The 114,418-nt window shown below is 64.2% G+C and carries 100 protein-coding genes and 4 pseudogenes (1 of these 104 cut by a window edge); 44 read left to right on the top strand and 60 right to left on the bottom strand.

What is annotated here, in order from left to right:
- A pseudogene (locus AC5RT4_RS00520) lies at positions 1-69 on the top strand (DeoR/GlpR family DNA-binding transcription regulator) (its annotated part extends 135 nt beyond the left edge of the window); the annotation flags it as partial.
- A gap of 83 nt (positions 70-152) precedes the next feature.
- Here the strand turns inward: AC5RT4_RS00520 and AC5RT4_RS00515 are convergent.
- The 3 genes from AC5RT4_RS00515 to AC5RT4_RS00505 all read right to left on the bottom strand — a co-directional run bounded on the left by AC5RT4_RS00515 (position 153) and on the right by AC5RT4_RS00505 (position 3,634).
- Entirely contained in the window at positions 153-2,369 is a 2,217-nt protein-coding gene (locus AC5RT4_RS00515; protein WP_494104540.1) for a catalase, read from the bottom strand.
- 174 nt (positions 2,370-2,543) lie between these two features.
- The gene (locus tag AC5RT4_RS00510) at positions 2,544-3,218 is read right to left on the bottom strand and encodes an aspartate/glutamate racemase family protein (protein ID WP_494104539.1); all 675 of its coding nucleotides are present in this window, start codon (positions 3,216-3,218) and stop codon (positions 2,544-2,546) included.
- Positions 3,219-3,259: 41 nt separating this feature from the next.
- Complete coding sequence (locus AC5RT4_RS00505; protein ID WP_494104538.1) at positions 3,260-3,634, bottom strand: VOC family protein; 375 nt, start codon at positions 3,632-3,634, stop codon at positions 3,260-3,262.
- A gap of 261 nt (positions 3,635-3,895) precedes the next feature.
- On the opposite strand from AC5RT4_RS00505, the gene AC5RT4_RS00500 reads away from it, so the two are divergent.
- From AC5RT4_RS00500 to AC5RT4_RS00485, 4 genes are all read left to right on the top strand, one after another.
- Entirely contained in the window at positions 3,896-4,459 is a 564-nt protein-coding gene (locus AC5RT4_RS00500; RefSeq protein WP_494104537.1) for an HNH endonuclease, read from the top strand.
- A 244-nt stretch (positions 4,460-4,703) separates the two neighbouring features.
- Positions 4,704-5,429 (top strand): hemerythrin domain-containing protein, encoded by a 726-nt coding sequence (locus AC5RT4_RS00495; protein WP_494104536.1) that lies wholly within the window; start codon positions 4,704-4,706, stop codon positions 5,427-5,429.
- A gap of 60 nt (positions 5,430-5,489) precedes the next feature.
- Complete coding sequence (locus AC5RT4_RS00490) at positions 5,490-6,257, top strand: VldE C-terminal domain-containing protein (RefSeq protein ID WP_494104535.1); 768 nt, start codon at positions 5,490-5,492, stop codon at positions 6,255-6,257.
- 124 nt (positions 6,258-6,381) lie between these two features.
- Complete coding sequence (locus AC5RT4_RS00485) at positions 6,382-7,164, top strand: GntR family transcriptional regulator (protein ID WP_494104534.1); 783 nt, start codon at positions 6,382-6,384, stop codon at positions 7,162-7,164.
- Positions 7,165-7,307: 143 nt separating this feature from the next.
- On the opposite strand, the gene AC5RT4_RS00480 is transcribed toward AC5RT4_RS00485, so the two are convergent.
- The 3 genes and pseudogenes from AC5RT4_RS00480 to AC5RT4_RS00470 form a co-directional block, all read right to left on the bottom strand.
- Positions 7,308-7,481 (bottom strand): hypothetical protein, encoded by a 174-nt coding sequence (locus AC5RT4_RS00480; protein WP_494104533.1) that lies wholly within the window; start codon positions 7,479-7,481, stop codon positions 7,308-7,310.
- A gap of 348 nt (positions 7,482-7,829) precedes the next feature.
- A pseudogene (locus tag AC5RT4_RS00475) lies at positions 7,830-8,814 on the bottom strand (nucleoside hydrolase).
- Between the two features lie 25 nt (positions 8,815-8,839).
- Entirely contained in the window at positions 8,840-10,267 is a 1,428-nt protein-coding gene (locus tag AC5RT4_RS00470; RefSeq protein ID WP_494104725.1) for an MFS transporter, read from the bottom strand.
- 105 nt (positions 10,268-10,372) lie between these two features.
- On the opposite strand from AC5RT4_RS00470, the pseudogene AC5RT4_RS00465 reads away from it, so the two are divergent.
- Positions 10,373-11,238: pseudogene (locus AC5RT4_RS00465) on the top strand (ribokinase).
- Complete coding sequence (locus tag AC5RT4_RS00460; RefSeq protein ID WP_494104532.1) at positions 11,235-11,729, top strand: GNAT family N-acetyltransferase; 495 nt, start codon at positions 11,235-11,237, stop codon at positions 11,727-11,729. Before AC5RT4_RS00465 ends, AC5RT4_RS00460 begins: the two are co-directional and overlap by 4 nt.
- 184 nt (positions 11,730-11,913) lie before the next feature.
- Here AC5RT4_RS00460 and AC5RT4_RS00455 read toward each other — a convergent pair whose 3' ends face one another.
- The gene (locus AC5RT4_RS00455; RefSeq protein WP_494104531.1) at positions 11,914-12,417 is read right to left on the bottom strand and encodes a hypothetical protein; all 504 of its coding nucleotides are present in this window, start codon (positions 12,415-12,417) and stop codon (positions 11,914-11,916) included.
- A gap of 140 nt (positions 12,418-12,557) precedes the next feature.
- On the opposite strand from AC5RT4_RS00455, the gene AC5RT4_RS00450 reads away from it, so the two are divergent.
- From AC5RT4_RS00450 to AC5RT4_RS00440, 3 genes are all read left to right on the top strand, one after another.
- The gene (locus AC5RT4_RS00450) at positions 12,558-12,983 is read left to right on the top strand and encodes a 4-hydroxythreonine-4-phosphate dehydrogenase PdxA (protein WP_494104724.1); all 426 of its coding nucleotides are present in this window, start codon (positions 12,558-12,560) and stop codon (positions 12,981-12,983) included.
- A gap of 70 nt (positions 12,984-13,053) precedes the next feature.
- On the top strand, positions 13,054-13,704 hold the full coding sequence (locus AC5RT4_RS00445; protein WP_494104530.1) for a DeoR/GlpR family DNA-binding transcription regulator: 651 nt from the start codon (positions 13,054-13,056) through the stop codon (positions 13,702-13,704).
- 574 nt (positions 13,705-14,278) lie between these two features.
- Complete coding sequence (locus AC5RT4_RS00440; RefSeq protein ID WP_494104529.1) at positions 14,279-15,277, top strand: DUF4062 domain-containing protein; 999 nt, start codon at positions 14,279-14,281, stop codon at positions 15,275-15,277.
- A gap of 535 nt (positions 15,278-15,812) precedes the next feature.
- On the opposite strand, the gene AC5RT4_RS00435 is transcribed toward AC5RT4_RS00440, so the two are convergent.
- The 5 genes from AC5RT4_RS00435 to AC5RT4_RS00415 all read right to left on the bottom strand — a co-directional run bounded on the left by AC5RT4_RS00435 (position 15,813) and on the right by AC5RT4_RS00415 (position 22,107).
- The gene (locus tag AC5RT4_RS00435) at positions 15,813-17,396 is read right to left on the bottom strand and encodes a DUF262 domain-containing protein (RefSeq protein ID WP_494104528.1); all 1,584 of its coding nucleotides are present in this window, start codon (positions 17,394-17,396) and stop codon (positions 15,813-15,815) included.
- Entirely contained in the window at positions 17,383-18,318 is a 936-nt protein-coding gene (locus AC5RT4_RS00430) for a hypothetical protein (protein WP_494104527.1), read from the bottom strand. The genes AC5RT4_RS00435 and AC5RT4_RS00430 overlap by 14 nt, the downstream gene beginning before the upstream one ends.
- 867 nt (positions 18,319-19,185) lie before the next feature.
- The gene (locus AC5RT4_RS00425) at positions 19,186-20,007 is read right to left on the bottom strand and encodes a hypothetical protein (RefSeq protein WP_494104526.1); all 822 of its coding nucleotides are present in this window, start codon (positions 20,005-20,007) and stop codon (positions 19,186-19,188) included.
- Positions 20,008-20,160: 153 nt separating this feature from the next.
- Positions 20,161-20,913, bottom strand: coding sequence for a helix-turn-helix domain-containing protein (locus AC5RT4_RS00420; protein ID WP_494104525.1), 753 nt, complete (start codon positions 20,911-20,913; stop codon positions 20,161-20,163).
- A 465-nt stretch (positions 20,914-21,378) separates the two neighbouring features.
- On the bottom strand, positions 21,379-22,107 hold the full coding sequence (locus AC5RT4_RS00415) for a DEAD/DEAH box helicase (RefSeq protein WP_494104524.1): 729 nt from the start codon (positions 22,105-22,107) through the stop codon (positions 21,379-21,381).
- 60 nt (positions 22,108-22,167) lie between these two features.
- Here AC5RT4_RS00415 and AC5RT4_RS00410 point away from each other — a divergent pair, with 60 nt between their 5' ends.
- Positions 22,168-23,622, top strand: a complete 1,455-nt coding sequence (locus tag AC5RT4_RS00410; RefSeq protein WP_494104523.1) for a DNA cytosine methyltransferase — start codon at positions 22,168-22,170, stop codon at positions 23,620-23,622.
- Between the two features lie 161 nt (positions 23,623-23,783).
- Here the strand turns inward: AC5RT4_RS00410 and AC5RT4_RS00405 are convergent, their stop codons facing one another.
- The 10 genes from AC5RT4_RS00405 to AC5RT4_RS00360 all read right to left on the bottom strand — a co-directional run bounded on the left by AC5RT4_RS00405 (position 23,784) and on the right by AC5RT4_RS00360 (position 36,589).
- A complete protein-coding gene (locus AC5RT4_RS00405; RefSeq protein WP_494104522.1) occupies positions 23,784-24,635 on the bottom strand; it encodes a DUF6339 family protein in 852 nt (283 codons plus the stop codon).
- Positions 24,632-25,516 (bottom strand): hypothetical protein, encoded by an 885-nt coding sequence (locus AC5RT4_RS00400; RefSeq protein ID WP_494104521.1) that lies wholly within the window; start codon positions 25,514-25,516, stop codon positions 24,632-24,634. The genes AC5RT4_RS00405 and AC5RT4_RS00400 overlap by 4 nt, the downstream gene beginning before the upstream one ends.
- Positions 25,503-27,341: a hypothetical protein gene (locus AC5RT4_RS00395; RefSeq protein WP_494104520.1), complete on the bottom strand. Its 1,839-nt coding sequence runs from the start codon at positions 27,339-27,341 to the stop codon at positions 25,503-25,505. Before AC5RT4_RS00395 ends, AC5RT4_RS00400 begins: the two co-directional genes overlap by 14 nt.
- Positions 27,341-28,333 (bottom strand): PD-(D/E)XK motif protein, encoded by a 993-nt coding sequence (locus AC5RT4_RS00390; RefSeq protein ID WP_494104519.1) that lies wholly within the window; start codon positions 28,331-28,333, stop codon positions 27,341-27,343. The genes AC5RT4_RS00395 and AC5RT4_RS00390 overlap by 1 nt, the downstream gene beginning before the upstream one ends.
- Positions 28,330-31,029 carry a Z1 domain-containing protein gene (locus tag AC5RT4_RS00385; protein WP_494104518.1) on the bottom strand — a complete coding sequence of 900 codons (2,700 nt, stop codon included), beginning with the start codon at positions 31,027-31,029 and terminating at the stop codon, positions 28,330-28,332. Before AC5RT4_RS00385 ends, AC5RT4_RS00390 begins: the two co-directional genes overlap by 4 nt.
- A 400-nt stretch (positions 31,030-31,429) precedes the next feature.
- Positions 31,430-32,005, bottom strand: a complete 576-nt coding sequence (locus tag AC5RT4_RS00380; RefSeq protein WP_494104517.1) for a nitrilase-related carbon-nitrogen hydrolase — start codon at positions 32,003-32,005, stop codon at positions 31,430-31,432.
- A 256-nt stretch (positions 32,006-32,261) separates the two neighbouring features.
- Positions 32,262-32,954, bottom strand: coding sequence for a methyltransferase (locus AC5RT4_RS00375; protein WP_494104516.1), 693 nt, complete (start codon positions 32,952-32,954; stop codon positions 32,262-32,264).
- Positions 32,955-33,524: 570 nt separating this feature from the next.
- Entirely contained in the window at positions 33,525-34,310 is a 786-nt protein-coding gene (locus AC5RT4_RS00370; RefSeq protein WP_494104515.1) for a carbon-nitrogen hydrolase family protein, read from the bottom strand.
- Positions 34,311-34,351: 41 nt separating this feature from the next.
- Complete coding sequence (locus AC5RT4_RS00365) at positions 34,352-35,701, bottom strand: APC family permease (RefSeq protein WP_494104514.1); 1,350 nt, start codon at positions 35,699-35,701, stop codon at positions 34,352-34,354.
- A 9-nt stretch (positions 35,702-35,710) separates the two neighbouring features.
- Positions 35,711-36,589 carry a carbon-nitrogen hydrolase family protein gene (locus AC5RT4_RS00360; protein WP_494104513.1) on the bottom strand — a complete coding sequence of 293 codons (879 nt, stop codon included), beginning with the start codon at positions 36,587-36,589 and terminating at the stop codon, positions 35,711-35,713.
- Positions 36,590-36,684: 95 nt separating this feature from the next.
- On the opposite strand from AC5RT4_RS00360, the gene AC5RT4_RS00355 reads away from it, so the two are divergent.
- The 4 genes from AC5RT4_RS00355 (at position 36,685) to AC5RT4_RS00340 (ending at position 41,660) form a co-directional block, all read left to right on the top strand.
- The gene (locus AC5RT4_RS00355; RefSeq protein WP_494104512.1) at positions 36,685-37,440 is read left to right on the top strand and encodes a FadR/GntR family transcriptional regulator; all 756 of its coding nucleotides are present in this window, start codon (positions 36,685-36,687) and stop codon (positions 37,438-37,440) included.
- A gap of 136 nt (positions 37,441-37,576) precedes the next feature.
- Complete coding sequence (locus AC5RT4_RS00350) at positions 37,577-39,736, top strand: AAA family ATPase (protein WP_494104511.1); 2,160 nt, start codon at positions 37,577-37,579, stop codon at positions 39,734-39,736.
- On the top strand, positions 39,733-40,947 hold the full coding sequence (locus tag AC5RT4_RS00345) for an McrC family protein (RefSeq protein ID WP_494104510.1): 1,215 nt from the start codon (positions 39,733-39,735) through the stop codon (positions 40,945-40,947). Before AC5RT4_RS00350 ends, AC5RT4_RS00345 begins: the two co-directional genes overlap by 4 nt.
- Positions 40,948-41,048: 101 nt before the next feature.
- The gene (locus tag AC5RT4_RS00340) at positions 41,049-41,660 is read left to right on the top strand and encodes a DUF4352 domain-containing protein (protein WP_494104509.1); all 612 of its coding nucleotides are present in this window, start codon (positions 41,049-41,051) and stop codon (positions 41,658-41,660) included.
- A 132-nt stretch (positions 41,661-41,792) separates the two neighbouring features.
- Here the strand turns inward: AC5RT4_RS00340 and AC5RT4_RS00335 are convergent, their stop codons facing one another.
- Both AC5RT4_RS00335 and hisC read right to left on the bottom strand, forming a co-directional pair.
- A complete protein-coding gene (locus AC5RT4_RS00335; RefSeq protein ID WP_494104508.1) occupies positions 41,793-43,205 on the bottom strand; it encodes an amino acid permease in 1,413 nt (470 codons plus the stop codon).
- Positions 43,206-43,219: 14 nt separating this feature from the next.
- A complete protein-coding gene (hisC, locus tag AC5RT4_RS00330; RefSeq protein WP_494104507.1) occupies positions 43,220-44,356 on the bottom strand; it encodes a histidinol-phosphate transaminase in 1,137 nt (378 codons plus the stop codon).
- 93 nt (positions 44,357-44,449) lie between these two features.
- On the opposite strand from hisC, the gene AC5RT4_RS00325 reads away from it, so the two are divergent.
- Both AC5RT4_RS00325 and AC5RT4_RS00320 read left to right on the top strand, forming a co-directional pair.
- Positions 44,450-44,953 (top strand): Lrp/AsnC family transcriptional regulator, encoded by a 504-nt coding sequence (locus tag AC5RT4_RS00325; protein WP_494104506.1) that lies wholly within the window; start codon positions 44,450-44,452, stop codon positions 44,951-44,953.
- A gap of 120 nt (positions 44,954-45,073) precedes the next feature.
- Positions 45,074-46,732 carry a thiamine pyrophosphate-binding protein gene (locus AC5RT4_RS00320; RefSeq protein WP_494104505.1) on the top strand — a complete coding sequence of 553 codons (1,659 nt, stop codon included), beginning with the start codon at positions 45,074-45,076 and terminating at the stop codon, positions 46,730-46,732.
- 105 nt (positions 46,733-46,837) lie between these two features.
- Here the strand turns inward: AC5RT4_RS00320 and AC5RT4_RS00315 are convergent, their stop codons facing one another.
- Both AC5RT4_RS00315 and AC5RT4_RS00310 read right to left on the bottom strand, forming a co-directional pair.
- Positions 46,838-47,779: an excalibur calcium-binding domain-containing protein gene (locus AC5RT4_RS00315; protein WP_494104504.1), complete on the bottom strand. Its 942-nt coding sequence runs from the start codon at positions 47,777-47,779 to the stop codon at positions 46,838-46,840.
- An 18-nt stretch (positions 47,780-47,797) separates the two neighbouring features.
- Positions 47,798-48,706, bottom strand: coding sequence for a GmrSD restriction endonuclease domain-containing protein (locus tag AC5RT4_RS00310; RefSeq protein ID WP_494104503.1), 909 nt, complete (start codon positions 48,704-48,706; stop codon positions 47,798-47,800).
- Between the two features lie 750 nt (positions 48,707-49,456).
- Between AC5RT4_RS00310 and AC5RT4_RS00305 the strand changes: the two genes are divergently transcribed.
- Complete coding sequence (locus AC5RT4_RS00305; protein ID WP_494104502.1) at positions 49,457-50,386, top strand: NADP-dependent oxidoreductase; 930 nt, start codon at positions 49,457-49,459, stop codon at positions 50,384-50,386.
- A gap of 90 nt (positions 50,387-50,476) precedes the next feature.
- Here the strand turns inward: AC5RT4_RS00305 and ppsA are convergent, their stop codons facing one another.
- From ppsA to AC5RT4_RS00285, 4 genes are all read right to left on the bottom strand, one after another.
- Positions 50,477-52,894: a phosphoenolpyruvate synthase gene (gene ppsA, locus AC5RT4_RS00300; RefSeq protein ID WP_494104501.1), complete on the bottom strand. Its 2,418-nt coding sequence runs from the start codon at positions 52,892-52,894 to the stop codon at positions 50,477-50,479.
- A gap of 145 nt (positions 52,895-53,039) precedes the next feature.
- Positions 53,040-53,858 carry a pyruvate, water dikinase regulatory protein gene (locus AC5RT4_RS00295; RefSeq protein ID WP_494104500.1) on the bottom strand — a complete coding sequence of 273 codons (819 nt, stop codon included), beginning with the start codon at positions 53,856-53,858 and terminating at the stop codon, positions 53,040-53,042.
- A 45-nt stretch (positions 53,859-53,903) separates the two neighbouring features.
- Positions 53,904-54,311, bottom strand: a complete 408-nt coding sequence (locus tag AC5RT4_RS00290; protein ID WP_494104499.1) for a nuclear transport factor 2 family protein — start codon at positions 54,309-54,311, stop codon at positions 53,904-53,906.
- Positions 54,311-54,976 (bottom strand): dihydrofolate reductase family protein, encoded by a 666-nt coding sequence (locus AC5RT4_RS00285; protein WP_494104498.1) that lies wholly within the window; start codon positions 54,974-54,976, stop codon positions 54,311-54,313. The genes AC5RT4_RS00290 and AC5RT4_RS00285 overlap by 1 nt, the downstream gene beginning before the upstream one ends.
- 86 nt (positions 54,977-55,062) lie before the next feature.
- On the opposite strand from AC5RT4_RS00285, the gene AC5RT4_RS00280 reads away from it, so the two are divergent.
- Positions 55,063-55,902 carry an alpha/beta fold hydrolase gene (locus tag AC5RT4_RS00280; RefSeq protein WP_494104497.1) on the top strand — a complete coding sequence of 280 codons (840 nt, stop codon included), beginning with the start codon at positions 55,063-55,065 and terminating at the stop codon, positions 55,900-55,902.
- A 42-nt stretch (positions 55,903-55,944) separates the two neighbouring features.
- Here AC5RT4_RS00280 and AC5RT4_RS00275 read toward each other — a convergent pair whose 3' ends face one another.
- The 6 genes from AC5RT4_RS00275 to map form a co-directional block, all read right to left on the bottom strand.
- Entirely contained in the window at positions 55,945-56,079 is a 135-nt protein-coding gene (locus AC5RT4_RS00275; protein ID WP_494104496.1) for a hypothetical protein, read from the bottom strand.
- Between the two features lie 22 nt (positions 56,080-56,101).
- A complete protein-coding gene (locus tag AC5RT4_RS00270) occupies positions 56,102-56,872 on the bottom strand; it encodes a type 1 glutamine amidotransferase domain-containing protein (RefSeq protein WP_494104495.1) in 771 nt (256 codons plus the stop codon).
- Positions 56,873-56,932: 60 nt separating this feature from the next.
- Positions 56,933-57,922 carry an NAD-dependent epimerase/dehydratase family protein gene (locus tag AC5RT4_RS00265; RefSeq protein ID WP_494104494.1) on the bottom strand — a complete coding sequence of 330 codons (990 nt, stop codon included), beginning with the start codon at positions 57,920-57,922 and terminating at the stop codon, positions 56,933-56,935.
- A complete protein-coding gene (locus tag AC5RT4_RS00260) occupies positions 57,919-60,585 on the bottom strand; it encodes an alpha/beta fold hydrolase (RefSeq protein ID WP_494104493.1) in 2,667 nt (888 codons plus the stop codon). Before AC5RT4_RS00260 ends, AC5RT4_RS00265 begins: the two co-directional genes overlap by 4 nt.
- Positions 60,579-61,601 (bottom strand): 3-oxoacyl-ACP synthase III, encoded by a 1,023-nt coding sequence (locus AC5RT4_RS00255; RefSeq protein WP_494104723.1) that lies wholly within the window; start codon positions 61,599-61,601, stop codon positions 60,579-60,581. Before AC5RT4_RS00255 ends, AC5RT4_RS00260 begins: the two co-directional genes overlap by 7 nt.
- A gap of 188 nt (positions 61,602-61,789) precedes the next feature.
- Positions 61,790-62,572, bottom strand: a complete 783-nt coding sequence (gene map, locus AC5RT4_RS00250; protein ID WP_494104492.1) for a type I methionyl aminopeptidase — start codon at positions 62,570-62,572, stop codon at positions 61,790-61,792.
- 43 nt (positions 62,573-62,615) lie between these two features.
- Here map and AC5RT4_RS00245 point away from each other — a divergent pair, with 43 nt between their 5' ends.
- Positions 62,616-62,918 carry a helix-turn-helix domain-containing protein gene (locus AC5RT4_RS00245; protein ID WP_494041212.1) on the top strand — a complete coding sequence of 101 codons (303 nt, stop codon included), beginning with the start codon at positions 62,616-62,618 and terminating at the stop codon, positions 62,916-62,918.
- A 21-nt stretch (positions 62,919-62,939) separates the two neighbouring features.
- A complete protein-coding gene (locus AC5RT4_RS00240; protein WP_494104491.1) occupies positions 62,940-65,591 on the top strand; it encodes a PEP/pyruvate-binding domain-containing protein in 2,652 nt (883 codons plus the stop codon).
- 10 nt (positions 65,592-65,601) lie between these two features.
- Here AC5RT4_RS00240 and AC5RT4_RS00235 read toward each other — a convergent pair whose 3' ends face one another.
- Positions 65,602-66,105 (bottom strand): mycothiol transferase, encoded by a 504-nt coding sequence (locus tag AC5RT4_RS00235; RefSeq protein ID WP_494104490.1) that lies wholly within the window; start codon positions 66,103-66,105, stop codon positions 65,602-65,604.
- Positions 66,106-66,194: 89 nt separating this feature from the next.
- On the opposite strand from AC5RT4_RS00235, the gene AC5RT4_RS00230 reads away from it, so the two are divergent.
- Positions 66,195-67,196 carry a bile acid:sodium symporter family protein gene (locus tag AC5RT4_RS00230; protein ID WP_494041214.1) on the top strand — a complete coding sequence of 334 codons (1,002 nt, stop codon included), beginning with the start codon at positions 66,195-66,197 and terminating at the stop codon, positions 67,194-67,196.
- Between the two features lie 124 nt (positions 67,197-67,320).
- A complete protein-coding gene (locus AC5RT4_RS00225; protein ID WP_494104489.1) occupies positions 67,321-68,889 on the top strand; it encodes a serine hydrolase domain-containing protein in 1,569 nt (522 codons plus the stop codon).
- Positions 68,890-68,911: 22 nt separating this feature from the next.
- Here AC5RT4_RS00225 and AC5RT4_RS00220 read toward each other — a convergent pair whose 3' ends face one another.
- Complete coding sequence (locus tag AC5RT4_RS00220) at positions 68,912-69,178, bottom strand: hypothetical protein (protein WP_494041216.1); 267 nt, start codon at positions 69,176-69,178, stop codon at positions 68,912-68,914.
- 193 nt (positions 69,179-69,371) lie between these two features.
- Between AC5RT4_RS00220 and AC5RT4_RS00215 the strand changes: the two genes are divergently transcribed.
- Together AC5RT4_RS00215 and AC5RT4_RS00210 are read left to right on the top strand one after the other, a co-directional pair.
- Positions 69,372-70,610: an MFS transporter gene (locus AC5RT4_RS00215; protein WP_494104488.1), complete on the top strand. Its 1,239-nt coding sequence runs from the start codon at positions 69,372-69,374 to the stop codon at positions 70,608-70,610.
- 138 nt (positions 70,611-70,748) lie between these two features.
- Entirely contained in the window at positions 70,749-71,819 is a 1,071-nt protein-coding gene (locus AC5RT4_RS00210; RefSeq protein ID WP_494104487.1) for a glycerophosphodiester phosphodiesterase family protein, read from the top strand.
- A gap of 65 nt (positions 71,820-71,884) precedes the next feature.
- On the opposite strand, the gene AC5RT4_RS00205 is transcribed toward AC5RT4_RS00210, so the two are convergent.
- Together AC5RT4_RS00205 and AC5RT4_RS00200 are read right to left on the bottom strand one after the other, a co-directional pair.
- Positions 71,885-72,328, bottom strand: a complete 444-nt coding sequence (locus AC5RT4_RS00205) for a VOC family protein (RefSeq protein ID WP_494104486.1) — start codon at positions 72,326-72,328, stop codon at positions 71,885-71,887.
- 40 nt (positions 72,329-72,368) lie between these two features.
- Positions 72,369-72,866 (bottom strand): hypothetical protein, encoded by a 498-nt coding sequence (locus AC5RT4_RS00200; protein ID WP_494104485.1) that lies wholly within the window; start codon positions 72,864-72,866, stop codon positions 72,369-72,371.
- 113 nt (positions 72,867-72,979) lie between these two features.
- Between AC5RT4_RS00200 and AC5RT4_RS00195 the strand changes: the two genes are divergently transcribed.
- Positions 72,980-73,834, top strand: coding sequence for an alpha/beta fold hydrolase (locus tag AC5RT4_RS00195; protein ID WP_494104484.1), 855 nt, complete (start codon positions 72,980-72,982; stop codon positions 73,832-73,834).
- A gap of 13 nt (positions 73,835-73,847) precedes the next feature.
- Here AC5RT4_RS00195 and AC5RT4_RS00190 read toward each other — a convergent pair whose 3' ends face one another.
- A complete protein-coding gene (locus tag AC5RT4_RS00190; RefSeq protein WP_494104483.1) occupies positions 73,848-74,987 on the bottom strand; it encodes a Vgb family protein in 1,140 nt (379 codons plus the stop codon).
- Between the two features lie 168 nt (positions 74,988-75,155).
- On the opposite strand from AC5RT4_RS00190, the gene AC5RT4_RS00185 reads away from it, so the two are divergent.
- Positions 75,156-76,472, top strand: a complete 1,317-nt coding sequence (locus AC5RT4_RS00185) for a hemolysin family protein (RefSeq protein WP_494104482.1) — start codon at positions 75,156-75,158, stop codon at positions 76,470-76,472.
- A 24-nt stretch (positions 76,473-76,496) separates the two neighbouring features.
- Here the strand turns inward: AC5RT4_RS00185 and AC5RT4_RS00180 are convergent, their stop codons facing one another.
- The 3 genes from AC5RT4_RS00180 to AC5RT4_RS00170 form a co-directional block, all read right to left on the bottom strand.
- Positions 76,497-78,116, bottom strand: coding sequence for an ABC transporter permease (locus tag AC5RT4_RS00180; protein ID WP_494104481.1), 1,620 nt, complete (start codon positions 78,114-78,116; stop codon positions 76,497-76,499).
- Positions 78,116-79,042 (bottom strand): ABC transporter ATP-binding protein, encoded by a 927-nt coding sequence (locus AC5RT4_RS00175; RefSeq protein ID WP_494104480.1) that lies wholly within the window; start codon positions 79,040-79,042, stop codon positions 78,116-78,118. Before AC5RT4_RS00175 ends, AC5RT4_RS00180 begins: the two co-directional genes overlap by 1 nt.
- A 191-nt stretch (positions 79,043-79,233) precedes the next feature.
- Positions 79,234-80,283, bottom strand: a complete 1,050-nt coding sequence (locus AC5RT4_RS00170; protein ID WP_494104479.1) for a helix-turn-helix transcriptional regulator — start codon at positions 80,281-80,283, stop codon at positions 79,234-79,236.
- Positions 80,284-80,403: 120 nt separating this feature from the next.
- On the opposite strand from AC5RT4_RS00170, the gene AC5RT4_RS00165 reads away from it, so the two are divergent.
- Positions 80,404-80,802: a DUF1304 family protein gene (locus AC5RT4_RS00165; protein WP_494041226.1), complete on the top strand. Its 399-nt coding sequence runs from the start codon at positions 80,404-80,406 to the stop codon at positions 80,800-80,802.
- Between the two features lie 147 nt (positions 80,803-80,949).
- Here AC5RT4_RS00165 and AC5RT4_RS00160 read toward each other — a convergent pair whose 3' ends face one another.
- Positions 80,950-81,330 carry a VOC family protein gene (locus AC5RT4_RS00160; RefSeq protein ID WP_494041227.1) on the bottom strand — a complete coding sequence of 127 codons (381 nt, stop codon included), beginning with the start codon at positions 81,328-81,330 and terminating at the stop codon, positions 80,950-80,952.
- Positions 81,331-81,638: 308 nt separating this feature from the next.
- Between AC5RT4_RS00160 and AC5RT4_RS00155 the strand changes: the two genes are divergently transcribed.
- Positions 81,639-82,253 carry a TMEM175 family protein gene (locus AC5RT4_RS00155; protein ID WP_494041228.1) on the top strand — a complete coding sequence of 205 codons (615 nt, stop codon included), beginning with the start codon at positions 81,639-81,641 and terminating at the stop codon, positions 82,251-82,253.
- A 77-nt stretch (positions 82,254-82,330) separates the two neighbouring features.
- On the opposite strand, the gene AC5RT4_RS00150 is transcribed toward AC5RT4_RS00155, so the two are convergent.
- The 3 genes from AC5RT4_RS00150 to AC5RT4_RS00140 all read right to left on the bottom strand — a co-directional run bounded on the left by AC5RT4_RS00150 (position 82,331) and on the right by AC5RT4_RS00140 (position 83,736).
- Positions 82,331-82,510, bottom strand: coding sequence for a hypothetical protein (locus AC5RT4_RS00150; protein WP_494041229.1), 180 nt, complete (start codon positions 82,508-82,510; stop codon positions 82,331-82,333).
- 136 nt (positions 82,511-82,646) lie between these two features.
- Complete coding sequence (locus tag AC5RT4_RS00145; RefSeq protein WP_494041230.1) at positions 82,647-83,183, bottom strand: proteasome activator; 537 nt, start codon at positions 83,181-83,183, stop codon at positions 82,647-82,649.
- 208 nt (positions 83,184-83,391) lie between these two features.
- Positions 83,392-83,736, bottom strand: a complete 345-nt coding sequence (locus AC5RT4_RS00140) for an iron chaperone (protein ID WP_494104478.1) — start codon at positions 83,734-83,736, stop codon at positions 83,392-83,394.
- Positions 83,737-83,881: 145 nt separating this feature from the next.
- On the opposite strand from AC5RT4_RS00140, the gene AC5RT4_RS00135 reads away from it, so the two are divergent.
- The 3 genes from AC5RT4_RS00135 to AC5RT4_RS00125 all read left to right on the top strand — a co-directional run bounded on the left by AC5RT4_RS00135 (position 83,882) and on the right by AC5RT4_RS00125 (position 86,160).
- Positions 83,882-84,277 carry a DUF1801 domain-containing protein gene (locus AC5RT4_RS00135; protein ID WP_494104477.1) on the top strand — a complete coding sequence of 132 codons (396 nt, stop codon included), beginning with the start codon at positions 83,882-83,884 and terminating at the stop codon, positions 84,275-84,277.
- A 249-nt stretch (positions 84,278-84,526) separates the two neighbouring features.
- Positions 84,527-84,904, top strand: coding sequence for a MarR family winged helix-turn-helix transcriptional regulator (locus AC5RT4_RS00130; protein WP_494104722.1), 378 nt, complete (start codon positions 84,527-84,529; stop codon positions 84,902-84,904).
- Positions 84,901-86,160, top strand: coding sequence for an MFS transporter (locus AC5RT4_RS00125; RefSeq protein WP_494104476.1), 1,260 nt, complete (start codon positions 84,901-84,903; stop codon positions 86,158-86,160). Before AC5RT4_RS00130 ends, AC5RT4_RS00125 begins: the two co-directional genes overlap by 4 nt.
- Positions 86,161-86,210: 50 nt before the next feature.
- Here AC5RT4_RS00125 and AC5RT4_RS00120 read toward each other — a convergent pair whose 3' ends face one another.
- Together AC5RT4_RS00120 and AC5RT4_RS00115 are read right to left on the bottom strand one after the other, a co-directional pair.
- On the bottom strand, positions 86,211-86,534 hold the full coding sequence (locus AC5RT4_RS00120) for a hypothetical protein (protein ID WP_494104475.1): 324 nt from the start codon (positions 86,532-86,534) through the stop codon (positions 86,211-86,213).
- A 59-nt stretch (positions 86,535-86,593) separates the two neighbouring features.
- Positions 86,594-87,532, bottom strand: a complete 939-nt coding sequence (locus tag AC5RT4_RS00115) for a 2-hydroxyacid dehydrogenase (RefSeq protein WP_494104474.1) — start codon at positions 87,530-87,532, stop codon at positions 86,594-86,596.
- Between the two features lie 178 nt (positions 87,533-87,710).
- Here AC5RT4_RS00115 and AC5RT4_RS00110 point away from each other — a divergent pair, with 178 nt between their 5' ends.
- The gene (locus AC5RT4_RS00110) at positions 87,711-88,946 is read left to right on the top strand and encodes a mechanosensitive ion channel family protein (protein ID WP_494104473.1); all 1,236 of its coding nucleotides are present in this window, start codon (positions 87,711-87,713) and stop codon (positions 88,944-88,946) included.
- A 43-nt stretch (positions 88,947-88,989) separates the two neighbouring features.
- Positions 88,990-89,742 carry an ArsR/SmtB family transcription factor gene (locus tag AC5RT4_RS00105; RefSeq protein WP_494104472.1) on the top strand — a complete coding sequence of 251 codons (753 nt, stop codon included), beginning with the start codon at positions 88,990-88,992 and terminating at the stop codon, positions 89,740-89,742.
- A 72-nt stretch (positions 89,743-89,814) separates the two neighbouring features.
- Here AC5RT4_RS00105 and AC5RT4_RS00100 read toward each other — a convergent pair whose 3' ends face one another.
- The 5 genes from AC5RT4_RS00100 to fdhA all read right to left on the bottom strand — a co-directional run bounded on the left by AC5RT4_RS00100 (position 89,815) and on the right by fdhA (position 94,168).
- Positions 89,815-90,000, bottom strand: a complete 186-nt coding sequence (locus AC5RT4_RS00100; protein ID WP_494104471.1) for a hypothetical protein — start codon at positions 89,998-90,000, stop codon at positions 89,815-89,817.
- A 51-nt stretch (positions 90,001-90,051) separates the two neighbouring features.
- Positions 90,052-91,413, bottom strand: coding sequence for an MFS transporter (locus AC5RT4_RS00095; RefSeq protein WP_494104470.1), 1,362 nt, complete (start codon positions 91,411-91,413; stop codon positions 90,052-90,054).
- Between the two features lie 57 nt (positions 91,414-91,470).
- Positions 91,471-92,379, bottom strand: coding sequence for a serine hydrolase (locus AC5RT4_RS00090; RefSeq protein WP_494041240.1), 909 nt, complete (start codon positions 92,377-92,379; stop codon positions 91,471-91,473).
- A gap of 110 nt (positions 92,380-92,489) precedes the next feature.
- Entirely contained in the window at positions 92,490-92,840 is a 351-nt protein-coding gene (locus AC5RT4_RS00085) for a GNAT family N-acetyltransferase (protein ID WP_494104469.1), read from the bottom strand.
- Positions 92,841-92,950: 110 nt separating this feature from the next.
- Positions 92,951-94,168: a formaldehyde dehydrogenase, glutathione-independent gene (fdhA, locus tag AC5RT4_RS00080; RefSeq protein WP_494104468.1), complete on the bottom strand. Its 1,218-nt coding sequence runs from the start codon at positions 94,166-94,168 to the stop codon at positions 92,951-92,953.
- A 313-nt stretch (positions 94,169-94,481) separates the two neighbouring features.
- On the opposite strand from fdhA, the gene AC5RT4_RS00075 reads away from it, so the two are divergent.
- Positions 94,482-94,811, top strand: a complete 330-nt coding sequence (locus AC5RT4_RS00075) for a DUF6457 domain-containing protein (protein WP_494041243.1) — start codon at positions 94,482-94,484, stop codon at positions 94,809-94,811.
- Positions 94,812-94,833: 22 nt separating this feature from the next.
- Here the strand turns inward: AC5RT4_RS00075 and AC5RT4_RS00070 are convergent, their stop codons facing one another.
- A complete protein-coding gene (locus tag AC5RT4_RS00070) occupies positions 94,834-97,158 on the bottom strand; it encodes an FdhF/YdeP family oxidoreductase (protein ID WP_494104467.1) in 2,325 nt (774 codons plus the stop codon).
- Between the two features lie 244 nt (positions 97,159-97,402).
- On the opposite strand from AC5RT4_RS00070, the gene AC5RT4_RS00065 reads away from it, so the two are divergent.
- The 3 genes from AC5RT4_RS00065 (at position 97,403) to AC5RT4_RS00055 (ending at position 104,156) form a co-directional block, all read left to right on the top strand.
- Positions 97,403-99,106: a RecQ family ATP-dependent DNA helicase gene (locus tag AC5RT4_RS00065; RefSeq protein ID WP_494104466.1), complete on the top strand. Its 1,704-nt coding sequence runs from the start codon at positions 97,403-97,405 to the stop codon at positions 99,104-99,106.
- A 53-nt stretch (positions 99,107-99,159) separates the two neighbouring features.
- Positions 99,160-100,359: a TerC family protein gene (locus AC5RT4_RS00060; protein WP_494104465.1), complete on the top strand. Its 1,200-nt coding sequence runs from the start codon at positions 99,160-99,162 to the stop codon at positions 100,357-100,359.
- Between the two features lie 107 nt (positions 100,360-100,466).
- Positions 100,467-104,156, top strand: a complete 3,690-nt coding sequence (locus tag AC5RT4_RS00055) for a TM0106 family RecB-like putative nuclease (RefSeq protein WP_494104464.1) — start codon at positions 100,467-100,469, stop codon at positions 104,154-104,156.
- On the opposite strand, the gene AC5RT4_RS00050 is transcribed toward AC5RT4_RS00055, so the two are convergent.
- The 3 genes from AC5RT4_RS00050 to AC5RT4_RS00040 all read right to left on the bottom strand — a co-directional run bounded on the left by AC5RT4_RS00050 (position 104,143) and on the right by AC5RT4_RS00040 (position 106,818).
- Positions 104,143-104,463, bottom strand: a complete 321-nt coding sequence (locus AC5RT4_RS00050) for an acylphosphatase (protein ID WP_494104463.1) — start codon at positions 104,461-104,463, stop codon at positions 104,143-104,145. The genes AC5RT4_RS00055 and AC5RT4_RS00050 overlap by 14 nt on opposite strands.
- A gap of 104 nt (positions 104,464-104,567) precedes the next feature.
- The gene (locus tag AC5RT4_RS00045; RefSeq protein WP_494104462.1) at positions 104,568-105,494 is read right to left on the bottom strand and encodes a pullulanase X25 domain-containing protein; all 927 of its coding nucleotides are present in this window, start codon (positions 105,492-105,494) and stop codon (positions 104,568-104,570) included.
- Between the two features lie 262 nt (positions 105,495-105,756).
- Positions 105,757-106,818, bottom strand: coding sequence for an adenosine deaminase (locus AC5RT4_RS00040; protein ID WP_494041250.1), 1,062 nt, complete (start codon positions 106,816-106,818; stop codon positions 105,757-105,759).
- Positions 106,819-106,866: 48 nt separating this feature from the next.
- On the opposite strand from AC5RT4_RS00040, the gene uvrA reads away from it, so the two are divergent.
- Positions 106,867-109,434: an excinuclease ABC subunit UvrA gene (uvrA, locus tag AC5RT4_RS00035; RefSeq protein ID WP_494104461.1), complete on the top strand. Its 2,568-nt coding sequence runs from the start codon at positions 106,867-106,869 to the stop codon at positions 109,432-109,434.
- A gap of 192 nt (positions 109,435-109,626) precedes the next feature.
- Positions 109,627-110,316, top strand: coding sequence for a transglycosylase family protein (locus tag AC5RT4_RS00030; protein ID WP_494104460.1), 690 nt, complete (start codon positions 109,627-109,629; stop codon positions 110,314-110,316).
- Between the two features lie 165 nt (positions 110,317-110,481).
- Here AC5RT4_RS00030 and AC5RT4_RS00025 read toward each other — a convergent pair whose 3' ends face one another.
- Positions 110,482-111,072, bottom strand: a complete 591-nt coding sequence (locus AC5RT4_RS00025; RefSeq protein WP_494104459.1) for a hypothetical protein — start codon at positions 111,070-111,072, stop codon at positions 110,482-110,484.
- Between the two features lie 155 nt (positions 111,073-111,227).
- Here AC5RT4_RS00025 and AC5RT4_RS00020 point away from each other — a divergent pair, with 155 nt between their 5' ends.
- The 4 genes and pseudogenes from AC5RT4_RS00020 to AC5RT4_RS00005 all read left to right on the top strand — a co-directional run.
- Positions 111,228-112,142, top strand: a complete 915-nt coding sequence (locus AC5RT4_RS00020; RefSeq protein WP_494104458.1) for an MSMEG_6728 family protein — start codon at positions 111,228-111,230, stop codon at positions 112,140-112,142.
- Between the two features lie 3 nt (positions 112,143-112,145).
- On the top strand, positions 112,146-113,006 hold the full coding sequence (locus AC5RT4_RS00015) for an SDR family oxidoreductase (RefSeq protein ID WP_494104457.1): 861 nt from the start codon (positions 112,146-112,148) through the stop codon (positions 113,004-113,006).
- 86 nt (positions 113,007-113,092) lie between these two features.
- Complete coding sequence (locus tag AC5RT4_RS00010) at positions 113,093-113,485, top strand: DUF1622 domain-containing protein (protein WP_494104456.1); 393 nt, start codon at positions 113,093-113,095, stop codon at positions 113,483-113,485.
- Between the two features lie 86 nt (positions 113,486-113,571).
- A pseudogene (locus tag AC5RT4_RS00005) lies at positions 113,572-114,418 on the top strand (HNH endonuclease signature motif containing protein); the annotation flags it as partial.

Here is a 114,418-nt window from a genome sequence, read left to right as displayed (position 1 = left end):
GACCCCGAGCAGGTGCAGAAGTTCCGGGACGCCGGGGTACAGGTTGAGGTGGCGCAGGCGGGCGGCTGAGCCCCTGAGTAACCGAAACACCGCGCCAGCTGCGCCGATGGGAAGGGTTCACCCCTTCCCATCGGCGGCTGTGCGGGTAGCCTCTAGGCTGATGCTGCCGGAAACCGCTCCCACACCCGGTGTGCTGCCAGCAGCGCGGTTATTTCCTGGACCAACGATTCAGGCTCCTGGCCCGAGACGATGCCCGGAGCATCAAGGGGCAGGCCCGCCGCCGTCAAGACCGCGGAGTCGGCGCCCAGGGAGGCAATGGCCTTGGCATGGCGGAATGCTTCAGTCAGCAGCAATACGGCCCGTGGGTCCAAGGCATCCCCGGGGGCACCGGCTTTGGCGTCGAGCCCTGGTGCGGCGTCGGGAGCCGGAGTGGCAGCAGCAGCCACGATGACGGCGTCGAACTCGGTGGAGCGGGCGGTGAGGTAGGTCCGCTGCACGGGGACCCCGCCGTCGTCCTCTGCTCCGAGGAAACCGCCCGCCGGGGCGATGACCAGGGGGACGATGCCCTCGGCGTCCAAGGCCTTCCGTGCAGCGTTTACGGCGGCAAGGTCGCTGTTCTCATCAGCCAGAATCCCGACAATCCGGCCGGCAACCGGCCAGGTCCCACCCACCTGTGACAAGGCAGGGCTGGGCTCGGATTCCGGGACTTGCTCAGTTGCCTGCGGCGCGGGCAGGCCCAGGCCTTGAGCCACGGCGGCGCAGAGGCCCGCGTCCACGTTGGCCAGGGCTGCCAGCTGCCGTTCGGGGATGGACTTTTCGTAGCACTTGCCCAGCTCGAAGGTGTAGGCCTGGATCACGTGATCCTGCTCCACCGGGCTCAGGCTGCGGAAGAAGAGGCCCACCTGGCTGTAGTGGTCATCGAAGGATGCAGGGTTCTTCCGCTCCTTGATGGAGGCAGCCACTTCCTCCGGCACGTCGATGAAAGCGCCAATATCCTGTCCCGCGAGGAACGGGCAGCCGCCGTCCAGCGAGTTCGGCTGGTAGGGAGCCACTCCCCCATGGACCGCCTGCTGGTGCATCCCGTCCCGCAGCATGTCGTTGACCGGGGCCTGCGGCCTATTGATGGGGATCTGGCCGAAGTTGGGCCCTCCCAGGCGGGAGATCTGGGTGTCCAGGTACGAAAACAGGCGTACCTGCAGCAGGGGATCGTTGGTGACGTCGATCCCGGGGACCAGATGGCCGGGGTGGAACGCCACCTGTTCGGTTTCGGCGAAGAAGTTGGTGGGATTCGCGTTAAGGGTCATGACGCCGATGGGCTGGACCGGAGCCAGTTCTTCGGGAACGAACTTGGTGGGATCAAGCAGGTCGATTCCTTCGAACATCTGGTCTTCGGTGTCCGGGAACGTCTGCACGCCGAGCTCCCACTCCGGGTAGGCGCCTGCTTCGATGGCGTCGGCCAGGTCCCGGCGGTGGAAGTCCGGATCCATGCCGTTGATGATTTGCGCTTCCTCCCACACCAACGAGTGGACGCCCTGCTTTGGCTTCCAGTGGAACTTCACCAAAGTGGTTTGGCCTTCCGCGTTGATGAACCGGAAGGTGTGCACGCCGAAGCCTTCCATGGTCCGGTAGGAACGCGGGATTCCCCGGTCGGACATGTTCCACATCGTGTGCGCCTGGGCCTCGGTGTGCAGGGAAACGAAATCCCAAAACGTGTCATGGGCGCTCTGCGCCTGGGGAATTTCCCGGTCCGGGTGCGGCTTGGCCGCGTGCACGATGTCCGGGAACTTGATGCCGTCCTGGACGAAAAAGACCGGGATGTTGTTTCCCACCAGGTCGTACGTGCCCTCGTCGGTGTAGAACTTGGTGGAAAAGCCCCTCGTGTCCCGGACGGTGTCGGCGGAGCCGCGGGAACCCAGCACTGTGGAGAAGCGCACGAAGACGGGAGTCTCCACGTCCTTGGCCAGGAAGCCTGCGCGGGTGATGTTGGCAGCAGTGCCGTAGGAGCGGAACACACCATGGGCTCCTGCGCCGCGGGCGTGGACTACGCGCTCGGGAATGCGCTCGTGGTCAAAGTGCGTGATCTTTTCCCGCAGGTGGTGGTCCTGCAACAGAATAGGCCCGCGCGAACCAGCTTTCAGGGAATGGTCAGTATCCCGAAGGCGAAGCCCCTGGGCAGTGGTCAGGTACTGACCGGATTGGGCCCGAGCCGTGGCCGGTGCCCCGGTGGGGCTTCCCGTGGGAGAGACCGCCTCAGGTCCTCGCTGGTCCGGCTTTGGGGGCAGCGGCTCGCGTGGAGTTGTCGGTTCTTCCAGGCTGGCAGGCTCGCTTGCGGGGACTCCGGGGATCTGGATGTTGCTCTCTTCTGGCACGAATTTTTCTCCTCAGGATGGGCAAAACTGGCAGTCCTCGGGCAATGACCGAAAATACTAAGCGTGCTTAGCATGCTCTGCCAGCCTAGGAAAGGTTGCCCAGCACCACAAATTTGCCCGGGATTCGGACTACAGGCACAGGGGTGAACGGATCACCCTGGCAGCACCTCGCGCCTACCGAAGGGGTATGGCCGCCGCGAGCGCCTCGACGGCGGAGCGGGGACTGGTCAGGACGGGAATCCCGAGGCCCTCAAGGAGGGCAGCAGCAGGTTCCATGCTTGCCTGCGCCAGGACGACGACGTCGGAGCGGCCTGCGAGCGCACGCGCACCTCCGGCGATTCTTAAGTGATAGGCCTCCGCCTCGCCTGCCATAAACGCCTCCCATGCCCCGTCCACAACGCTGATCTCCAGTGTCACCTCAATTCCGGCGGCCGCGGCCTCCTGGCTGAGGACGCTGGTGGGCGGCTCCACGGTGCTGCTCAATGCCACGAGGACCCCGATCCGGGGGCCAAGAGCCACTGCCCGGCGAAGCATCGGCCGGTCGATCCTGAGCACTGCCAGGCCAGCACCCGACAGACCTTCGGCGATCTCCCCGAGCGTGGAGCAGGTGCAGAGGACTACCGTGCAGCCGGCGTCACGGAGTTCAGTGAGATGGGCGGCCACAATGGCATGAACACGCTCCCCTGTTCTGTCCTGCCTCGCTAGTTCCAGGGCGTCCGGGTCCACGCGGTGCACTGCACGCGCGGACGGCATAAGCTCGCGGGACAGGGCCTCGAACGTCGCCACATGCACCTGCGACGTGTGGAGGAACCCCACAGGACCAGGAGCAGCAGGATGGGTTTCGGTCATGGAGCCCGACTTTGTTAGGGCCTCGGCAGGCTTTGCGATGGTCAGGGCTCAAGCCGCTTGCGCAGGAGGCAGAATTCGTTGCCCTCGGGATCGGCCAGGACGTGCCACTGCTCGTTGCCGGTCTGCCCCACGTCCGCCGGGCGGGCTCCCAGGGCAAGCAGGCGTTCCAGCTCGGCGTCCTGGTCCCGGTCCACCGGGTTGATGTCGATGTGCAGGGGCAGCCGTCCGGACCGCGGGTTGCTGCTCGGACTCAGGATGATGGTCGGCTGGAGGCCGCCGAACCCGGCGGGCGGGCCGATCTCGATCGCACCGTCCTCCCGGTCAAGCTCCACGTAGCCGAGGACGCCGCACCAAAACTGTGCGAGCAGTTCCGGATGGGTGCAGTTCAGGACCAGTTCACTGATGCGCGAAACCATGGGACCCAGTGTACGAAGGGCAGTGGCGGCGGGGAATCCGCGGAGAACAACGGCGGCGGCCCCTTCCGGAAGGGCCACCGGACGCGGTGCTGGAAACTACGACGGCGGGACTTGCTTCCGCCGTCGTCTTCCTTTTGCTGGGGCATTGGAAAGCTCGGCAAAACCTGAGCAAAACCTGGGGCGGCAGCATGCTCCCGGCGGATACGCTTCCCCTGGATATCCGGAGTTGCGCTTCCGGCACACAGAAAATTGGGGGAATCGATGCAGGAACTACGCCGTATTTATTGGACGAGGCAGGGGCTTCGGCTGGCGTACGCGGCGGTGATGGTGTGGCTCGCCATCTCGGTGATGACCGCATTCATGCCCAAGGCAGCACCTGCCGCCGGCATACGGCCATCCTCCCCCGCGGAGGTATTGCGCGGCCTGGTCGAGGGCGTCGCCGCCTCGGTCACGCTCCCCGGCCTGGCCCTCGTCGTGATGTTCATCGTCGTCGCCGTCATCACCAGGCAGGACGTCCGGCGGCGGGACCCGGTACGGCGCTTTACCCGCGAACAGCGCCGCGAAGGGATGGCCAGGGCCGGCGGACGGTGCGAATTGGAGGCCGGGTTCGGGCGGCGCTGCGCCCGCCCCGCCGAGCACGGCGACCACTTCTACCCGTGGTCCAAGGGCGGCTCCACCAGCCTGCAGAACTTCGTCGCGGCCTGCGCCCGGTGCAACCGCGCCAAGCGTGCCAATATCCCGTCCCCCAGCCAGCAGCAGCGACCACGACCTGGCCGGCAGCCGGCGAAGGTTCAGGCGCGGCATTTCCGGGAACCGCGAAAGTGACGGTGCCAAAGCCAAGGATTGCCGCAGTGAAACCGGCAAGGAAGAGTCTTTTCATAGGGGCTATCTTCCGCGCACGCGCACACGCTGGATAGGGGTAAGAACCCCAAAATTGTCGGCGGCCGTAGCACCGGTGGCGAGCCCCGCCGTCGTAATTCCGGCGCCATTGTGCGGCTTTCGGCACAACGGTACGATTCTGGCGGGGAGAGGTCCTGGTCTGGAATGACGAGCGTTAGGGGCCCTTCCGATGACTGACTTTTTCACCATGCAGCCCGGCGAAACCGCCGCTCCCCTGCCGCCGGGGCCTGTCCTGTGCACAGCGTCGGCGTCCATGCGGCGCATCCACCGCGTTTTCCTGTGGGCGTACGACGAGGCGCCGGGTCTGGTGCGCTCCGCCGCTGCGGGCGACACCGCCCGTGCCGCGTACGTGGGTGAAGTGCTGGGGAACTTCGACAAGCTGCTCCACATCCACCATGAGAGCGAGGATCTGCTCATGTACCCGCAGCTGGCTGAGCGGGCACCGGGATGCGCCCTGCACATAGGACAGATGGTTGAGCAGCACCGGCAGGTCACACGGCGGCTCGAGGTCATCGAGCCGTTGCGGCTGCGCTGGATGACGACGGCGGACGGGGAGCAGGGCGCGGAACTCGCCGCGCTCTACGAAGACCTCTCGGCGGTCCTCAACGTGCACCTGCGCCGGGAGGTCACCGAGGTGATGCCCGCGGTGGAGAGGGTGATGACGGAGAGCGAAATGAAGGCAGCCGCGGAGCATGGGAGCAACCAGGTCAGCAACAAGTTCCTGGTGGGCTACCTCGGGATGGTGCTGGCAACGAACCCGCCCGCGGACCGGAAGGAACTGTTCAAGGAGATCCCCGCGCCGGTCCGCCTCGCCTACCGCCTGATCGGGCGCAGGATGTACCGGAAGCAGTACTCCACGCTGTTCCCGGGACGCCCGGTCCCCGAGACCCTTTAGCTGGGCGGTGGTTTGAAATAATGGACGAGCCAGCATGCAGCAACCGAAGGGCGCGTCACGATGACCCACCACCAAGGACGTCGGGGCCAGCACCGCGCCCGCCGGCTGTTCTTGGGTCTTGTCCTGCTCGGAGCGCTCGCGTCCGTGCTGGCATTCCTCGGCCCCGGCTTACTTAATGGATTGCGCACTGCAGACGGCTCGCTGGTGCTACGCCCGGAGTGCGTGGTCGAAACCTCGGAGGGCGAGGTGAGACTTGATCGTGACCAAGCGAAACGGGCCACCACAGCGGCGGCGCTCCTCTCCCGCGGGATGACAGCCCCGGATACCATCGGCATCGACGCTGCGGTCTTACAGCGGTTGGCCGACGGCCCGCCCGGAGACGCCGGCCCTGTTCTGGCCTGCCGCGGGTCCGCTGCCAGTGATCTCCAGGAACAGCAGGCGGGCGCCACCGGCCTGACACCGCGCGCCGAGCAGTTGCGCAGGGCCATGACCGAGGTATTCGGCGAGCAAAGCCTGGGCGGGTTCGCCCCGGGAGGCGTGGATCAGGGGCATGGGGCTGACTCGACGCACTACGATGGCCGGGCCATCGACGTCTTTTTCCGCCCCGTCACCGAGGAGAACCGGCGAAAGGGGTGGATCCTCGCGCACTGGCTCGTTGCTCACGCCGAGGACCTGGATATCCAGTACGTCATCTTCGACGACCGGTTCTGGGGCGCCCACAGCTCGCGTGGGCGATGGGGCGACTACGACGCTCCTGAGCCCGGCAACGAGATCCTCCGTCACCTCGACCACGTCCACGTGGATGTGCTGGGCGGAAGGACCGCCTAAGGGAGCTCGCTCGTGGCGGTTTGCAGCGCCCGCCAGGGTAAACGGGCGGCTTGTCCAACAAACGCATCAGACGTTGCACTAGGCTGGAAATCCCCGTACCAACCACCAACAAGCGAGGCATAACGTGCACCAGGACGCCACCCGGTTCCTGTCCCAGCCGGTGGCCGCCCAGCCCGGCGCACCCCTCCGCGTCGCGGTTTACTCCCGGATTGCCGAAGCCATCCGCAACGGCCTCCTCACGCCCGGCTCCATGATCCCCACCGAAACCGAACTCGGCGCCGACATGAAAGTCAGCCGCACCGTGGTCCGGGAAGCCCTCATGCTGCTCGAGGAGGACGGCCTCATCAGGGCGCGGCGCGGCGTCGGGCGCTTCGTCTCGGACACGCTCCCCCGCATCGGCATCGAACGCATCCGCCCATTCGAGGAAGTGCTCGGCAGCCCCGGCCAGCAGCTCGAGGTCAAGCGCATCCAGGTGGTGCGCCAGCCCGCTTCCGAATTCGCCGCCCCCGGCGTCGGCGTCGAGCCCGGCACCGACTGCTGGCTCTGGGAATCAGTCCTGATTCGCGACGGCGAGGCCATCGCCCACCTGCAGGAAAACATCTCCGCGCAGCCCGTCAGCCTCGGCAAAAGTGCCGCCGTGCCCCTTGACATAAAGGACGACGGCGGTGCCACCTTGCTTGCCGCGCTCAACGACCAGCTGGGCCGGCTGCCCGGGCCGGGTGAGTGCCAGATCAGCCTCAGCCAGGTGGGGCCCAGCCGCGCCAAGCTGCTGGACCTGCGCCCGTCCGATCCCGTGCTGGTCCTCACCCAGTACGTTCGCTACGGCAACCAGCCTTTCTACCTGGCCAAATGCCTGATCGCCGCCAGAGCTGGGCACCTTTCGGTGATGCAGTCGCTGCAGTCCTAGAGTCCTACACATCGACGGCGTCCCTTGCATTGACCCTGGCTTTTGCCCAATAGGACTCTTGGCCGTTGTCATCTCGGCCGTTGATTCAACCTCTCCCCAGTTCTTCCGCGGCTGCGGAAGAACCACACCGCTTGGCCCAGAGGTCAATTGGTAGTGCCGATGTCCCTCTTGCGTCCACCCAACCCCAGCATGGCCATGGCAACAGACAGGACTAAGCCGGAGGCTATCAACGGGGTGGTTTCCTTGTTCGGGTGCCGGAAGGACTCCAGCGTGATCCGCTCCCATAGGATGCCAAGGATGTAGAGGGCGCCAGCCACCCGACCGCCTTTCGTACCCAACGCCGCGGCCTGGCAAGAAGCAGAACGATGCTTGCCGCATGGACCGCCAGCGTGTGCCATGGCGCTGCCAGCCCGCTGCCGGTGCCCCACATGTCACGAGCGACGTTCTCAGGCTTTCCCCGCCCAAAGGGAATGTCGTAAGGGATTTTGTCCCGGATCGCCTTCCGCGCGGCAACGAGTTGCACAATCAGCTGCACCAGCGAAACAGAGGCGAGGATTTTCATGACTGATCCTCCCAAGTCCGCAGCCGGGAGGAAGAGCGTACCCCCGCCCCAAGGCCGAGGGCAACGCTTCTAGACGGTGTAAACCGGGCCGGTTTCGGCGGGCTCAACCACCAACAAGCTCGCCCACCGGCTGCATAGTCAGCAGCGTCTCCACCAGGTGCGGCACGATGTCCTCCTCGAGTGAAAGCACCACGCGGCACCGCGCCCCCGCCACCGGAGGGTAGCCCGCATACAGCCCACGGAGGTCGCAGATGGTCTGGCCCCGGCCCGGCCCGACGGAGGTATCGACGGCGGCACGCACCACGGGCGCGGCAGCGGCCTTCACAGCACCAACAGCGAGCGCCGCCGCCAGAGGATCGTGCATCGCCGAGCAGCGCCGGCCGTAAATGTCCTCGTAGAACCGGAAGTAATAGCCCAGCATCTCCCCCAACACCTGCGCCACCGGCGACGAAGACGCCAGCAGCGCCTGCCGGTGCGGCTCCTCCAGGACACACGTCATGGTCACATCCAGCGGCACCAGGGTCACCTCCCAGTCGGCGGCCAGCACCAGGGCGGCGGCCTCGGGGTCGTTGAAGATGTTGGCCTCAGCAACCGGGGTAATGTTCCCGGGCGCCAGGGCCGCCCCGCCCATCACGGTTACCGACTCCACCAGTGACGGCAGGGAAGGTTCCAACCGGAGCGCCTCGGCAATGTTGGTGAGCGGGCCAATAGCAAGCACGCGCAACGAACCAGGGTACAAACGTGCCAGCCGCACCAGCATCTCAGCCGCGGACTCCTCCACAACGGAAGCAGCCGCCGTCGTAAGCGTTACCCCGCCGATCCCGTTCTCCCCGTGCACCCACGGCGCCCCGCCGCCGAAGGAACCGGCAAGAGGGTCATGCGCACCAAGGGCAACGGGAACCTGCGAGGAGCCGGCAAGGCGCCAGCAGGTCCAGCGTGTTGCGGGCGCCGGCGGCGGCACTGACGTTGCCGCTGACGGACCCGATCCCGACCACGTCAGCAAAGGGAGAGGCCAGCAGGTAGGCCAGGGCGAGGGCGTCGTCGATGCCGGTGTCGCAGTCCAGGTAGAACGGGGAGGGCGTGGTCATGGTGGTTCTCCTACAGTGAAAGGGGTTAGACGGTCTCGCCCTGAGGGGCGGCGACGAAGAGGCTGACGATGAACGCGGCGGCCGTGATGGCCACCGAGATCCAGAGGGCGGTGGCGTACCCGGCGGCCGTAGCCTGGGCGGCGAAGGGCGCCACGAGGACGACGCCGAGGCTCGCCCCGATGCCGAAGGAGGCACCGTTGATGCCGGGCAGGGCAGCGGGGGCTTCCTTGGGTGAGAGGAGCACCGAAAGCCCGTTGATGGCGGTGAGGAAGAAGCCGTTGTAGAAGATGCCCAGCGCCGCGACGGCGATCAGCACCGCCACCCGGTTGTCCGAGAAGGTGGCGGCGGCGATGGCGCAGGCCAGGCTGAGTCCCGTGCCGAACCGGAGGGTCTTGATCCAGCCGCGGCGGTCTGCCAGCCAACCGGCCAAAGGCGCGGCGAACACACCGATCAAAGCGGCGGGGGTGAGGAACAGCAGCGCCGAGATGGAGGCGGTGAGCCCAAAGCCGCCGTCGGGGTCCTGGCTGAGCAGCACCACGGTGAAGTTGATGATGGCGAAGATGCCGGCCAGGGTGAGGACGGTGGTGGCGATGACCGGCCACACCCGGCGGGAGCGCAGGTGGTGGACGGCGATCAGCGGGTGGCTGCGGCGTTTCTCAATGATCCAGAAGGCGGCGAAGGACGCGATGGTTCCGGCCAGCAGGGCCAGGGTGCCGGGTGCGGTCCAGCCGGCGGCCGAGCCGCCGGAGACGAAGTAGGTGGTGAACACCAGGAACAGCGAAAGGGAGCCGGCGCCCCACCAGTCCATGGCGCCGCGCACGCCCTCCGGCCGTCCGGCCGGGACGATTTTGATGATGCAGGCGGCGGCGATGGCGGTGAGGACGAGCACGACGACGAAGATGGACCGGAAGGCGAGGGTCTCGGCCATGAGCCCGCCCACGTAGCCGTCCACGCCGCCCACTCCCCCGTTGATGGCGGCGATGATGCCCACGGAGGTGCCGAAGACCTTGGCGTGCAGGTTTTCGCTGAGCACTATGTAGGCCAGGGCGAAGATGGCGCTGGAGACGCCCTGCAGGAACCGGCCGGTGACCAGCAGCGGCAGGGTGGGGGCGGTGATGCAGAGGATGGTGCCGGCGCCCATGATGCCGAGGACCAGGAGCAGGGCGGCGCGGCGGCCGATGAAGTCGCTCCACCGGCCGATCACGGGCCCGGCGATGGTGCCGGCCAGGAAGATCATGGACTGGACGGGGGCGGCACTGTCGGCACCCTGGCCGAACTCGGCCGCGATCTGCGGCAGTGCAGGGGTGACCATGCTGGCGTTGAGCTGGAAGGACAGCACGCCGAGCAGCAGGGTGGAGATCAGCAGGGCGGCGCGGCGGCCGGCGAATTTCGTTTCGTCGGGAAGTACGACGGCGGAGGCGGTTTCCGCGGAAGGCGCGGCGGCCGCCGGGATGGGGTGTCAGTTATTATACAAAAATGTATGACGCGCGAGTACAAGCATGGTCTACACTACTTCTCAATCCGGCCGCTTCCGGCCCCACCCTCGTTGAGACTTCCCATGAGCAATCAACTACCTGCCGTCACCGTTGTCGGCAGCATCAACCTGGACCTGATCGCCACCGCCCACCGGCTGCCCACCGCGGGCGAAAGCATTGGCGGCGCGGTGCTGTCCGAGCAGCCCGGTGGCAAGGGCGCAACCAGGCCGCGACAGCCGCGCAGCTGGGCGGCAGTGCCCGGATGGTCGGCGCGGCGGGCCATGACCCGCACGGGCAGCGGATGCTGGATGCGCTGGCAGTTGCCGGCGTGGACACCGCGGACGTGGCCGTGCTGCCGGGAGCCACCGGGACGGCGCTGATTGTGGTGGACCGCGACGGCGAGAACCAGATCGTGGTGTGCCCGGGCGCCAACTCGCACCTGTCCCTCGACGGGGTGGAGTTCGGCCCGGAGGAGACGGTGCTGTGCCAGCTGGAGGTTGGCCTGCCCGTGGTGCTGGAGGCGGCCCGGCGGCATAAGGGGCACTTTGTGCTGAACGCCGCTCCGGCCATGGACCTGCCGGCCGAGCTGCTGGAGCGCTGCGACCTGGTGATCGTCAATGAGAGCGAGTACGCCCTCATCCCGGCCCTTGCGGAGGTGAAGCTGGTTGCGGTGACTTACGGCGGGGATGGGTCGGCGATGTTCGAGTATGGCCGGAAGGTGGCGGAGGCTCCGTCGGCTGCAGTGGCGGTGGCGAATACTGTGGGCGCCGGGGATGCTTTCTGCGCCGCCCTGGTCCTGGCGCTGCGGCAGGGGCTGGACTACGCCCAGGCTCTGGCTGTGGCCAACGCGGTGGGCGGGGATGCCGTGGGCGATCCCTCCTCGCAGCCGGATTTGGCACGGCTGGGTTACTACGTCGAGCGGGCCGACGTTGCTGAGAGTGTTCGATGAGTGTCGTTTTCCGGCGGGCGGTACCATCGGATTTTTCGGAAGTCCGGCGCATTACGCGCGAGGCCTACCTGCGTGCCGGGCACTTTTCCGCGGACCATCCGTACATGAGCGTGCTGGAGGACGTGGAGCACCGCGCCGAGCATGCGGAGATGTGGGTGGCGGAGACCGCCGGGAAGGTGGTGGCGGCGGTGACGCTGACGTTCGTCGGCCAGCCGTACAGCGAGATCGCCAAGGACGGGGAACTGGAGTTCCGTATGCTGGCCGTGGACCCGTCGTGCCAGGGCAATGGCCTGGGCCGTGCGGTGGTTCGGGAGGTGGTGGAGCACGCCCGGCAACTACCCGGCATCGGGGCGATCAGCATCACCAGCGCCACGTTTATGGAACGCGCCCACGCCCTCTATCAGTCGCTGGGCTTCCTCCGCGCGCCGGAGCGGGACTGGTACGTGCCGGGTGAAGACGTGCTGCTGTGGGTGTTCCGGCTGGAGCTGTAGAGCTTGCACAGACGCTGTGCACCAACTGACCGAGACTGACGATGTCTTTGGCGACGCTAGGCCATTCCTTATCAAGGAACAGGCCGATCAAGGGCCCGTTCCTATGCGCCTACCTGTCCCCGAATAATCGGTTATGTAAGAAACATTCGTTTCGATCGGACATGACTACCACTTCCAGTCACGACTACAATACTCGCGACTGCACGAGGTTAGCGAAGGGCAATCTCCCGTATTGTGCAACAAACTCAGCGTGATAACTAGCTTCTACAGAATTTACCTGGTCTGCAGGCAGTTCCTTCCAACCAACATGCAGAGAATGCGATGCTTCTAGTTGCCACAGAATCCGACCACCCCAATGTCCCACGGGCTTTCCATGGCCAAAGTCAGTCAACTCCTTGAGACGCTTTCTAAGTCCACGATTACCAGTTTTTCCTGGTCCAGCTTTACCGATATAGAGGACATCGGCGTCTTCAACCCACTCGCGAATCAACTCGTCTTTGGTGAGGGTTGGATCTTGCTTCTTGAAGTGACCACCCGCGCTCTTCTCTAGAAAAACCGGTTCAAAGCCTTCGGGTTTCAGTACGACATAGATACCCGGGCCACTCGGCACCATGGCTATGTCGAGCTCTTCAAACGGTACGAAACCCTCAAATCCGTCACTCGTGAGAGTTTGCTCGTTGATAAGCACTGCCGCCCCTTCCTACTGGGTCACATATTGAAAACTTGCACCATTCTAATTCCTTAAAAATTGAAGCAGATAGTCTTCCACTTTGGATGGACAAGGCTCTAAGGAAGTCCCAATTGAAGTGCTAACGCGGCCACAATGCGCTGGTTCGGGCGGGCATCCCGAACCCGAAGATCGGGGTATGCGCCATTAACCCGCACGCCGGCGAGAACGGCCTGTTCGGCCAGGGCGAGGAAGCCGAGAAGATCGAACCGGGCGTGAAGGCCGCGCAGGCGGCCGGGATCAACGCCGTGGACCCCCTGCCGGCGGACACGCTGTTCTTCCTGGCCGGCCGCGGCGATTACGACCTGGTGGTGGCCATGTACCACGACCAGGGCCACGGCCCGGTAAAGGTGCTCGGCATCGAAGCCGGCGTGAACATCACGGTGGGCCTGCCGGTGATCCGCACGTCCGTGGACCACGGCACCGCCTTCGACATCGCCGGCAAGGCGATCGCCGATTCCCGCTCCATGGTGGAGGCGCTGCACCAGGCCGCGGAGATGGCCACCCGGCCTGCAGTCGCCGTGTAGGCGTTGCTGCGGGGACTGGGCGGGGGCCGGAACTAGCATGGTTACCACTGCCACGGGAAGGAGACCGGGAATGCTCAGCGCAAACGCGCGGCGCGAGGAGATCTACCACCTCGCCGTCACCACCGGTCTGGCCTCCGTGGAGGAACTTTCCGCCCGGTTCGAGGTGACCGCGTCCACCATCCGCCGTGACCTGGCGCTGCTGAACGGGCAGGGCCGGCTGGCCCGCACCTACGGCGGGGCGATGGCGCTGGGTGCGCACCCGGTGGCTTCGCTGCGGCAGCGCACCGGCGAGGCGTTCGAGCAGAAGCATGCGATCGCCCGCTGGGTTGCGTCCGTCATCGTGCCCGGGGAGAACATCCTGCTCGACGCCGGCTCCACCGCAGGTGCCCTGGCCCACGAACTGCGCGGGTTCGAAAAGCTGTCCGTGACCACCCCGGGCATCAACACCATGCAGGAACTCGCCGATTCGGAGGGCATCGAGGTGGACTGCCTCGGCGGCCGGCTGCGGAGCCTTTCGCAGAGCTTTGTCGGGCCGCTGGCTGAAGCGGCGCTGGAGCGGATGAGCTTTGACCGCGTGTTCTTGGGCGCCGACGCCGTCACCGCCGAGGACGTAAGGCTCGCCGAAAACCAGTCAGTGGGAGCCCGCCAACCCAACACCATAACGATCTCGAAGCAGCCCCACGAGCCAAGCAGCCCAGGCCGACCGCATTACTTTTCATAATCACGCACTAGGTAGACCAGCCAACTGGTGAAAGGAGGGCCCCGAAATGACCGCCACGCGAGGCAGGGATCCGTCATCGTTCTTTTGTAGGAATGACCTCGCCAGGGCACAGCCGGTGCGACCACCCAGTAGCTATGTCCACCGGACGGATAAAGGCACTAGAGAAGGTTCGGCCATTGCGGCGGTGATGCGCCAAACTCGCCGAAAGTGCAAACCTGCGGCCAACATAGGTTCAAATCCCACCGTCACCGCCAACTGAGAAGGCCCCGCTTCCCTTGTAAACAAAGGGAAGCGGGGCCTTTCACTTTGCCCGCGTTGTACGCTTTGGCAAAGAATTGGCAAACATTCCCTGGCACGCCACCATGCCCGTGATCAGGAGCCAACTGCCCATCGCCTTGGCCCGCTCGGATGTACGGATCCGCTGCGCCGGTCAGCTTGGCGGATGTTAATTCAACCGTGAGGGGCAGGAGCGCCGGCCAAAGGCCCAGACGCCATGCCTGCCGCTCCGCTGCACGGCCGGAGCTCCGAACCCAGAGATCCGGCTCCATCCGAGGTCATTGCGTAGTATTGCCCGATGAGCTTCGTCGCGCACGTCCTAAGCGTTATGATCGCTTCGCCATCCGACTTACGAGAGGCGCGAGACGCCGTTCAAGCCGCCATCTATGCTTGGAATGAGGCAAACTCCCGCACCAAGTCGGTGATACTCCAGCCGTGGCGTTGGGAGACGTCCGCCGTTCCGATTACCGGCGGCCGAGCCCAATCCCTCATAAACACTCAGGGAGTCGACCGGTCCGATATCGTCTTCGCCCTATTCGGCAGCCGCTTAGGCAGCCCCACGAGTGAAGCTGTATCTGGTACAGCCGAAGAGATCGAACGCGCGGTTCATCTGGGCAAGCCCGTTCATGTCTATTTCTCTAGTGCCGCGCTTCCAAGCGATGTCGACGTTGAACAGCTAACCGCCCTGCGAGAATTCAAGAAAGTTATGCAGGAGAAGAGCCTACTAGGAGAGTTCAGCACCCCTAGCCAACTCAACGGTGAGGTTTGGAAAGCCATTGAACATGACTTGGTTGAGCTCAACTTGGAAGATCCGGTCAAGGAGCGACTCGGAGAGCCCTCCCACGACACACAGAAGGATCTTCTTCTGCTAGAGGACAGGATGAAGGGCTGGGAGATGCACGGCACCTTCCACATAGGCTTACGCAACGCCTTTCACAAGCGCCTGTCGAGCACCTTCGTTCGGCAACTGGAAGAGCAAGTGGATCGCTGGGATGGAGACACCCGAGACTTCCATGATGAAGAGATTGCCCAGGCATGGAGCGACTGCAAAGGTGCGGCCGAATCGTACGTGGAGAAAATCAACTTCTATATGTCATACGAAGAAAGCACCGACTATAAGTACTTGCAGGTTCCAACAGAATTACGGGACAACGGCGACCACGGAGAGGCTTATCGAAAGATCTTCCAAGAGCTGGAATCAGCCAGGTTTGACTTTTTGGGATCACTTGGCGTTCTCTATCGGATCCATCATTCCAAGGCCCTGCTGTATCCAACAGATGATAAATTCTCCAACTGATGAGGCCGGCCTCTGACGCGCTAACAGACGGCTGAAACCCCGATTGCATGTACCATGCACCCTCCTCCCCCTGGGTACGTTTCCGATGCGGAATCTACCGCATCGGAAACGGCCTTCTGGCGGCAGTACAAGGGTAGCGGTGTGTTCATCTCACTATTTGTGGGCTACGTCGTTGGCCTAATCTACGCAGTAATTAATTTCACCGTTGATGGACCGCCGCGGCCAGGTGACTGGTGGATAGCACCTGCCGCCAGCTGCTGCCTAATCCTAGTGTCTGCCTCATACGCACGAATGGGGCAGGTGACAGTCAAGTAGCTCGAAGGAACGATCCGCGCTAGCGGGTATACATCAATGAGGATCAGAATCAGCATTTGAATGCTGCCATTACTGGCATTGACGTAATGCTAGCTCTCTAGGGTGCGAGCTTTCGTCCGGGAGCTAGCCTTGCGCTCACCCTGGGGAACGGATCTCCGTTGTTGTACACGCATTCCCGCCGAAAAACCTCGTTCATAACCCGCCTAGCATACCAACAGCCTTAGTCCGCGCCGGCCACCTCGGGCGTACCGGTCGCCTCGCCGTCTGCAACGACACCCTTCAAGAGGGAACGCGACCGTAACCTGAGGACTCCAGTGGGGTCAGAATATGAAGACGGCCGAGCTAAGCCCTGTGAAGCCCATATTGCGGCTGCGTCTCCCGTTTGTCCATCACACATCGCGAACAATTCCAGCAACGACGTTTCTGCGCGGAGGTCATGCCATGTCGCAGCATCAGTGGCATTCAACAACACAGTGTTGGCGAGAACCCCGACGTTCACAGTCTGGCCGCCGGTACTACTGCTGAGTTCCGTACGCGGGTAGAGCAATGCGTACGTTTTCTCCATCGGGGATAGCGGGTCACCAGAAAGTAACGACCGAGCACCATTCTTTCTGAGAAGCAGGTCAAAACCGATAGTAACCGCAGAACCCTTACGGCGAAGACGCTGCGCGAAAAGGTCAGGATCTACCTGCTTGAGCACATCTATCGCAGCTACAACTTTTCCCTCTTGCACTTCCGCGATCAGGCGCGTGACATAGGATTCTGGCTTGCTCTGATACTCCTCGGCAAATGTGGACCGCAAGATCCAGCTCAATAACTCGGTCTCGCTGACCTGCTCTTCGAAATGCATCATTGCGAAGAGCAGCAGCCGCTGCATCTCGTACGGCACTTCCGAAATCTCCGCTATGTCAATTCTAGTGAGAATCTTTGCCATCCGGTCCAGAGCGCGTTCCATTGCCTTGACCTCGTCGGCCAACCCATTTTTACGATCAGACAACTTCTTCAACCGAATGACGTTCCGTGTGTCTAGCGGGAGTTTAGACGTTATGGCAAGACAGCGCATTAGAAACTCGTCGCTAAGCCCTTCGAGCACCGTGTCACTATACCTATCCGTCAGCGACTTAAACGTTTCCTCAAGGTCGAAGCTTGACCGCCAAGTCAGTGCTCGAACAAAGTCAACGGACGATAGGGATGTACCGCTACTATTCACTCGACGAAAGACTTCAACTACATCTTCTAGGACAACGTTGGACAGAGCGATAATAGGAATCTGGTATTCCTGGAAAGTGGAGTAGAGGTCGAGCGCCCGTCGAAGGAGGTCTTCGCTATCGTTCAGCGCCGCGATGTCACGTTGCGTCGTGAGGAAACTCCCACTATTAAATAGCGCGTGCATTGGGACGTGCCAGGCCTGAGTCTTACGTATCGCGGATCGATGCAAAAATTCCTCGTTGCGGACGTCGTAGTACACCTCGTAGGCGGAGTTTGACGTAGGGTTGCGGAGGCAGCCGTACAACGTAGACAACCGCTGCGCCCCGTCAAGGATGACCTCGTAGTTGCTGAGCGAGACATCGGCTTGAGGGAAGGTTTCGACTCGGAAACCAGAGAAGTAGTCGTCCGAAGCTTCTACGCGCCAAGTGAGAATGCTACCAATCGGGTAACCCTTTTTGATGCTCTCCAGCAGCTCCAGCACATTGCTTTCACCCCAAACAAATTGACGTTGGAATCGGGGAATGCGGAGTGATGTCCGATCAATCAGTCGCAATACAACGTTCAAGTACTGTGCCCGCGGCTCAGGGTTCCCCATTTTGGATCTCTTCCCTTTCCAACTTTTCGAGTTCCGCTTTGAGACCTACCATTGCTGCCTCAATGTAATGAGCACTGTGCCCCACGTAGGACGCCTGGAAATCCGGTGAGTCCAGCATCCACGCCAGCTTTCGCTTCTTTTCGGATGGAACCTTACCCGTACGCTTCAGTTCGTATAATAGGTGAGTTAGCTCTCCCAAGTTTTCCTGGAGTTTCGTCAATACTTTGATCTCCAGAGCGATATGAGTGCTCTGTGCAGCCAGATCCGTTATCGGCAGCAGCACGTAAACATGATGAGCGTGGTAGCCAGAGTCTTTCGCATGATAGCGCTGGTACCAGCGCAACTCACTGCTATCGGCAGCGGCAATGACGCGTCTGCTTACATTCATCACCCCGTCCACAAATGGCACCACGAACTTCGTCCGCAACAGGTCATCGGCAAAATTATGCACTGTCTCTGGCGTAACCCAGCATTCGCTGCCAGGTTCAAAAGCCTTGCTAGCTCGCTCCTCGATGGTGAATACCCGGGGGGGCGAGGTTCCCCTGTCATTGTCCTCGATGTTCACCCGATACAGCTTGTCCACGACTGATTCCCAGGGCTTCTCTAAAATCTTGAACGCCGTTTCACCATTTGCCCATGCGTCAACTGCTCGAATTTTGCCAACTAAAAACTCTTCGCTTAGTTCTCGATGAAGATCGGACAATCGGTCAAAGAACTGCGTACTTTGCACCACAAGACGGGCATGCGCGATAAACGGATTGTAATCATTTTTGGAGAGTGCGACATCTATACCAGTTTTGGCACTTAGGAGCTGGAGCATATCAATTTCGGAGGTGTGCTCTACAGTGCCGTCGCCTCGCTCTGCTGCCTCCGCAGCAATTCCAAGTTCTCCCCCGGACTCATCTTCAGAATCAGAAGGCACGCAGAACGACCCTGCCTGCCCGATATCGCTCTTGCGAGAGCGCGTAATCTGTACTTGACGTGAAGCGCACAGACATTGCTTCAAGCCTCCTATCAAGTCCGTTAAAAGCGGTACTTACATTGACACCCTACCGAAAAATGGCCGTAGACCCCGCTGTGTGCTTTCGCCGCCGCTGAGTCTTCAGCCTTGGGATCGCACTAGATGATCGCTCTGGAACACAGCGGAGAGCTGAGCCTTCCACTAAGACGGTCAGCGGCAGACAGGGCACAAGGATTCCCATGGACGAGACCGAAGAACGAAGCCTACGGAGCCGACTGGGAAGCTGCCAAAAAAGCCGACGCCGAGCACGTCATCAAGAAACTCGTACCCAGCTTCAAAACTGCTTCGCTGCGACATTCCTTACAAACCCAACGGCTCATACAACCAGCGTATTCTTCTAGGCTGACAAGGCTCTCTAGGGTACGAGCTTCCTAGCCTTTACTGGACCGGGGGCTGCTGTTCGGTGTGCGGCGGCGCGTTGTAGATGAGGTGCTGCGGGGTCTGTGGCCGCGTGTACCGCTGGGGCGGCTGATTCTGTTCGAAGTGCCTAGCCGGGGGGCTGAGGGGCAAGTGCATGATGCGGTTGCCCCTGCCCACCAAAGTTAAGCACTACGGGCAAACACGCATTGCTGGCGGCACCCCGACAAGGGCGAAGCGAAGCAGGTCAGCGATATGACCAAGCAGAAATGTCAGGGCGAAACGGATCAGCGACTCCGGGCACTTTATGCACCGAGTCGACGCACCCAGTTGGATTAAGAGAAGGATGCGGCACCCGCAAGATGATCCTCAACGGGCGTTGCGGGCAGCCCGCTGGTAAAGCAGTTCCGTCTAGGCCTTGTCCTTGGCCCACCACAGGAATTCGGCGGCGTGCTGCTGGTGCCGGAAGCCCTCTCCGAGAAGTGCCAGCAGCAAATCGTTGCTCCAGAGGATGAGACGTCCAATAGTCCAGTCGACCCTCGCAGGATCGGGCAGTTCGAGACCCCAGAGAGAGCGTGCGATCTCCCGTTTTCCGGCCGCGCCGGTGTACATGAGGATGGTCAGGAACCTGTCTGGGTAGACGATGCACAAAACCTTCGTGAGGAGTGACTCCTTAAAGCCCTTCATACCGAAGGAGGTGGTGTCATTAATCAGAGCAGTGAGGCGGTCCTCCAGGTCGACGGGCGATGTGCCACGAAGCAGATACTCGACTGCCTTGCGGACCTGCGCCGCGCCGGCGTCGGCCCCCATTTCATTCCATGCTTCATTGAAAACGGACATGTTTCCTGGATTGGCGCCAATGTTTGAGTTAGCGAAGTCCTTGAGATCCCGTGGGTCCGCTTTTGCCAGGCCGTTACCGCTGAACACTTGTTGGTATTTCGCCCAGTAGGGGGCGACGCTGGGTACAGGCTCGGGCTCGCGCCTGAGAAACTCAGCCTTGAGTTCGTTGGCACGTGTGAGCTTTGCTGGATTGACGTCCCCTGGCTTGGGGAACCGTTTCTTGATCTCTTCCAGGGTCGGCAGTTGAATCTTTGGTCGAGCGGGCTCGCCACGGAGCCACTCGTATCCGCAGCTTGAACACTTGAGCTTCTTCTGCGTCCCCGTCAGCCGCTCGACGAGCTTGACGTGCTCGTCCGTCTCGCAGTTGGAACAGTCAACGAGATCAATTGCCATAAGACTTACCTTCCGAACACGCTGACGACATGGAGCGACCTCACGTTAGCAGCCCAGCTCGTACCCTGCCCGCGGGACATTGCGTATCCGGCGGCATCACTCGATCCTGTTAGCCGGTCTTCCAGCGGCGGTGATCACACAGTCTGGTCGGACTTAGCCCTCCGCGGTAGCCCGCTGCTCGAGGACTGCCTCAACATACCCGCGCACCCGCTCCCTTTCGGGTCCTGACAGTTCTCGGATGAGGTCCTCCAACTCCACCGTGTTCACGGACTTGCCGCGACGCCGCACGATTGGGCTGGGCTTCTCCAGGAGAGGCATCCGTACCCCGTCCCGCGCATCGGCCCAATATATCCCGATGATCGGGAGAGGGACGAAGGCTGCGAAGGCTGCGTCAAGCTTCTTTTGATTAGAGAGGGAAATTGCCAATGCGCCCGACTCATCCACATCAGGGTCGAAGTCGAACTCGTCCGGCTCCACGTGTACGGATGCCTTTGCGTTCGGGAGAAGCCGCTTCGCAACAACGGCGATCCGCACTGCGAGCCGGTAGATAGCTTCAAGGTCAGGCCGGTCGCGCAACGTCTTGATGATCTCGGCATCTAGTGGTGCCGAGCCGAGCGTATCTGGCCGGTCGCTGTAGAAGACGAGTCGATCGCGCCCTACGGGTACCAGGCCTTGACACAGCACCCAGAGTTCGTGGAGATCAGCTTCGCTCACGTCGAGGGCAGCTGCCCATGACCCGATCTTCGGTTCCTTGAGGGCGCGCTGGCCCTTCTCGATCTGGGACACGGTCGCGGCTGGCGCACCGACGCTCTCCCCGACCTGCCGCATGGAGTTCCCGGTCCCTACCGACCGCACCAGTGAGAGCAGCTTGCCAAAGACTTGTGCTGATGGTGTTCCTCGCCTCATACCCACAATCTATCAGGACGCACTTGAGAGAAATGCGTCCGTCAGCTTCCTAAACACTTGAACCCTCTTTACTGTCATGTCTATGATGTATACGTCCGACGGTTTTCGTCGTCCCCGCAGATCAAAGGTTGAGAATAATGAATAGTGACAAGTCGGAGTTCCAGGAAGTGCTGGTCGATGTTCCGAAGTACGACAAGGACGGAAACCCCATCTCCCCCGACTCGCTGAGCTCGGGCGGCGCCCGGAACCGGAATGGCGCCCTCATCGCTCAATACTGCAACCCGAGGCCTCCGGAGTCGGCCAACGAGCCTGAGTTCGACGAGCGGCGAAACCGCGAATCCGAAGCCTCGTGCCGGCGTGCAGAAGCGGCCGAAGAGCGCCGCCGCAAGGAACATGAAGATTTCCTTCGCGGCGTCGCCATAATCATTGGCGAGACAGTCGTGACTCCGCTCATAGAGCGGGTCATCATTCCACAGGCGACGAAGTTGTGGGACACCAAAGTACTGCCCGGGGGCAAACGGTTGTGGGACACCAAGGTGCTGCCCGGGGGGAAAACGGCTCGCGCAGGGCTGGCTCCGTCCAAAGAGGAGCCAGCCCGAGGTTCCACACGAGAGCGGAGATACGCCTGAGTTTGCGGCCGAGACTGCGGTAGCGCAGATCAAAACGGAACTTAAGGCGCTGCTGGCCGATGAAGTCCAGAACCGTCAGCACCGCTTTGCCCCCGGCGCGGCGCAGCCCGCGTCCCAGCTGCTGGAGGAAGATTGTGGCACTCTGCGTGGGCCGAAGCAGCAGGATAGTGTCCACCTGCCGAAGGTCCAGTCCTTCGTTGAAAAGGTCGACGGCGAAGATGCAGTTGATCTCCCGCTTACCCAGGCGCCTGAGGGCTTCCTCACGGTCAGCATTGTCAGTAGTGCCGTCGACGGCGATGGAGGCAATGCCGGCGCGGTTGAACACCTCCGCCATGTAGCGGGCGTGCTGAACGGAGACGCAAAAGCCGATGGCCCGCATGTGGTCAGTGCTGGTGACCTTGTCCCGGAGTTCGCGGATTACCTTTGCTGTCCGGGCGTCGTTTCCGGTGTAGAGGGCGCTCAGCTGTGTGGTGTCGTAGTTGCCGCGCTTCCATTCCAACTGGCTGAGATCGACGTCATCGGAGACACCGAAGTAGTGGAAGGGCACGAGCTCCGACAGGGACAACGATAGGTAGATTGTCGGCTCAGCCTGGTATCCTGGAGTGTCGGATATCAAGGGGTGCATGTGTTTCCAGTTATTGATCTCTTTGCCGGGCCCGGAGGCCTAAACGAAGGATTCTCAAGTGTCAGAGATGATCAGGGCAACTTCGTCTTTAAGACGTTGGCGTCGTTTGAGATGGATAGCTTTGCCTGCCAGACGCTGAGGTTGCGAGCCACATACCGGGAGCTCGTTCGATCCGGGGGCGACCTGCAACCCTACTTCGATTACATTCAAGGCAGAAAGACGTGGCCGTCCGTTCTCACGGGTGACTTCAAAGAGGCGTATCTAGCGGCGAAAGCTCACGTCTACCAAGTCGAGCTTGGAGAGAACAACCGCCCCGAGGTGGACAGCTTTATCGAGCGGCAGCTCGGGCCGGAGAGTGAGCGAGGACATTGGGCGCTCATCGGCGGGCCTCCGTGCCAGGCGTATTCGCTTGCCGGGCGGTCCCGCAGGACTGGGGATGAGTCGTTCGCGTCAGACCACAAGCATTTCCTCTACCGTGAGTACCTCCATATCCTCGGCAAATTCAAGCCAACAATTTTTGTCATGGAGAACGTCAAGGGCCTTCTTTCGTCAAAAAATGGCGACAGCAGCATGTTCCAAACAATCTTGGGCGACCTCGAACGCCTCCCCGGTGGTGCGAGCTACGAAATCCGTTCACTAGTAGTGGACGCCGAACCGCAGGACTTGGAACCGTCTGACTTCATCATTCGCTCCGAAGAATACGGTGTGCCGCAGAAACGGCACCGCGTGATTCTGTTAGGAGTTCGAAGTGACGTCGCAGCCAAGATTCCTCGACGGGTTATCGATAAGGCTGACGGCGCAGTGACGGTCCGAGCAGCTATCCAGACGATGCCCCGCGTACGTGCGGAGACTTCGAAGAGAAGGCCGAAGATCGATCTGGACTGGCAGTCTGTACAGGCGGAGGCCTTGGACGAGATACAAATGACGGAGGTCGAGTCCAAGCCCGAACCTGTCAAAGCTGGCACCTTCGCTGTGGATGAATATGAGGCTTGGATCCACGAAGAGAGACTCAGCGCACCGACACAGCATGAGCCCCGTCCTCATATGGTTTCAGACCTGGCTCGTTACCGCGTGATGGCAGAACTGGCAGAGCGACTGGGCAAGAGTCCGAAATACACCGACTTGCCGACGTCCCTCCATCCCGAGCACAGCAATGTCGGCAGGGTGGGCACTCCCTTTACAGACCGCTTTAGAGTGCAGATCTGGGATGCTCCAGCCACAACGGTGGTTTCGCATATTTCCAAAGACGGGCACTACTACATACATCCAGATCCGAAGCAGACGCGCAGCTTCACTGTACGCGAAGCCGCGCGTCTCCAGTCCTTCCCCGACAACTACTTTTTCGAAGGGGCAAGGACGCAGCAATTTCACCAAGTGGGGAACGCCGTACCCCCTCTGCTTTCTAGGCAGATCGGTGACGTCGTAGCCGACATGCTTGGGTCTCTTGAGGAGTAAAACGTCCGGAATCCCGTCCCATTCGCGGAGGCGACTAAACCAAGCAGTCTTGCGGACTCACGGTCAGTCGGGAAACCTTGGCTTGCTGCCCGTCATAAGGTCGAGAATGCTCAGGTCGGTAGGGGCTTCCGACACCGTTCCCCAGCGGGCACCATGGTTGATCAGAAAATCGGCCAATCCGTAGTAAATCTGCTCTCCCGAGAATCTGGCTTCTTTGGGTCCTTCGTGGAAACGTTAAGTGGCGAGATGCCCAAGGCAGTCGCTGACTCTAGGAATAACGACGTAACAAATTCGTCAATCTGCTCTGGCGTCATAACAAACACGGATTGCACCGCCATTTTGCGGAGGAGACGTTTCGTGGCATCTCGGAAAAGTTCCATGCGCCGGCCCGTGTTCGCTTCTGAGGCAAAAGCTAATAGGTGTGCCCCCATTGCCCGAGAGAGAAGCGGATAGCCACCTATTCGCGGCTTTTCCAACAGGTTGACGACCTCGTCCTCACCCAGCCGTCCAGCCAACTCGGGTCCGAGAAGGTGGACTCGCCACCAAAGCCGTCCGATGGTCGTCCTGGTCATGTCAAACAGACGATCCTCTGAGATATTCCACTTCTTGTTCTGTACGTTGAATCGTCCATAGCGCCAGAGGACGATGTCAGGAACAACGGCCGTGTTGATGAAGTTCCAAACATCTATCGCAGAGGCGTCAGCAGGCATTATTGCCATTTGAGCGTGAACTTCAGGCCCGACGCTTCGGTCGAATTCAACCAATACCTTGCTGCTTACCGCCGACGGAAAGCCAAAACCTTCAGCAATGCCCAGTATCTTTGTTCTGAGACTCGTCAACACCTCTTCGCCGGCGCGCTGGCGCGCCAACGGATAATACGGCGCTTGAATGAGGGTCAAGTCAATGGACGAACCAATCTCGGACAAACTCTGTGAGCGCAACGACTCCCATGACAGGGAAGCGTCGTACAGTGCCATGCGTGGGTAGCACAATAAGGCTTTCTCTACGGTCACTTTGCTCCACCAACTTTGGCTTGCAGTTCCGCTTCCAAACGCCCCGGATCCTCCTGGTAACGTTGCCGGAGCTGATCTAATGAATTTCCCAACAAAGTGACTAGGCTGCTCAGAACATTCCCCAGCGATTCCTCCGGATATGAGACCTGGAGGCTCAACTCGTCGTTGCTTAAGGCCTCACGAAGGAGTTGACGCATGAAATCAATTTCCAGAAAACGCAGCCACATTTCCGATTCAGGAGAGTAGGAGACCTCCAACATCCGCACAATGAACGGATTGTCAATGTTCAGCCACAGCCAAATTGCTGAAGAGGCACTGACCGTCAGGTCATGGGTAGACAGTCGGAGCCACCACAGAGAGTTTTCCGAACCTACGATGCCATGGTCGGCAAAGCTCACCGGTAGCATTGGCAACCGTGGGGCTATTCCCTCCAGCAAAATCTTCCGTTCCACCCGGAAGACCGTGTTCCCGATCTTTCTGGGCGCAAACGGACTCTCCACGGTTCGACCCGGCTCGACGAGCGACATCTGAAAATCAAGAGTTAAGCCTCCGGAAATCTGACTTCCCGGAACGGTCAAATAGATTTGTTGCCGACCGCTGCGAACGCTGCGGACATCGGATCTCATAATGAGTGGCGTTCCTGTGGATCTGGCGACAATAACGGCGCCCAGTCCTGCACTGGTTGGAAGCCGGAGTCGGCGCAGTGTCGACTGAAGATCCAACTCGAATGTGCATTTAACCAAGATGTCGTCATAGTATGTCCAATCTTCGGCCGCTGTATCTTCCTCGGAAAGGGGAGTGTCTCCCACAGAAATTTCCCAGCTGAGAGTCGATACTTCCTCTAGCGGCAGCGTGAGATAACCGAAACTAATGGCCTGCAAATTCGAGCTCCTCTACCGAGGCAGTGACGCGGATGGCCGTGTCAACAGGCTGGGTGAACACCGCGGTGATTTCGTCGTCATAAGGCGCAAGTACGGTCAAGACCTCGCCGGATGATAACAACGACCCCGAGGGGGAAATCCAACCGGCAAAGCGGGGAAGCTCGGCACCAAGTGGACCCTCGGATTCGTTCCCTCCGGACTCGGTCACAACGCGCGCAGCAACGCGGACAGAGAGAGAGCTTCCCGGTGTGCCGCCGGTCAATGAGAAGGAATATTTAGCAACCACCTCACCGTCCAAAAGATCTAGTGAAGCAGAGGTAAGGAGTCGTACTGCGGCTCTTCTTGACCTCCTTGACCCAGGGGCGCTGGGCCCCGCAGGTGGCTGAAGCTCAGCACCCGTACCAGAGAACCCCGCCAAGAGGCCACCAAGCGCAGCCGCTACACGAGATGCTCCTTTGGAGTGGACCCCGTCTCCTGCCGCCGCACCCTTAGCTGAGAGACTTCTGAAGGTGTCCCGAATATTATCTAGCGCAATCCTTACGGGATTCGGTGCATTCTTTTCGACCGCCGCTTGACGGTATACCCAATCGTCGTGAGTTACGGGTTCAGATTCTGCAAATTTTTCATTCATCTCTGGTGAGGAAATGAACACGCCAAAGACTGGTACTCCATTAGGTGGAGCTGCGACGGATAGGTATTTGACGACCATTCTTGGGTCACGCAGGAGTGCAACGGTGTTCTCCAGCTCGGCGCCCGTCGCAACAGGCGTGTTGCTCATGCGATGCGTCAGCAGACCCAGGTACCGTTTGGGCCGCCTGCTAGAGATGCGAGTGAACGTGGTTTGCCAATTGCTCGTATGGTCGGCGTCTAATATTCTCTGACGGCCTTCCATGTAGGCCGACGCAAACTCACGAAAGACCGGATGGTCCAACGGTTGAGGTCCCGGGATATCGACGCCGTCCGCGCTGAAGTTGAATCGAATATCTGGTCCCTTGCCGAGATCGAGGGCATGCGGCCAGGCCCATTTCAAAGCGGCGTCAGCAATAGCCGAAACTCGTTCACGACCGTTCTTCACGCCAGCAAATTCCGGCGCGATAACCATGATGCTGGTGCCGGTACTTTGACTGGACGGAATGCGCATGCCCAGGCTCTTTGCTAAGTCCCGGGCAGCTTGTCCTACCAAAGGATCGACAATCCCGTCAGCGCTAGGCACCCCCCACCAGTTCCGTCCGGTATAGCGGTTAGCTCCGTCGTCGTAGTCGCCGTCACCACCAGACACGCCAATCAGCCGCGGTTCTACCGCTCCCTTGTAGTCCGCCTGCGAGTACACGAGACACAGGCCTACTTGGCTCGCCCGGTAAAGGACACCCTTGCCAAGCCCGTAAGTACCGCCCTCCAACCCCTTCGATGTCGACCGGCCAAGGTTTCGAACGAAATCAACGAAGTCTCGAGACTCGCCGGATTTCCCTGAAACATCCGCCCTAATTGGCCCGCCTAAACCTCGAGTGTCTCCATCCGCTATGACGAGGACTCGAATGCGCTTGTGAAATATGTGTTTATACAGGTCGGTCGATCTGCAATTCGGGGGAAGCTGGCTGAAGACGTCGTTCGTCAATATCCGAGTCTGGTCCTCGTTCATCTCGTACTCATCTACTGAATACGAAATGTGTCCGGCCCTGTCTACACGGGCGTCCCAACTGTTTTGCAGAGACTCGCGGAGCACGAGATCCCAAAGCCCAAGTGACGTACGCCCGATGGCGTTGTCAGCAGAGCGCGCATCGAGGCCACCATCAGCACCGTACTGCTGTCTGTACAGCGACAGCATCAGCCTTGGCCGCCGCTCACCAAGGAGACCCCTGACAAATCGAGCTCGGTTGTCTCCATATGGCCTAAGTCAAGGGAGTAAGTAATGTTGCCAAGCCGCTCAATTGTGCCTGCCGGGAGGAGGGTGTCGGCAGTAATCTTCGGGAAGTTGGCGTCAACGAGGTACGAGTTCTCGGACAGCTTTGAAAATTTCAACCGCTCGTAGGCAGTTGAGTCGGCATCCGAGTATTTTGCTCCGCTGAGCACTGTCAGGAGGTCAAGCCTGGAGACACCTAGGGCAATCACTTCCTTGACCTTATCGGGGACGGAGATGCCGTTGGGAGTGCGCTCCAGTTGGAAGGCTCTGAGGTACAGGTCACCCTGATCCGGCGCCGCCAACTGACGTCCGCCGTGGATCGTGACCACCATGTTGTTGTGATTGGTCGTGGCCTTGACCTCCATGGCGCAGTCGGAAAACACAAAGTCGTGCCGGTTCCCGTTTGGCCCTTGCCATGCTGACAAGGCATGGGGTCCATGGGACTCGATAAGCTCATAAAGGACTGAAAGCTCGGCCATAATGCCGGCCAACTGCTCGGCCCCCAAGAGGGACCCTCCCTCGGACTCGAAGAGGTTCCTCCAACGGTCCAAAGTAGCCGAGACTGCCTTTGATGCCCCTTGTGGGGCCTGGGCAATTGCGTCCAGAACATCGTCTGCCAATAGCCCGAACTGGTGGTAGAGCTTTGGGTCGATGCAACGGAGAATCACAAAAGGCCGTTGCAAACCATCCACAGCCAGTTCGGTCGTTTGCAGTGACAATGATTTACTGGCCCAGTTCAGTGGACCGTCCTTTAAAGCGCGAATCGGGACGAGTACTGTGGGCTGTCCGGCCGCGTCTACGGCACAAAGAACCTCGCCGTCTGCCGCAGATACGCCAGATTTCCGTGAATGAAAGCTTCCGGCAGCAGAGACATCCTTGGCCAAAAAATCAAAGACTGAAGCCGATGATTCTCTCATGCCTTTACCAGCTCTTCTTGGACAGCCTTCTCTTCGTCCAGCTCATCGGCAGCCTCCATCTCCTCTTCAAGGGCTTCAAGATACTCGGCATCTACCTTCGCGGCAACGTAATCTACCACTGATCGAGGATTGCGCGAGTCGGGGAACATAAAGCAGAGCCCAATCACGTCCGCCGCCGCGAACAGCGGAACCCGGCGGTTCTCAGCGGGCTCTAGAGCGGATTTGTTCAGACCAGGATCAGAATCCTTGGCAATGGGATAGATGCACAATAGGCCTTTTCGGTCGGACTTTTGCCGCAGTTGGCGGAACTGCAGTAACTGCCGGTCCGTGATCTTGTCTGTCGAAACTAAGTTCAGCGATTTCCGGATGAAGTCTAGGCCGACATCAAGATCTGCAACGCGGTCAGATGTCGAGGCAATTGCCTTCAAATTGGCCGTCCCGTCGTCGCTGGGAATGTACATCTTCTGGCGGTGCAGGAGCCGTACTTTTCCTGCGAGCCCTAGATCCAGCTCTTCCGCCCCGCTCAGCGGCTCCATGAGTACAACGTCCCAACGTTTCAAATCGCCTTCGGAACGTTCCCTTTCGATGTACCGGCGTATAGCGTCCTTGTCGATGGATTTGGCCGCCTCATGAACCTCATAAGCATCGAGGAAGTCGAGAATATCGTCGGCCGAAACGTCTTGGAACCCGCGGCGGGACCCTTCGAGTTCATTTTCGTCATGGCCTTGGCTTATCAGACGACCAAACAAGTCTTTGGTTGCCGTGATGTTGCCTTTCAACCAGTCGCTGTCTTCTTCGTTGAACATAATCGTCTGCACACGGCGTCCGGAATAACTGACTTGGGCTTTGACTGCAGAGCGCATTTTCGCGGCCGACGTCACCGACATTTGAGGATGGGTGCGGATCTTGACGGGTAATTCGGCCGGGGTCTTCCCCTCCGCCTCGTAGACCTTGATCTCCTCGCGTATCTCAGCTTCAACGATGGACAACATGAGAAACCAGCTCTTCAGCTCGGAACTCATCCAGATGCGGATCAAGTCCTCGTAGCCCATTCGGTATCCAAACCAGCGCCCCATTTGAAGCAAGGTGTCGTATGCGGACGAGGCACGGACAAAGTAGCTCGCTGTCAGACCTTCAAGCGTCAATCCCCGGGACAGGGTGTTGCCACCGATCACGATTGCTGTCTGCGGATGCTTTTTGTCGTACTCCAACCGGTCATTCGATTTATAGTTATCCACGATGACTTTTGCGGCACGGGCTGTCTCAATCAAGTGGGGCATCAGGTCGTCAAAGGTAAGTGGCTCATTGCCAAATGTATCCGCCTTCACCCGAACCGATTCGGAGTCCCAAAGATCTCGGAATACGTCGAAAGCCGTTGGAGCTTCATTAACCAGCTCCGCCCTGAGCGCATCCAAATGATCCACGACTGCTTCTGCAGTCTTCTCATGCGCGCCAGCCAACATCGAAGTATGGATAAGCATCGAAGAATGGGCCACTTGACCGGCGCGTAGGCGGCGAGCCGCCGTTGCCAGGAGGAACCAGCGGATCGCGGCGTCCATTGCCTCAGGAACGTCGGGGGACCATTGTTCGAAAAGTGTCTTGTTCCGTGGGGGACGAACGACATCCACCTCCAACTCGGAGATCAACCGGACCACATCTAGCCCATCATCCACAGGATCTTCAAGGCTTTCAGCCTCAAGCTGACCAAATATCCGTTCCGCACCGAAATAGTTATCCGGGCGAGGGAGGTCTATTATGAAATCCCGCGGGTACAGGTCCTGTTCCACACTTGGATCGATAAGAAGATTAGCGAACGGTGTAGCCGTATATGCGATGTAAGCAGCCTTGGGGTTAGCCAAGAGGTCACGGATCAGACCATTGATGGTCGACTGACGCTTCGTACCTACATCTATGGACGCTTGGTCTGCCTCATCGTCAATGATCAAAATGGGACAACTCTGACGCGTCGTCGCTGACGCAGTTTTGATCCAATTGCGAAGTCGACGAAGCCTGGAGGGGTTCTTTTTTACGACAGCAATTGAACGCATGGACGGATTGCTCAGTATCGCATTCGCAGAAGTCGTGACACTGAAGTCAAGATCGACGGTAGTCAACGGGTTCCAGATTGAAACGCAGGGATCGATTAAGTAGTCGTTGATGCGGTCCTGCGTTTGCGTTCGAAGGTTTTCGGTCGTCCCGGTGAGAACGATAATGAGCCGGTACCCAACGTCTGCCGCTTTCGCCACCACGGACATAAAGTTCGTCGTCTTGCCGCTCTGAACATAGCCAAGCACGAGACCCCGAGTATTTATGGTCTCTTTTCCTGGAGGACTACCTAGGCCGATAACCTTGGAGGACGCTGCGTCCACGCCTTCTACCGCAGTTGCAGGGAGTTCCTGCAACAGCCTGGCTTTCAGCGTTGGCCAAACAACATCATCCTGTCGGGGACCGGAGTACCAGAAGCCAACCTTGCGATGCTTGTCGGCCAAGAAGTCAGGATCTGGGATCTCCTTTATGAGATTCAGCCGCTTCTCGTAGAACACTCGCGCTGCGTGGACAAGTCCCGCCGGCACGTACGTCAACGCTGCCTGAGCTCCCTGCAGTGTCTTGCCGCCTGCAACCAAGGTCGCAAGTGTGTCCGCCATTGCTTCGACATCGCTGTCGGAGTACTCCTCGGCCCCCATAAAATCTCCCATTATGTATGTGATTTTTAACTCTCGTCAGATGTTAGCTGCAGTAGTCAGCGGAGTCACAATGGTTCGAGCACTTACATTCATTGCTCAAGATGTTGGTCGCAGGTGCAACCTGACTTTGCCCAGCTCGAAACTGCGAAGCACGCCCACATATTCAGGGCAATTGAGGACCGAAGCCTCAAGCACTAGGGGATACAGACGGCCGTCAAGCTCGCGGCGGGCGGCCAAATCTATATCCCGACCTAGCTACCCCCAAATCATCACAAGAGTCGGAATGCAAACCCGGTCGGCTCGATGCCAAATCTGGCGCCGCGCCCATAGTCGTAACCGGGGCGTGACTACATGTGGGGCATCCTCGATCGCCCGCGCCGCGTTCAAGGCCAGCCACTGCTCCGTCTTGTGCTCACCTGGCACCCAGGACGAGCAGACCAGCAGGACCTGCGAGCCGGCGTCGGCCAGAGACCTGGCCAGCTCTGGGGAACCGCAGGTCGTAGCAGGTCATCAGTCCGAACCGCACTCCCCCGTACTCGAAGACCACCGGGGCGGTGGACGGGCCGGGCTTGATGAAGGTTGACTCCCCGAAGCCCTGCGCGTCGACCAGGTGGATCTTCCGGTAGGAAGCCAGCCGGCCGCCGTCGGGCCCGAACGCCACCAGCGTGTTGTACGCCCTGCCCGGCTCGTCCGAAGTCTCCACCACGCCCGCCACCAGCGCAATGCGGTGGCGGCGGGCAATGGCGGCCAACTCCCGGCAGACGGGCCCGTCCATCGGTTCGGCCACCGCGGGGAACGTCGCGTCCACCTTCTTCTTCTCGTAGGTCGCGTACTCCGGGAAGGCGACCAACGCGGCCCCGTCGCGCGCTGCCTCCGCGGCGAAGCCGTCGATCGCGGCGAGGTTGGCCCGGATGTCGGCGCCCGACTCCAGCTGCCCCAGCGCTATCCTCGCGGCTCTCCCTTCCCTCGGGCCCGCACCACTACACAACCGGCAGGCTCAGGCGGCCGCCTCGACCGTCGCCTTCTCCGTGGCCGTCATTTCCGGCGGCGACGCTTTGAAGCCGCGAGTGATCAGGGCTAGGACCACCACGCCCAGCACCAGCCACGACACACCCAGCGTAATGGCGTTGCTGTCCGGCCGGGAGAGCCCTGGATGCTCGCGCCCAGGTGCGCCCTGGGCAGCGCGACGGTCGGCACCCAACCCGCGAGCCGGCGTCGTGATTCTCGACGGTGGAAGCCTGTGACTATCGGCGAACAAGCCGCCACAGGGACGTGACCTCGGCCGTGCGCGCCTCGAACAGAGGATCGTCGCGGTCCGATGCCTTCGGGTGGGTTGGCTTGGTGTCGAGCCGTTCCCGCACCTTCAGCCCGGCCGCCTTGATGGCGGTCAGCAGATCGTCACGCGACCGCAGGCCGAGGTGCTCGGCCAGGTCGGAGAGGACAAGCCAGCCCTCACCGCCCGGCTCCAGATGGTCGGGGAGTTCGTTCAGGAAGCGGAACAGCATCCTGCTCCCGGGGTCGTAAACAGCGCTGTCCAGGGTGGAATGCGGCGTGGCCGGAATCCAGGGCGGGTTGCACACGACGAGCGGTGCCCGTCCGGGCGGGAACATGTCGGTCAGGACGGCCTCAGCACGGTCCTGGACTCCGAGGTTCCGGAAATTCTCACCGGCGCAGGCGATCGCACGCGGTTCATTGTCCGTCGCTACCACGCGGTGGACGCCACGGCGCGCGAGGACGGCAGCGAGCACCCCGGTGCCGGTTCCAACGTCGAACGCCAGTGTGTCAGAGGGCAGCGCAGCGGCGGCCACGAGATCCACATACTCACTGCGGGTGGGGAAGAACGTGCCATAGTGCGGGTGGATGCGGCCCTGCAGGGCATCGACGTAGACGCCGGATATCCGGTGCGCGGCGCAGCGGCACCACCGGGCCCGGATCAAGAGGAATCAGCAGCAGGCCGAGAATGCGTGCCCGATGCGAGGCAGACTGGCGATGCCGATAGAACTTCTCGGCCGGAGTTCCTGCGGTCGCTTTCTTTCCGGCGCCTACCCTCCGGTCCAGGGCGTTGAGGATCTGCCGTGCGTTGTGGAAGTCACCGTGCCAGAGCATCGCGATCCCCTGTGAGGCCATCCGGTAGGCATCATCGGCCGTGAGGGAGTCGGAGACCGCTTCGACGCGCCTCGGCGCCGGTCTGCCGTTCGCCGAACGCCATCGCGCGGTCATGCTGGCACCAGCCTCGGCCCAGGTCACAAGGGCGGGCTCATTCACCGCAGCTGTGCGCGAGGGCTTGGGGTCCGATGTCGGAATTCCCACCGGAGCTGGCATGTCGGTACTGATAAAGATCCATTCCAAGAGTCCGGGGGCGGATCGGAGACTGACGGTTGCGGCGGCGATTCCACGACGTCCAAGGCTACGGCCCATGATTCCAGACCGTCATCCGGCAGCGAACCGAGCTTCTTGATCGATGGCGGCTGGAACCCTTGAACCTACATTGTCAGGATACAGGGGTGCTACAGCCGCCGCTGCCGGAACATGGGGAAGGACTCCCGCACCCTGTCCACGGTCTCCAGCGAAACCTCCACCGTCCGCACACCGGTCTCCAATCCAAGGTCCGCCTCAACCACGCCCATCGGATCCACCAGGACGCTCCGTCCCACGGACACCGGCGGCGCCTGGCACACCCCCGCCACGTACACGCTGTTCTCAATCGCCCGCGCCGTGTTCAGCGCCAGCCACTGCTCCGTCTTGTGCTCGCCCGGCACCCATGACGAGCAGACCAGCAGGACCTGCGCGCCGGCGTCGGCCAGCGACCTGGCCAGCTCCGGGAACCGCAGGTCGTAGCAGGTCATCAGCCCGAACGGCACTCCCCCGTGATCGAACACCACGGGCTCGGTGGACGGGCCGGGCTTGATGAACGTAGATTCACCGAAGCCCTGCGCATCGAAAAGGTGGATCTTCCGGTAGGAAGCCAGCCGGCCGCCGTCGGGCCCGTAAGCCACCAGCGTGTTGTAGGCCCTGCCCGGCTCGTCCGAGGTTTCCACCACGCCGGCCACTAGCGCTATGCGGTGCCGACGGGCGATGGCGGCGAGCTCCCGGCAGACGGGCCCGTCCAGCGGCTCGGCCACCGCGGGGAACGTCGCGTCCACCTTCTTCTTCTCGTAGGTGGCGTACTCCGGGAAGGCGACCAGCGCCGCGCCGTCGCGCGCTGCCTCGGCGGTGAACCGGTCGATCACGGCCAGGTTGGCGTGGATTTCGGCGCCCGACTCCAGCTGCCCCAGCGCAATCCTCACAACCATTCCTTCCCCCGGCCCGGCGGCCACAGCACTAACAAACAAACTCAGGCGGCGGCCTCGACCGTCGCCTTCTCCGTGGCCGTCATCTCCGGCGGCGAGGCCTTGAACCCGCGGGTGATCAGGGCCAGGACCAGCACGCCCAGCACCAGCCAGGACACCCCCAGCGTAATGGCGTTGCTGTCCAGCCGGGAGAGCAGGTAGGCGCAGATGACGGCGCCGATCACCGGGACCACCACGTAGGACACCGGGTTCAGCTGCTGTCCGGACCGGCGCTGGCGCACGTAGTGGAACACCACCGAGGCGTTCACCAGCGTGAAGGCGGTGAAGGCACCGAAGTTGATGAACGACGTCGACGTGGCGACGTCCAGGAAGATCGCGATCAGGCCCACGATGCCGGTGACCACCAGGTTGGCCACCGGAGTGTGGAACTTCTCGCTGAGCCGGCCGAAGACGGCCTTGGGCAGGACGGAGTCGCGGCCCATCGCGTACAGCAGGCGGGAGGCGCTGGCCTGCGCGGCGAGGCCGGAGGCGAACTGCGCCACCACCAGGCCGGCCAGGAACACGGCGCCGAACAGCTGCCCGCCGATCTGCAGGGCGATGGAGCTGGCCGCGGAGGCGGAGTCCTCGAACACGCCGCCGGGGTGGACCAGCTGGGTCACGTAGGAGACCGCCACGAAGATGCCGCCGCCGATCAGGGCTACCAGCATGATGGCGCGGGGCACGGTCCGGCGCGGGTTGATGGTTTCCTCGGTAAGGGTGGTGACGGCGTCGAACCCCAGGAACGAGTACGCGGCGATGGCCGCGCCGGCGGAAATGGTGGCGAAGCTGGCGGTGTCGTTGAAGAACGGCTGGCCGCTGGCCAGTCCCCCGGCACCGTTGGCGGACACCACGCTGCCGATGGCCAGCGCCACAAAGAACACCAGAACCAGCAGCTGGAACGCCATCAGCACGTAGTTGGCCTTGTCCGCCACCTTGATGCCCAGGATGTTCAGCAGCGTGGTGATGAGGATGAAGCCCACGATCCAGACGCCGAGGGGGATGCCGGGGAACTGGGCGCTCAGGTAGGAACCGCCGATGAGCCAGATGACCATGGGCAGGAAAAGGTAGTCCAGCAGGACGGCCCAGCCCACCAGGAACCCGACGCGGGGATCGATGGAGCGGCGGACGTAGGTGTAGGCGGAGCCGGCCACGGGGTGGGCGATGGCCATCCGGCCGTAGCTGTGCGCGGTGAACAGCATGGCCACGAGCGCCACGAGGTATGCGGCAGGCGCGGCGCCGCCGGTGGTCTCGGCGATAATGCCGAAGATCCCCAGGACGATGATCGGGGTCAGGTATGCCAGCCCGAACAGGACCAGCGAGGGCAGCTTCAGCGTGCGGGTGAGGGTGGTTGTCACGGTGTTTCCTTACGGCTTGTAGGACGGCGGTGTCCAGGTGGCCGGGTTGATCCGGCCTTGGTAGACGGAAAGTTCGACGGCGGGCTCCCCCTCGCGGAACTGCGACCAGGGGCGGTTGAGGTTCTCCGTGCCGTGCGTGCGGACGCGGTCGACGGCGGCGAGGTCCAGTTCCGCGGTGAGCAGGCGCGGCTGATCATCTTTTGCTTCTGTGAGCGTGTTGCCCTCGGGGTCCACGATGATGCTCTTGCCCTGGCCGGTGGGGCCGGCGCAGTTGACGCTGACCATAAAGACCTGGTTGACGATGGCGTTGGCCTGGGCGAGGATCAGTTCCTGTTTGCGGTCCGGGGTGGTGGTTTTGACGACGTTGAGGATCACGTCGGCGCCCATCCAGGCGAGCTGGCGGGACACCTCCGGGTACCAGGCGTCGTAGCAGATGTTCAGGCCCACCCTGCCGATGCCGGGCAAGTCTACGGTGGTAAACCGGTCGCCCGGGTCGTAGGGCTCGAACGGGCGCCAGGGGAAGATCTTCCGGTAGTAGCCGGCCAGCTCCCCTTCCGGGGACAGGACCAGCTGGGTGTTGAACAGCTGTCCCTCCGGGCCGCGTTCGCAGACGCTGCCGGGGACCAGCCAGATGTTCAGGTCCTTTGCCAGCTGCTTGAGCTCTTTGACTCTGGGCCCGTCCAGCGGCTCGGCACTTGCTTGGAGCATTTCGGTGCGCTGCAGGTCCGGGTTTTCATCCCCGAACAGGTGCAGCTCGGGGAAGACCACCAGCTTGCTATGCGGCTGGGCTTCGAGGGCTTTCTTGACCTCGTCCGCGAACGCCGAGACGGGTTCGCCGATGAGCCGCGGCCGGGCCTGGGCAGCGATGAGGGGAAGGATGCGTTGCATGGGTTTGTCTCCGCGTTGGGGTGTGATCCGGGTTATATTAGATCAGAATGAACTAATAAAGGAAAGAGGGCGGCGTGGGCCGTAAGGTAGCGGATATGACCCGTCAGCTGGAGGACACCGCCGAATCCGCCCGCCTTGGTGCCGGCAGGATGCCCGCAATGGAGCGCCGCAGTGCGATGGACGCCGTGCGGATGCGAATCGGGATGGCGATTTCGCTGGGCTTGCTGAAGCCGGGTGAGCGGCTGCCGGATCAGGAGGATGTGGCGCTGGGTCTTTCGGTCAGCCCGATCACCGCCCGGCGCGCATTGGCCAGCTTGGCGGAGCAGGGTGTTGTGGTGCGCCGGCGGGGCCGGGCCGGCGGAACATTTGTGGCCGATTCCCCGCCTTCGGATGTTTTGGCGGAACTCTCGGCGTCACCAGCCGAGTCCCAGGCGGTGAACCGGCTGGTGGACCGGCGTTTGCTGTTCGAATGCGCGATGACGCATTACGCGGCGGTGAACGCCACTGCTGAACAGCTGGATGAGCTGGAGCAGCTGACCCGGCATATGGCCGAGGCGACGGACTGGTCCGTTTACCATCAGGCTGACGAGCGGTTTCACCACCTGGTGGGGACGGCGTCAGGGATGGGCACTGCGGTCGAGGTTTATCACGAGACGCTCGCCGAGCTCTACGACTACTTCATCCCCTACCCCATCGAAAAGCTGCACAAGTCCAACCACGACCACATTGCGCTGGTGGCAGCGCTGCGGGCCGGCCGCGTTGAGGAGGCCGTAGAGGTCTCCCGGAAGCACGTGGACATCCTGCACCGGACGATGTTTATGGGGCTGGCGCAGGGAGAGGCCACGCAGTAAAGATTCCTTTACAGCAGGTGGAGACGCGTTCATAAGTGCCAATTGCGGATTTTTCGTTGTAGGTCCGGCACCATGGCCCTTGACCTTGTCGTAATCTGCTCGTAGGACGCAAGATGCCTGAACGAGGAGATCCGCCATGCCGGTTGGAGAAAACAATGCTCAACGCCTACGTCTGATCCTTGAGTTGCTGGCAGAGCAGCCCGATGGTTTTCATAAAACAACCGGCCCCGATGGACTTCTGTCCCTGGTATTCAAGCGGCTGCCGCCCGAAGGTCAGGAGAGCGAAACGACCGTCGATGGCAGGACTCGCGCGGAAATCTATCTTGGATGGTCAACCGTAGACGCAGTGAAAGCAGGATGGCTCGAAAAAACTGGAACGGGTCATTGGAGGATCACCAATGAAGGGCGTCAGGCACTCAAGGACTTCCCGGAGGCAGGAGACTTGGCTTCCGAAGCCCATAATCGATATAACGCGTGGAGCGCCCTCAGCGCTGAGAAAAAGAAGGAACAGCTTCAAAGCACCATAGTGCCCGTCGATAAGCCTGAGGAAGCCATCCGGGACGCGGCACTGCCGTTCGTACAGCGCGGACTTCAGGAAGGCGGATCAGTCTTCTCCGAGGGCAGAAGTGTATGGGGTCGCGGTCCCGTCAAGGAACTACGCTCCGTGTTCATTGACGCCCCAGATCCTGACTCCGGCAACTTCGTCGGCAAGCTAAAGCTTCAACTAGAGAAAGTTTCAGACGACGCCCGCTTGCTTATGGCGGAGCTTGTTTGCTGGCAGCTACTGCCGATCAGCCCAAACCGCATTGGAGAGCGGGCCAAAAGAGAACGGGTTCAAACGCTCTTGGGGTACATGGAACACCCTGTCCAGATTCCAGTTGAGATTGCCAAGGCCTTCAAGTTTGGCGCCTTCGACCCGGGCCAGGCCATGAACAACAAGCTCTACGAAGCGCTCGTGCTGATCATCGAACTTCTCGATGCTTGGTTGGGAAAGTCCGAAGCCGAGAAGGAAGCACTGGTCGCTGACCCGTGGCAGTGGCGGCAATTCGTCAATGATTCGCCTGGGCATAGCTTCCGTACCCAACGAAACGCCTTGGTGTACCTCGTCCACCCGAAATACATTACATCCATCGTGTCCGAAGAGCACAAGAAGCGCATCCGCGATGCCTTCATTGGCGAAATCGGCGAATCCAGTGAAGACATCGATCGCGATTTGCTGGCGATCGTGCTCAAACTCCAGCAGAAGACCGGTCAACCCGTGAACTTCTACGCCGAGCCCCTTCAAAAGGAATGGAATCCATCACCGGCTTCGGAAGAACAGGGTGGAGAGCCTATTTTCCCTGACCCGGACGACCTGCTGGCGCCCGCAACCGGCGCTCGCCGCGCATTCGCCCTAGCAGATGCCGCTCTCTCCCAGGGACTGTTCATTGATCAGACGTGGCTTCAGAAGCAGCTGAACCTGCTCGAGCGTCGGGGACAAATCATCTTCTATGGGCCGCCAGGTACCGGGAAGACGTATCTGGCCATGCATCTAGCCGAACACATTGCCGGCGATTCCAAGTACACTGCGATCGTTCAATTCCATCCCAGCTACTCATATGAAGACTTTTTCCAGGGATACCGTCCCAAGACCACCGACGACGGCTCGCTCACCTACAGGCTCCAGGACGGACCTTTACGTCGGATTGTGGAGCAGGCGGTCTCCAACCCTGAGTTCAACTACGTACTCGTCATCGATGAAATCAACCGTGGCAATCTCGCCAAAATTTTCGGTGAACTCTATTTCCTGCTCGAGTACCGTGATACCCCGATCCAGCTGCAGTACAGCACGGGTGAAGATGCTGCCTTTACTCTTCCCTCAAATCTCTTTTTCATTGGAACCATGAATACAAGCGACCGTTCCATCGCACTGTTAGACGCTGCGATGCGCCGTCGTTTCTCGTTTGTTGAACTACATCCGCAAAGGGAACCCACCAAATCCGTTCTCCGCAAGTGGTTGGCGCATCACGGCCTCGATGCTGCCCCAGCAGACCTCCTTGATGCTGTGAACGAACGTATTGGCGGCGGTGACTTTCAAATCGGCCCCAGCTTCCTCATGCCCAAAAACGCGAAGCTGCTTCAGGACCAGCTAGGCGAAATTTGGGAATACGAGATCCTCCCGCTTCTAGCAGAACATCACTACGGCGAGGGCCTGAACATCGACCAGATTTATGGCCTCAGTGCCCTACAGACCCGACAGCAACCCCAGGTTATCCCTGCCGCGCCGGCAGAGGAAACGGTCGATTCAGCAGAATGAAAGACCTCGAACTCACCGAGGGGGCGCCGCCCAAGCGAGTCCAGCTCTCGACAGACATCGTCGCCGCCCTCTGCCGACTTGACGTGATCACAGCCGTCCCGGTGGGTGCAGGAGACTGGATCATCTCGAACGTACGAAAAGTGGGCGTAATCCGTCTCGGCGACTTTCAAGTCGAAATAAAACCGAAAATACCTGTCTCGCGACTCTTTTTCTTGATGAGCTATTCCGCTGAACGAAAGATTTGGAAAGAGCAGGACATCGTCATAGATCAAGATGACGACCTACTGAACACAATAGGTGATGCCTTCATTCGTCAATCAGCCCGAGCTGTCGGAGAAGGACTCTTGCAGGGCTACAAAACTTTCGAGGACTCGTTGCAGGTCTTCCGTGGCCACCTGAACGTTTCTGCCCAAGTAGGACGTCGTGCGGGAATACCGCTCCCCGCAGAACTGATATTTGACGAATACACTATTAATGTTCCCGAGAACAGTCTGCTACTCACCGCAGCAGAACGACTCCTTCGCCTCCCCTCACTCTCGCGGAGGCACCGCACCAGCCTTCTAAAGCTTGTACAGCGATTTGACGGTGTCGATGCGATCGCACCCTGGACCAAGCTGCCTGCAATAGAGTTTACTCGTCTAAACACCCGCTACCGACCTGCCATCTTTCTGGCAATGCTTATCCTTCAGAACGCCTCGCTAGAACAACGTCACGGTGAAATCACCGCCTCCGCGTTCCTGTTGGACATGTGGCAGGTCTTTGAAGACTTCCTTACGACTGCCCTTGGTGAATACCTCCGGAGCATCGGCGGCACTATCGAGCTCCATGCCAAGGGTCGCTCGCTAGACACTGCCGGCAGCATCTCTCTCATTCCAGACCTGCTGTGGAAGGACGCACGCGGAGTAAGGGCGGTTATTGACGCAAAATACAAAGCACCCAAGAATTCTGCTTATCCGAACGCAGACATTTACCAAATGCTGGCTTACTGCACCCGGTTCCGACTTTCTTCAGGACACCTTGTTTACGCTAAAGGCGAGGAAGAGCCCAAAGTCCTTAGCATCATCGGTCTTAACACCAGAATTTCATGTCATGCTATCGACCTCAACCAAACCCCGGACGCGTTACTCAAACAGATACGTCGTCTTGCTGCAGAAATTCACCAATCGACGCAGGTTCCCGGCGACCTCGACAAACGGGTTAGCAGGGGTTAGGAATGCAATGTTACCCACCCGTGACACCGCCCTAGGTCGCTTTGTCAGACCCTTGAAATATGCTGAGCTGACTCGTTCAGATCTCACCTCGGGGGCAACAAATGAAGAAAGCACTACTCACCCTGCCTGTCGCAGCGCTGCTACTCGCCGGGTGTGGCGGTACACCGCAGGCTCCACCAATAGCTCCTTCAGTTGAACCAGCCACCGGTGCAAGCTCAGCCGGGACGACATCGTCGAGCCCTGCCGCGAATGCTACCAAGTCCAGCCGCGGGAATTTGGTGAAAAAAGTAGGCGAAGGGGCTTCGGTCACAGACAAGGACAAGACTGTCGCGAGCTTTGTGATCAACTCCATTCAGGTCGATGCGCCATGCACCAACCAGTACGCCCAACCATCAGAGAACGGTCACTTCGTCGCTCTAAATGTCTCCATGGAGACCGATTTAGCGTTGGCAGAATCGGTCAACCCTCAGTTCGGATTGGCTGGCTACGCTTGGAAAGCAGTCGCTGATAACGGAACGACGTTCAACGGCAACATCATGACGGGATCCTCGTTCATGTGCCTGAACGACGAAGAAAACTTTCCTTCTGCATTGGGACCAGGCGAAAAGGCCACGGGGACAATAGTGCTCGACGTACCGACACCCACCGGCGTGTTGGTCCACAAGCAGGGCTTCATGCCCACCGGCTGGGAATGGGAGTACCCGGCAAAGTGAGCACAAGATGACAGGAAACCCCGCCAGGCATGATCTCTGAGCGGGGTTCCTGTTTTTCTGGTTGGAGTGCCAGTGAGGCGGGCTACGATATCGAAGCCCTATGGACACACGAAGTGGGTTACCGCACCTGATTCAGTCGATAAGCACCGGCTGCTTTTCGCCCTCCGAAGGCTGGATACGCTGCCGAGCGTCCCGCTTCCGATGATTCAACCAGTTCGCCACCGCCAGCAGAGCCACGAGTCCGAAAGTGCTCAGGAGCTGGGGACGGGAATCCTCGCCGATGAAACCCACCGTGAAGATCGCCGCGAGGATGAGCAGACCAAAGCACGTGAGCCACGGGAAGCCGGGCATCCGCAGGGGAAGTTCCGTCCCCTCACGGTCCGCGCGGAGACGCAGCGCGAGCTGGGCCAGGAGCGCGGACGTCCACACCAGAAGGCAGGTCGACCCCACGATGTTCAGCAGGACGCCAAGGACCATCTCGGGGAAGGCCAGTTCCAGCACCACCGTGACAACCCCGAACGCGACGCTGGCCAGGACCGCGATAACCGGGACCCGCGCCTTGGACACAGAAGCAAGCATCCGCGGTGCTTCGCCCCGTTCCGCGAGGGAGTACGCCATCCGGGAGGCACCGTAGAGGTTGGCGTTGAGCGCTGACAGCAGTGCCGCGACGGCTACCAGCGTGATGGCGGTGGCCGCACCGGGCATGCCGGCGGCCTCCAGCACAGCGGCGAAGGGGCTCTTCAGCCCTTCAGAACCGACGGGAACAACGGCCGCAATGATGAAGATGGCACCGATGTAGAACACCAGGATGCGCCACAGCACCGTCCGGACGGCCTTCTTCACGCTCCGGGCCGGCTCGGCGGTCTCGGCTGCGGCCACGGACACAATCTCGGTGCCGCCGAACGCGAACGCCACCACGAACAGCGCCGTGGCAATCCCGGCGAAACCACTGGGCGCGAAGCCGTCACCCATGAAGTTGGACAAGCCCGGCGACTGCACGCCCGGCAGCCAGCCGAACAGCAGGGCGACGCCCACAGCCAGGAACGCGACGATGGCCGCCACCTTGAGCAGGGCAAACCAGAACTCGAACTCACCGAAGTTCTTCACGCTGGTCAGGTTCACAGCAGTGAGCAGCACAATGAACACGAAAGCCATCAGCCACACCGGCAGCGCCGGGAAGATGGTGGCCAGCAGGCCTGCCGCCCCGAGCGCCTCGGCTGCGATGACCACCACCAGCTGCAGCCACCAGAGCCAGCCAACAGTGGCGCCGGCCACCGGCCCATAAGCCTTGGCGGTGTAAACGGAGAAGGCACCGCTGTCCGGGTTTGCGGCTGCCATCTCGCCGAGCGCCCACATCACCAGGATGATGAGGGTGCCGGCCACGAGGTAGGAGATCAGCACGGCCGGGCCGGCCGCCTGGATGCCGGCGCCGGAGCCGATGAAGAGGCCGGCGCCGATGGCGCTTCCGAGGCCCATCATCGTGAGCTGGCGGGGTTTGAGGGCCGCGCCGAGCGCGCGGGCAGACGTCTTTGTCTGTTGTTCCATGGGGATTCCTCTAGTTAGTAGGTGGAACGGAGTGATAAGGGATCAGAGAATGGTCGGGCCACGTGGGCTGCGAGGAGCCGGAGGACGCGGTCGTTGGAGGCGGGGTCGGCAACGGTGATCCGCACGCCGTCGCCCTGGTACGCCCGGACCAGGATGCCGGCGCCGTCGAACGCGTCCACCAGCCTGGCCCGAAGGTTTTCATCGGCGCGGATCCACAGGAAGTTTCCTTGGCTCGGCTGCAGCTTCCAGCCCTGCGCTCTAAGCTCCGCGGCCATCCGCGCGCGCTCCTGACGAACGGCGGCCACCCGCGCTTCCATTTCCTCCCCCGCGTCCAGCGACGCGATGGCGGCCTTTTGGGCCAGCGCGCTCACGGCGAAGGGCAAGGCGGTGCGTCGTAGCCCCTCAGCGATTGCCGGCGTCGCAATCGCATACCCCACACGAAGGCCAGCGAGCCCGTAGGCCTTGGAGAAGGTGCGAAGGATGCAGACGTTCGGGTACCGGCGGTAGAGCGTCAGGGAGTCGGGGCCGCTGCCGGCGTCGGCGTATTCCACGTAGGCTTCGTCGATCACCACCAGGATGTCGGAGCGGACGGATTGCAGGAAGGCGTTGATGCGTTGGTGGCTGATCGGTACCCCGGTGGGGTTGTTGGGGGTGCACAGCAGGATGACCTTGGTCCGGCCGGTGACGGCGGCGGCCATGGCGTCAAGGTCGTGACCCTCAGCATCGTCAAGCGGGATGCGTACCGGCCGGGCGCCTGCCAGCTCCACCAGGATGGGGTACGCCTCGAAGGAGCGCCACGCGAAGACCACCTCGTCCCCGGCGTCGCACAGTCCGGTGATGATCTGCTGGAGGACGCCCACGCTGCCGGGTCCCACCGCCACCTCCCCTGCCGTGACGCCCAGGTGCCAAGCGATCCGTTCGCGGAGTTCGACGGCGGCGCTGTCCGGGTAGCGGTTCATGGTGTTGGCCGCCTCGGCCACCGCAGCCGCGGCAGCGGGCAGCGGCTCGTAATGGCTTTCGTTGCTGGCGAGGGCCGCGATGTCCGCGCCGGCACCCCGGCGGCCCGGGACGTAGGACGGAAGCCCGGCCACGGCGCCGCGAAGGGTGGGCAGCGCGGTGTCCGGCCTTGTCAGGAGTTGTTCAGGGGTCATGGGCACCGATCATGGTTGTGACCCGGCCCACATAGCAAGATACGCTTTTGTGCTTGGCACTTCTGCTCAACTTCTAGTAGCTCTGGTGAAAATATGACCATCACGAATGCTCGCACCCTCGATTCGCTCGACGGCCGGATCATCCTGGCCCTCGACAAGGACCCCGAAGCCAGCGCCCTGGCACTCTCCCGGACGCTCGGCGTCGCACGCAACACCGTCCATGCCCGGCTGGCACGCCTGGAGCGCAGCGGCGCGCTCCGCTCCTTCAGCCGGCGGCTGGACCCGGCCGCGCTCGGCTACGAACTGATGGCCTTCCTCTCCCTGGAAATCAGCCAGACGCGGTTCGGCTCGGTGGAAAGCGGCCTTGCAGCGATCCCGGAAGTCATCGAGGTACATGCCACCACCGGCGACGCGGACCTCATGGCCAAGGTGGTGGCCCGCAGCACCGCCGACCTCTACCGCATCACCAACCAGATCCTGGAGATCGACGGAATCCAGCGGACCAGCACCGCCATCTCCGTCATGGAACTCATGCCGCCCCGGTACGACGGGCTCATCAGCCGGCTGTCGGAGCAGGAAGGCCGCCCCTCCGACTAGAGACAAGTGACTCCGACCACAGCTTGGGCAGATTGTCACTTGCTGCTTCTTCTACTGCCAAAAGTCCCAGCAGTATCGAGCGTTATTGCAAACCTGAGACGCAGGCCACACGATTCCTGCATGACTTCTCTCACCGTCTCCGGCCGCGTGGCGCAGGTTCTCAGCAACTATGTCAGCGACGTCTTCGGCGTCATGGGCAACGGAAACGTCTACTTCCTAGACGCCGCCGAAAAGCTGGGCCTCCGCTTCTCCCCCGTCCGGCATGAGGGCGCCGCCATCGCCGCGGCCGACGCCTACTACCGGGCCTCGGGACGCCTCGCCGCGGGCACCACCACCTACGGCCCCGGCTACACCAATGCCCTCACCGCCCTGGCCGAGGCGGTCCAGGCGCAGATCCCTGTCGTGCTCGTCACCGGGGACGCTCCGAGCAGCGGCGCCCGTCCGCAGGACGTGGACCAGGCGGCAATCGCCGCTGGCCTGGGCGCGGCAACCTTCACCGTCACCCGAGAAACCGCCGGCTCCATCACCCGACTGGCGGTGGAGTATGCACTCACCCAGCGCACCGCCGTCGTCCTTGCCATCCCCTACGACCTCGCGGCACTCGAAGCTGAGGACGAGGAACTTCCGGCGCCCCTGGCCACAAAGGTGACGGACGACGGCGGCGCGGACCTTGGGCAGGTAGCCCGCCTGCTCGCCGGGGCCAAGCGGCCGCTGATCCTCGCCGGCCGCGGCGCGCACCTCGCCGGCGCCGGCCCGGAACTCCGCAAACTCGCCGACCGGATCGGCGCACTGACCGCCGGAACCGCCCTCGCGCTCAACCTCCTCAAAGGCGAGGGGTACCTGGGCGTGGCCGGCGGTTTCGGCACCGACACCGCCGCCGGGCTCATGGGCGAGGCCGACGTGGTTCTGGTGGCCGGGGCAAGCCTAAGCCCCTTCACCATGCGGTTCGGGCACCTGATCGGTCCGGACAGCACCGTCATCCAGATCGACACCGCCCTGCAGCCGACCAACGAGCGGGTGGACCTGTTCGTCAGCGCGGACGTGAAGACGGCTGCCACTCGCATCCTTCGGATGCTTGATGGCTCCGCTGCAGTGGAGGGCTGGCGTGCGGAAGCCCGCCGTCGCCTGACCGAGGGAACAGCCCACCACCCGGGATCCGACGAGACCGAGGACGGCCGGCTGGATCCGCGCTCCCTCGCCACCGCGCTGGACGCCGTACTGCCGGAGAGCCGCACGGTGGTCCAGGACGGCGGGCACTTCATCGGCTGGGCACCCATGTATTGGAACATCCCGCGGCCGCAGGACCTCGTGATGGTGGGGACTGCCTTCCAGTCCATCGGGCTGGGCCTGGCGAGCGCCGTCGGGGCAGCCCGTGCGCTTGAGGACGGCCGCACCCTGGTGCTGGCGTCCGGCGACGGCGGTTTCCTGATGGGCCTGTCCGACCTCGAATCGCTCATTGGTACGGCAAGCAGCGCCGTCGTGGTGATCTACAACGACGCCGCCTACGGTGCCGAGATTCACCAGTACGGCTCCCAGGGCCTGACCCAAAAGCCAATGCTAATCCCGGAAGTGGACTTCAGCGGGATCGCCCGAGCTCTGGGAGCTGAGTCGGCAGTGATCCGATCGCTGTCCGACCTCTCCGCGCTTCGGGATTGGATCGACGCCGGCGCCAAAGGAACCTTCGTGGCCGACTGCCGGATCACGTCAAGCGTCCGGGCCCCGTGGCTGACCGAGTGGATGAACGCCAAGGAGGCGACGAAGGCGGCAGTGGCGGGGTAGCTCAAGGTCTGGCTTCTGTTCCAGGAGGCATTGCGCTGGAACAGAAGTGCCGTGAATACCTCGACGGTATCCACGGCACTTGTTCTTGGCTTGGCTTGGCTTGGCTTACTTATCGCAGCCGATACCGTCGCGATCTCTGTCGAGGTGCGTTCCGTAGCCAGGCGTTCCGGCGTAGACAGGCGCGGCTCCTGCTGCCTTCGCGGCGGCGCAGTTGGCGAACGGAGCGGCGGCGGGGGCAGGTGCCGGGGCCGGCGCAACGGGCGCGGGCGCCACTGGCGCCTGAGGGGCCGGCCTTGCCGCCGCCTCCCGAGCAGCCTGCTCTGCAGCAGCTTGTGCAGCTGCAGCCTGCGCCGCAGCAGCCTGCGCGGCCTCAGCTGCCGCCTTTTCGGCTGCTGCTTTTTCAGCGGCTGCCAATTCCGCAGCTGCCAATTCCGAGGCGGCCTTATCTGCAGCCTCTTTCTCAGCTGCGGCCTTCTCCGCCACTACCTTTTTCGAATCGGCCTCGGTCATCCACACCAGGCGCTGATCCCCGCCCGCGGTGCAAATCAGCGTCTGGCTGTTGTACATCTTAGTTGCAGCTGCCGTGGTGCATATCGAGTTGGCGGGGTTCGTTGGGGTTGGAGTCGCGGTCGGAGTGGCTGTTTTTGTAGCTGACGGCTTGGGAGTAGTCACTTCTGCAGCCTTATTGATGTCTGCACGAGGAGTAGCGGTGGCACCGGTAACTCCAACCCCCAATGCAAATACAACAAAACCTGCAATAGCTAAAAGTCCACCTGACTGCCGGTGGGGCAGTCCAACCCACGACGGGCGCTTGAACAGGAGTGCATAGAGTCCGGTCAGCAGTGCGATCAGGCCCAAGATAACTAGCGCTACTCCCAGCCCGCCTGCCAAGGCAAAGAGAAGTACGAGAAGCAGCACTACTGCTGCGACGATCCAGAAGAGTACGGTTGGCTTCCAGCCGCCCTCTTGGCGGGCAGGAGCATACGAGCTGTTTTTCATTTTTCCCCCAGAGGAATGTTGTTGTGTTGTTGATGCATGCAGGTACAAGCCCTCGAAAGCTGGGCGTTACTCGCAGGCCACGCCGTCCGAGTCGCGGTCCAGCGCGGGCCGGTAGCCAGCCTGCCCGGCGAAGAGCGGTGCGGCACCGGCAGCGCGGGCAGCAGCACAGTTGGCGTAGTACGCGGCAGCGGGAGCAGGGGCGGGGACTGCAGGAGCCGGCGCGGGCGCTGCTGGAGCCGGTGCTACGGGAGCAGGCACCGGCGCAACCGGAGCCGGCACGGGAGCGATGGCTGCAGGCGCGGCGGGGGCGGCGAGTGCAGGGGCAACGGGCGCAGGAGCAGGTTCAGCCACAACAGGTGCGGGTGCTTGAGCGTTGGTAGGTGCCAACTGCCCGGAGCAGTCGCTTAGAATCCGCGCCATTGCATCGTGCTCGGCCTGAGTCACCCACAGCATGTACGTCGCCTTCACTGAAACCTGCCGGGCGACGTACTCGCACCGGAACCCCTTGTTCGGCGGCAGCCAGGTGGCGGCGTCGCCGTCGCCCTTCTTCATGTTTGTGGGTCCGTCCGTCGCCTGCAGGTTCAGCGGGTCGTTGGCAAACGCCGTCCGCTGCTCCGTAGTCAACTGCTGCGCGCCTTTCTGCCAGGCATCGCTGAGTGCGACCACGTGGTCGATCTGGACCGCGGTACTGGTGGCCTGGCCGCGCAGGAAATTGATGCTCGTACCCGTGTACGGATCTGCCAACGTTCCCGACTTCACCTTGCACGGCACACTGTTGACGTAGGCAATGGCAGTAAGGTCGCGGTTAAGCATGTCGTTGCGCGTGTCGCAGCCGTTGCGGTCCACGTCCGCCCACGCCTGCCCGAACAGCGCCCGGTCATACCCCGTCTTGGGAGCCCTGCCCTTGATAGGAAGGGTTGCCAGCAGGTCCATCGCCTTCGTGGCGTAGGAAGGCTGCTTGTTTGGTGCCGACACCAAGGTGCCTTGTGCCACCACGGCCGCCGTCTCCGGGTCCAGTGGCGCGCTGGTTTCCTTCGCTGTAGGGTGGCCGACGGCGTGGCGCTGGCTGAGGCGGTTGGGCTGGCACTGGCGGTGGTCGTTGTCACGATACTGTCTGACGCGGCAGCTCTCAGGTCCGCTGTAGCCACCCGGGGCAGCGCGAGGCCGCCCGCGATGAAAAGGGCGAACGAGGTTGCGAGAGCGACGGCACCCGCCTTACGTTTCGCCGGCAACATGGCCCAGGAGCGGCGCCCGGTCGCCAGCACGTACAGTCCCGTCAGCGCGCCGGAAATGGCCAGGAAAACCAGCGCCATTCCAATTCCGCTGCTGAGTGCCCCCACAGTCATGAGAAGTGCGGTGATACCTCCGGTGATGAGGGTGGAGGTACGTGGTTTACGCGGCGGCTTCGGTGCAGGCGCGGATGGACCCGAAAGGGTGCGGTAGTTCGACAATTCTTTCCCCCATAAAGCTGGCCAGATAGGCCTGACTCGCTGCTAGACCAGCGGGTGTATATCGTCAAGCCTATTTCGAGGCCATGTGCAGAACCCCAAGTTGCCGTCATCCTATGGCAACGCTGAGCTGCTCTTGATGGAACCTTGAGCTGGTTTGTCGCACTCGGCCTTTCGCGCTTAACAATCCGCGCGACCGAACTACCTGCCCGTGCTATGCGCCACTTCGTGCCCTGGCCCGGAATACTGAGGTCCGGCCACGCGGTTGTGGGAAGGTATGAAGGCAATTACCTACACCACATACGGAAACCCGGACGTCCTCGAATACGGCGATCAGCCGATGCCGAAAGTCGGGCCGGGAATGGTCCTGGTCAAAGTCAAGGCAGCAGCAGTGAACCCGGTGGACTGGAAAATCATGGCCGGGTACCTGGACCCCATCATGGACCTGCAGTTTCCCGCCATCCCCGGCTGGGATGTGGCAGGGGTTGTGGAGTCGGTGGGAATTGACGCCCGGCAGTTCCAGCCCGGCGACGAGGTCATCGCCTACGGCCGCAAAGACTACGTCCACGGTGGCAGCTTTGCCGAGTACATAGCGCTACCGGAGCGGGTCGTGGCCCGGAAGCCTGCCTCGCTCGGGTGGAACGAATCGGCGGGCCTGCCGCTGGCCGGGCTGACCGCCTACCAGGTCCTCAACCGGCTGGCCCTGAAGGCCGGCGAGACTGTCCTGATCCACGGCGGTTCCGGAGGCGTGGGCTCCCTTGGCATCCAGATCGCCGTTGCCCGGGGCGCCAGGGTCATCGCCACCGCCTCCAAGAAGAACCACGACTTCCTCCGCTCCCTGGGAGCCGAGCCGGTTGAATACGGGGACGGACTCGCTGAGCGCGTTCGCGCGCTGCGTCCTAACGGCGTGGACGTCGTTGCCGATTTCGTCGGCGGAAACCTCGAGGCGACGCTGGCCGTGCTGGCCGAAGGAGGCCGGCATGCCTCGATCGCCGACAGTGGAGTGGAAGAGCACGGCGGCGACTGGATGTGGGTCAATCCAGTGGGAGCCGACCTGCAGGAACTCGCCGACCTGGCAGACAGCGGGAAGATCCGCGTGGAAGTTGCCGAGGTCTTTCCGCTGGAAAAAGCCGCTGATGCCGTCCGCAGCAACATGGAGGGCCATACCCGCGGCAAAATCGTGGTCGCAGTAAACCAGGACTCCTGATCCAGACAGCTGACTCAGGCTCTGTACCTACGAACCCCGCGTGCCGCCGTCGGAAACTTCCGACGGCGGCACGTCACTCAGGCAAGTAGGTCAGCGGGCTCCCACCAAAGCGGCGCCCTCTGCGGAAGTGCCCGCCGCGACGTCCGCGAGCCGCAGCCAGGTGTCCACCACGGTGTCCGGGTTCAGTGAAACGGACTCGATGCCCTGCTCCACCAGCCACTCGGCAAGGTCCGGATGGTCGCTGGGGCCCTGGCCACAGATGCCCACGTACTTGCCGCGTTCCCGGCAGGCCTTGATGGCCATGCTGAGGAGCTTCTTGACGGCAGGGTCACGCTCATCGAACCCTGCAGATACGATCGCCGAGTCCCGGTCCAGGCCCAGCGCCAGCTGGGTCATGTCGTTGGAGCCGATGGAGAACCCGTCGAAGTAGTCCAGGAACTCGTCGGCAAGCAGCGCGTTGGACGGCAGCTCGCACATCATGATCACCTCCAGGCCGTTCTCGCCACGGCGCAGCCCGTTCTCTGCCAGCAGCTCGATGACGCCGCGGGCCTCATCAAGGGTCCGCACGAACGGGATCATGAGCTTGACGTTGGTCAGGCCCATCTCGTTGCGGACAAAGGACAGGGCCTCGCACTCCAGGTCGAAGCAGTCCCGGAAGGACGGCTCCAGGTAGCGGGAGGCGCCGCGGAAGCCGAGCATGGGGTTTTCCTCGTGCGGCTCGTAGGCCGGCCCGCCCAGGAGGTTGGCGTACTCGTTGGACTTGAAGTCGGACATACGAACGATCACCGGTTCCGGCGCGAACGCGGCGGCGATGGTGGCCACGCCTTCGGCCAGGCGCTTGATGTAGTACTCGCGCGGGTTGCTGTACGCGGCGATCCGCTCCCGGATTTTCGCCTGCACGTCCTCCGGCTGGCTGTCCAGGTTCAGCAGGGCCTTGGGGTGGATGCCGATCTGGCGGTTGATGATGAACTCGAGCCGGGCCAGCCCCACGCCGTGGTTGGGCAGCTGGGCGAAGGTGAACGCCTGCTCCGGGGTGCCCACGTTCATCATCACCTTCACGGGAGCATCGGGCATCTTGGTGATCCCGGTGTCCTCCACCGTGAAGTCCAGCAGGCCCTGGTAGATGGTGCCGGTCTCGCCGTCGGCGCAGGAGACGGTGACCTCCTGCCCGTCGGACAGTGCGTCCGTGCCGTGGCCGGTTCCGACGACGGCGGGGATCCCCAGTTCCCGGGCGATGATGGCCGCGTGGCAGGTCCTTCCGCCGCGGTTGGTGACGATCGCGGAGGCGCGCTTCATGATCGGTTCCCAGTCCGGGTCCGTCATGTCCGCCACCAGGACGTCGCCGGTCTGGAAGGCGGCCATCTGGTCGATGGCGGTGAGGATGCGGACGCTGCCGGCGCCGATGCGCTGGCCGATGGCGCGGCCCTCGGCCAGGACCGGGCCGGTTTCGTTGAGGCGGAAGCGGGTCTGGCTGCCGGGGGCGCGGCGGGACTGCACGGTTTCCGGGCGGGCCTGCAGGATGTACAGGCCGCCGTCGATCCCGTCCTTGCCCCACTCGATGTCCATGGGACGGCCGTAGTGGTTCTCGATGGCCACGGCGTGCCGGGCGAGCTGCTCCACGTCCTCGTCGCTGAGGCTGAAGCGGTTCCGCAGGGACGCCTCCACCGGGACGAAGTCGATGGTGCGGCCGATCTCCTGGCTGCTGGTGTAGGTCATCTGCAGGGCCTTCTCACCCAGGCCGCGCTTGAGGATGGCAGGGCGGCCCGCCTGCAGCGCCGGCTTGTACACGTAGAACTCGTCCGGGTTCACCGCACCCTGGACCACGGCCTCGCCGAGCCCGTAGGAGGAGGTGACGAACACGGCGTCCTGGAAGCCCGATTCGGTGTCCATGGTGAACATGACCCCGGAGGCGCCGACGTCGGAGCGCACCATCCGCTGGATGCCCGCCGAGAGCGCCACGTCCGCGTGCTCGAACTTGTGGTGCACCCGGTAGGCGATCGCGCGGTCGTTGTAGAGCGACGCGAACACGTCCTTGATGGCAGCCAGGATGTTTTCGATCCCCCGGACGTTCAGGAAGGTTTCCTGCTGCCCGGCGAAGGACGCGTCGGGCAGATCTTCCGCCGTCGCGCTGGACCGCACGGCCCAGGACAGCTCATCGGATCCGCCGTGCTTCTCCACCAGCTCCCGGTAGGCGTTCCGGAGCTGGTCCTCGAAGTCGGGCAGGAAGGGCGTCTCGCGGATCAGGGTCCTGATCTCGTGGCCGGCAGCTGCCAGGGCGGTCACATCATCGGTGTCCAGGCCCACGAGCCGGTCGACGATCTGCTGGTCCAGGCCGGACTCGGCCAGGAAGTTGCGGTAGGCATCCGCAGTGGTGGCGAACCCGTCCGGGACCTGGACGCCGGCGGAGGTCAGGTTCTGCACCATCTCGCCCAGGGAGGCGTTCTTGCCGCCTACCCGGTCCAGGTCCTTGAGTCCGAGTTCTGAAAACCACAGGATGTCTGTCGCCATAATTACTGCTCCTTCGCAGAGGGTGAAATGCCAAGGCCCGGCTCCCGGCGGTGGCCGGGTAGGGGCAAAAGTCCTCTCCACCTTGGCAGGGCTTCCAAGACGGCGCCATATGATGTGTGCCACACCACATTTGTGAATGTTTTCCCTAGTGCTTGAGGTTCATCTTCTGCAGGATGGTGGCCGCCATTTCCTCCACGGACACGCTGGCCGAGTTGAGGTACGGAATCCCGTGGAATTCGTACAGGCGCTCGGCGCTGCGCAGCTCGAACCCGCACTGGCGCAGCGAGGCGTAGGAGGAGCCGCGGCGCCGTTCGGTGCGTACCTGGCTCAGGCGCAGCGGGTTGGTGGTCAGGCCGAAACATTTCGACACGAAGGGCTTGAGCGACTTGGGCAGCCCTTCCCTTGCGAAATCCTCCTCCACCAGCGGGAAGTTCGCGGCGAAGATCCCGTGCTGTAGCGCCAGGTACATGGTGGTGGGCGTTTTTCCGCACCGGGACGGCGCAACCAGGATGACCTGGGCCTTTTCCAGCGCCCGCAGGCTCTGGCCGTCGTCGTGCTCCATGGCATACTCGACGGCAGCCATCCGCGACTGGTAGCGCGCGGCATTTCCCAGGCCGTGCGCCCGGCCTGGCTCCCCGCTGGCATGGCTGCCCAGCGCCTGCTCCAGCTGTTCTACGTACGTGCCGATGAGGTCCACGATGATTCCCTGGCAGGTAGAGAGAGTTTGGCGGATTTCGCTGCTGACCGCGGTGGAAAAGACCAGCGGGGCAGGGCCGGTGGCGGCAGCGGCGTCGATGATTTTAACGACGGACCGGGCCTGCTCAACGGTGGTGATGAACGGGATGGTGATGCGGTCGAAGTCGTTCCCGGGAAACTGTGTCAGCAGCGTGTTGCCCAGCGTTTCCGCGGTGATGCCGGTGCTGTCTGAAAGGAAATAGACAGGCCGTAGAGCGTCAGTGGTCATGAAATGACCCTAGCGGTCCGATGCCTGACGCGCGCTTAGATGAAGCTAAGGAGCAGGCGGCGGCAGGTCCGCAGGCTGCTCCGCGCGCCAAGGGGTTCGCCACTCCGGAGCATCCCACCCGTCCATGATGTAGATCCGCTCGTGCGCAACCCGGTCATCCCGGAACTCGAGAAGGCTGACCGTGTACATCCAGGGCGCACCGTCGTAACTGATCAGGTTCTCTACCACCACCAGGTCTTCACGGTGCGTGATCCGCCGGGTGTAAAACTTGAGCTCCGCCGGATACTGCCGCCGCCATTCGCGGAAGTTCTCCACACCCTCGAACCGTTCGCCGGACTGGGGAAACTCAAGCACGGCGTCGTCATGGTAGATCTCGTGGGCGATGTCCTCGTCCTTGCCGGAGTACTCCCAGTGCCGTCGCAGGGCATGCAAAAGATCTGTCTCGTTGAGCATCACTTACCCCCGGCCGGGCGACGGGTGAAGACCAGGTGGACCACCCCTTGGGGAGAAGGTGTGGCTTCAATGTGGAAGCGTTCCTCGAGTCCCTCCAGTCCGTCCCAGAGCCGTTCGCCCCGGCCCAGGACGATCGGCACCAGGACGATGTGCATATGATCGATCAGGTCCGCCTCGAGGAACTGCCGCACCGTGCTGGCGCCGCCGCCGATCCTCACATCCAGGCCACCGGCCAGGGCACGGGCCTGTTCAAGCGCGGAAACGGGGTCCGCGTCAACAAAATGGAAGCTTGTTCCGCCTTCCATCTCGAGGACCGGGCGGGGATGGTGTGTCAGGACAACCACAGGGGTGTGGAACACGGGGTTATCGCCCCACCACCCCTTCCAATCCTCGTTCTCCCAGGGACCCCGTTGAGGGCCGAACTTGTTGCGCCCCATGATTTCGACGCCGACCCCGGTTCCCCACTGGCTGGCGAACGCCTCGTCGACGCCGAAGGAACCTTCCGATTCCCCATGAAGGCCCATCGCGCGGAAGGTCCGCGTCTCGAAGGCCCACTCCAGCAGCCGCGTGCCTGCGTGGCCGAACGGAGCGTCCAGTTGCTGGCCCCCGCCGGTGCCGAAGCCGTCGAGGGAGACCGAGAAGTTGTGTACGCGGACAAGGGACATTTGGTCTCCTGAAGTGTCGTAGGCAGTCACTGTAAGGCGAATAGTCCCCACCGCTCAAGGCCTTGTGCCCGGCGTACCCTGAAGCTATGGACTCCGAAGTCCTGGATCTCCGGCTTCGCACCGGCATCACGGTGCCGTGCCTGGCCCAAAACAACAGCCAGGACGACGGCGGCCCGCCCCCGCTCCTGCTGCTGCACGCCTGGGGCGAGTCCCGCCACAGCTTCGACCGGCTGATCCCCCTGCTGATCGGCTGCCGCGTCTACGCACCGGACCTGCGCGGGCAGGGTGAGGCGGACAAACCCGCAGGCGGCTACTCCCTTGCGGAGCAGGCCGAGGACGCCGCCGCGATCCTGGATGCGCTGGACGTGCCGCGGGCCGCCGTCGTCGGCTCCTCCAGCGGCGGCTACGTGGCCCAGCAACTCGCCGTTACTGACCCCGCAAAGGTGGCGGCGCTGGTACTGGTGGGGGTTCCCCTGAGCCTGCACGGCCGGCCCGCCTTCGCGGACGAAGTGGATGCGCTCACCGACCCTGTGGATGAGGACTGGGTCCGGGACTCGCTGTCCTGGTTCCCCCTGCTCCATGACGTCCCGGCCTGGTACCTCGAGGACCGCGTCCGCGACGGACTGAAAATGCCCGCCCACGCGTGGAAGAGCATCCTGCACGGGCTGAGCGAAGCCAGCCCGCCCACAGAATCCCGAACGATCCAGGTGCCAACGCTCATCCTGTGGGGAGCCGAAGACAACCTGCTGCCCCGCAGCAGCCAGGAAACTTTGGCCGCCCGGATACCCGGCGCAGTCCTGAAGGTGTACTCGGACGTGGCGCACATGGTCCTGTGGGAGTGCCCTGAACGGATTGCCGAGGACACGGTGGCGTTCCTTCGCACAGCCGCGGTCACCCGGAAAAGCGGGGCTTCTGAGGCACCGTAACTTCGGTCAGGTCCCGCGATACCCCGGGTGCTGAAGCGGCCGCTAGCGCGAAGGCTTCCCGTCGATGCCAGTCCGTGCCTCACGAGCATCTGTGGCTGGCTTGTCGTGAACTTTTTTCGGGATCTTGCCCTCGACGTCAGCGGGCACAGGAGGATCCTTCTCATCGTCAGTAGACATAGGCCAAGCCTAAGCTCTAGGGCTACTGCTCCCCTTCTGCGGCGGCAGCAGCCTTTTCGGCGTCCTTCTCAGCGCGCAGGGTCTCCGACTCGTGGCGTTCCTCGGCTTTTTCCTGGTGGATGACCTCAGCGAAGAGCTTTTCCATCTCCTTGGCCACGCCGGCAGCTGAGGCCGGGTTCTGGCCGGTCACCAGCCGCTCGTCAACCACTACCTTCTCCTCGAAGACATCAGCGAAGACGTGCGTGGCACCTTGTTCTTCCAGCCGGTCTGCCAGGAAAAACGGGATGACTTTGTCCTTCCCCGCGGCTACCTCTTCGTCGTTGGTGAAGGCGGCCACCTTCCGGCCCTCGACGAGGCGGAACCCGTTCTCCAGTTCCACGTTCAGCAGGCCGGCCGGTCCGTGGCAGACCGCGCCTACCAATCCGCCGTTGTTGTAAACGCTGGCAACGAGATTCTGCAGGCCTTCGCTGTCGGGGAAGTCCCACATGGTCCCGTGACCGCCCACCAGGTAGACGGCGTCGTACTGGCCTGGATCAACCACATCCACGCGGGCCGTGTTGTAGAGGCCGGCGCGCGTGGTCTCATCCTCCGTGAAGGCCACCTGGATGGGATCTTTCGTGTCCACCTCGTCGCGCGGGGGCTGGCCGCCTTGGATGGACGCAAAGTCGACGAAGTGTCCGGAATCCTTGAACACCTTCCAGGGATGGGCAGCCTCGGCCACGTTGTAGCCGGTCTTCTCTCCCGTATCGCCGATCTCGGAAACGCTGGTCAGTACCATGAGGATTTTCTTCATGAAGTGCTCCTTTCGTCCAACTCCCACCCTACGCGCAGCACCGTCCCGGCCCTCCCCGTGCTAGCTGGTGGTAGTTAGCCGCCGGGAACCATAGTGCTGGGCCAGCCTCGCCAGTCCCTCATCGAGCGAGACGGCGGGTTTCCAGTTGAGGAGTTCCTGGGTCTGGCGCTGGTCGAACCAGTGGGCGGTGGAGAGTTGCTCGGCGAGGAACCTCGTCATTGGCGGCTCCTCTTGCCGCCCGGCCCAGGTCCACAGCTTTTCCACCACCGCTCCCGCCGCACGCGCCACCCGGCCAGGCACGGACCACGACGGCGCGGGGACACCTCCCGCAGCACAGATACCCGCCAGCAGCTCGCCCACCGGACGCGGCTCGCCGTTGCTCACCACCAGCGCCCTGCCATGCACATGGTCCATGCGGTGCAGCGCGGCGACGATGGCCGCAGCGGCGTTGTCGACGTACGTGGTGTCGATCAGGGCTGCGCCGGCGTCGAGCAACGGCAGCCTGCCCTGGCGCGCGCGTGCCAGGACCCGTTCCACGAGCTGGGTGTCCCCCGGGCCCCAGACAATATGGGGCCGCACTGCCGCGACCCGGAAATCCGGAGCGTCCGCCGCCAGCGCCAGCAGCTCCGCCTCGGCCTTGGTGCGGGAGTAGTCGCCGTGCGCATGCTCCGGGTCCGCCGGATCCGCGCCCAGCCCGGCAATGGCGGCGCCGGAGTTGGCCACGGACGGGGAGGACACAAACACCACGTCCCGTACCCCCGCCTCGCGGGCGCACTGCAGCAGGCGTCGGGTCCCTTCGACGTTCACCTCATCAAACTCCTCCGCCCGGCCCGTGAAAGAGACCTTGGCGGCCAGGTGGATGACTCCATCCGCGCCCTCGACTGCTTCCCGAAGCACCCCCTCGTCGGCCAGTGAGCCGCGGAAATCAGCAGCGCCGTCGACCCCTGACGGACGGCGCTGGAACGTCGCTACATCATGGCCCTGCCGCACCAGGAGCCGGGCCACTTCTCCCCCGAGCAGTCCGCTGGCGCCGGTGACCAGGACTCTCACGGCTTTCCCGGACGGCCGCCCGCCAGCACCCGTGCAGCCCAGCGGGAAAGCCGGGTCCTGTCGATCTTGGCGTTGTGCCGGATGTCGGTGGGCTGTGCGGGGACGGCGAGCACAGCGGAGACCTGCACGCCGGCATTGCGGGCCGCTCCGCGGACGAGTCCGGCGAGCTGCGGCTCAGCGAGGCCGGCCTTGCGGGCAGGAGGGACGGTCTCGACGACGGCGACCACGGCCTGGGTGCCGGCCGGTCCCACCCCCGCGAGGGCCGCGAGCCGGACGGAGTCCAGGCGTTCGATGGCCTGTTCCGCGCCTATCGGAGTCACCACGGCGCCGGGGGCCGTCACCACATGCGCGAGCCGTCCTTCCACCCACAGCCGGCCGGCGGCGTCGAAGTGCCCCACATCGCCGGTGCGGTGCCACCCGGGAATGCTGGCGCTCTCCCCCTGGGTCAGCCAAAGCCTGTCGTACGCTTCCTTGACGTGCGGGGCGCTGACCAGGATCTCACCAGTCACGCCGGCCTCCGTCACCGGCTGGGAATCGGGGGCGGTGCCGTCAGCCGCCAGCGGGATGACCGCCACGCGGGCGCCGGGCACCGGCTTTCCCACGCACACGCCGTTGCCTGCTCCCGGCACGGCGCCGGCGGCAGCATCGGAGTCGGCCGCCTGGATCTGCTCGAGGCTGATGTCGGTGACCGGCAGTGCCTCCGTCATTCCGTACGGGGTATGCAGGGTAGCCCGGGGCAGCAGCCGCTGCGCCTCGGCCAGCAGCGGCTCGGGGACGGGCGCGCCGGCAGACAGGAGCAACTCGACGCTTCCCAGCGCTTGGTGCCCGGCGCCGCTCAGGCCTTCCTGGGTGGCGAGGACGTTCCGCAGCGCGGCCGGGGAGGCGAAGACCACCGTGGCGTCGATGGCCGCGGCCGCGTCGGCGAGCGCTGTTGCCGTGAGGGTGCGGGGCGCGGTGACGTCCATGGCCGGCGTTACCGACACCGCTCCGAGCGCCGGCCCCAGCAGGGCGAACGGGGCAAAGCCTGCCACCAGCCGGGCACCGGAACGGATCCCGAAGGTTGCGGCCAGCGTGTCCCGCATCGCGGCCAGCTGCCGGTGCGTATACAGAACGCCTTTGGCGGGCCCGGTGGAACCGGAGGTGAAGAGGACGGCGGCCGGGGCATCCGGATCCACGCTGTCCGTCAGCTGTGAACCGCGGCCGGCGCCGGCCCGGGCCAGGGCCGCGAGGGAGGTCTCGACTCCCAGGAGCCGACGGCGGGCGGCCGGGAGGTCCTGGACGCTGATCCGCCGTCCGGGCCAGCCGAGCACCGTTGCGGCGGCGAGCGCCTTGTCGATGCCGATGAGGAAATCGGGGGTGGCGCCCTTCACCGCGCGGCTCAGGCCCTTGGTTCCCAGCCCGGCGTCGGCCACCACCACCACGGCGCCCAGCCGCAGGCAGGCGTAGAGGGCCACCGTCAGGTTCACCCCGGGCGGAACCATCAAGCTCACCCGGCTGCCGCTTGCCACACCGGCGTCCCGCAGCCCGGCCGCGAGGTCCAGGATGTCCCGGTCCAGCTGCTGCCAGCTGAGCGAACGGGCCGTGGTGCCGTCCGGCGCCATTTCCGCGACGGCGGTGTCCCCTCCCGCCGGCCCTGAGGCCTGTTCATTGAGCAGGTCCCACAGCGGGGCGAAGGGCGCGGGCTCCGGCCCGGCCGTTGCACCCTCAGCCCTCGGGGCTTTGCTTCCGCCGGCACCGATGTTTCCCGCGAGCCACTGGAAGACGGGCGCGGCAATGTTCCGGTCCTCTGCCACGAGGTGGCCGGCGCCTTCAAACCGGTGCACGTCGGCGTGCGGAAGCCGGGTGAGAAGGTCCTTGAGGTACCGGTCCGAAAAGATGGGATCCCGGGGGCCCCAGAGCATCAGCGCCGGGACCTTCAATTTGCGCAGCCCTTCGGCCACGCCGGTGAGTGCGGGGAAGCTCGGGTGGGACGCATTCACGGGAATGTCCGCCACAAAGTTCCCCACCCCGGCCCGGCGGCCGGCGCTCCGATAGGGGGCCATGAACGCCTTGCGGACATCGGCAGGCAGCGGCGGGTGCGCCAGCGAGTGCGTCACCCGGAGAAAGGCGTCCGACGTTGTGGTCCCCCACTGGTGCACGGCAGGGTGCAGGGCAAGCCGCAGAGCCGGCGGGATGTCCGACCCGGACGGCTGGTGGACGGCGGTGTTGGTGAGGACCACCCCAGCGAGCTGCTGCGGGTGCGCCAGGGCCCAGCCCAGGCTGATCACGCCGCCCCAGTCGTGGCCCACCGTCACCACCGGACCGTCCAGGCCCAGTGCGTCCGTGAGGTCGCCGAGGTCGTTGATCCGGTCCGCCAGGCGGCGGAAGGTGCCGGTGCGCTCCGAGAAGCCCATGTCCAGCTGGTCCACCGCAATAACGCGCCACGGGTGGTCCGGGTCGGATCCGGCTGCCAGCAGCATCCGCCACAGGTAGGACCAGGTGGGGTTGCCGTGGACGCACAGCAGGGTTCCGGCCGGGGTCAGGCCGAGGCGGGCGAGCTCTGCGCCGTTGTCCAGCAGGTGCCAGCGGCGTACAGTTCCTGGCGCGTCGGCGGCAGAGGTGGACGGCACGTCAATTTCGCGCGACCACTCTGGACGGACGCCGGGCCAGCCGGCGGCTACCAAACGATTTCCAGCATTGCGGTGTTCAGCCCGGAGCCCACGCCCATGCACAGGACCCGGTCCCCCGCTTCAAGGGACTGCGCTTCGGCGGCGAGGGTCATGGGGAGGGAGGCCGGGCCCACGTTGCCCCAGTGCGGGAATGTGATAGGCACCTTGTCCGGATCCAGGTCGATCGCGTCGATGATGGCCTTCGTGTAGGCGTTGCTCACCTGGTGCGTGACGTACCGGTCCATGGCGGCCCAGTCCCACTCAGGCTGGGCTTCGTGCCAGGCCTCGACGACGAGCTGCAGGCCGCCGTCGAGCAGTCCTTTTGTGTCGGTGGCCATGCCGTCAATGCCGCCCACGCACAACTCGTGGTGTTCGGTGCCGGCGCGCATGACTCCGCCGACGATCCGGTGCGAGCCGGGGTGCTGGTCCGCGGGGCCGAGGACGGCGGCAGCAGCTCCGGAGCCCAGGGTGAGGGTGGCGAACTCCCGGTTGAAGTCCTCGCGCGTGGTTTCGGGCCGCTCCAGCCGGGCCAGCGTGGCCTCCTGCGTGGACTCCGCGTCCTCGCCGTTGACGATCACCGCGTACTTGATCTGGCCGGAGTCGATCATGCTGGCCGCCAGGGTCAGGCCGTTGACGAACCCCAGGCAGGCGTTGGCGAGGTCGAAGTTCATGGCCGACGACGGCAGGCCCAGTCCGTGGTGGATCTTCACCGCGACGGATGGTTCCAGGTTGCGCCGCGTCACCGAGGTGTTAATCAGCAGGCCGACGTCGGACGCTTCCACGCCTGCCTCGGCCAGGGCCTTCGCGCCTGCTTCGGCGGCAGCGTCATCAAAGGACGTCCCTGCTGCCCACCAGCGGCGGTGCGTCACGCCGGCAACGCGCTCCAGCAGCCGGGGCGGGAACTTCAGCCGCTGCAGTGTGGACGCCAACCGGTGGTCGAAATCGGTGGAACTCACGATCCTCGGAGCCTCGACACTGCTCACCGAAAGAAGCGCGGTGTTGCTGTGCCTGAAGGTTGCATTCCCTGCCAAATCAAGCCCCTGTTCGTTTCCGTCCTGCCTGCACACGGTGGCTGTACCCATCTGCGCAAGTTCAAAGCTTAACCGGGATGTTGCCCGCCCCGCTCAATTTCGCCCCCGAAGCCCGGCCCGCATGAGGTCAGCGCACCCGTCCGAAACCGGAATCGTAAGCAGGCTTAGCATACGTTATGGCCGCAACATCACGGGAGAACTTGGGCGGGCAGGGTGAGGATTTCCGCTCCATCTTCGGTGATGGCAATGGTGTGTTCGCTGTGTGCAGTCAGGCAGCCTGTCGCGCTTCGCAGCGTCCAGCCGTCAGGATCGGTGATCAGTTCCGCGGTATCTGCCATTACCCAGGGCTCCAGCGCCAGCAGCAGCCCGGGGCGCAACGTGTAGCCCCGGCCGGGACGCCCCGTATTGGGAACGTGCGGGTCCTGGTGCATGGTCGAGCCGATGCCGTGGCCGCCGAACTGTGTGTTGACCGGGTAGCCTGCCTCGCCGAGGACGGAGCCGATGGCATGGGAAATATCACCGATGCGGGCACCCGGACCTGCCGCGGCTATCCCTGCAGACAGTGCCCGCTCCGTGGCGTCGATCAGGCTGATGCTCTCGGGCGGTTTCGACTCCCCCACCACAAAACTGATGGCAGAGTCTGCGGCCACACCGCCCTTGAGGACGGCGAGGTCGAGGGTCAGCAGGTCGCCGTCGGCAAGCTGGTAATCGTGCGGCAATCCATGCAGCACCGCATCGTTGACGCCGGTGCAGATGTAATGGCCGAACGGGCCGCGCCCAAAGGACGGCGCGTAGTCCACGTAGCAGGATTCTGCTCCAGCCTCGAGGATCATCGCTTTGGCCCACCGGTCAATGTCCAGGAGATTGGTACCCACCGTGCTCCGGCTTCTCAGTGTCTGCAGAATGTTCGCGACCAGGGCGCCCGCCTCTTTTGCCCGTGCCAGTTCAGTGGAGTTCAGGATCTCAATCATCCAATAACTATACCGGCCAAATTATCCCGGTATAGTTGTACCCATGGTTAGATTGCCGCTCACATTCGAAGAGGTGGAGCGCGGACAGCGCCTCGGCGCCCTGCTGCGCACCGCCAGGGGCGGGCGCTCCATGCTTGAGGTCGCACTCGATGCGCAGGTGTCACCGGAGACCCTCCGCAAAATCGAGACGGGCCGCGTGGCCACCCCTGCCTTCCCCACCATCGCCGCCATCGCGGACGTCCTCGGGCTCTCCCTCGATGTGGTGTGGACAGAGATCAGCACGCCCGCCAGCGGCGCTGCCCCCAACACGTCAGGTTCCAAGGCCAGCGAGCGTCTGGCCTCGTAAATCACCAAAGGACGCGCCGTGATGACCTTTGTCGAGAACTTAAGCGATGTGGGGCGCGGCGACCTCGCCGTGGCCGGCGGCAAGGCGGTGGGGCTGGGCGGCGTCATCCAGGCCGGACTGCCGGTGCCGCCGGGGTTCGTCCTGACCACCGCCGCCTACTCACGATTCACCCTCGACAACCACTTCGCGGCGGAGATCCGGGAACTGGCCGTGCTCCCACCGGAAGCGCCGCCGCAGGACTACGAGCATGCCGCGGAACGGATCCGGGCCCTGTTCGGCAGCGGCACCATGCCCGCCGACATCGCAGCCGAACTCAGCGAGGCCTACGGACAGCTCGGCGGCGGTGACACCTCAGTGGCGGTCCGGTCCTCCGCTACGGCCGAGGACCTTGCCTCGGCCAGTTTCGCCGGACAGCAGGAAACCTCCCTGAACATCCGCGGCCCAGAGGCATTGTCCGCCGCGGTGATTGACTGCTGGGCTTCCCTGTGGACCGCGCGCGCCATGGCCTACCGTGCCCGGGAAGGCGTGGCGCCGGACGAGGTGCGCCTCGCCGTCGTCGTCCAGCAGATGGTGGAGGCCGATGCGGCCGGGGTGATGTTCACCGCCAACCCGTCCAACGGGCGGCGCGGCCAGACCGTGATCAGTGCCGCGTGGGGACTGGGCGAGTCGGTGGTCAGCGGGACGGTCACCACCGATGACCTGACAGTCGACGCCGGGACAGGCGCGGTGGCGTCCCGGCAGACAGCCGACAAGGAAGTCATGACTGTCTACGCGGAGCACGGCACCCGGGAGCAGCCGGTAGCGGCAGCCCGCCGTCGTGCGCCTGTTCTTGATGACCGTGCAGCTGCTGAGCTGGCCGGGTACGGGCAGCGGATCGAGAGCCATTTCGGCGCGCCGCAGGACATCGAGTGGGCGCGGGCCGGCGGCCGGTTCTTCATTCTGCAGTCCCGGCCCATCACGGCACTGCCCGAGCCGGCGGCCGACACCCCTGACACCTGGCCCCTGCCGTATCCGAAGGGGCTCTACTTCCGGGCGAGCATCGTGGAACAGCTCCCCGACCCGCTCACACCGCTGTTTGCCGACCTCATCGACGGCTCGGTGGCACGGTCGCTGACAGCCCTGCTGGCCGAAGCCCTGGGCAAGAACGTCATCCGCGACGGCGACGTGCGGATGCCCACCATCAACGGCTACGCCTACTACTATTACCGCCGCGCGGGCATGTGGCGGATGATGGGCAAGACGCTTCCGGCGGTGCGCGCGCTGGCCCGCGGCAAGGCCCACATGGGCGTGGCCGGCTGGCGGGAGTTCTCGCACCCCCGCTACCAACAGGTAATCAAGGAGTGGTCAGCAAAGCCCCCGGCGGAGCTTCCCGGCGAGGAACTGCTCGCGGGAGCGCAGGCACTCCTGGACGCTGGCACTGTGTACTACACGGCCGTGCAGTCGATCATTCCGCTGGCCGCCACCAGCGAACTTTCCTTCCGGGCGTACTACGACAAGCTGGTCCGGCGCGACGGCGACCCGCCCGCCCAAACATTCCTCCTGGGCTTTGACAGCGAACCCATCCGGGCCGAGAAGTCACTGTACGATTTGGCCGGCTGGGCCCGGAGCGATCCGGCGCTGACGGGTTCCTTGGTGGAGCGTCCGACGGCGGTGCTCGCCGAATGCCTGCGCACCGGTGTGCCGCCGGAAGGGGTGGACGACGTCCTGTGGCAGGAATGGCGTTTCGCCTTCCGGGAGCATCTGGGCCTGTACGGCCATGCGGTCTACAACCTGGACTTTGCCAGCCCGGTGGCAGCCGACGATCCGTCCGCCCTGCTGGAGACGGTCAAGTTCTATCTCCGGGGGCAGGGCACCGACCCGCATGAGCGGCAGCGGCAGCTGACCGAGCGGCGGGAGTCGCTCACTGAACAGACAGTAGCCCGGCTGGGCCCGCGCCGCCGCGCCGTGTTCCTGCGGCTGCTGCGGTGGGCGCAGGAGACAGCGCCGCTCCGCGAGGACGCGCTGGCCGACGTCGGACTCGCCTGGCCGCTGCTGCGGCAGATGCTGCTCGAACTCGGGCACCGGCTGGTCGCCTCGGGCGTCATCGCCTCCCCGGACGATGTGTTCTGGCTGCGGCACCAGGAACTGCAGAGCGCCGTCGAGTTCGGCCTGGCCTCGCAAGGGGCACGCGCCGTCACCATCACCGGGGCGGACCGACCCGCCCGCGCCGCCGCCGTCGAGGACCGCAGGATGCTGTGGCGGGGGCAGGTGAAGGCCGCTGCCCCGCAGATGCTGCCCGAGAACCGGTGGATGGAAAAGGCGTTCGGATCGATGATGCCCGCCGGTTCGCAGCGCCAGCGCGACGACGTCATCAAAGGCGCCGGTGCCAGCGCCGGCCGGGTCACCGCACCGGCCCGCGTGCTGGCCGGGCCGCAGGACTTCGGCCAAATGGAGCCCGGGGACGTCCTGGTGGCCCGCACCACCACCCCAGCCTGGACGTCGCTGTTCGGGATGGCCTCCGCGGTGGTGACGGACATCGGCGGCCCGCTGAGCCACAGCTCCATCGTGGCGCGCGAGTACGGAATCCCGGCCGTCCTGGGCACGGGGGTGGCCACGCAGCGGATTGCCACCGGCCAGCAGATCAGCGTGGACGGCGACGCCGGGACGGTCACGTTGGAGCGTCCGGCCGGTTAGGAGCGGCCTGCTACGTGTCTCCCAGGCCCTTCGCATAGGCGGCCTGCCCCACATGCTGGAGGCAGTCGGCAAGGGTGCTGACCAGCCGGACGCCGAGCGTGACGGGCGGATCCCAGCGCCGGTCTACGATCCGGTCCAAATCCTTGTCCCGCAGTCCTGCCAGGACACCTACGGTCTGCCGGTGCACGGCGTCGTAGTACTCAAGCAGCAACTCCGGTGCGGCCTGGACCGCGTCAACCTGGTCCGTCGAATGCCCGTAGCCGGTGTCCCGCTCCGGCAGCGGCAGGCCGAAACGGCCCGCGAAACCCTGCGACGTCCACACCTGCTCCAGCCCGGCCGCGGCGGCCACCTGCGCATCCTCCACCCGGCCTAGGTGCCAGATCAGCCAGGCGATCGAGTTCCCGGTGCCGCCCGGGCGGCGGGTGAGGGCGCCGCCGTCGAGCCCTTCCAGCGTGTCCTCCACCGTCTCCCGGATCCGCCCGAACGCGTCCCGCAGCAGCTCATCCGTCTTCACTTTGTTCCCTTCCTTCCCTGCAGGCACGGCTGCGTCATCAACCGGCACCAATTCCGGGACCCGACCCGCGCTGTGATAATCCGGTAGGTATGTCTCTTTTACCCGAATCCTCCACCACGGCGTCAGCCGCCGAAGAACGCAGCGCCCGCGTCGCCGTCACCCTGTTTCCCCTGCTTATCCTGGCGGGCGGAGCCGTGGCGCTCGCCGCTCCCTCAGCTTTCACCGGACTGGCCCCGTGGATCAACCCCCTGCTGGGGGTCATCATGTTCGGGATGGGGCTGACCCTCACTCCCCCGGACTTTGCCGTCATTGCCAAGCGGCCCGTCCCCGTGGTGATCGGAGTGGTGGCGCAGTACGCGATCATGCCGTTCCTGGGATGGCTGGTTGCGGCTGCCCTGGGCCTTCCGCCTGCACTTGCTGCCGGCGTCATCCTGGTGGGTTGCTGCCCCGGCGGCACCGCATCGAACGTGGTGTCCTACCTCGCCAAGGGTGATGTGGCACTGTCCGTTGCCATGACCACCGTTTCCACGCTGATCGCTCCGCTGATGACCCCGGCGCTGGCATTGTGGCTGGCCGGCCAGTACATGCCGGTGGACGCCGGTTCCATGGCGTGGTCCATTGTCCAGGTTGTGCTGTTCCCTGTTCTGCTGGGACTCATCATCCGGGTCTTCCTGCCGCGCCTGGTCAACAAGGCGCTGCCGGCCCTGCCCTGGATTTCGGTGCTCGCCATTACCGTTGTGGTGGTTGCGGTGGTCTCCGGAAGCGCAAAGGCCATCTTCGCCGCCGGGCTGCTGGTTCTTGCGGCAGTCATCCTGCACAACGGCCTCGGTTATGCCCTTGGTTACGCTGCTGCCCGTCTTTTCAGGCTGCCCATCCCCTCCCGCCGCACCACTGCAATTGAAGTCGGCATGCAGAATTCAGGCCTCGCAGCAGGGCTCGCGCGGCAGTACCTGACACCTGAAGCGGCACTGCCCGGAGCAATCTTCTCCGTCTGGCACAACGTTTCCGGCGCCGTCCTGGCGGCCTACTGGCGCCGCAGCTCAGCTGCTTCACAGAACGCTGAGCGGGTTCCGGCAGCTGTTACGGAGTAAACCTCCTTCAGCTGTTGGCCCTGCAGGCCCCTCAATTCGGTACCACCGCCGGCTTGCCCATGCGTTGCCTTCCGCTTGGCCAGGCCCTACCGTGAAGTGACGGACAGCCGAAGCAGGTGCAGCCATGCGGACAATGCGGTGGTCAGCGCGTTGCCTGCTGCTGTGCTTCCTGGTGGCCGGGTTCCTCGTTGCTGCCGCGCCCCCGCCAACGGCAGCCCTTACCGAAATGACGGCCAGGGAATCCGCCGATTCTGGGCAGACCTACGCGGCCGTGGACTCCTACCTGCGCGGGCAGCTCGAAAGCCTCGGCATTCCCGGTGCCGCAGTCGCCGTCGTCCGTAACGGCGTCCAGGTGCACTCCGCAACTCTTGGCAAGGCAGACGCCTCGGGACGGCCGATGACGGCGCAAACGCCGGTGCTGCTCGCCTCCACCAGCAAGTCGCTAACTGCCATCGCGGTGATGCAGCAGGTGGAGGCCGGGCGGCTGCGGCTGGACGAGCCGGTGCAAACGTACCTGCCCTGGTTCACCCTTGACGATCACCGGTCGCCCGCCATCACGGTGCGCCACCTGCTTCACCAGACCAGCGGCATGAGCGCCAGGGACACCGCCTTCGAAGCCTCCCGCGACCAGCACCCGGACGCCCTGGAAGCAGCCGTCCGCGACCTGGCGAACTCTCCCCTTGCGGGGGAACCGGGCCGGAACTTCCACTACGCCAGCGCCAACTACAACGTACTGGGCGTCCTGGTGCAGGCGGTCTCCGGCCAGCCCTTCGCGGACTACTTGGAGCAACACGTGTTCGGGCCGTTGGACATGGTGCACAGCCATCCCACCCGGGCAGCTGCCCGACAGGACAACCTCGCCGCCGGCCATTCCCGGTGGTTCAGCTCCTTCTGGCTCCAGACGGACGTCCCCGCGCCCGCCGCCGGGATGCCGTCCAGCACCCTTTACTCCTCGGCCGAGGACCTGGGCCACGTGCTGACGGCGCTTCTCGACGGCGGCCGGCACGGCGACGCGCGGATCCTCCAGCCCCAGAGCGTGGCAGCGATGTTCGAGCCGGGCAGCTCTGTGGACCAGGCCAAGGGTTACGGCATGGGCTGGTACACCCGGCCGCTGGTTGAATCCGTTGACCCCTGGATGCCGGTGCCGCCTGGGGAGTTGCCGCTGCTGCTGGAACACCAGGGGGAATGGGGCAACAGCCACACGTACCTGGCCATGGTCCCCAACTCCGGCCTCGGCGTTGCCCTGGTGATCAACGGCAACGATACTGCCGCCCCGTCGCGGCTCAAGGCCATCGATACCGACATCCTGCGGATCCTCCACGGACAGTCCCCGATACCGGCGGTGGTCTTCGAGGACTGGCTGCAGCGCTACAGCTGGGCGGTGTCCCTGGCGTTGCTGCTGATGGAGCTGCTGAGCCTGTGGCTGGCGCTGTCGGTCCTGCTCCATAAGCGCTTCGCAGGCAGTGGACGGTGGGCTCGTTTGGCCTGGGCCGCAGCCACCCTCGCGCTGGACGTGTTCGCCCTATGGCTGTGCCTGTTCTACGCACCCGCCCGGTTCGATACCGACCTGCCGGTCATCATCCGCCAGTTCCCGGACGTCGGAGTTCCGCTGGTGATGGTGCTCGGGCTCGCGATTATTTGGCCCATCCCGCGGACCATGTGGCTGCTCCTGAGGATGCGGCCAGCACCTTAAGCACTTGGAGCAAGGGCCCCGGCTACTCCTCCATGCCGGGGTGCACGGGAACAAAGTCGACCTTGTTGCCGGAGTTCGTCCGGCCGGCAGGCGTCCTGGAGAAGCCCCGCGCGTCGAGGCCGTTCTTCGCGCGGAATTCGGCGAGCGCGGCGTCGTAGGCGCTGTTGAGGGCCCGGCCGGAAAACTCGCCGGTGCTGCCGTCATTGAAGGCGATCCTGATCCGGACGCTGGCGGGGTAGTGCCGGTTCATCCGGATGAAGCCTTCTGCGTCCTGCTGGAGAGTAATCAAGGAAATCTGCTTTCGTTGGTTGGGCCGGACTCCAGTCTGGCGCAGATCGGCTCTGGCAGGTACCAACAGGGCCCCCCAGACCGGATCTTATGGCACCGGGGTGGTTAGTTCAGAGTGTAAACTTGTTGGAGGAATTGTTCAGGCCAGCAGCGCCGGGTTCCGCTCCCCTCCCCCTTGAATGGAATCCTCCTTAATGTCTTCCGCGATTTCCGCGCCGGCGCCCCAGCGTTTTCCGCTGGCCGCCATGATGGTCCTGGCCACCATCGCCTTTACCGCCATCACTACCGAACTGCTCCCGTCCGGACTGCTCCCCCAGATCAGCGAGGCCCTGAAGGTGTCCGAGCCAGTGGCCGGTTACCTCGCCGCCGCCTACGCCGCGGTCATCGTAGTCACGGTGGTGCCGGCCGCGCGGCTGCTGGCGAACATACCGAAGCGGCCCCTGCTGGTGGCCCTGGTCCTGACGTTCGCGCTCAGCAACGCCCTGGTGGGCATCGCCCCCGACTTCACCTTCGCGATGGTGGCTCGCCTGGTGGGCGGCCTGGCGCACGGACTGCTCTGGACCACCATGGCACCGTATGTCTCGCGCGTGGTACCGGCCGACAAAGTGGGCAAGGCCCTGGCCATTGTCTTCAGCGGCAACAGCCTCGGCCTGGCGATCGGTGCACCGGTGGGCACGGCACTTGGCACGGTCCTCGGCTGGCGGTCGGCGTTCCTGGCCCTCGCCGGTTTCGGTGTGCTCCTCGCCATCCTGGGCTTCCTGTTCCTCCCGTCGGTGCGCCGCGGCGCCGGCGAGGTACGCCCTTCCATGCGTTCGGCCATCGCCCAGCCCGGCGTGAAATCCGTAGCCATCGCCTGGCCGCTGCTGGTCCTGGCCCACTTCGCGCTTTTCACCTACATCGCCCCGTATATCCGCGACGCTGGCCTGCCCGACTACGCCATCAGCCTCTCCCTCACGGTCCTGGGCGTCTCGGGCCTGCTCGGCATCTGGATCGCCGGGCTCACCGTGGATTCGCACCCGCGCCGTTCGCTTTTGATCACGACGGCGGCAATCGCCGTCTCAATGCTGGCGCTGCCTTTCGTGGGTGGCAGCCTGCTCCTCGCCCTGGCGTTGATGACGGTGTGGGGCGCGGGCCTCGGCGCCATCGGCATCTACAACCAGTCGGCCATCCTCCGGGCCGGCCGTGAGAACAAGGACGCCGCGAACGGGCTCACGGTCCTCACCATCCAGCTGGGCATCACCATCGGTGCCCTCTACGGCTCGGCCGCCTTGGTGGTAGCCGGACCTTTGCTGGTGCCCGCCGCCGCGGCCCTCCCGGTCATCGCGGCACTGGTGATCACGTACGCCGGTAAAACGGCGGCCTATCCGCCGGGCCCGCGCGAGTCCACGTGGAAGCGGCCCCGGCCGGTCAAGGAACCTGAAAACACGCACTAGCGAGGCGGCGTTTTCGGAAGACTCTCTCCCGTTAACCTCCACTCCAACTGTGTGCACCAATACCGCAACCTGCCCTCCCTAGCGTTGACGGGTCAGCGGCCTGCCGGCCGCTTCCCTGTCTCACTGGAGGAACCACCCATGCGCCAAGTCCTGACTGCCGCGGCTGCCGCCGCCCTGATCGCCGCCATGGCGGGCCCCGCCGCGGCAAGCCCGCAGAACGAAGCCGGCACGCCGTCGTCGAACGATGCCAGAACGGCGCCAACAAGCGCCATCAAGACGAATGAGCGGAACGGCTCCTTCGACCTGCAGAGCCACCGCGGCGGCCGCGGGGAGTGGACCGAGGAGTCCCTGGCCGCGTTCACCAACTCCCTGGCGCTGGGCGTGACCACCCTGGAGCTGGACACCCACCTGACCCAGGACGGCAAGGTGATCGTTTGGCACGACGGCACCATCCAGGCCGGCAAGTGCAAGGACACCGAAGCCGCCACTGCCGGGGACCCCGAGTTCCCGTACGTGGGCGACCGTGTGGCCGAGCTTTCCCTGGCACAGATCAAGACGCTCGACTGCGGCTTCCAGCAGCTGGCCGGCTACCCGGAGCAGGACGTCATCGAGGGCAACCGCATCGCTGAACTCAAGGACGTCTACCAGCTGGTCCGCGACACCAATGCCGCGAAGGTCCGCTTCAACGTGGAGACCAAGGTGGAAAGCAGCGAGATCGGCGGCGCCGGCATGGAGTCCCTGACCCGCGCCGTGGTGGCCGAGATCAACGCCTCCGGCATGACGGACCGCACAACCCTCCAGTCCTTCGATTGGTCCTCACTGAACCTCACCAAGGAGATCGCTCCGGAGCTGCCTCTGGTGGCACTCTCCAGCGGCAACGCCTGGATGGGCGTGGGACAGCCCGGCGCCAGCCGCAACCTCGGCGGCATCGACATCGACGACTACAACGGTTCCCTGCCGAAGGCGGCAGCAGCCCAGGGGTACGACGTCGTCTCCCCCACGTTCAGCTCCGTCACCCCGGCGATGATCGCCGAAGCCCACGAACTGGGTTTGCCCGTCATCCCGTGGACCGTGAACACCACCGCGGACATGGAGCGCCTGATGGACCTGGGTGTGGACGGCATCATCACCGACTACCCCACCCGCCTGCGCACCCTTATGGAAGAGCGCGGCCTGAAGCTGCCGAAGGCTTACGTGGTGAAGGGCTAAGCCTTCCGGCCAGTGCAAGGCCCGGCAGCAGCGTGTTGGAGCTGGTGCCGGGCCTTTTTACCTTGTTAGCCGATCCGCTCTGCCAGGGACACAATGATGCCCTCCGGACCGCGGACGTAGGCCATCCGCCACATCTGCTCGTACTGGCCGATCCCGCCCACCAGCCCGTAGCCGTCTGCGGCCAACTGCTCCAGGGTCGCCTGGAGGTTGTCCACCTCAAAGGACACGTTGCGCAACCCCAGCTCGTTGGCCATCGCGTGCGGCGACCCGGGCTCGTGTTCCGGCCGGACAAAGCTCGAGAGCTCCAGCCGGGTACCGCCGTCCGGTGGGCGCAGCGTGACGATCCGGCTTTGCGAGCCGGGAATGCCAATCACCGTATCCACGAACTCACCCTCCATGAACATCGGCCCGCCCTCAATCTCCAGGCCCAGCCCGACGAAGAACGCCGTCACCAATTCCAGGTCCGCAACGGTGATGCCGATATGGTCAAAGCGTTTTACAGGTGACATCCGGTCTCCGTCCTCGTGCTGTCCCTAAATCCTTCCGGGGTCAGCGCAGAATTTCCACGAGTGCAACCCAGGAGAAAACGACGGCGCCTATCAATGCCACGATCGTGGCAAGGGCCACCACGAGCAGTCCTGTGGGGACCGACAGTACGAGCAGCACACCGCCCACCAAGTAAATGACGAGCGGGAAGACGAAGGACGCGATGTGCTGCCTATCCCACTTCCGCGGCCGCCCCGCGCTGTCATCCTGAAGAATCGCCCGAGCCGCCAGGGCAGCGATAACCCCTCCCACCAGGGTGCCGACCAGGACCTCGGTGCCGAACGCCCATAGCGGCTGGCCAGGGATCAGCGCAGCACACGCCAGGACAACACCAAGGATCAGCGCAGACACGGCGGCTCCTGCACGGGCGGCAAGGCCCCGCGACTCCGCGATCTGCTTGATGTTCACCGACAGCGCCACGATGAGCAACCCGCCCAAAGCCGCGCCGGCTCCGGCGATTGCCACGTTGAACTCCCCCCAAGAGGCAAGGGCCGTTTCCATAGGTTCAGGGTAACGACACCTCATCGGCTGGTGGAAGACCTATCCGGGGCCGCGGATCGCGGGCGCGCCGGATTCCTGCCGGAGTGGCTGGTGGAGAGCTATAGGCTGTGCCGATGGACAGGTGGAAGGAACGGCGGCGGACAGTTTCCTCCCAGGGGGCGGAACTGGCAGTTTTTGAGTACGGCCCGGATCCCTCACCGGAAATCCCCAGCCTGCTCCTTATCCACGGCTACCCGGACGACCACCGCGTGTTCCTTCCGCTCATCCGCGAACTCGCGGGAACATTCCACGTGATCGCTTACGACACCCGCAACGCCGGATCCTCATCTGCCCCGGGAGGGAAGGACAGCTTCTTGCTGGAGGCCTTGGTCAACGATCTGTACGCCGTGCTGGCCGCAACGAATACCTCGTCCGTTCATGTTGTGGGCCACGACTGGGGGTCCATCCAGGGGTGGGCAGCTGTCCAGGACCCCCGCGCGGCCGGGAGGATCAGCCGCTTCACGAGCGTGTCCGGGCCGGACCTGGGGCATGTCTCCTGGTGGATGCAACAGCGCCTGCGGCACCCGCGCGGCTGGTTCCAGCTGGTGGGACAGCTCCTGCGCAGCCAGTATGTTGCCGTGTTCCAGATTCCGCTGCTGCCCGAGGCGCTCTGGCGTTTTTTCCTCACCGGCTCCTATGAAAGGGCTGCCGGGCGCACGATTGGCGACAACCCTGTCCGCGGGCTGGCCCTCTACCGGGCAAACTTTCCCGGCAGGCACGAGCCCCCGGTCCGGGTTTCGATTCCGGTCCAGGTGGTGGTTCCCGTCAAGGACCCGTTCGTTTCGTCCAGCCTTACGGAGGGCCTGGAGAACTGGGTGCCAGACCTTACTGTGACAAGGGTGGACGGCGGGCACTGGTGGCCGGAAACCCACGCTTCGGACTTCGCGAAGGTGTTGCAGGCAACACACCACAACACCCGGAAGACTTAGCCAAGACCCGGCACTAGTCGAAGGTCAAGGCCGTCACCGTGGCTGCCGCCTCGACCGTCCTGCGCCTTCGCAACACCACGATGAGCGCGGCCGCGCCGGCCAGCACCAGTCCGGCGGCTCCCACCGCGACCGCGGGAAGCGCAGCCGCGGAAGCACCCCCGGAAGGAGTGGCTGCATCAGGCAGCGGCGACGTCCCGCCGTCGGCATCTGCCCCTGACCCTCCGCCGTCGATAACGGTGAGGGACTTGCCGCCCCGGTTGACCACCACCACCGAGCCATCCGCCGCAACAGCCAGGCGGCCCGGGTCTTCCCCTACCGGCACCGTCTCCGCTACTGAATTCGCGCCTGGCGGTATGACCGAGACCGTGTTGTCCGCACTGTTGGTCACGTACACCGTGCCGTCCGGCGCGGTGGCCACCTCCTGCGGCTCGCGGCCCACCCGGATCCGCCGCGCCACTGTGGTCCCGCCCGGCTCAATGACAGCGACGTCGTTGGACAGGACGTTGGCCACGTAAACAGTCCCGTCAGGGGCGGCCGCAATCCCGTGGGGAGCGGACGTCCTGCCGAGGTCGATGGTGTGCGAGGGACTGGCGGCGCCGCCCGGAATGACGCTGACGGTGCCTGCGTCCTGGTTGGCGGCATAGGCGGTGCCGTCCTTTGCCACGGCAACCTCCACAGGATGATGGCCGGCGCCCATAACCCGGTCCACCCGCCTCCCGCCAGGCATAACCACTGACACAGTGCCTTCGCTGCGGCTGGCAACGTACAGTGCCCCGTCCGGCCCCGCCGTCAGCCAGTGTGTCCCCTGCGGCAGCGGGATGGTGAAGGACACGTCTGAGGCGCCGGGGGCAACCACACCCAGCTCGGTCTGCATCTCCTCCGTAGTCTGGACCACGTAGAGCGACCCGTCCGGCGTCATGGCCACGGACGTAGAAAACCTCCCAACGCTGATGTGCCGGGAAGCGCTCGTCTCCCCCGGCTCGTAGACGCTGATACCGCCTGTCCAGTTGTAGTCGCTGACATAGACAGCGCCGTCTGGACCTGCCGCCACTCCCAGGGGCTGTCCGGTGACGGAAATCGTTTGTGGGTCATCGGCAGACGCCGGAGCGGCCATGACGGCGGACGCGAGCAGGAGCGCGGCAGCGCCGGCCACGGAGGCCCTAGCGGTGCGCTTTATCGGACCGACGTTCACGTACTTCCCCCAAAACTGTGGCCGACCCCCGCGGCAACCCTCCGATCCTACCGGCACTGCCCGTTCCGGTATTCCGCCCTGCCTAACACCCGTCCACACCAAGGCCCGGCAATTGGGTAGTGTCTGTCCATGGACGGCGATACCCTGCTGAATTTTCTGTTGGTCCTCTTTTTTGTGCTGCTGGGCGGGGTGTTCGCCGGCACGGAAATGGCGCTGGTATCCCTGCGCGAGAGCCAGGTGCGCCGGATGGAGAAGTCAGGCAAACGCGGTGCCCGGATCGCGGCGCTGGCCGGGAACCCCAACAGGTTCCTGTCAACGGTCCAGATCGGCGTGACGCTGTCCGGCTTCTTCTCGGCCGCCTATGGCGCCTCCACCATCGCCCCGGATGTCGAACCCCTTCTGGCCGGCGTCGGTTTCGGCGCCGCGGCGGAACCTGTCTCCTTCATCGGGATGACGCTGCTGGTGGCCTACCTCTCCCTGGTTCTTGGCGAACTCGTGCCCAAGCGCCTGGCCATGCAGAGCGCCGTCGGCTTCACCAAAGTCCTCGCCCCTCCCCTGGGCGTGCTGTCCGAAATCATGCGGCCCGCCGTCTGGCTGCTGTCCGTCTCAACGGACGCCGTCGTACGGCTGTTCGGCGGTGACCCGAACGCCAGGCAGGAGAGCGTCAGCTCTGAGGAATTATGGGACATGGTGGCCGAGAGCGACATGCTGGAAGAAGACAGCCGCAGCATCCTCTCAGACGTCTTCGCCGCCGCGGACCGCTCCCTCCAGGAAGTCATGCGCCCACGCACCGACGTGACGTTCATCAACGGCAACCTCACCATCGCCGAGGCGTTCAGCATGGTCAGGGACGGGCCGTTCTCACGCTATCCGGTGATCGACAAGACGCCCGACGACGTCCTCGGCTTCATCCACGTCCGTGACCTCGTACCCCTCAACGGGAAGCACGACGACGGCCAGGTGCGGGACATCGTCCGGGAGATCCTTCCGCTGCCGGGCACCAACAAGGTGCTGCCGTCACTGCAGCGCATGCGCCGGCTGGGCCAGCACATCGCCCTGGTGGTGGACGAATACGGCGGCACGGACGGCATCGTCACGCTGGAGGACCTGGTGGAAGAGCTGGTGGGTGAGATTTACGACGAGTACGACGCCGGCTCGGCTGCGGAGAACCGTGTCACCAAGGCCGACGGCTCGGTGGACGTCGACGGCGGGTTGATCCTTCAGGAGTTCGCCTCGGCCTCCGGAGTCGAGCTGGCCGAGGGGCACTACGAGACGGTGGCCGGGTTTGTGATTGACCGGCTGGGCCGCCTGCCCCGCATTGGTGACAGCGTGGAAGCGGACGGCCATGTGCTGACGGTGACGGCGATGGACCGGCTGCGCGTTTCCCGGATTCGCGTGACGCCCCGTTCCGTGGAACCTGGTGCTCCGGGTCCGCCGAAGTCCTGATCCGTTGGCCTACCGGCTCCGGGATCAGGCGGTGACGTCCCGCCGGCGAAGGGAGTAGGCGGCGATGGCGGCGCCTGCGGCGGCAACGATTATCAGCCCCAGCGCCCCTGCCTGGTTAAATGCTTCCACAGGCATGGCGGACGAGTGCCGGAACGGGCTCAGGTCCTGCAGCCATACCGGCAGGGCGAACAGCTCACCGAACTCGCCCACAATGATTCCCGCCGCAAGCATCCCCCACCCGAGCAGGATGGCGAGCCGGGGTGCACCCGCAAACGCAACCGACGCGGCCGCCAGGAACACCAGTGCTGCGGGAACATGCGCCAGCGCCGCCGGAACCAAGGACCAGGCCGGACCGTCCGAGGTGCCGGACAGCGCCAGGCCGACGGCGGCAGCGACACCAGCGGTAGTGGTGACGGCCGCTGCGGACAAGGCACCGATGACCAGGTTCGCGCCAAGCCAGCGGACCCGGGTGACCGGCGCGGAGAGCAGGAGCTCCGCCCGGCCTTCGGCCTCCTCCGCCCGCAGCCGCAGCACCGCCTGGATGCCCGCGGCCGCCGCAAACACCCCTGCCACCCCAAGCAGGGCGGTGACGAAAATGTCGATCAGCCCTGCCCGGCCGCCGGGAACAAGCCGGGCAATGAGGTCCCTCAGGGGCGCCAGGCCGGACACGGTCTCGGAGACGGCCGGCCCTAGGGCACCTGCCACTGCCCCCAGGATCGCCGCCCCAACGCACCAGCCGGCCACTACTCCCCGTTGCAGGCGCCAAGCGAGGCCAAAGAAGGAGGTGCCGCCCACCCCTGCCCGTTCCCTGCCCGGGAGCTCGGGCAGCATGCTCGCCCCCAGGTCCCGCCGTCGTCGGATGAGCACCGCAGCAGCCCCCAGAGCCAATCCGGCAGCAAGCGGCACCAGCAGCGCGGACAGGTCCGGGGCAGTGAACGGCCGGGAGCGCTGGCCCCAGCCAATGGGCGACAGGAGCGACGGCCAGGCACTGGTCACGTGCAGCAGATCCGCCGCTGGAGTGCCCAACGCGTCCCCGACGCCGCGGAGCAGATAGGCCACACCCACAAGGCCCGCGGCAGCCCCGTTCGCGCTCCTGCCCGAGGGCAGGACCTGGCCAACCACGGCCGCGAGACCAATAAAGAAAACGCCGACAGCCCCGACGGCGGCAGCGGCGGCCACGGCACCGGCAGCCGGCAGTCCAGCCGCGACGAAAGCAGCCGCAACAAAGGCGGCCAGCAGCAGATTCGCGGCCGCACCCAACAGAAGCGTCGCCGCCAAGGGTGCCGTTCGCGCCACCGGAACCGCCCCGAGGAGTTCGGCCCGTCCAAGGTCCTCGTCTGCGCGGGTGTGCCGCACCACCAGGAAAGTGCTCATCAGTCCGGCCAGGACAGCCGTGAAGGCGTAACCCTGGAAGAACACCACGGCACCAACGCCGGTCCCGTCCGGCAGGCCGCGCAGGAAGAGGAAGGCCGGGTTCGATGCCGCCAGGGCCAGGATCGCAGCCTGCGCCGCCTCGTCCCCGAACTGCGTGGCGACAGCCGTTGACGTGGCAAAACTGAGCAGCGAGATGCCCAGGATCCAGACCGGCAACGTAACCCTGTCCCGGCGCGCCTGGGACAGGACCAGCCGCAGCATGCCGCCCATCACTTGACCTCGCTGTCCACACGGTCAGTGCCGCCGTCACCGTAGTGGCGCAGGAACAGGGATTCAAGGGACGGTGGGGCCACCGACAGGCCGCTGACTCCCGGTTCCGCGATGCCGGCCAGGACGGACCCGAGGTCCCCGGCGTCGGCATCAAACTCCGCTGCTCCATCAGCGATGCTGACGCCATGCGTGCCAGGCAGCGCCGCCAGCCGTGCCGGATCAGCGAGGCCCGTCACGCGGAAGTGTGTGCGCTGCAGGTGCCGCAATTCGCCGAGCGTCCCGGTTTCCACGGTTGCTCCCGACCGGATAATGGTCACGCGGTCGCAGAGCTGCTCCACCTCGCTGAGGATGTGGCTGGACAGCAGCACAGTAGCCCCGTCCCTGCTGACTCTTTCGATCTGGCGGCGGAACACCGCGTCCATCACCGGGTCCAGTCCCGCGCTGGGCTCATCCAACAGGTACACGCGCGCGGGCCGGGCGAACGCTGCAATCAGAGCCACCTTTTGCCGGTTGCCCCGTGAGTAGGTCCGCGTTTTCTTCCGCGGATCGAACTCGAACTCCTCGATCAGGTCGCGGCGCAGCTTCCCGTCTGCGCCGCCGCGGAGGCCGGTGACCAGATCGATGACTTCCCCGCCCGACAGGTTGGGCCACAGGCTTACATCACCCGGGACGTACGCGATCTCCCGATGCACCGCGACAGGGTCCGCCCAGGGATTTATCCCATGGACCCGCGCTGTTCCCGCAGTAGGGCGGATAAGCCCCAGGAGGATCCTCAGCGTAGTGGATTTGCCGGCGCCGTTGGGGCCGAGGAAGCCGTGGACCTCGCCCGGGTTCACGATCAGGTTCAGGCCATTCAGGGCCCGGGTCCTGCCAAAGTTCTTGACCAATTCCCGCACTTCTACGACGGGTTGTGCTGCTGAATCCATCTGCGTCCGCTCCTCAGGTCGTCATACGAACGCCCGAGGCGGCGCCGGGGCGTTCCGCAGGCATCGCCTACGGGCCGACCAGGCTTCCCGGCTCTCCGATCCACAGCATACAAGCGCAGGAACGGGCTAGGAAGACCGCACCATCCTGTTAGCCGCCAGTCCGCCCGCAACCCGTCCGGGGCCGCCGGCTGTCATGCCACAAGCTTGGCCACCAACTCCCCGCGGCTGCCCACGCCCACCTTCCCGTACAGCGATTTCAGGTGGTCATGCACGGTGTGCGGGGAGATGAACAGGTGCCGGGCGATGTCCGCTGTCGGGTTCCCGGCCAGCACCTCCAGGCAGACCTCGCGCTCGCGGGCGGTGACCCCGTAGGCCATCAGCAGCAGGCCGGCCAGGTCGTGGGTGGTGGCCGGCTCCACTGTGACCACCATCTGCCCGGGATTGTCACCGGTGATTAGGCGGCTGGCCTGCAACACTACCCAGTTGTTCCCGGCGTCCCGCATCCTGGCCCGGGCCGTTCCAGACGCGGCGGCGTGCGCCTGCGCCATCACCGAGTACAACGTCATGCTGAACCGGCCTGGCGCCGCCTCCTCCACTTCGGCCAGCCATTCTGCGGCGGCGGTGGTGGCCGCCCGCAGCTCGCCGTGCTGCCCGGCCAGGACGATCACCGGCCCGACGGCGGCTGGCCCCGTCTGGTGCCGTACCCGTACAGCGATCCTGGTTGCCGCTGCCAGGGTTGCCGCCACTGCGCGCAGGAACTCCACCTCGCGGTCCGTGAAGTCGCGGCCGGCGTCCCGGAAGATGCTTCCGACTCCCCAGCACGCGTCGTCTATCCGGAATGCTGCGCGCAGCTCATGTTCCAGCCCTTGCGGCTTCAGCAGTTCGTTGATCCGGACGCTGCGGACCACATCCCGGTGCGGGGCGTCCGAGATCCTCGCGACGGGCTGGGGCCGCCGCAGCAGCTCAACGAACCTGTTCGGTTCCTGGCCGGTGTACTCGGTCTCGGCGAAGCGGAGGGCGTACTCCTCGTACTCGGCCTCGCCCACGGGCCACGGCCGCCAGTTGGTTACGGAGGTCATCACCAGGGTCTCGGGGTCGACGGCGGCCCAGCAGCCCTGCTCGAACGGCACCTCCCGCTGTACGACGGCGAGAGCCGAGGCGTGCAGGTCGGCCGGGTTCATTCCGCTGGCGGCGAGGGCGGCGATGTCCCGCCGGGCATGCTCAGCGCGCTCCTCCCACATAGCTCCAGTATCCGCCCACGGGGTGGCAGTGCAATCCCCTAATTTGGGGGTTCCTCACGCACCCCGGAACCCCCGGCGCGGGGATCGCGGCCGGTCGCGCCGGCGTCGTACTTTTTCTTTATGAACGCCGTCTCCCAGATTTTCGCGGTACTCGCCGCCGTGGTCTACATCGTGGTGTTCCCGCTGGAAAGCTTCCTGATGCACCGGCCGGGGGCGCAGAAGTTCCTGAGCACCCCGCCGCAGAATGTTCCGGCCGTGATGATGTGGGCCATTCCCACAGGGTTCCGCAACCTGGTAATCGGCCTGGGGGTACTCGCCGGGGTGATGGCGGTGAACATCGGCTATGTGGTGGTGGGCTACACCCTGGTGATCTATTGCTGCCTGAACATGGTGCTGACCGCTCCGGCCATGTTCCTGGCGGACATGCAGGGCCACTACCCCCGGAAGGGCGACAGCATCCCGGGTACCCTCGGCGCCACTGTACCGGCCCTCATCGCACTGATTACATTGCCGCTCTGACCTGGCCCTGCCTGCTACGCCACCGACGCCGTGGACACTCCCGGAACAGAGTATCCACGGCTTTTTCAAGTTGCCGGTGACTGGCGCTCGCAGGCGACGCCATCGAAGTCACCATCCAGTCACGCCCCGATGGCTGGTGGGCAGAGGCTAGGTGCGCTGGGACAGGTTGAGGATGTTGCCCTCACTGTCCAGGAACCAGGCGGACTTTCCCCAATCGTCGGTGGCAAGGCCGTCCTCTGTCTTCAGGCCGGGCTGGTCGTAATCCTCAAACACAACACCACGGCTCCGCAGTTCCTCCATCTCCCGTTCGATGTTGTCCGTCTCCCAGCCCATCTGGGTGTTCTTTGCTGTCCCTGCGTTGTCTGTCTGATAAATCAGGAAGCCCGTTCCGTTGCCGCAGCGGTACAGGAGGCTGTACTCCTCCATGGCTTCCGAGGACTCAAGTCCCAGCTTGTCGCGGTAGAAATCCCTCGCCCGGTTGATGTCCTTCGCCGGCAGGACAGCCATGATTGCAGAATCCTTGAGCATGATGATCCCTTTGTGCATTTATTCGCGTTGGCGGCGATGCTCTCCCCCGTTCGCGGTTCCGGAACAACAGAAACGGACCCGCGTAGCCGTCCGTCCGCCGAGTGTCAGGGCGGCCACCTGGGACTCTGAAGCGCCCCGCCAGCCGTCATCGGCGCGAGGGTCCCCGAAGCTTACGTGCCCATTATGGAACTGTTTGAAGGTGACGGAAATAGGTTTTGTCCTCTTTCCCGCTGCTGCTGCCAGCCTTAGAGTTTCGACAGGCCCACCTGCCGGACCTATTACCGGAGCACCTTGGGAAAGGAATTGCGGTGGACAAGTCAGTCCCGCTGGAGCGCATGGTGTTCTTCAGTGACGCGGTCTTTGCCATCGCGTTGACCCTGCTGGCCCTGGACCTGAAACTGCCGGTGGGAATCCCGCCGGAGCGCCTAAACGTTGAACTGGTAGGCGCTCTCCCGGAGCTGTTCGCCTTTGTGCTGTCCTTCATCATCATCGCCCGGGTGTGGATGTCCCATCACACCGATTTTTTCCGCATCCGGGAGTTCAGTTCACGGCTGGCCTGGCTGAACATGCTGCTGCTGTTCTTCATCGTGATGCTGCCCGCCACCACGTCGGTGCTGAGCGACTACGGCGGCAATCCGAGTCCGTGGCCGAGCGTGCTCTACGCGGCCACAATCTCCGGCGTCTACTTCACCCTGGCCGGTATGTGGAGTTACGCCTGGCGCAAGGGCCTGACAGATGACACGGTGGATGACCACGAGCACCGGCGGGTGTTCCGGGCCCGGATGACGGCGCCGGCGGTGTTCCTGCTCAGCATCCCGGCCGCGTTTTTCCTCACCAGCAACACACCGTATTTGTGGTTCCTGATTGTGCCCGCCGCCCTCATCTCCCGGCGTCTGTCCCGCCGCAAGGCAAACGTGGGGTAATAACCGCGGACACTCTGGAAGAGTTCGTATGCTGGCCGCTGAGTCCCGCCGTCGGGATCCCTTGCCCGTCCGTTCCCTTAGGCCTTGTCGCGGGCTTCCCGCAGATGCTGTTCAAGTTTAGCCTCCGCGTCCCGCCGCCGGTAGCCGATGGAGCGGGCCTGTTCAGCCGTGGGATGGCGGTGCTCCCGCTCCCAGGCGTGGTCATTTACCCCGGTTACAGGCACGGCGTCATTGTCCAGTTGGTTGTTATCACCCATACCGGATGGTCTCACACACGCGGGCGCGCGAACAGGCCAGCACGCAGTCGCCGCAGACATTAGGGGGAACGGGCGGCGCGACTGCCACCGGCCCCGGCTGCCGCCTTCCGCCGGATATCGGCCGGCTTCGGCTGTGTCAGAGGTACTGGCCGGGAAGCTCGACGTCGTCTCCCGGGTTTGGTTCCCCGCTCGCGCTCTGCCCGGGAGTGCCGCCCTCCAGCAGGACAGCCGGCAGGCTACCGGGTGGATCAGGGAGGGGAAGCTGCAGGGGTGCCAGCATCTGCTGCGTTGCTGCCTGCCTCGCTTCAAGGCTCGACTGGATGTCCTGCACAAGACCGTCAATCCACCCGGAGAGCTGCGCCTGTCCGATCCGCAGTTCTTCCTGCGACACGGAAGATCCACTGGTCAGCGGCTGCCACAGCCGCTGCAGTTCAGCTGCCGGGCCCGGCGCCAGGCCGTCCCGGAGTTCCTCCACGGAGCGCTGGTGAACGTGCGCCAGCCTTACCCTTGCGTTGTCATTGAGCGGTCCGGTGCGCACTTCGTCCAGGAGCCGGATGAGGCTGGTCCCGACACGCACCACCTTCGCCGGGTCTTCGGCCAGGCCTCCGAGCAAGCTGCCGGCAAGGCCGTCGCCGCCGTGATCATGGGGCGCGCTTTCGGGTCCGGTACTCATGGTTCTTCCTCTCAGTCCGCATGACCGTTTCCGGATGGGGTTGGTACGGCCCAGCAACGCCACGAACGCGGAGGCATCACGGTAAGCCTACTTACTATAGGCCTTGTGGCCGCATTGTTGCGCCAAAGCCCCTAGCCGGCATCCGCAGTTCACGACGTGTTTAGACGGCGGGCGCCAGGTTTCTCTGAACCCTTGGCGCCCCTGGTGGCTACTTTCGGATTTCCGCCACCCGCAGCCGGACCATCCCCGCCACTACGTCATCAGGTACGGGGTGGTCGGGCGTGAACCGGACGGTTCCCTTGGACAGCGAGTATCCACCGAGCTGAGACGCGACTGCCTCCACCACTGCGGGCGAGAACGGGAAGATGGACAGGTGCCTGGCTGCCGCCACCACACTAATCAGGGGCTTGCCGTCCAGCTTCAGGGCCGGCATCCCGTAGCTCATACCCTCCTCGGTGTCCGGAGCGATGCCCCGAGCAACGTCTATGACGCGCTGAAGGCAGCTTTTGTCCGGCTCGGACATCGCTGCGAGGGAATCATCAACAGCACCCATTCGGTCATCATAGCGCCGCCAAGCGCGGACGACGGCGGACGTCTCCGCCTGCTCTCGGCCCCTTCCCCTCCCGGCTTCACCACGGAATCATAGGCTGTGAATTCGCCTTCATTTTGCAAAGGCGCCCCGCGGAAGGAGTTCAAGGATGAGCTACGAAACGGACCCCCGGGTGGACGACTACATCAATCCCCTCCCGCCCTGGCAGCAGGATATTTGCCGGAAGGTGCGCGACCTTGTCCACGCTGCAGATCCGGGCGTTGCGGAAACCATTAAACGGACTGTTCAGCCGTACTTCGTCCTGCAGGGCAACATCTGTGCGCTGCTCGCTGCCAAGGACCATGTGAACGTTTTCCTGTACGACGGCGGAACCGCCCCCGACCCGCATCACATCATCACCGCCGGCCACGGCAACAAGACCGGCCGGACAATCGCCTACCACGAGGGCGAACCCATCAACGAGGAAGCCCTGCTGGAGATGTTCCAGGCGATCATAGCCAACAACCGCGCCGGCGGCTGGCGGAAAATCAAGGCGGAGCAGTAGGCGCCCCGGTTCGTCCCCTGAATAGAGCAGGGAATACCCGAGGGACTTTCCTGCCGGGTGGTGACGCACCTCAAGGTTCCGGTCCTTGTGGCCCCGCCGATGACGCAGCATACTTATTAGCAGAACTAATTAGCATTGCTAAACATCTTCGGGAGGCGCATCGCGGGCGTGAACACCAAAATCAAGGACTCAGAAGCTGCACAATCAACCAGTGCCGACAACCTGGCGATAGACCTTCGTACGGCCGTGATGCGCACATCCCGCAGGCTCCGCGTGGAAGCAACCGGCGATGTCATTACCCCCGGCCAGTACACGGTGCTGGCCCAGTTGGACGCCAACGGGGCGCAGACCCTCCGCGCACTCGCCGAGCGGGAGCACGTGCAGGCCCCCTCCATGACACGGATAGTCAATGCCCTGGCAGAGCAGGGCTTCGTGTCCAGGTCCGCAAATCCCGACGACGGCAGGCAGGTCCGCGTGGAGATCACCGATGCGGGCCGTGCAGTACTGGCCGAAGCCAGGAACCAGCGGACAGCGTGGCTGGCCCAGCGGGTTGCGGGCCTGAGCGAAGAGGACCGGATTGTCCTCAGCCGCGCGGCGCACCTCATGCAGGAGATGAGCGGCAAATGAACGCCATGTTCCGGGCTTTGGAAAACCGCAACTACCGAATCTGGGCCGGCGGGGCGCTGGTATCCAATGTTGGTACCTGGATGCAGCGGGTGGCGCAGGACTGGCTGGTGCTCACGGTCCTCACGAACCACTCGGGGGCCGCGGTGGGCATCACCACTGCCCTTCAATTCCTTCCCATGCTGCTGCTCGGCCCGTACGGCGGAGTGCTGGCGGACCGGTACCGAAAGCGGAAAATCCTGCTGTGGACGCAGGTTGCCATGGGACTCACCGGCTTGGCGTTGGGACTCCTGGTGGTAACCGGCACCGCCCAGCTGTGGCACGCCTACCTGGCAGCCCTCTGCCTCGGAATCGCCGGTGCCATTGATGCACCGTCCCGCCAGGCGTTCGTTTCGGAGCTTGTGGGACAGGACAAGATCTCCAACGCGGTGGCATTGAACTCCGCTTCGTTCAACACCGCGCGCCTCACCGGCCCCGCCATCGCCGGTTTGCTGATCGCCTGGGTGGGCACCGGCCCGGTGTTCCTGATCAACGCCGCCAGCTTCGCCGCCGTCATCATCTCACTGTTCCGGATCCGCACTCCGGAACTGGCCCCCGCTGCCCAGGCCAGCCGCGGGAAACACCAGGTCGCCGAAGGCGTGCGCTACGTCCGCCGAAGGCCCGATCTCGTCCTGATCATGGTCCTGGTGGGTATCCTTGGGGCCTTCGGCATGAACTTTCCCATCATCAACGCGCTGATGGCGACCGTCGAGTTCGGGATGGGCCCCGGCGGGTTCGGGCTGCTCGGCTCCATCATGGCGGTGGGCACACTGGCCGGCGCGCTGCTCGCCGCCCGCAGGGCGGGGCCGCGGGTGCGGTACCTGCTCGGCGGGGCACTCGGGCTCGGGTTGTTTACACTCCTGGGGAGCGTGTCGCCGTCGTTCTGGTTGTATGCGGCGGTGCTGATCCCTGTGGGCTTGGCGTCCATCACATTTTTGAACAGCTGCAACACCAGCATCCAGCTCTCGGTGGAACCCCAGTTCCGGGGGCGTGTACTGGCCCTGTACCTGGCGGTTTTGCAGGGCGGAACAGCCGTGGGGGCGCCGCTGATGGGCTGGATCGGCTCGGAGTTCGGCGCGCGCTGGTCCGTGGCGGCCGGCGGTGCGGTGGTTCTGGTGACTGCGCTCTTCGCCGTGATCGTGGTCAGCCGCCGGAGCAGCATGAGCCTCCGGGACAATCTCCGGATTGTGTTCCGGAGGCGGCGCCAGCCCGCCCTCTAAGAGCGGCGTGCTGTCCGGCGCGTTCGTTGGCGGGGAAAGAGAACTGCCCTTCATTTCCCTGCTGCGGCGATGGCCCGGCGGACTGCCCTGCCGGCCACGGAGACCAACGGCACCAGGCACACCAACGTGACAATCGTGTTCGGTTCGAATACAGCTCTTCCCTTGATGGTGCGGTAAACACCGAGCGGGAGCACTGCTCCCCCGCCGCCGCCGCCGGACGGGCCGCCTTCGGATTCGCTGCCGCCGCCGAAACCAAACCAGACAAGCGCCACCGGGATGATCTCCTCCCCGCCCACGTTGAGAGGATCCCCGTAAGCCTTGGAAACACCCATATTCCTGAAGGTCTCCGCGAGGGAGGCCAAGGTATCAGCCATGGACTGATTTTACCGCCGGCGCAATGCCGCGCCCCTGACGCACTCTGCGGCTCACCGGATTATCGGCCGGCGCGCTGAGGCTGGCCCAGCACCACATTCACCGGTTCCTTACCGTCCAGCATCAGCCCGATCTGCTGCCTGATCAGCCGGACCATCCGCGGGAACATCGCCGAGCTGGCCCCGCCCACGTGAGGTGTGATCAGCACGCCCGGGGCAGTCCAGAGCGGGTGTCCGGCCGGCAGCGGTTCCGGGTCCGTGACGTCAAGAGCAGCCCGCAAACGGCCCGACGAGGTCTCCGCCAGCAACGCCTCCGTGTCCGCCACCGGGCCGCGGGCAACGTTCACCAGCAGGGCGCCGTCGGGCATGGCAGCCAGGAACTTCCGGTCCACCAACTGCCGGGTCTGCTCGCTCAGGGGAACGCTGACCACCACGATCTCGTGCCGGGGCAGCTGTTCATACAGGGAGTCGATCCCGAATATTTTTCCACCGGAGTCCTCGCGCTCGCGGCTGCCCATCCGGGTGACTCCGGTTTCGAAGGGCAGCAGCCGCGCCTCGATGGCCTTGCCCACTCCCCCGTAGCCCACCAGCAGCACGCGCCGGTCGGCCAGGCTGGGCCGCTGGCTGTTGTCCCACGTCTCGCTGGCCTGGTTCCGCACAAAGTCTGACATTCCGCGCTGGCTGGCGATCATCATCCCGACGGCAAGCTCCGCCGTCGACGTCTCATGGACGCTCGCCGCGTTGGCAAAAACGGAACCGCTGGGCAAAACGTCCTCGACGCCGTCGTACCCGATGGACTGGCTTTGGATCAGGCCAATCTCCACAGACTCCAGCGCCGACAGCACCTCCGGCCCCCGCATATAAGGTGGCACCACGATGTCAAACCTCTCTGCGGGAGCAGGCCCGGCGAAGTCCCACAACAGGAACTCGACGCCGGCAACCGGCTCAAGCGCCTCCAGCAGTTTCTGGTCGGGCACAGAGACCCGCAGCGGGGCCGTCACGCTGCCAACCTCTGTTTACCGTCGGCGGCCACCACTACCTGCTCAGCTGGATTCATAAGGGCGAGTTTAGTACCGGGCTGCGTTCCGGACCCTCCCGACCAGCACGCTGGACCTACACACCCCACCGTGCCCCGAGTCAACTTCGACCCCTGCGCCGTAAGTTGGTAGAGGTTAAGGGATGCATGACCTTCTGAATCCCGCTCTGCCCTTCATTGCCGTCACGCTCGCTGTGGCCGCAGGTTTGGTCCTGTCCTGGCTGCTCCGCAAGCTTGTCCTTCGCCTTAACCGCGAACGTCCGGAGCTGCAGGCCACCTCCCGGGTGGCACGGCAGCCGTTACGCCTGGCCCTCTGTCTCATCGGCGTCCGGACCGCGCTGGGACTGACGGCCGGAGGTGAAGGCTGGCTTCCCGCCGTCGACCATCTGCTGGTGATAGCCCTGATTGGTTCGCTGGCGTGGCTGGCCGTGGCGGTACTGCTGATCATCGAAGCGGTGGTGCTGGGCCGTTACAGCGTGGACGTGGCGGACAACCGGCGGGCCCGCCGGCTTCGGACCCAGATGATCCTGGCCAGGCGGATCGGCGTGGCACTGGTGGTGGTCCTCGCCGTCGGATCTGTCATGCTCACCTTCCCGGCCATCCAGGCCCTGGGAGCCGGGCTGCTGGCCTCCGCCGGCGTGATCTCGATCGTGGCCGGCCTCGCCGCACAGACCTCGCTGGTGAACGTCTTCGCCGGCATGCAGCTGGCTTTCACGGACGCCATCCGCGTGGATGATGTGGTGGTGGTCCAGAAGGAATGGGGCCGGATCGAAGAAATCACCCTCACCTACGTGGTGGTGCACATTTGGGACGACCGGCGCCTCATCCTGCCCTCCACCTACTTCACCACTACACCTTTTGAGAACTGGACCCGCCGTCAGTCGGAGGTGATGGGCACCGTGGAGTTCGACCTCGACTGGCGCGCCCCGGTTGAGGACATGCGCACGGAACTGCGCACGGTCCTGGCCGGAACGGACCTGTGGGACCAGCGCGTGGGCATCCTGCAGATCACTGATGCCACGGGCGGGTTTGTCCGGGTGCGGATCCTGGTCAGCGCAGCGGACAGTGCAGCGCTCTTCGACCTGCGTTGCCTCGTCCGCGAAGCCATGGTCGCTTTCCTGCAGCAGGGCCATCCGGAGGCGCTCCCCCAGCAGCGCTGGACAGAGGCGGCGTCCGACGGCGGTCCCTCCTCCCGCCGTCAGCACCCGCTGCGCGGGCTGGGAACTTCCGCCCGGGACGGTTCGCGCGTTCCGGCAGATCCGCACGAATCGCAGCTCTTTACGGGTTCGATCGAGGCTGTGCAGCGCTCCCGCGCCTTCACCGGCCCGGGCGAGGACGTCTTCCAGGACCGGGACCAGACGATGGCGTCGAGGAACTGAAAACCCTTGATAGGTGACCGTATGGTCACCTATCATTGTTTCCATGGATGCCGTGTTCAAGGCACTCTCCGACCCCACCCGCCGGGATCTGCTCGACGAGCTCTTCCGGGAAGACGGGCAAAGCCTCGGTGCCCTCGAGGGCCGATTCGAAATGACCCGCTTCGGGATCGCCAAGCACCTCAAGATCCTGGAAGAGGCAGGCCTGGTAGTGACCCGCCGTCGGGGGCGTGAAAAGCTGCATTTCCTGAACCCGGTTCCCATCCGGCTCGTCCACGACCGCTGGGTGAGCAAATATGCAGAACCATGGGCCGCTGGCCTCAGCGACCTCAAATCCAGATTGGAAAGTCCCATGGAAAAAATCTTCGAGATCTATATCAAGACCACGCCCGAACGGCTCTGGGAAGCCATTACGGACAGCGAGATCCGCAGCAAGTACCAGTTCGGGAACACCATCGAGGCGGACTGGACGCCCGGCGGGCGCTTCACCATGAACAACACCAAAGCCGACGCGCCGCTGGGCGAAGGCGAGAACCTCGTGGTGGACCCGCCCCGCCGGCTGGTCCAGACCATGCGCGCACTGTGGGGTGAGGACGTGAAAGCTGAGGGAACCTCAAAAGTCACGTGGGACATCGAGCCCGTGGGCGATTCCTGCCGCCTGACGGTCACCCACAGCGACCTCCGGGAAGGCGCAAATGAGCAGCTCTACGGCGGCTGGCCGATGATCCTTTCCGGCCTGAAGACCTGGCTGGAAACCGGGGAGAAGCTCACCACTCCCGGGTCACTGCTGTACACCTGAGCTCACTGATGCACACCTCAAAACGGGCGACGGCGGGGGGCGCTAACCGGCCGGTGGCCGGTTGGTGCCGTCCTATCCCCTCCTCCGCAGGTCGCGCGTGGCCACCAGCGAGCCGCCGATGAACAGCACGCCCAGGACCACGATCCCGACGCCCGCGTAGAACCATCCGCCGCGGCCGAAGATCATCAGCGCCGCGCCAAGAATGCACAGGCCCTTAGCGGTGATATCCAGGTACAGCTGCGCCTTTGGAGAAGCCATAGCTCTACGATAAGCCCCGCGGATGCACCTCCGCACGGGCCGTGGAAGTCGCTACGCCTCGCACTGCCGCCACAACAGGCAGACCCCGAACGTCACCACGCAGAGGACCAGCATGGCAAGCACCATCCGGGCCCAGCTTTCCTGGTCCACGCCGGCCGCCGCGAAGACGCCGATCATCACGGTGGCGGCGATCGCGCCAACGTAACGGCAGGTTTGGTAGATGCCCGCCGCCACGCCCCGTTCCTGCGGCCGGGTGGAAACAAACATGCCCTGGTTCGTAGCGATGCTGACCGTTCCATACGGGACACCCATCAGTGCTGTCAGGACCACCACCAGCGGGATCACCAGGGTTCCGGTCAGCAGCCACATCAAGGCGGCCACGACGGTGAGGAGGACGACGCCGGCTATCAGCACCCGCCGCACCCCGAACCTTCCCATCGCCTTGACCGCCCACGGCGTGGCGATCACTGACATCGCAGCCAGCGGCAGCATCAACAGGCCAACCACGCCGGGATCGTACCCGCCCGCTTCCTGCAGCAGCTGGGGCAGACCGAAGAAGACGAAATAGTAGACGCTGCTGAACAGCGCGAAACCCAGGTACACCAGCATCAGCGGCCGGTTGCGGCCCAGCAGCCTCAAATCCAGGAACGGCCGGTTAAAGCGCAGCTCGCGCCAGGCGAACAGCGCGGCGATCGCTGTTCCGGCGGCCAGCATCCACCAGCGGTAGGCCGGTGCGACATTCAGCGCCGCCATCATCACCAGCAGCAGGGCCGCCACGAAGCAGAAGATCCCGGGGATGTCCGAATCCCTGACCAGCTCCGCCAGGCTGCCCCGTTCCCGGGCTTCATCCTTTGGGGCAGCCTGCCGGACGATCAGCAGCGCTGCGAGCGCAAGCGGAACGTTGATGAGGAACAGTGCCTCCCACCCAACGAAACTGACCAGCAGGCCGCCCACCACAGGCCCCACTGCTGCCGCGGACGTGTTGGCCATCTGGAGCCGGCCCAGCGGGCGGGCGGAGTCAACATTGGCTCGGTGCGCGATGGCTCCCACCATCACAACTGCGCTGGGATAAGCGGTGGCGGTGCCCAGCGCCATCACCGCCCTGGCCACGCAGAGCAGGGCAAAGTCCGGCGCGAGCGGTGCCAGGGCGCAGGTGACGGCCACCAGTGCCATGCCCAGCATGAACATCCGCCGCGGTCCGAACCGGTCGGCAAGCCTGCCCATCACCGGCTGGCCGGCTGCGGAGGCGAGGTAGAAGGATGTGACCACCCAGGTGACGGCGGCGACGTCCAGCCCAAAATCTCCGCGGAGCACTACCAGCGCCACGGCGATCATCGAGGAGTTGAGGGGATTCAGTGCCGTGCCCAGGCTCAGGCCGGCGACGGCCAGGGCAGTCCGCGGATTGTTGCTCACGGAAACAGTCTGGTGCACGCCGCCGCGCCGGCACGACTTTGGTGAACCGAGGGGGCTTTACTCACCAACCTGAACGGGCGGGAACAGTGATTGTTCCACAACTCCGGTGAGCTCGCGGATCACGTCCGCCTGCCCCGGCTCTTCCGTCCCCTCGGGGTTCTCCGTGTAGATGACCAGCACAAACGAGGAGCCCCGATAGCTCAGCACTGCTGCGTCGTGGAGTTCCCCGGCGAACTCGCCGTACTTATGGAACACCTTCACCCCGGCCTGCGACCCGGCGGGAATTAGTTCCTCGTTGTTGGTGTCCTGCATGTAGCCGAGCAACTGGGCAGTGTGGTCCGGGTTCAGCAGGTCCCCGGCATACAACTGCTTTAGGACCAATGCCATTTCGGCGGCCGTCAGCAGATTTTCCTGCGGATCGTAGGCGACGCCGATGGAGGCGGCGTACTCCGTTAACTGCGGGTAGCCCACCGCATCCATCAACAGCAGCCACGAATCGTTGTTGCTCTTGTTCACCATGGACTTGAGCTGGAACGAAGCGTCGTAGTCCCCCAGCGGCTCGTCCAGGGCCGCCTCACCGGTCTCGACGAGGTGGTAGTACGCCGCCGCAATAATGATCTTCGCGGTGCTGGCGGCCGTGAAGGCGTCCTGGTTACCGAAAGTCCTTGCGGCATCGCCGGACACGTCCGCCAGGGCAATCCCAACCCTGTACTCGTCATTCTCATCCAGGACGGACTGGATGCGGTCCTCCAGGGAAGCTGGAGCCACGGCAACAGGGGCTTCGGGGACAGCTGCGGGGACGGGGCCAGCCGGGCCGGAACCGGACCTAACGGCCGCAAACACCACGGCTGCGGTGATCAACAGGGCGGCAAAAGAGAACAACAGCGCCAGCGGCAAAGCCCGGAGTCCCTTCCGGGGGGTACGGAAGTGGCGTCCTGCCGCACGCAGCACTGGGTCGGCCGACATAGAACTCCTGCAAACTCGAGCAACGAAAAAAGGCATCGGGCGCCCAGCGCACACCGATGCTAAGGATGCTGATTAAAGCACAGTAGGTTGGGAGCCGCCTGAGAGCTTGGTTAGCGGGTGCGGGCAGCCAACGCGGTCTCCAGGAATTCCAGGTGGGCGGGGACGGTGCGGACCGTATTCGCCGCGTATTGCGGGTGCTTTGTCAGGAACTTCTTGATGTAGGGGCACACCGGAACAATTCCGAATCCGGCACTTACCGTCTCGTCCAGGGCAACGGTGGCGAGCTGGCCCGCCAAACCTTGCCCGCCGTACTCCTCCTTGATCACAGTGTGGTAGAAAATCCGCTGGGGCGAGCCGGCGCCGTCGTAATCCTTGTAGGCTGCCTTGCCGATCACGGTCCCGGTGTCGAGGATTTCAAAGCGCTGACGGTCAGGGTTGTGGCGGACGGTGATCTGGCTCAAGGGGATCTCCTTCAATGCGGTGGTGTTGCTGCCCGTGCAAAGCCTAACCCGGGCCAGGCAGCCGTTATTTCCGCACCGGGGTCACCATGACCACCGTCCGCCGATCCGCCTCAGCTCAGGTACCCGTTCGGGTTGAGGACGTACTTGGTGGCCGCGCCGGCGTCGAACTCTGCGTAGCCCTTTGGTGCGTCTTCCAGCGTGATGGCCTTGGCGTTGACGTTCTTGGCGATGCTGACCCGGTCATGCAGGATGGCCATCATCAACTGGCGGTTGTACTTCATCACCGGGCACTGGCCTGTGGTGAAGCTCAGCGACTTGGCCCAACCGGTTCCCAGGCTCAGGCTTAGCGCACCCTTCTTGGCGGCTTCGTCAATCCCGCCCGGGTCGCCCGTGACGTACAGTCCCGGGATGCCGAGGGCACCGCCGGCAGCGGTGATGTCCATCAGGGAGTTCAACACCGTAGCAGGTGCTTCCTCCGCTTCCTTCCCGTGGCCGTGCCCGCGCGCTTCAAAACCCACGGCGTCCACGCCACAGTCCACTTCCGGTACGCCGAGGATCTGTTCAATTTGCTCCGCAGGTCCCCCCTTGGTCAGGTCCACAGTTTCACAGCCGAAGCTGCGTGCCTGCGCCAGCCGGTCCTCGTTAAGGTCGCCCACAATTACGACGGCGGCGCCCAGCAGGTGCGCGCTCGTCGCCGCTGCCAGGCCCACGGGTCCGGCGCCGGCAACATAGACAGTGGACCCCACGCCGACTCCGGCGGTGACGGCGCCGTGGTAACCCGTGGGGAAGATGTCCGACAGCATGGCCAGGTCCAGGATCTTCTCCATGGCCCGGTCCTTGTCCGGGAACTTCAGCAGGTTCCAGTCGGCGTACGGCACCAGCACGTAGTTCGCCTGTCCGCCTACCCAACCACCCATGTCCACGTAGCCGTAGGCGCTTCCTGGCCGGTCCGGGTTCACGTTCAGGCAGATGCCGGTCTTGCGTTCCTTGCAGTTCCGGCAGCGCCCGCAGGCGATGTTGAACGGGACCGAACAGAGGTCTCCGACCTTGATAAACTCGACATCGCGGCCCACCTCCACCACTTCGCCGGTGATCTCGTGGCCCAGCACCAGGTTTGGCGGGGCTGTGGTGCGTCCGCGCACCATGTGCTGGTCCGATCCGCAGATGTTGGTGGCCACGGTCTTGAGGATTACCCCGTGGTTAACGGGGCGGCCCACGTTCGCGGGGTTAACGCCGGGCCCGTCCTTGAGCTCGAAGGTGGGATAGTCAATGTCGATCAGTTCGACTTTCCCAGGCGCTTTGTAGGCAACGGCTTTGTTCCCTGTCATCTGTATCTCCTGTTGTCAGGCTTGCCGGGTGGGGCAGCCATGATTGAGTCGTGATGTACCCCTGCAGGCAGTGCACGGCGCCGATCTAATGGCGCTTCCTTGTTGCCGGGGATCAGGTGCGAACGCTCCTGGGCTGGGGTCTGCCCAGTCTAGGTGCGGTCAGGGAAGCTGATCCAGAGTCATAAGCGAGGGGCCTCTACCCTTTTTTCGATTAGGGGTTTTGGGAACCCGATGACTTCAGCCGCGAAGCCTTGTAGTGTCGGCCACGGGAACGCAGCAAACAGTCAAACCAACTCATAACGGGGAGCAAACCATGGCAGTCAGTGACGAAGAAGCACAAGTATTGGACCAGTGGAGCAACCGGCTTGCCCAGGCTCTGCAAATCCTGGACATGGACGTGGACAATGAACTGCTTCTGGACCTGGCCCGGAAGTCCGCGGAATCTGTCATCCACCCGGCGGCGCCGGTCACCACCTTCTTGGTGGGCTATGCGGCTGGACTGGATGCGGGCACTGGCAGCGCGGGCACGCGGGAAGCCTCGCGCGCCTCTGTGGAGAAGGCGGCCCGCGTTGCTTTCCAGCTTTGTGAAGACGGCCAGGACGGCGGCCCGGCCAGTAAGGGATGGGCGGACACCGCCCAATAACCGCCGGGCCCGGCCGGGTGCGCTATCCCGCTGCGGTGGGCTCCTCTTCAAGTACCTGCACGGGCTCAAGCCGCACGACCACAGCCTTGGACACGGGCGTCTGGCTGCCTTCTGCCACACTCTCCAGCGGCACCAGGACGTTGGCTTCCGGATAATAGGCCGCAGCGCATCCCCGCGCTGACGGGTAGGACACCAGACGATAGTTCCGCAGTACCCGCTCAACGTTGTCCGGATACACGCCGCGGACATCCACATGCTGCCCGTCCTCGAGCCCCAGTTCGGCCAGGTCCGCCGGGTTCACGAACACCACTTCGCGGCCCTTTTTGATGCCCCGGTACCGGTCGTTGTGGCCGTAGATGGTGGTGTTGAACTGGTCGTGCGAGCGCATGCTCTGCAGGATCAGAGTGCCTGCAGGCCGTTCCACATGCTCGAGTTCGTTCACGGTAAGCATGGCCTTGCCGGTGGGCGTGTGGAAGGTGCGCGAGTCCCGGGGTCCATTGGGCAGGATGAACCCGCCGTCCTGCCGGATTTTCCGGTTGTAGTCCTCGCAGCCAACCACCACGTGGGAGATATGGTCCCGGATCAGGTCGTAGTTCTTTTCGAAACCGCCCCAGTCAGCGGAGAGCTTGTTGCCGAGCACCCGCTGAGCAAGCCGGCAGACGATCGCAACCTCGGAAAGCAGCTGCGCTACTGGCTCAACAGTGCCGTGGGAGGCGTGCACCGCACAGACAGTGTCCTCCACTGAGACGAACTGGGGCCCGGACTCCTGCCGGTCGATCTCCGTGCGTCCCAGCGTCGGCAGAATCAAGGCCTCGGTCCCCGTCACGGCGTGGGAATGATTGAGCTTGGTGGAGATCTGGACCGAAAGATCCGTGTTTTCCATCGCCCTTTCAGCCTCATGGGTGTCTGACATGGCGCCCACGAAATTGCCGCCCATGGCTATGAACACTTTCATGCCGCCGTCGCGCATCTGCCGGATGGTTTCCACCGCATCCGCGCCATGGTCCCGCGGTGGTTCAAAGTTGAATTCCTTACCCAGGGCGTCCAGGAACGCCGGCGGCATCTGCTCCCAGATGCCCATGGTGCGGTCCCCCTGGACGTTGCTGTGTCCGCGGATGGGTGAGGCCCCGGCGCCGGGCTTGCCGATGTTTCCGCGCAGCAGCAACAGGTTGATGATCTCCTTGATGGTGGCGACGCCCTTTTTCTGCTGGGTAATTCCCATGGCCCAGGTGATGATCACCTTCTCCGCGCGGAGGTACCGGTCAGCCAGTTCGTCGATCTCCTCGGCACGCAGCCCCGTAGCCTCAAGGACGGCTGACTCGTCCAGTTCAGCAAGGTGCGCCCGGAGCTCCTCAAGCCCCTGGCAGTGTTCCTCAAGGAACTGATGGTCCAGCACGGTACCCGGATTCGCAGCCTCGGCATCAAGCACGCGCTTGGACACCGCCTGCAGCAACGCCATATCGCCGCCGATGCGGACCTGCAGGAACTGGTCGGCCAAATCCGTGCCGCGGCCTATGATTCCCTTGACCTTCTGCGGGTTCTTGTAGCGCATCAGGCCGGCTTCCGGCAGCGGATTGACCGCCACGATGTTTGCACCCGCTTCCTTGGCTTCTTCCAGGGCGGTGAGCATCCGAGGATGGTTCGTTCCGGGGTTCTGCCCCATGATGATGATCAGGTCGGCTTTGGCGAAGTCGTCGTAAGATACCGTGGCCTTGCCCACGCCGATGGTCTGGCCCATGCCCCAGCCGGAGGACTCGTGGCACATGTTGGAGCAGTCCGGCAGGTTGTTGGTGCCATACCCGCGGATAAACAGCTGGAACAGGAAAGCGGCCTCGTTGGATGTGCGGCCACTGGTGTAAAAAGTTGCCTCATGCGGGCTGGACAGTGACGTCAGCTTGTCTGCCATAATTTCGAAAGCCCGGTCCCAGCTGACGGGCCGGTAGTGGTCCTCACCGGCCGCTTTGTACACGGGTTCGGTGAGCCGGCCCTGCATGCCCAGCCAGTACTCGGACCGCTTCCGCAGTTCGCTGACAGGGTGCTCCGCCCAGAACTCCCGCGCGACAACAACGGGGGTGGCCTCCCACGTCACTGCCTTGGCACCGTTTTCGCAGAATTCGAACGTCTTGCGGTGGCCGGGGTCCGGCCAGGCGCAGCTCATGCAGTCGAACCCTTCCTTCTGGTTCAGCGCCAGCAGCGTCTTCGCGGACCTTTCCAGGCCCATGTGCTTAATTGCCGGCTGCATGGAGTGGTAAACGCCGGGCACTCCCGCCGCCCACGACTTAGGGTGTCCGGTCACCTCAAGCTCGGACTCGTCGGCTTCTTCGACCTTCGGGTTTTTGCGCGTCACGGTGCACTCTCCTTGGCTGTCCCGGCCCCAAATGCCACAGCTTCTGCCGGCAGACCGGTTTCCTCCACAGTTGTTCAGGGTGGCCCGGAAGTCAAGGAGGGCGACGGGGAGCGGACGACAAGGAGGGGTGGTGGTCTGTCCACATAGCGGTGACGGGGACGACGGCGCTGCCCGGCCCGCGCTAGGCTGGGTACCTCGGCTGAAGCAAGCGGCCGCAGGAACCACTGTGCGGAGCCGCTCCCTAATGTCCGACGATCTTGCCCTCAGCGCCCTTGCGGCGTCCTCCTTTTCCCTGCCCCACCTGCACGATGGCCAGCTCGATGGCATCCGTGCCCTCGCGGACGGTCGTGATGTCCTGGCCGTGATGCCCACCGGGTACGGCAAATCAGCCATCTATCAGGTCGCTGGCCGGTACCTGCACAGCACAACGGGACGCCCCGCCGTCGTGGTTTCCCCGCTTATTGCCCTGCAGGAGGACCAGCTGGACGGCCTGGCCGCGGAACTGGGCGAAGGGGCCGCCTTCGCCGTCAACTCCTCCCGCACCGACTCCGAGGTTGATGCTGCCTGGCAGGCGGCAGAATCCGGCGAGGCAACCTTCCTCTTCCTGGCACCGGAGCAGCTGGCCAAGCAGGAAACCGTGGACCGCATCGCCAAGCTGGACATCTCCATGTTTGTAGTGGACGAGGCACACTGCGTCTCCTCCTGGGGCCACGACTTCCGGCCCGACTACCTCAACCTCGGCAGTGTCCGGGAACGCTTGGGCAACCCGCCGGTAGCAGCGCTGACGGCCACCGCGTCACCGCCCGTGCGCGATGAAATCTGTGAGCGGCTGGGCATGAAGGACCCGCTGGTCCTGGTCCACGGCTTCGACCGGCCCAACATTTCCCTCGACGTGATCCGCCACCAGGAGGACAAGGGCAAGCGCAAGGCTGTGCTGGAGCAGGTTGCGGCGCTGGCCCGGGAACAGGGTCAAGGGCTGCTCTACGCCGCCACCCGTAAGGACACGGAAAAGTACGCGGCCAAGTTCGAGGACGAGGGGCTCCGGGCGGAGGCGTACCACGCTGGCCGTTCCGCGGCAGACCGCGAGCGCATCCACGAGTTGTTCCTGGACGACCAGCTGGACGTGGTGGTTGCCACCACCGCTTTCGGCATGGGTATCGATAAACCCAATGTGCGGTTCGTGGTGCACGCGGACATCCCGGAATCCCTGGACTCCTACTACCAGGAAATCGGCAGGGCAGGCCGTGACGGCGAACCCGCGTCGGCTGTGCTGCACTACCGTGCCGAGGATTTGGGACTGCGCAAGTTCTTCGGCACCCACTCCCCCGATCCTGACTCTCTACTGGAGGTGCTGAAGGTCCTCAAATCCGCGGGCGCACCGGTGCCCAAGACCTCCCTGGCGGAGCTCAGCGGCTTCCCCGCCCGGCGGGTCACGGGCCTTGTGAACCAGCTCGAGGAGACGGGCGGCGTCACCACCGGCAAGCGGGGCATCCGGCTCACCTCCAAAGCCAAGCTGCCAACCTTGGTGGAGCGCGCCGTCGACATGGCCGAAGCCAGGCAACGGGTGGACCAGTCCCGGCTCACCATGATGCGCGCGTTCGCGGAGACGGACAGCTGCCGGCGGCAGTTCCTGCTCGGCTACTTCGGCGAAGACCTGCAGGAGCCGTGCGGCAACTGCGACGCCTGCGCCGAGGCTGCCAACCGCGCAGATGCGCCTGACGCGGGAGCACAAACCCACGACGGCGGCGCTCCAGAGGCCGCGGAACAGGCCGCGTCAGGCGCCGGGGAACCCTTCCCGCTCCAGTCCGCTGTGGTCCACAAGGAGTGGGGTCCGGGGCTGGTGATGCGGCACGAGGACGACGTGATTACCGTCCTGTTCGAACAGGAAGGGTACAAGACGCTGTCCCGCAGCGCCGTCGTGGAGCATGAACTCCTCAAGCCTGCTTAGCCGCCGCCCGCGCGGGTAGGCTGGAAGGACACTGACGACGAAAGGCCCGCCGCGTGGAAGTACCCTCCTATGTCTGGACCCTGACCATCGCAGGAATTGTTGGCCTGCTGGCCTTCGATTTCTTTTTCCATGTGCGAAAGGCCCACACGCCCTCGCTCAAGGAATCCGCCATTTGGTCCGCCATCTATGTGGGCATTGCGCTGCTCTTCGGTCTGGGGGTGCTGTTCTTCGGCGGGCCCACGATGGGCACGGAATACTTTGCGGGGTACGTCACGGAAAAGGCGCTGTCCGTGGACAACCTCTTTGTGTTCCTCATCATCATGGCCAGCTTCAGGGTGCCCCGCGCGGACCAGCAGAAGGTGCTGCTGTTCGGCATTGTTTTCTCGCTCATCGCCCGCACCGCGTTCATCTTCCTTGGCGCCGCGCTGATCAACAGTTTTGCCTGGGTGTTCTACATTTTCGGCCTCATTCTGCTCGTCACTGCCGGCAATCTGCTCCGCCCGAACTCCCACGACGACGAGTCTGAAGGCCTCGTGGTCCGGCTCGCCAAGAAGTTCCTTCCGGCGTCGGAACACTACGACGGCGACAAGCTCTTCACCATGGAAAACGGCAAGCGCGTCCTCACCCCGATGCTGCTGGTAATGGTGGCCATCGGCGGCACGGACATCCTCTTTGCGCTCGATTCCATTCCCGCAATCTTTGGCCTGACCCAGAACGTGTTCATCGTTTTCACTGCCACCGCGTTCTCCCTAATGGGTTTGCGGCAACTGTTTTTTCTGATCGACGGGCTGCTGGACCGGCTGATCTTCCTCTCCTACGGCCTGGCAGCAATCCTCGGCTTCATCGGGGTGAAGCTCATCCTGCACGCACTCCACGAGAACACTCTGCCGTTCATCAACGACGGCGAACACGTCAACGTGGTGGAAGTCAGCACCCAGGTTTCCCTGAGCGTGATCCTCGGCGTCCTCGTGGTGACCGTTCTTGCCTCCATCTTCAGCCCCAAGGGCAAGGCCAAGAACGCCGTGTCCGGGGCGCGGCGGCACGCCAACGAATACTTGGATCTCACCTACGAGACGGACATGGTGGAGCGCGACAAGATCTTCGCCCGTATGTGCCGCGAAGAGGCCGAGATCCGCAAGCTGCCCGAGAAGTACAAGAAGCTCGTCCGCAACGAGACAGAGTTCCTGGACCTGCTGCGCCGCGCCCATGCGGAGCACGACAAGGCCCAGGTGCGGGCGGCCGCAGACAGCTGACCTTTGCCGGGCGGGTTGCCGGGCGCCGTATTGTCAGTGCCTCTTGCTAGGTTGGATCCAGGGCCAGGGGAACCGTCTTCCGGCCCGGCTGTCGATGGGGAGGCCCCGTGTTTTTGCTCGAAGCTGCAGCGGCCGGCGCGCCACCGGACCTGGTGTTTTCCGCCAGCGATCTCGTGGCCGCCAGCGAGTGCGAGTACCGGACGCTCCGAATCCTGGACGAGAAGCTGGGGCGCTCCCCTAAAGCTGTCTTTGAGGCTGACGAGATGCAGGTCCGGGCCGGCGAGCTGGGTGACAAGCACGAACAAACGGTCCTCGCCAGCCTGGTCGCCAAGTACGGTGAGTGGGATGCCAGCCGGGGTGCGGGCGTCTATTCCTTGGAACGCGGCCAGAACCTGCGCGGGGAACTGCAGGCCAGGCACGCGGAAACGGAGCTCGCCCTCCGCTCCGGCGCCGACGTTGTTTTCCAGGCCACATTTTTCGACGGCGAATTCCTCGGCTACGCGGACTTCCTCGTCAACGAGACCGCCGGCACGGGCAGCTCCGGGCGTTACGAAGTCTGGGACACCAAGCTCGCCCGGCACGCCAAGGTGGGTGCTTTGCTGCAGCTGGCGGCGTACGGGGACCAGCTTCTCGGCATGGGTCTTGACCCCTCCCCCACCGTGACCCTGGTACTGGGTACCCGCGTGGGTGACGACTGGCTCCGCAGCAGCCACTCCCTCCCGGACCTGCTGCCTGTTTTTCGGGAACGGCGCCGGCGCTTCCGGGAGCTGACAGCGCAGCACCGGTCCGCTGATGCCACCGCGCGGTGGCAGCAGCCGGAAATCGTCCACTGCGGCCGGTGCGACTACTGCGCAGAACAAGTACAGGCCCACCGGGACCTGCTGATGGTGGCAGGGATGTCCGTGGTGCAGCGCAGGAAGCTGCGTGCTGGCGGCATCACCACCATTGATGAGCTTGCTGCCATGCCAGCCGGGGACGCCAAAAATTCAGTGATCCGGATGCGGGCGCAGGCCCGGATGCAGTTGGGCCTCGATACCCCGGCCGGATCACGTACCTTCACAAAAGACGGCCAGCCGCACATCGTCTCGTTCACGGTACTGCCGGAGAACACCATAGGGGCGCTCCCCCTGCCCAGCCCGGGAGACATCTTCTTCGACTTCGAGGGCGACCCCCTGTGGCAGGACCCTGCCACCGAAGCCTGGGGCATCGAGTATCTGTTCGGTGTGGTCGAGGCACCGGGTGCCGGCCACGCCGGCGATCCCTTCTTCCGCCCGTTCTGGGCCCATTCCCGGTCCGGGGAACGCCGTGCCTTCCTCGAGTTCCTGGATTATGTAGAGGAACGCCGGGCCCGGTATCCGGACATGCACGTCTACCACTACGCCGCGTACGAGAAGACTGCCCTGCGGAACCTCTCCCTTGCGCATCAGGCCGGCGAGGACACGGTGGACACCTGGCTCAGGGAGGGCCTGCTCGTGGACCTCTACGCCACGGTGCGGCAGTCGCTGCGCATCTCCGAAGCGTCGTACTCCATCAAGAAGCTTGAACCGCTGTACATGGCTGACAACCTGCGCTCCGGGGATGTCAAGGACGCCGGCGCCTCCGTCGTCGCCTACGCCGCGTACTGTGCGGCCCGGGACGCCGGGAACACTGTGGAGGCGGAGAAGATCCTGGCATCAATCTCTGACTACAACCTCTATGACTGCCTCTCCACCCTCCGGTTGCGCGACTGGCTCCTGGACATTGCCGGGCAGGGAGTTACGGAAGCTGCAAAAGACGTCACTTCCGAAGCAAAGCCTGCCCGCCCCGCTGCGGCGTCCCGGGAACGCCCGGCACAAGAGGAAAGCCCCGAGGAATCCAGGCTGCGCGAGTACCTCGCCGGCCTGCCGGACAACCGCCCCTGGACGGATGATGAACGCGCCATCGCGATGGTGGCCGCCGCTACCGGATATCACCGCCGCGAACGCAAGCAGTTCTGGTGGGAGCACTTCGACCGCGTGGAAGCACCCATCGAGAACTGGTCCGACCAGCGGAACGTCTTTGTGGTGGAATCGGCAGAGGTGACATCAGACTGGGCCCTCGCCAAGCCGCGGGAACGGATGCGCACACGGACACTGCGCCTCCGCGGCACCATGACGGAGGGATCGGACTTCCGGCCGGATTCCAGCTGGTGCCGCCTCTACGATGCCCCGCCTCCTGACGGCATGGCCGCGCCTGACGCCGCTCCTGGAGCCAGGGCTTTCACGTTCGGGACCAGGATCAGTGAATTGTCAGCGGCACCCGACAACCCGGAACATACCATCATGACCGTCGCCGAGCGTGAGTCCGGCAAGGTTGCCGCCTACCCGCACCTGCCCGTTGCCCTCACCGAGGACCAGCCCCTTGCTACGGCCAGCATCGAAGCTGCCATCGCGGAAATTGCCGCCACAGTTGGCGCCTCCGTGCCGGACCTGCCGGCCCAGCCGGGCCTGGACATCCTGCGCAAGCAACCCCCGCGGTTCCGCTCCCTCCGGCATCCGGTGGACGTCCCGCACGGGCCGGACGGTTCCCCTGCCTACGCCGCTGCAATCACCCCTTCCGTCCGCGACCTTGACCGTTCCTACCTCGCTGTCCAGGGACCCCCGGGCACGGGAAAGACGTTCGTTGGTGCCCACGTGATCGCCAGGCTTGTCGCCGAAGGCTGGAAGATCGGCGTCGTGGGCCAGTCGCACAACGTCGTCGAAAACCTGCTCTGCTGTGCCATCAAGACCGGCGGCGTAGATCCCGCTGTAGTAGCCAAGAAATTGGCGGCGCCGCACGACGTCCCGTGGAGGCAGACCGCCGATGGCGACGTCGCCGCGTTGTTGGCTTCAGCGGGCGGCTGCCTGGTAGGCGGCACGGCCTGGACCATGACCGGCAAGGACGTCCCCCGCGGTTCGCTGGACCTGCTGGTCATTGACGAAGCCGGACAGTTCTCGCTCGCGAACACGCTGGCCGTCTCCCGGGCGGCGAAGCGCCTCCTCCTGCTGGGCGATCCCCAGCAACTGCCGCAGGTCACGCAGGGCGCACACCCCGAACCCGTGGATGAATCAGCGCTGGGCTGGCTCGCTGCAGGACACGCCACCCTGCCTGCCAACCTTGGGTATTTCCTCGCGGACAGCTGGCGGATGCACCCGGAGCTGTGCCGGGCAGTCTCCCGGCTGAGCTACGAAGGCAAGCTCCACGCGGCGCCTCCGGCTTCCGAACGGGAGCTTGAAGGACTCCCGCCAGGGGTTGAAACCGCTTTCGTCAACCATAGCGGCAACACCACGGCGTCGACGGAAGAAGCTGCCGAGGTGGTCCGTCAGGTGCGGCGGCACCTCGGGCTCAAGTGGACTTCCGGTGCGGGAACGGAGTCCCGGCCCCTGGGGCTCGAAGACGTTTTGGTGGTTGCCGCGTACAACGCGCAGGTCCATGTGATCCGGCAAGCCCTCGGGGAGGCGGGCCTGCCCGGCGTCCGGGTCGGGACGGTGGATAAGTTCCAAGGCCAGGAAGCGCCGGTAGTCCTGGTGTCGATGGCATGTTCGGCAGTGGGCGAGGCCCCACGCGGGGCCGAGTTCCTGCTGAACAGGAACCGAATCAACGTGGCAGTATCGCGTGGGCAGTGGCGGGCGGTCATTATCCGCTCGCCCGAACTCACCAGCTACATGCCGCGTCGGCCCATGGCCCTGGAGGAGCTCGGAGCGTTTCTCGGCCTCAGCCCACGGGACCAGGGATCCCCTAAACCCGGCAGATCCACCGGGCACGGAGGCACCCCGCGGAGCAGGGTCAGCGGGTCCTGAAGCCGTTGAAGTTGCCCTCAGCCGGGGAGATCGAGTCCTCCACCTGTTCCACCCGGCCTGGCGTGGCGTCGGAGTTCAGCCATGCGCGCAGCTCGTGGATTTTCCACTGCGGCCCTTCAGCCACGAGGGCGACCGAGCCGTCGTCGAGGTTTTTCACCTCACCGGTGAGACCCAGCTCCTCCGCCTTGCCTATGGTCCAATAACGGAAGCCGACACCCTGCACCACACCGAATACACGGGCAGTCAAACGCACCGCTTCAGCATCAGTGGCAGACGGGTCGGAAGACGAATCTTCGTTCCTGGCCATGGTGCCTCCCCTCAGTCAGCGCTTCCTGCCCAACCTGGTAGCGCCAAGAGCCGTTTTGACGCTTCAAAACGGAACCTGGCGCAACCCGGTTGGGTCCGGGGCGCCTAGTTGATGGTGATGTCGCGGGTGCTGTGGTTGTAGCGGATGGTGACAGTTCCGCCGTCGTGGTACAGCTCGTGGTTGGGGCCGTCGAAGGTACCGAATGCGCCGTAGTTCTCGTCCCAGGACCGGTTCAGGGCAATCTTGAAGGTGTAGTGGCCCGCCGGAAGTTCGGCGCTCTTTTTCCACAGCTGGTCCAGGAAGTCGAACTCCATCTGGGCCTCGTCGTACTGGGGCGCCCAGTTCTCAGGAGCGCCGAGGATGGTGTTGAAGTCGCCTGCAACGGCCACCGCTTCCGGCTGCGGGTGCGTCTCAACGTCCGCGTCCTCAACCGGTTCAACAACAGTTTCGGTCGTCGACGCCTTGGCCGGAGCCTTGCCCTTGACGGCGTTGACCACGGGTTCGACTGCGTCCTCGATGGCCTTCGCTGCCTTGCCCACGGCTGCAGCGGCCTTCTTTGCAGGAGTCTTCTTCGCGGCCGGCTTCTTGGTCTCCGTCTTGGCCGCGGCCTGCGCCGGTACTGCGGCTGCGGGAACCGCGGTCGTCTTACGGACGAAGCCGGCCGGTGCCGTGGGAACCGGGGTGTCGGCAGGAACGGGGGTGCCGGCGTCGAGCGCGGTGGCGAAGGACACCGGGTCCGGGAACGCCACCGTTGCCCGCATGCCTTCTTCGGTGATGGTCCAGCCGGTGCGGCCCTTAACCAGCCAGCCGGCCTTAACGAGCTTGGCCGTGGCGGAGGTCAGCGTTTTGTGGCCGCGGGGAATGCCGCCGCTGAGCAGCTCACGCTCGTGCTCGTTGAACGGCACGCGTGCCGTGGCCTCCGCGAGGACCTCGCCTGCGTTCAGTGCATCGCCGGACCACACGCCTTCGGTCAGGACATCCAGCACGGTCTTGAGTCGAAGGAAGGTGTTTTCTGCGGTGGACTTGGCCATGATTCCCCTTTATAAAAGCGATCGGTCTTAGGCATCATGCCAACTGCCCGTAACATCGCGCGACTTGAAATGGTTAACTCTGCGTGTCGTGACCGACTGTGAAGCTTACGTTTCAACAAGTGGGTCTGGAGTATCGGGTTGTAGGGCTGGCTGCACAACCCGGAGCGCTGACATGGGTGCAGCACTGCACTTCCCCAGACACGCCTGCGGCACCAAGTTTAGCGGTAACCGGGGACGGACGTTGCGTGGGACACAGCAGGCGTCAGTGCGTTACTTCGCCGCTGTTCAGTTCGTCCAGCAATTCCGCCTTCCGCTCCTCCGAAGCAAAGGACGAATGGATGGAGTTTGCCGCCAGCCTGGCCTTGTCGAAATCGGAGAGTTCGAAGGCTGCTTCCAGCTGGGTGAAGTTGTCATCCACGTAGCCGCCGAAGTAGGCGGGATCGTCCGAATTGACGGATACATTGAGCCCGGCTGCGAGCATGGCGGGCAGCGGGTGGTCGGCCAAGGTATCGACGGCGCGCAGCCGGACGTTGGACAACGGGCACACCGTCAGCGGGATCCGCGCGTCCACGAGGCGCTCCACCAGGTCCGGATCGTCCATGCAGCGGATGCCGTGGTCGATGCGCTCCACACCGAGGATGTCCAGGGCTTCAACGATGTACGACGCCGGCCCTTCCTCGCCTGCGTGGGCGGTCAGCCGCAGGCCCGCTTCGCGCGCCTTGGCGTAAAGCCGCTCAAACTTCGACGGCGGGTTGCCCACCTCCGCCGAGTCCAGCCCGATGGCTCCGATGGGTGCGTTCATGGCCAGCAGCCCGTCGAGGACTTCCAGTGCGGACTCCTCGGGAAGATCCCGCAGGAACGCCGCGATCAGCATCGTGGAGATCCCAAAGTCCTCCTCGGACGTCACCAGGACCGAGGCGACACCGTTGACGCAGGTTTCCAGGGAAATGCCGCGGGCGAGGTGCGCCTGCGGGTCCATCATGATCTCGGCATGCCGGACCCCGGCTGCAGCGGCCCTTTCCAGATAAGCGTGGGTCATCGCCGCAAAGTCCTCTTCAGTCTGCAGAACGGCCATGTTGGCGTAGTACAGATCAAGGAAGGACTGCAGGTCGGTGAACTCGTACCGGGCCCGGAGCTCTTCAATCCCGCTGTAGGGCAATGCAATGCCGTTGCGTTCGGCCAGCGCAAAGATCAACTCCGGCTGCAGGGTCCCCTCAATATGGAGGTGCAGCTCCGCCACCGGGAGGAGCCTGGTAGGGACCTCGGGCTCCCCTGGAAAAGGTTCGGTTTCAGGCACGGCAGTACCGCCAGCAAAGTTATCCATCCGGTCAGGATAATGCCCTCCGCCGGTTTCACCACTAGAGTCGAGCCAATGCAGAATGCCAAGCACGCTGATGACCTGCAGTATCCAGCTCCTGCCCATGCAACCGACGGCTTTGTCCGGGTGCGCGGAGCGCGCGAAAACAACCTCCGCAACGTGGACGTTGACATTCCGCGGGATGCGATCGTGGCCTTTACTGGGGTTTCCGGCTCCGGCAAGTCATCCCTGGCCTTCGGCACGATCTACGCCGAGGCGCAGCGCCGCTACTTCGAGTCCGTGGCCCCGTACGCCCGCCGCCTTATCCAGCAGGGGCACAATCCAAAGGTGGAGCTGATCAGCGGCCTCCCACCCGCCGTCGCGCTTCAACAGCGCCGCGGCGCGCCCAGCAGCCGGTCAACGGTAGGAACAGTCACCACGCTCTCCAATTCCCTGCGTATGCTCTTCTCCCGCGCGGGAACCTACCCAGCCGGCAGCAGCCAGCTGGACTCGGACGCCTTTTCCCCCAACACGGCTGCCGGGGCATGCATGGAATGCCACGGCCTGGGCATCGCACACACCGTTACCGAGTCCTCGCTCGTCCCGGATCCCTCCCTGAGCATCCGCGACGGCGCCATCGCCGCGTGGCCCGGGGCTTGGCAGGGAAAGAACCTTCGGGACATCCTCACCCACTTGGGTTACGACGTCGACACACCCTGGCGTAAGCTGCCCCAAAAGCACCGCGACTGGATCCTCTTCACGGAGGAACAGCCCGTGGTGGAGGTGACTCCACAGCGGGACCGCGTTGCCAAGCCGTACAAGGGGCGATTCTGGAGCGCCAGGAGCTACGTCCTCCATACGCTGGCTGATTCGCAAAGTGCCGCCATGCGTGAGCGGGTGCTGGCGTTCATGGAGTCCGGGCCGTGCCCGCGCTGTGCAGGCGCAGGGCTGACCCAGGAAGCCCTGGCCGTTACCTTCGCAGGCAGGACCATCGCGGAACTGAACCGGCTCCCCATGGCGGACCTTGCGGAAATCGTGCGCCCCACCTCCGAGCTGCACGACGCCGGGACGGCCTCGCGCACGCACGTTTCGGGAGAGTCCAACGAGGTGGCCGTGGCGATCACCCGGGACCTGCTCCAGCGCATCACCGTCCTGCTGGACCTCGGGCTGGGCTACCTCGCCCTGGGCCGGGCTACGCCTACGCTGTCGCCGGGCGAGATGCAGCGGCTCCGCATCGCCACCCAACTGCGCTCCGGCCTCTTCGGCGTCATCTACGTGTTGGACGAACCCTCTGCAGGGCTCCACCCGGCCGACGCCGAGCCCCTCCTGGACGTGCTGGAGCAACTGAAGTCTTCGGGCAACTCAGTGTTCGTCGTGGAGCACAACATGGACGTGGTCCGCAGAGCCGACTGGCTGGTGGACGTCGGCCCGCGTGCGGGCGAAGGCGGCGGCGACGTGCTCTACAGCGGACCCGTCGATGGGCTTGCCGGCATTGAAGCCTCAGTCACCCGGCCTTTCCTGTTCGGCGAAACCCTGCCGAAGGTCCCCGGCAATGCCCACGCCGATGCACGCAAGGGCCTGGCCCGGGAGCCCGCCGGATGGCTGGAGCTCAAGGACGTCAGCCGGCACAACCTGCGCGGACTGGACGCGCGTTTTCCCCTGGGTGTCCTGACTGCCGTCACCGGCGTATCCGGCTCGGGCAAGTCCACCCTTGTAGGCCGTGTGCTGGCGGAGGTAGTGGGCTACGGGCTCAAGACGCCCGTGGAGCCGGATGAAGCGGCGGACCCGTTGGCCCTGGGAGCCGTCACCGGAGGCGAGCACATCGACCGCCTGGTAACCGTGGACCAAAAGCCCATCGGGCGGACGCCGCGCTCCAACCTCGCCACCTACACGGGTCTTTTTGACGCTGTTCGCAAGGAATTTGCCGCCACGGAACAAGCAGGACTTCGGGGATACGGTGCGGGCAGGTTTTCCTTCAACGTGGCCGGCGGCCGCTGCGAGACGTGCCAGGGCGAGGGTTTCGTTGCCGTCGAACTGCTCTTCCTGCCCGGCAGTTACGGCCCCTGCCCGGAATGTGCCGGGTCCCGCTACAACCCGGAAACGCTCGAGGTGGAGTACCGGGGCAAGAATGTGGCCGAAGTGCTGGCCATGACGGTGGACACTGCCGCGGGGTTCCTCGCCCACGTACCCGCCGCGGCCCGCAGCCTCACAAGCCTGCAGGATGTTGGACTCGGTTATCTTCGGCTGGGGCAGCCTGCCACGGAGCTCTCCGGCGGTGAGGCGCAGCGCATTAAGTTGGCCACGGAGCTTCAACGGGCCCAGCGGGGACACACCATGTACTTGCTGGACGAGCCTACGACCGGCCTGCACCCAGCCGACGTGCAACTGCTGATGGCACAGCTCCACGGATTGGTGGACGCCGGAAACTCTGTGGTGGTTGTGGAGCACGAGATGGCAGTGGTCGCCGGAGCGGACTGGGTGATTGATCTGGGCCCTGCAGGCGGGGACAAGGGCGGGCAGATTATGGCTACCGGGACACCAGCCGCCGTCGCAACCTCCCCTAAAAGCCGCACGGCCCCCTACCTGGCTGAAGCGCTCGGCCAGCAAACAGTCAGCCACCACCCAGACAAGGTCTCGATTTGATAACGGCCGGATGATGTCCTAGCCTGAGACCCATGCCCGCGAACGCGGGCGCAGTAATGCCCGGTGCTGCCTCCACCAGAACTGCCCAGCTGGCAGCGGCCGAACTTGACCTCTATTCGTCAGGGGTGGGCAGTGGCGCGACGATCTCCGGGGACGGAACCAGCGCAGGTGGCCTTCAGGAGCATCACCATCATGAAAAACACCACTTTCCGTACTGTCGCGCGCCGCGGAGCCACCGTAGCCGCCATTTCGGCTGCCGGGCTGGCCCTTTCCGCCACCGCAGCCAACGCCGCGACCAGCACGTCCACCTGGGACGCACTCGCACAATGCGAAAGCGGCGGCAACTGGGCCATCAACACCGGCAACGGCTACAGCGGCGGCCTTCAGTTCAGTCCCAGCACGTGGGCAGCCTACGGCGGCACGGGTTCAGCCGCGAACGCGAGCCGCGAGCAGCAGATCGCCGTCGCCGAGCAGGTTCAGGCATCGCAGGGCTGGGGCGCCTGGCCGTCCTGCGCTGCACAGCTCGGCTTGAGCGGGGGCGCCACCGGTGTTGCACCACAGAGCGTTCCCGTGCAGAGCGTTCCCGTCCAGGCAGCGCCGGTTCAGGCCGCACCGGTTCAGGCCGCCCCGGTTCAGGCCGCCCCCGTCCAGAGCGCCCCGGTCGTCTCGACACCGGCTGCCGAGGCCCCCGTCGCCAGGCACGTCACCGCGGTTGCCCTGAGCGGCGAAACCTACACCCTGCAGGCAGGCGACACCCTGAGCATTGTGGCCGAAAAGCTGGGTATCCAAGGGGGCTGGCAGCACCTTGCCGACGCGAACCTGGACACCATTGCTGACCCGAACCTCGTCTTCGCAGGACAGGTCATCCAGCTCCCGGCTTAAACCCTTTCCGGTTTGAGCGACGGCACGGTAGTGCCTGACGCCCGCAAGGGCGCCCCAATCGGTCGGCGATAGACAAAATCCGTTGACCAAAGAACGACGCCGGCGCGCCCCCAGAAGGGGCGGGCCGGCGTCGTACGTTTTAAGGTGTTGCTAGGGAGGGCGCCTCTAGCTGGTTGCCGGCAATTCGCGGACGATGCGCACCTTCCAGGCGGAGTCGTCGCTCGTGTCCAAAAGGGCAACCGTTCCGTGCGCCAGGTTAAGGGCAACACGCTTGGCAGCGAGCAGCTCCAGGTAGAGGTGCTCGTTCATCCGGCTCGGGGTGTCAATCATGTACTTCACGGCGTCACGGACCTTGCGGTAGTTGGCACTGCGTTCGCGGTGGAGGTGCAGCTCCAAAGCGGAGCGCTGCTTGAGCCGCGGCTCGTGGCGGTTGAGCAAGGTGACGGCGGCGTGCACGGCGACCACCAAGGTGAGTGAGACGCCGTAAATCCACCATCCGCTGGAGAGCAGGAACAACGGCAGATTAGCGATCGCCACCACCGCGATCACTACGCGCAACGCGGCGATGCGGCGCATAGTAGTGGCGACGGCGGCCATGCCGGCGCGGAAGCCGTGCTGCTCCTTGCGGGCCGCTTCCGGGTCAAGGGTAAATTCGTCAAGTACCAGGATGCCCTTGGCTTCCGGACTTAGCATTTGGCCGTAGCGGGGCTCGAAGGAGCGGGTGTTTTCAGGGGTCTTTTCAGGAGTGGATGTCATCAGAGGGCTTCCATACGCGGGGGTGGTTGCGGTGATCTTAGTGGGTCCGGCTACCTTGCGTATGCATAGGTCCACGATGTGAACAATTTGATGCCGCGTCTGTGGTGCCGAGCACTGCAATTGGCACATCCGCCGGCGGCCGTCAGACTGAAGGGATGCAAACCTTCCTTCCGTACCCCGATTTCCGGCAGAGCGCCGCCGCCTTGGACACTGCCCGGCTCGGCAAACAGCGCGTCGAGGCACTGCAGACGCTCCGAGCACTGGTGATTCCCGGTTACGGCTGGCAGACCCACCCGGCGATCCGGATGTGGATGGGATACGTGCCTGCCCTGACCATGTACGGGCTGGCGATGGTGGACGAGTGGATCGAGCGCGGGCACCCGGACAACACCCGAGCGAACATCGCTGAATTCGCGCCGCAGGCCGCCCACCCGGACTACGTAGCCAAGATTCCGATGCCGCCGTGGCTGGGGGACCGGGACGTCCACCTTAGCCACCGCTCGAAACTGGTGCATAAAGCGCCGAAAATCTACAGTTCCGTATTCCCGGACGCAGTACCGGAGATGGCTTACGTCTGGCCGGAGCCCAGGCACGAGATACTGCCGCATGAACCTGATGGCGACATCCTGTGGATCCTTCGCTCACCGCACCAAGATGTGGATCCCCAGGCCCTGGACACGGTGGCGCTGCCGCCGGTTCATGGTTTCACCGATGCCGTGCCTGCTGACCCGGATGATGACTACACGCCGGTCTATATCGAGGACGGGTCCCGCCGCCCCTCAAGGCAGCCACGCAAGGCCCCGCCGAAGCAGCTGGTGAAGAAACCTACGCGCAAGCGGCTGGCCCAGGAGGAGGCTTTCTCCACGCTTCCGGGAAAGACCCCCGTGGCCGTCCCGTTCGAGCACGGCACGAAGTTTGCGGTGGGACAGGTTGTGGGCAGGCCCATCACACTCAAGGACGGCAGGTTCGGCAGGAACTTTACGGTCACCGAGATCATCGACCGGTCCGCGTTCGCCTACCCCGCACTGCTGCAGGACCCTCGCGTGTTCTTCCCGGTGGAGGCACCGTAGGCCATGACTATCCTCCTTGCTGGCTGTGGTGATCTCGGAACGGAGGCGGGGCTGCGGCTCGCTGCCCAGGGCCACCGCGTGGTGGGCTGGCGCCGCTCCCCCGGCAAGCTGCCGGCCGAGATCGAAAGCGCGGCGGCGGACCTCAGCGCGCCCAACCTTCCGCCAGTCCCGAAGGACACCACCGCCGTCGTGATAGCTGTAGCCGCAGACGCACCAACGGAGGAGGCCTACCGGGCCGCGTATGTGCAGGGACTCGCCCACGTCCTGAACGCATTGGAGCGCGACGGGGTCACCCCCGAAAGGGTGCTCTTTGTTTCCTCCACCGCTGTTTATGGCGACGCCGGCGGCGGCTGGGTTGACGAAGGGACGGCCGCTGTCCCCGGCGGGTTCTCCGGCCGGGTCCTTCTGGAGGCCGAGGACCTCCTGCATGCCAGCTTTGCGGGGACCCGAACGAAGACGTCGGCACTCCGGCTTGGCGGCATCTATGGACCCGGCAGGACCCGGCTGATCGACCAGGTTCGCAGCGGTTCAGCCCTCGTCCCGGAAGACGTCCGATATACAAACCGCATCCATCGGGACGATGCCGCTGCGGCAATAGTCCATCTCATCACCATGCCTACTGACCCCGCGCCGGTTTATGTCGGCGTGGACGACGAACCCGCTGACCTCGGCAGCGTGCTCCGCTTCCTGGCCGCCGAGATGGGCTTGGCCGAGCCCCGAGTTGGAGACGCCGGACCGGCGCGGGGCGGCAACAAGCGCTGCCGCAATGGGCTCCTGCGCAGCACTGGTTTTGAGTTCAACTTTCCGTCGTTCCGGGAAGGCTACCGGGACATCCTTGCCGGGATTGGGGTCCGGCACCCGTAGCGTGGGCCTGCTCCCGCCTGCCAGCGCTTAGGCTGGCACTAGAACGCCAGCACAACTATGACCCCGACCCGAGTGAGGCAGGAACTGTGGACTTTCGGCACATCATCGAGACGGTCGGAGAATTTGTCGACTTTGCCGGGGTGGCCGTGATGGTCATCGGGGCGCTGGTTTCCATTCCCTTGGCACTCCGCGGACACCAGCCCCGCAGCCTCCCAGCGGGAGCTGAACGCCTCAGCACCTACCGCCTTTACCGGCAACTGCTGGGCAGGTCCATCCTGTTGGGGCTAGAACTCCTGGTTGCGGCCGACATCATCCGCACCGTTGCTGTCACACCGACGTTCGAAAGCGTGGGAGTCCTGGCCATCATTGTGCTGATCCGGACCTTCCTGAGCTTCTCGCTGGAACTGGAGATTACGGGTCGGTGGCCGTGGCAGAAGGAACCACGTACCCCTGATTCCGCGGACGCTCCTGCGCGTTGATCCTGTTGGATGCCGTGAAGCATAGGTTTTCCACATAGCTGCTTTTGGGGAGCTGTTTTGTCAGGGGTGTTTGGCAGAGTTGTCCTATGGAAGCCATTGGGGAACAGCTAGCGGGGTTCGGCGGTTCTGCCGCCGTGCTGACGCGGGCGGGGAGCCTTTCCACCGGTGGCCGTGAGGCGTACGACGGCGGCACTCGCGTCGGTCTGGCCGGTCGCCTTCGCGTCGTTCCCGGCAGTCCCGCGCCCCATAAACCCGAACTGAATGAACCCGAGCCGTTTGAACCCAAACCTGATGAATCTGACGCGGACGAAGCTGCACCGGATGAATCTGACGCGGATGAAGCTGCGCCGGGCGAAGCTGCGCAGGGCGAACACGAGCAGGCTCTAATCGCCGCCTCGGCCGTGGCATCCGGTGCGCGGTTTGGCCCGCCGCTGGGTTTGGTGGAGTGTGGCCGGCTTCTGACGGCGGCCGCTGCAGCCGCACCGGGTTTGCTGGCCGGGGCTGACTACGTTGAAGCCGCTGATTTCGCCGGACACGTGGAGGACCTCTCCCGGACCGTGGAGTACCTGCAGGTCCTCGCCGCAGGGACCGTGGAGCGCACCCGAACACAGGCCATTACCGCCGCCGACACCGCCCGGACCGGCCGGGCCCGGACAGGCAAAGGCTGGGTCACCGGCTGGGACAACGCCGTGGAAACCCTGACCGAAACAGACACCGCCTGGCCGGCAGCTCCAACAGCAACCGGCACACCTACTGCCCCTATGGTCACCTCACCGGCCGATGACGGGTGCGCCACCACCGCCGAGTTCCTCCGCCAACGGCTCCGGATCGGCAAGAGCGAAGCCCACCGCCGGCTCGCCCTCGCCGCGGACATCCTGCCCGCCACCACCCTCACCGGCCAGACCATCCCGGCCCCACGCGAACACCTCACCA

The organism is Arthrobacter sp. sptzw42 (assembly GCF_059089685.1).
Note: the sequence above shows the minus strand (reverse complement) of the source record. Positions and strands in the feature narration are given on the sequence as shown.

Coding starts and splice junctions, on each gene's coding strand:
- AC5RT4_RS00510 (WP_494104539.1), bottom strand. CDS start 3,218: ATGACCGAAACCCATCCTGCTGCTCCTGGTCCTGTGGGGTTCCTCCAC.
- AC5RT4_RS00505 (WP_494104538.1), bottom strand. CDS start 3,634: ATGGTTTCGCGCATCAGTGAACTGGTCCTGAACTGCACCCATCCGGAA.
- AC5RT4_RS00500 (WP_494104537.1), top strand. CDS start 3,896: ATGCAGGAACTACGCCGTATTTATTGGACGAGGCAGGGGCTTCGGCTG.
- AC5RT4_RS00495 (WP_494104536.1), top strand. CDS start 4,704: ATGACTGACTTTTTCACCATGCAGCCCGGCGAAACCGCCGCTCCCCTG.
- AC5RT4_RS00490 (WP_494104535.1), top strand. CDS start 5,490: ATGACCCACCACCAAGGACGTCGGGGCCAGCACCGCGCCCGCCGGCTG.
- AC5RT4_RS00460 (WP_494104532.1), top strand. CDS start 11,235: ATGAGTGTCGTTTTCCGGCGGGCGGTACCATCGGATTTTTCGGAAGTC.
- AC5RT4_RS00445 (WP_494104530.1), top strand. CDS start 13,054: ATGCTCAGCGCAAACGCGCGGCGCGAGGAGATCTACCACCTCGCCGTC.
- AC5RT4_RS00440 (WP_494104529.1), top strand. CDS start 14,279: ATGAGCTTCGTCGCGCACGTCCTAAGCGTTATGATCGCTTCGCCATCC.
- AC5RT4_RS00435 (WP_494104528.1), bottom strand. CDS start 17,396: ATGGGGAACCCTGAGCCGCGGGCACAGTACTTGAACGTTGTATTGCGA.
- AC5RT4_RS00425 (WP_494104526.1), bottom strand. CDS start 20,007: ATGGCAATTGATCTCGTTGACTGTTCCAACTGCGAGACGGACGAGCAC.
- AC5RT4_RS00420 (WP_494104525.1), bottom strand. CDS start 20,913: ATGAGGCGAGGAACACCATCAGCACAAGTCTTTGGCAAGCTGCTCTCA.
- AC5RT4_RS00395 (WP_494104520.1), bottom strand. CDS start 27,341: ATGCTGTCGCTGTACAGACAGCAGTACGGTGCTGATGGTGGCCTCGAT.
- AC5RT4_RS00390 (WP_494104519.1), bottom strand. CDS start 28,333: ATGAGAGAATCATCGGCTTCAGTCTTTGATTTTTTGGCCAAGGATGTC.
- AC5RT4_RS00385 (WP_494104518.1), bottom strand. CDS start 31,029: ATGGGAGATTTTATGGGGGCCGAGGAGTACTCCGACAGCGATGTCGAA.
- AC5RT4_RS00370 (WP_494104515.1), bottom strand. CDS start 34,310: ATGGTTGTGAGGATTGCGCTGGGGCAGCTGGAGTCGGGCGCCGAAATC.
- AC5RT4_RS00360 (WP_494104513.1), bottom strand. CDS start 36,589: ATGCAACGCATCCTTCCCCTCATCGCTGCCCAGGCCCGGCCGCGGCTC.
- AC5RT4_RS00355 (WP_494104512.1), top strand. CDS start 36,685: ATGACCCGTCAGCTGGAGGACACCGCCGAATCCGCCCGCCTTGGTGCC.
- AC5RT4_RS00350 (WP_494104511.1), top strand. CDS start 37,577: ATGCCGGTTGGAGAAAACAATGCTCAACGCCTACGTCTGATCCTTGAG.
- AC5RT4_RS00345 (WP_494104510.1), top strand. CDS start 39,733: ATGAAAGACCTCGAACTCACCGAGGGGGCGCCGCCCAAGCGAGTCCAG.
- AC5RT4_RS00340 (WP_494104509.1), top strand. CDS start 41,049: ATGAAGAAAGCACTACTCACCCTGCCTGTCGCAGCGCTGCTACTCGCC.
- AC5RT4_RS00335 (WP_494104508.1), bottom strand. CDS start 43,205: ATGGAACAACAGACAAAGACGTCTGCCCGCGCGCTCGGCGCGGCCCTC.
- hisC (WP_494104507.1), bottom strand. CDS start 44,356: ATGACCCCTGAACAACTCCTGACAAGGCCGGACACCGCGCTGCCCACC.
- AC5RT4_RS00325 (WP_494104506.1), top strand. CDS start 44,450: ATGACCATCACGAATGCTCGCACCCTCGATTCGCTCGACGGCCGGATC.
- AC5RT4_RS00320 (WP_494104505.1), top strand. CDS start 45,074: ATGACTTCTCTCACCGTCTCCGGCCGCGTGGCGCAGGTTCTCAGCAAC.
- AC5RT4_RS00305 (WP_494104502.1), top strand. CDS start 49,457: ATGAAGGCAATTACCTACACCACATACGGAAACCCGGACGTCCTCGAA.
- ppsA (WP_494104501.1), bottom strand. CDS start 52,894: ATGGCGACAGACATCCTGTGGTTTTCAGAACTCGGACTCAAGGACCTG.
- AC5RT4_RS00295 (WP_494104500.1), bottom strand. CDS start 53,858: ATGACCACTGACGCTCTACGGCCTGTCTATTTCCTTTCAGACAGCACC.
- AC5RT4_RS00290 (WP_494104499.1), bottom strand. CDS start 54,311: ATGCTCAACGAGACAGATCTTTTGCATGCCCTGCGACGGCACTGGGAG.
- AC5RT4_RS00285 (WP_494104498.1), bottom strand. CDS start 54,976: ATGTCCCTTGTCCGCGTACACAACTTCTCGGTCTCCCTCGACGGCTTC.
- AC5RT4_RS00280 (WP_494104497.1), top strand. CDS start 55,063: ATGGACTCCGAAGTCCTGGATCTCCGGCTTCGCACCGGCATCACGGTG.
- AC5RT4_RS00275 (WP_494104496.1), bottom strand. CDS start 56,079: ATGTCTACTGACGATGAGAAGGATCCTCCTGTGCCCGCTGACGTCGAG.
- AC5RT4_RS00270 (WP_494104495.1), bottom strand. CDS start 56,872: ATGAAGAAAATCCTCATGGTACTGACCAGCGTTTCCGAGATCGGCGAT.
- map (WP_494104492.1), bottom strand. CDS start 62,572: ATGATTGAGATCCTGAACTCCACTGAACTGGCACGGGCAAAAGAGGCG.
- AC5RT4_RS00245 (WP_494041212.1), top strand. CDS start 62,616: ATGGTTAGATTGCCGCTCACATTCGAAGAGGTGGAGCGCGGACAGCGC.
- AC5RT4_RS00240 (WP_494104491.1), top strand. CDS start 62,940: ATGACCTTTGTCGAGAACTTAAGCGATGTGGGGCGCGGCGACCTCGCC.
- AC5RT4_RS00230 (WP_494041214.1), top strand. CDS start 66,195: ATGTCTCTTTTACCCGAATCCTCCACCACGGCGTCAGCCGCCGAAGAA.
- AC5RT4_RS00225 (WP_494104489.1), top strand. CDS start 67,321: ATGCGGACAATGCGGTGGTCAGCGCGTTGCCTGCTGCTGTGCTTCCTG.
- AC5RT4_RS00215 (WP_494104488.1), top strand. CDS start 69,372: ATGTCTTCCGCGATTTCCGCGCCGGCGCCCCAGCGTTTTCCGCTGGCC.
- AC5RT4_RS00210 (WP_494104487.1), top strand. CDS start 70,749: ATGCGCCAAGTCCTGACTGCCGCGGCTGCCGCCGCCCTGATCGCCGCC.
- AC5RT4_RS00205 (WP_494104486.1), bottom strand. CDS start 72,328: ATGTCACCTGTAAAACGCTTTGACCATATCGGCATCACCGTTGCGGAC.
- AC5RT4_RS00200 (WP_494104485.1), bottom strand. CDS start 72,866: ATGGAAACGGCCCTTGCCTCTTGGGGGGAGTTCAACGTGGCAATCGCC.
- AC5RT4_RS00195 (WP_494104484.1), top strand. CDS start 72,980: ATGGACAGGTGGAAGGAACGGCGGCGGACAGTTTCCTCCCAGGGGGCG.
- AC5RT4_RS00185 (WP_494104482.1), top strand. CDS start 75,156: ATGGACGGCGATACCCTGCTGAATTTTCTGTTGGTCCTCTTTTTTGTG.
- AC5RT4_RS00180 (WP_494104481.1), bottom strand. CDS start 78,116: ATGGGCGGCATGCTGCGGCTGGTCCTGTCCCAGGCGCGCCGGGACAGG.
- AC5RT4_RS00175 (WP_494104480.1), bottom strand. CDS start 79,042: ATGGATTCAGCAGCACAACCCGTCGTAGAAGTGCGGGAATTGGTCAAG.
- AC5RT4_RS00170 (WP_494104479.1), bottom strand. CDS start 80,283: ATGTGGGAGGAGCGCGCTGAGCATGCCCGGCGGGACATCGCCGCCCTC.
- AC5RT4_RS00165 (WP_494041226.1), top strand. CDS start 80,404: ATGAACGCCGTCTCCCAGATTTTCGCGGTACTCGCCGCCGTGGTCTAC.
- AC5RT4_RS00160 (WP_494041227.1), bottom strand. CDS start 81,330: ATGCTCAAGGATTCTGCAATCATGGCTGTCCTGCCGGCGAAGGACATC.
- AC5RT4_RS00150 (WP_494041229.1), bottom strand. CDS start 82,510: ATGGGTGATAACAACCAACTGGACAATGACGCCGTGCCTGTAACCGGG.
- AC5RT4_RS00145 (WP_494041230.1), bottom strand. CDS start 83,183: ATGAGTACCGGACCCGAAAGCGCGCCCCATGATCACGGCGGCGACGGC.
- AC5RT4_RS00140 (WP_494104478.1), bottom strand. CDS start 83,736: ATGGGTGCTGTTGATGATTCCCTCGCAGCGATGTCCGAGCCGGACAAA.
- AC5RT4_RS00135 (WP_494104477.1), top strand. CDS start 83,882: ATGAGCTACGAAACGGACCCCCGGGTGGACGACTACATCAATCCCCTC.
- AC5RT4_RS00130 (WP_494104722.1), top strand. CDS start 84,527: ATGCGCACATCCCGCAGGCTCCGCGTGGAAGCAACCGGCGATGTCATT.
- AC5RT4_RS00125 (WP_494104476.1), top strand. CDS start 84,901: ATGAACGCCATGTTCCGGGCTTTGGAAAACCGCAACTACCGAATCTGG.
- AC5RT4_RS00120 (WP_494104475.1), bottom strand. CDS start 86,534: ATGGCTGATACCTTGGCCTCCCTCGCGGAGACCTTCAGGAATATGGGT.
- AC5RT4_RS00110 (WP_494104473.1), top strand. CDS start 87,711: ATGCATGACCTTCTGAATCCCGCTCTGCCCTTCATTGCCGTCACGCTC.
- AC5RT4_RS00105 (WP_494104472.1), top strand. CDS start 88,990: ATGGATGCCGTGTTCAAGGCACTCTCCGACCCCACCCGCCGGGATCTG.
- AC5RT4_RS00100 (WP_494104471.1), bottom strand. CDS start 90,000: ATGGCTTCTCCAAAGGCGCAGCTGTACCTGGATATCACCGCTAAGGGC.
- AC5RT4_RS00090 (WP_494041240.1), bottom strand. CDS start 92,379: ATGTCGGCCGACCCAGTGCTGCGTGCGGCAGGACGCCACTTCCGTACC.
- fdhA (WP_494104468.1), bottom strand. CDS start 94,168: ATGACAGGGAACAAAGCCGTTGCCTACAAAGCGCCTGGGAAAGTCGAA.
- AC5RT4_RS00075 (WP_494041243.1), top strand. CDS start 94,482: ATGGCAGTCAGTGACGAAGAAGCACAAGTATTGGACCAGTGGAGCAAC.
- AC5RT4_RS00065 (WP_494104466.1), top strand. CDS start 97,403: ATGTCCGACGATCTTGCCCTCAGCGCCCTTGCGGCGTCCTCCTTTTCC.
- AC5RT4_RS00050 (WP_494104463.1), bottom strand. CDS start 104,463: ATGGCCAGGAACGAAGATTCGTCTTCCGACCCGTCTGCCACTGATGCT.
- AC5RT4_RS00045 (WP_494104462.1), bottom strand. CDS start 105,494: ATGGCCAAGTCCACCGCAGAAAACACCTTCCTTCGACTCAAGACCGTG.
- AC5RT4_RS00040 (WP_494041250.1), bottom strand. CDS start 106,818: ATGGATAACTTTGCTGGCGGTACTGCCGTGCCTGAAACCGAACCTTTT.
- uvrA (WP_494104461.1), top strand. CDS start 106,867: ATGCAGAATGCCAAGCACGCTGATGACCTGCAGTATCCAGCTCCTGCC.
- AC5RT4_RS00030 (WP_494104460.1), top strand. CDS start 109,627: ATGAAAAACACCACTTTCCGTACTGTCGCGCGCCGCGGAGCCACCGTA.
- AC5RT4_RS00025 (WP_494104459.1), bottom strand. CDS start 111,072: ATGACATCCACTCCTGAAAAGACCCCTGAAAACACCCGCTCCTTCGAG.
- AC5RT4_RS00020 (WP_494104458.1), top strand. CDS start 111,228: ATGCAAACCTTCCTTCCGTACCCCGATTTCCGGCAGAGCGCCGCCGCC.
- AC5RT4_RS00015 (WP_494104457.1), top strand. CDS start 112,146: ATGACTATCCTCCTTGCTGGCTGTGGTGATCTCGGAACGGAGGCGGGG.